Source organism: Micromonospora sp. NPDC048835 (assembly GCF_040649995.1).
Taxonomy (GTDB): Bacteria; Actinomycetota; Actinomycetes; order Mycobacteriales; family Micromonosporaceae; genus Micromonospora.
In genome coordinates this window covers 1-114,541 of the sequence record NZ_JBEZGM010000014.1, presented here as the reverse complement: position 1 = coordinate 114,541, position 114,541 = coordinate 1, and the positions used below count along the sequence as shown (strand labels likewise).

Here is a 114,541-nt window from a genome sequence, read left to right as displayed (position 1 = left end):
TGCGGATCCGCGTGCCGCCGCAGAATCCGTATCCCAGGGGGTTCTCCGGAGCCCCGCAGCGCGGGCCCGGGGTCACGCTCGGCGACGGGCGAGGTGACTGTGTCGGCTTCGGCGGCGGGGGTTTCAGGGCGAGCGCCGGGCCGATCCGCGCGGGTGCGGCGCTCGCGGTGGGCGCCGGGGTGGCGGCCACGGCGACCTCCCTCGGGTCGGACGGGTCCGACTCGATAAGCGCCGCCGGCACCAGCAGGGCGATGGCCGCCGCCACCGCGATGGTCCTGCGGCCACCGGGCACGAACGACGACAGCCGGGCCTGCCCGGGGGTGGCCGCTGCCGGCCGGAACGGCTTGAGCTGGGCGTGCTCGGCGATCAGCTCGTCGAGTTGGGCGAGCACCGCGGCGCGTTGCTCGATCGCGTCGGCGAACGCCAGGGTGAGCTTGAACCGGAAGTCCGGCGCGGCGTCGGTGGGCAGCAACAACCCGGAGGTACGCCGCCGGTCCAGCACCTGGATCAGGGTGACCGGTGCCGCCGGGTCGTGGGCCAGGCCGGTGATCCGGCCGTACGCCCAGTCGCGCCGACCCCTGCCGCCGAGCAGCACTAGTCGACGGTTGGTGATCACGGCCATGCCGGCGTCGGTGACGCGTACGCCGTCCGGCCGGCGTGGACGCAGCGGCCCGCTTCCCGGGGCGACCGCGAGGTCCGGCGCGGGCAGCACGGTGGTGTGCCGTACCTCGACCAGCTGCGCCGCCGGCAGTGCCCAGAGCACCACCTCGTCGGCGGCCAGCTCCAATGCCAGACCGGCGCCGGCGGCGGCCGACCCCTGGAAGTCGGCGGCCAGGGCGCGGAGCCGCCGTAACTCGTCGTCGCGTCGCCGCCACGCCGCCTCAGCACCGCGGTACGTGCTGACCCGCCGCACGTTCTGCCGGTGCGCCCACCGGTACCGCCAGGTGGAACCCGTCGAATCAGTCTTTGCCACGCCGACTCCTCCGCCGCGCTGGCCACCAATCTGGGGTGTCACCGGGACTAACAGGCGCGGCGCGGCGCCCGGACACGCCGAAACGGGCGAAGTACCCGATCGGCGGAGCAACCAGCACGATAGGGGGATACTGGTGCGGGCGTTCATGTTCTTCGAGGGGGTGGCGGGTCGTGCCGGCAGTCACGCAGCCCGGAGTCGTGATCGGGGTCGACATCGGCACCACGAGCACCAAGGCCGTCGCGTACGACACCGACGGGCGGCAGCTCGGCAGTCACCTGGCCGGCTACCCGCTGAACAACCCGCAACCCGGCTACGCCGAGCAGGACCCGCAGCTCATCCTCGAAGCGGTGCTCCAGTCGATAAGCCTGGTCGCGGCCGAGCTGGTCCAGCCGGTGGCCGGGCTGTCGTTCGGTTCGGCCATGCACAGCCTGATCGGGCTCGACCGGGACGGCAATCCGCTCACCCCATCGGTGACCTGGGCCGACTCGCGCGCGACCCGGCAGGCCGAGCGGTTGCGGGCGGTGCCGTCGGGGCTGGCGCTGCACCGGCGCACCGGCACCCCGATGCATCCGATGGCGCCACTGCCCAAGTTGCTCTGGTTCGCCGAGCAGGAGCCGCAGCTCTTCGCACGGGTGACGCACTGGGTGGGCATCAAGGACTGGGTGCTGCTGCGGCTCTGCGGCACGCTCGTCACCGACCACTCGATCGCCTCGGCCACCGGCCTGCTCGACATCCACAAGCTGGAGTGGGACGGCGAGGCGTTGCGCATCGCCGGCATCACCGAGGCGCAGCTCCCGCAGTTGGTCGCCACCACCGCCGTGCTGCCGAACCTCACTCCGCGAACCGCCACCGAGACCGGCCTGCCGGAGCGCACCCCGGTGGTGGTCGGCGCTGGTGACGGCCCGCTGGCGAACCTGGGCCTGGGCGCGGTGCACCCCGGCATGGTGGCCTGCTCGATCGGCACCAGCGGGGCGATGCGGGTGATGGTCGAGCGGCCCGGTGTGGACCCGCTCGGCGGGGTGTTCTGTTACGCGCTGACCGAGCAGCGCTGGGCGGTCGGTGGCGCGATCAACAACGGCGGCATCGTGCTCAAGTGGGCCGGCGCGGCGCTCGCCCCGGATCTCGGTGAGCACTCCGAGGAGGATCTGGTCGCCCTGGCGGCCCGCGCGCCGGTCGGCTCGGGCGGGCTCATCATGCTTCCGTACCTGCACAGCGAACGCGCACCACACTGGAGCGCCCTGCCGCGCGGAGCGTACGTGGGGTTGACCCACGCGCACCGCCGCGAGCACCTGGTGCGGGCCGCCCTGGAGGGCGTCTGTCAGCAGCTCGCGTTGGTGCTCAGCTCGGTGCGGGCGGCCGGCAACGAGGTGCGCGAGATCCGGGCCGGTGGCGGCTTCGCCCGCAGCGGTCTGTGGCGGCAGATGCTCGCCGACGTGCTCGGCATGCCGGTGAGCTTCCCGGCCGCGCACGAGGGGTCGAGCTTCGGCGCGGCGCTGCTCGGCATGGAGGCGCTCGGGCTGATCCCCAGCATCGACCTCGCCGCCGACCTGGTGCGGATCGAGGAGACGGTCCGCCCTGACCCGGCCGCCGCCGCCACCTACGCGGCGTTGCTACCGCTCTTCGCCGAGCTGTACGAGGCCCTCACACCCGCCTTCACCTCGATCCGCCGGATGGCACCCGGCCTGCCCACCGGCCCCGAACCGTCGGCGTGACCGCTGCCGGCCCCCGGGTCGGTCAGGGTGCCTCGACGCCGCTGATCAGGTAGCGCTGCACGTCGGCGTCGAGGATTGCCGCCTCCTGCGCGTCGTCCGGGCCGGAGCCACGAAACGCGGCAAGCTGCTCGGCGGACTCCCAGCGTTCGTAGACGTGGATCCGGTCGGGCTCCAACGGGTCCGCCGCCAGCAGGAAGTCCAGACAGCCGGCGGTGGCGCGCGCCCGCGCCATGACCTGGTGGCAGTCGGACAGGTACGCCTCGCGGGTGGCCGGTTCGACGGTCAGGCTGCCGGCGATGATCAGCATGGGGTCCTCCGGGGGGATTGGCTCACTGGTTGAGTGGCTAACCCTTTGCTCTGCACCCGCCGGTGCGCCGGTTACGGACCGTGCGTGGCGCATCGGCGGGTGCAGAGCAAAGGGGTGATTACCTTTGGGTCACTGTTATACCCGCGGGCCACCGCGCTGGGGGGACATTGCCTGCCCGGACGGGTGACGCCGGTCCCGCCGGTCTCACCAGCCTCCGGCGCTTCATATCGTGCAAACGTGAGAAAAAGCGACAAGAGGCGCTCATCTTCCCTGCTCGGCAACTCTGCCCGCGTACCCCTGAAAGTCCTGACGGCGGCGGTCGCGCTCGCGGTGCTCGCGACGACCGGGCCGGCCACCGCGGACGGTCCGGGCCGCGCGCCCGGCGCGGACCCGGCGCAGACGACCCCGCCGGGGTACGGAGTTGAGCCCGCCGACGGTCAGAGCCACGAGCCGGGGGTGGACCCGACGCCGGAGCGCCCGCCGACGAGCGAGGTGTCCTGGCTGTCGTTTCCCGGCGGGGTGTTCGCCGTGGACTCGCTCGGGCACACCGTGCGCTACCGTGCCTGCGACGGCGACACCGGTCGGGTCGCCGACCCGGGCATGCGCGTCGCCGCCGGGGTGGCCAGCGGGGCTGTCGTCGTCGGCGGCACGGCCTACCGCTACCGGGTGCCGCTTGTCGGGCGCAGCGAGGGCACCCTCGAGGTGATCCCCCGGCACCGCCCGCCGACGACGCTGACCGGGGTGGTGGTCACCAGCCCGCAGCCGCCCACCGACCCGGTCGCCGGGGCCCGCCTCCTCCCGCTCAGCGGTCAGCTCGCCCGGGTGGTAGCCGACGCGAGCCTCAACCCGGCCGGGGCCACCGTCCGCGACCTGTCCGGCCGCTACGGCGACCAGCAAATCGCCGTCAACGGATCGCTGCGCCCCAAGGCGGCGAGCGTCATCAAACTGTGGATCCTCGTCGAGTTGCTGCGGCGGGTCGGCTGTGGACAGATCGCCCTCGACGACGGGGTGCTGGTCACCCCGGAAGACGTGGTCGGCGGCACCGGTCAACTCCAGTTCGAGACGTTCCCGCAGGTGGTGACGCTGCACCGGCTCGCCAGGTACCTGATCAAGTACAGCGACAACGTGGCCGCGAATGTGCTGATCACCTACCTGGGTGGTTTCGCGCCGGTCAACGCGCTGATCGACTCGATGAACCAACGCTCCACCATCCTGGCCCGCCGGATGCTCGACAGCGCCGCCGCGCAACGCGGCGAGGAGAACTACACCAGCCCGGACGACGTGGTGTCGCTGCTCGGCGCGGTCTGGGACGGCGAGATCCTCACCCAGGCATCCCGCGACCTGATGATCGGGTTCATGCGGGAGCAGACCCTGAACACCAAGATCCCGGCGGCGTTGCCACCCGGCGTGCCGGTGGCCCACAAGACCGGTGACCTGCCGGACGCCTCCCACGACGTCGGCTACTACCTGATCCCCGGCACCGAGACCGCAGTCGCGTTCCTCACCGCCGGACCCATGGCCACCGGCGACGAGACGGTCCGGCGGATGGCCCGCACCGTCTACGACTTCCTGGTCACCCCGGTCGACGGGGCGGTCGAGGAGTGAGCCGGCGTCACACCCCCGGGATGTTCGCCGGCGGGTCCTCGCCGACCACGTCGGCCGCCGGCGGGTCCGCCGACACCGGCAACCCGAAATCCGAGTACGTCAGGTCGAGCTGGGCGACCTGCGACTCCCTGCTGGCCAACTCGATGCGGTAGCGGACCAGCCGGCCCTGCTCGTCGACGGCAGCGGTGAACGGCACCGCCCCGGCCCGGTCACCGAGCACACCGCCGACCCCTTCGCCGAGCACCCCGGCGCTCTGGCGCAGGTCAAGCGTGCCCGCGTACTCCCGCGCACCGGTCTGCCGGACGTCGGTCGCCGCGCTTACCGTGCCGGCCAACCTGGTGTTGTCCAACCCCTTGTTGGTAAGGGGTGAACCCGGGGCCCCGACATGCCACCAGGTCTTGCCGTCCCAGACCGGAACACGCCGGTCCGGGGCGCTGACCCGCACGTAGACGTCCGGCCCGGTGGTGAGCCGTTCGATCTTCACCTCGCCGCTCGGCACCTTCAGGGAGGTGGTCTCCAGACCGCGCTTCGCCCCCGGGTCCCAGAGCACCACCGTGCCGTCCCCGCCCGACGTCCCGCCGCTGCTCAACGTCAGCTTGTAGGTCTGCTCGTCGACCCTCCCGGCGGCGGCCCTGAGCACACCGGCCGGGTCGGTCGGGCCCGCCGACGCCGCCGGCCGACCCGCATCGGGTTCGTCGCCGGTGGCCACGAGTGCCCACACCCCGGCGGCGACGGCCACGGCGACGACGACACCAGCGGCGATCAGCTTCGGTTTCTGCACGGTCATCTCCCCGGGGGCGGTGCGGTCCGGCCAGAGTAGCCGGACCGCCAGCCGTCACGCCCGGCTGATCGCGTTGGCGTGGATCGCCTCGTTCAGGTACGCGGTCAGCCCCGGGGCGATGGCCTCGTAGTACGCGGTGAACCGCTCGTCGGCCACGTACATGTCGGCCAACCCGGTGTGGATCTCGTACGAGCACTCGTAGAACCAGCGGCTGATGAGCTGCCGGTGCTCCTCGGCCAGCTCCATCGCCGCCGCGCCGTCCGCAGGTGCACCGGAGGCCATCAGCGCGACGATCCGCCGACCCCAGTCCTCGGTCTCCGCCTTGTTGCGCAGCCAGTCCTCCTTGGTGTAGCCGGCGACCCGCCGGTTCGACTCCCGGTACGCGTCGGTGTCACCCCACCGCCGCTCCGCCTCGGCGCGGTGCTCCTCCGGGTCGACGTCACCGAAGACCTCGAACCGCTCCTCCGGCGTGAGTTGGATGTTCATCTTGCTCGCCTCCATCGCGAACTCGACAGCCGTGACCATCTCCTGCAACCGCTTCAGCCGTACCGTCAGCAGCTCGTGCTGTCGGCGCAGGTGGGCGGCCGGATCGGCCGCCGGGTCGTCGATGATCGCGGCGATCTCCTCAAGCGGGAAACCCAGCTCCCGGTAGTACCTGACGAGTTGCAGCCGTTGCAGGTCCGCGTCCTCGTAGCGGCGGTAACCGGCCGAGGTGCGCCCGCTTGGCGAGAGCAAGCCGATCTCGTCGTAGTGGTGCAGCGTCCGCACCGTCACGCCGGCGACCTTCGCCACCTGACCCACCGTGTACGCCATGGTCCCCCTCCCTTCCGGGAACCAGGCTCCTGCCTGCCGTTACGTCAGAGTCAAACTCCAATTTTGGCCCACCTTGGCGGGGCCGTCCGGCCGCCCGTACAGATAGCCCTGACCGCGTGGGCAGCCGATCGCGGTGACCGCCTCGTGCTGGCGCTCGGTCTCCACCCCCTCGGCGACCACCGCCAGGTCGAACGCGCCGGCCAGCCGGGTGACCATCTCCACCGTGGCGTACGCCCGGTCGTCGGTGCCCAGCCGGGCCACGAACGACCTGTCGATCTTCAGCTCGGTGGCCGGGATGCGGTGCAGGTAGCTCAGCGACGAGTAGCCGGTGCCGAAATCGTCGATCGCGATCCGAATGCCCAGCTCCCGGAGCTGGTGCAGCCGCTCCAGCACCGCCTCGGTGCCCTCGATCAGCGCCGACTCGGTCAACTCCAGGGTCAACGCCCGCGGTGCCAACCCGGCGGCGCTGGTGGCCGCGGTGACGGTGGCGATCAGATCCGGCCGGCGCAGGTGCGCGGCGGCGATGTTCACCGCGACCGTCGCGTCCGGCGCCCGCCCCCGCCAGGTGGCGGCGGCCCGGCACGCCTCGTGGATCACCCAGCGGTCGATCGGCAGGATCAGCCCGGTCTCCTCGGCCAGCGGAAGGAACCTCGACGGCGGCAACAACCCCAGGCGAGGATGCCGCCAGCGCACCAACGCCTCGGCGCTGCGCACCACGCCACTGGTCAGGTCGACGATGGGTTGGAACTCCAGGCGCAGCTCGTCCTCGTCGACGGCGCGGCGCAGGTCGGCGATCAACTCGGCGCGGGAGACGGCCGACTCCCGCAGGGCCGCCGTGCACGTTCGATAGGCGGACTTCCCGGCCGCCTTGGCCGCGTACATGGCGATGTCGGCGTCGCGCAGCAGGTCGCTGTGGGAGGCGTGCTGCGGGCCGAACTCGGCGATGCCGATGCTCGCCGACGGGTGCACCCCGACGTCCTCCTCGTCGTCGGAGGGCCGCAACGCGTCCAACAGCCGCTCGGCAAGCCGCTCGGGCGACACCGGCCGCCCGCCGTCGACGAGTACCGCGAACTCGTCACCGCCGAGCCGGGCGATGGTGCCGTCACCGTCGACGGCAGCGTGCATCCGGGCCGCCAGCCCGGTCAGCAGAGTGTCGCCGGTGGCGTGCCCGAACCGATCGTTGACCTGCTTGAACCCGTCCAGGTCGAGCAGCAGCACCGCCACCGGACCCCCGTCGCGCAGGGCCATCCGCAGTCGCCGGTTGAACAACAGCCGGTTCGGCAGCCCGGTGAGCTGGTCGCCGTACGCGAGCCGACGCAGCCGGGCCACCAACCGGAGGTTCTCGTTCGCGGCCAACCCCTGGCGAACGGCGAGGGCCGCGAGCAACACCATCATCGTCACGAACACCAACTGCGGGGTCTGCCCGGTGGGTCGACGGGCCAGCACCACCGCGATGATCGCCCCGCCCACCGGCAGGTACGGCAACGCCACCCGCCACCAGGGCGGCAGCGGCGACTCGGCGGTGTCGTCGGTGCCGTCGCAGTCCGGTGGCGGCAGGTTCCGGGTGGCCAGGCCGATCAGCAGGTAGCTCAACGGCCAGCACAGGTCGATCGGGTGACCCGCCGAGTAGTCGGCGCGGGCGACCAACGACACGTAGACGACGTCGGCGACGACCCGCAGAGTGAGGCTCGCCGCGAGGATGCTCATCGGCCGCCACATCGGCCGCGCCGGCCCGGAGACCGCCACCAGGATGGTGAGCTGCATCAGGTCGAACATCGGGAAGAGCAGCCCGAGGGTGCGCGCCGGGTCGGCCAGCTCGGCGGCGGCGACCCCACGGAAGACCAGCACCCAACCGATCGGCACCAGGGCCAGGGCGACGATCACCCCGTCCAGCAGGGTGCGGGCCCGCCCCACCGCAGTCCTCGGTGCGGACGGCGAGCTGAGCAGCGCGGCCGTGCCGGTCAGGATGCCGGCGGTGAAGACCACCCCCACCACCGGGGTGTGCGGCAGGTCGCCGCCGACGAGCCGCTGCACCGTCCAGATCGCCCGACCGATCGCGGCCAGCCCCATGGTGACCGCGAGCAGCGTCCAGAACCGGCGCAACGGCGTCGGATGCCGACGGGCCACCCCCACGCACGCGAGCGTCGCCCAGCCGGCGACGAGCATCGCGCCGACGTCGCTGACCAGCGCGGCGCCGGGCAACGCGGCGAACAGCCAGACCGCCTCCACCGCGATGACGGCAGCCGCCACGACAGCACCGGCGGGGTTGAGCGTCCCCGCAGCCTGCTGTCCGTCCTGTCGGGACACGGTCGCTCCGGCTCTTTCGTCGTGCGTGCACCCTCGGCGGCGCCGGTCCACGGCAAACCCCGAAAGCCTAACCAGCGCCCAGAAACGCCGCCAGAGCCGAACGTTCACCCCGCCGCCGCCCCCGGCCTCCGCTCAGCGGCCCGCAGATCTGTTCCAGGGTGAACGGGGCAGTGCGGTGCCGGCCGACGGCCGACGGGTGCGGCGGCGTCTGCGCCGGCCGGGGGTGCAGGGCGGACGGGCGACGGTGTGCACGGCCACGTCGGCCGGGGACGTCTGTCGGCCGATCAACCAGCACAGAAAGCGTTCCATCGTCGGTTCAGCCGACCGGGAGGCGTTCGACGTCGGACCTGGAGATCTCGTACTCGGCCGCGCAGAACGTGCACTGCTGCGCGTACCGGGTGCGGATCGGAATGAGGGGGATGAAGAAGAGGGTAAATTTCGTCGAACGGCGGGTGATCACCTGTGCGGCGTGGTTGCCGCAGTGGCGGCAGACCTGCTGCACGACACCGGACCTGTCGACCTTGGTACGCAGACCAAAGATGAAGAACATCGCCAGCCAGTACCCACCCGACCGCGAAAAGTCACCACATCCCACCGGTGGATCGGGCCGTTCGTCGGCAAGCGCGCATTCTGCTGGTCGCCGGCGACAAGTCGGGCCAATGGACGAGCTGGTACCGACAGGCCATCCCGCTCGCCGAGCAGCGGTATGGGATCTACTTGAAGGAACGCGCACAGCAGGAAGGGGGACAGCGGTGAGTGGTCACGTGCGGTGGGCGGACATCCGAGCCGAGTACGTGCAGCGTGCTGGCGGTGAGGCGGCTGTCGAGGCGGGCAAGGAGGAGCTGCTCGCGCAGGTCGTCGGGCACCGCCTCGCGGAGGTGCGACGCACCCGCGGCTTCACCCAACAGCAGATCGCTGGCGGATGGGCGTGACCAAGGGCCGGGTGTCCCAGATCGAGCAGGGCAGGATCTCCGGTCAGGAGGCGGTGGCCCGGTACGCTGCCGCCTTCGGCGGCCGGCTCCACCAGGCGGTCTATTTCGACGACGGCGACATTGCCGCCATTGCGTGAGACCACCAAGACAAGATCGTGCTCGATCCTGGATGTAGTGGGCTCCGGGGCGAGCGAGACCACTACTTCCATGATCGAGCACGATCAAGGCCGGACGATCAAGGCGACACGATCCGCGTCAGTTGGTCGGGGCGGGCTCCAGGCCGGGGATCTCCTCGGCGAGCCAGATCGGCTGCCAGTTCGGCACCTCGTGGAAGCGGCGCAGCTCGTACAGCCCGGCGACCGACCCGCTCCAGGCCCCGTACGGCGGGTTGGCCTCGTCGAAGCCGCTCTGCACGAAGGTCAGCGTGGTCTTGCCGCCGGACTCGGCCAGCTCCCAGTTGCTCACGCCGGTCGGCCCCCAGTCGACGGACATCCGCCGGCCGGGCTCCAGGTCGACGATCTTTGCCGCGTAGCCGCTCTCGAAGCCGCCCATGGCGTACCGGCCGCCGACCCAGGGCTCGATGCCGATCGGGTAGCCGAACCAGGCGCTCGCCTGCTCGGAGTTGGTGATCGACTCCCACACCTTGTCGACGGGGGCGGCGATGACCAGCTCGCCGCGCAGGTCGGCGGAGGTGAAGTCGGTGCGGGGCAGCAGTGGCTTGCCCTCCAGGTGGGCGGCCAGGTTGGCGATGGACAGCGCCCAGTAGGTCTGGAGCACACCCCGGATGCTGGAGCCGCTCATCGCCTCGGCGAAGTCGAAGTGGCTCTGGGTCAGCGTCAGCACGGTGCTGTCGGTGCCCTCGGCGGTCAACTGGAGTTCGGTGGTGGTCTCCACCCCGTCGAGCAGCCAGGTGAAGCGCAGCGTGTCGTCGTCGGCGTGCAGCAGCCGCTGGTGCGGGGCGTCACCCTCGGGCGTGTAGCGGCCCCAGAACTCGTACCGCCGGGGCAGCTCGACCTCGGCGTGCTCGGCCAGCCAGAGACGCAGCTCGGCCGGGTCGGTCAGGGCCTGGCGGACGCGCCCGACCGGCGCGGAGAGACGGGCCTGGACCTTCATCGGCTCACTCATTGTCGTTCCCTTTCGGATAGCAGGCGACGGCCAGCTTGAAGGCGTCGCCTTCGCTGCCGCCGTAGCGGGTGAACAGGTCCTGAAGTGCGGTTTGCAGGTCGTGCAGGAACTGCTGGCGCTGCTCGGCCGGCACCCGGATCTCGCCGGAGACCCCGATCGAGGGCAGCTCGGGCGCCGCCCGGTCCAGGCCGGCGATGTCGGCCTGGACCTCCTCCATCAGGTCGAGCAGGTAGCCCAGGCTCAGCTCGTCGCGGGCCCGGCGCAGGCCGATCCGGCCGACGAGTCGCGGGGAGAGCCAGTAGGACCGGGCGGCGGCCTGGTAGATGCCTTCGGTGATGCCGCGGACCTTGCGTTCGTTGACCAGCTCGACGAGGCCGGCCGCGACGAGCTGCTTGACGTGGTAGTAGACGCGCTGTGGCGTCTGGTCGAGTCGGGCCGCGACCTCGGTGCAGGTGCGCGGCTCGGCCAGTTGCCGCAGCACCTCGACGCGATGCGGCTTGAGCAGGACTTCGGCCTGCTCGATCTGCTCCAGGTACAGGACGTCTCTCATGGCAAAATCAGTTTGTACGTACAAAACTTCTTTGTCAATCGGTTCGCGAGAAGCCGCGCCGACTTTTCTCGACGCGGCTTCCGGCGGCACTCAGCAGATGGTCAGGGCAACCAGTCCGGTCGCAACGGGTAGCCGCTCACACCGTTCGGACCGTTGTGGGTGGCAAGCACCTGGTGCAGTTGGATGCCGTTGCGCTCGAACGCCATCCGCGACCCGGCCATGTAGAGCCCCCACACCCGGGCGGTGCCCGCGCCCACCTCCGAGACGCAGAAGTCCCAGTGCTCGACCAGGTTGCGACACCAGGCGGCGAGCGTCAGCGCGTAGTGCTGGCGCAGATTCTCCTCATGGTGCACCTCGAACCCGGCGTCGTGGATCTCGCTCACCAGCCGGCCCGGACCGGCCAACTCGCCGTCCGGGAAGACGTACCTGTCGATGAACGCTCCCGAGCGGTGTGGCGCCCGGTTGTCCGCGCGGGTGATGCAGTGGTTGAGCAGACGCCCACCCTGGCGCAGCCGACTGCGCAACGCCCCGAAGTAGGTCGGGTAGTTGCGCACCCCGATGTGCTCGGTCAACCCGATCGAGGAGATGGCGTCGAACTGCTCGGCCGGCGCGTCCCGGTAGTCCATGTGCCGCACCTCGGCCAGCCCGGTCAACCCCTCCCGCTCGATCGCCGCCTGCGCCCACTGCGCCTGCGCCTTCGACAGGGTCACCCCGAGCGCCTTCACGCCGTACTCCCGGGCGGCGTGGCGCACCATGCCGCCCCAGCCGCAGCCCACATCAAGCAGCCGCATCCCCTTCTTCAGCGCCAGCTTGCCGGCGACCAGGTCGTACTTCGCCGCCTGGGCCTGCTCCAACGTGTCCTCCGGAGAACGGAAGACCGCGCAGGTGTACGTCATCGACGGGCCGAGCACCTTCTCGTAGAAGGCGTTCGAGACGTCGTAGTGGTGCGAGATGGCCGCGCCGTCCCGCACCCGCGAGTGCCGCAGCCCGTTCACCACCCGCTTCCAGCGCGGCTGCGCCTCCTGCGGCGGGGCCGGCGGCGGCATCAGCCGCTCCCAGCCCAGCCCACGGACCAGCGCCAGCCCCTCCGCCAACGACGGTGGGCGCAACCGCAGCTCGTCCTTGAGCACCCGCAACGCCTCGTACGGGTCGCCCGGATGCACCCCCTGCAACGCCAGGTCACCGCTGACGTACGCCCGGGCCATGCCCAGGTCGCCAGGGGCGGTGAGCAGGTACGACAACCCACGCTCGGACTGGATCGCCAGGGTGATCCCGGCGTCGGTCGGGCCGACGGCGCTGCCGTCGTACCCGGTGATCCGCACCGGCAACGGCCCCGCGGTGACCGCGCGGACGACATCCGCGACGGTCGGACCCGTGTGCCGGCCCCCCGCCGGCGGGGTGGCGGGGACGCTCGCCGCCCCCTGATCTCTGTCGGTCAGGCTCATGCTCGTGCTACCGCCTTTTCGTACAGTCCCGTCAGCCGGTGGTCCGGGTCGTAGCGGTCTTTCACCGCCCGCCACGTGTCGCCGCCGTACAGGCGGTCGAAGGCGTCCCGGTCGTAGTACGCGTCGGAGTAGAGCGACTTGTGCCCGCCCGACTCCGACACCCTGCGTTCGATCGTGCGGTTGACGTCGCCGTCGGCGGCGCCCGGCGCGATCGGCACGCTCCCCCAGAACCCAATGTTGACGTAGTCCTGCCCCGGCCGTAGTGGATACAGCGGCCAGGCCCGCGCGGAACCGGGACCCGCCGGCTCACGCAGGCGCAACGGACACAACCACACCGGGTTCATCCCCACCGCGCCGGCGAACCAGCGCAGGAAGTCGGCCGTACGGTCCAGCGGGATCTCCACGTCCTGCACGACCCGCTCCCGGGCCGGCTGCCCGCGCAGCCTGTCGATCCGGGCCGCGACCTGGTGTCGGTGCTCCAACCGGACCAGCCGGTGGTAGAAGTCGCTGCGCCGGTACCGCGCCGGCCAGAGCCGACGGACGACCGGGTGCTGCGCGCCGAACGCCGCCGAGCACCAGAACCAGTCGGTGTCCCAGCGCCACAGATAGTCGTACGCGGTGAGCACGTCGCGGGTCCGCCGGCGCAGCGACCGGTAGTAGATCGCCTGACCGGTGTAGTCGCTCGGCGGGCCGGCCGCGTCGATGAACGTGGCGAAGGTCAGGTACGCCTCGCCGGGGCTGAACATCACCCCGTCCATCGCGTCCACCGGCTCACCGGCCCAGGAGCGGGTCGCGCTCACCTCCGCGATGGCGTCGACGAGCGCCTCCAACCGGGTGAACCGGACGTTGCGCAGCGCCACGTACCGGCCGACCGGTTGCAGCTCGATGCGGAGCCGGGTGGCGTAACCGAGGCTGCCGAGCGAGTTGGGGAACGCGGTGAACAGGTCGGCGTGCTCGCCCTCGGGTCGGGCGGTGACGATCTCGCCCGAGCCGGTGAGCACGTCCAACTCCCGGACCGACTCGTGTGGCAGGCCGTTGCGGAACGAGGTCGACTCGATCCCGAGGCCGGTCACCGCGCCGCCGAGCGTGATGGTGCGCAACTGCGGCACTACGAGCGGCATCAACCCGTGCGGCAGCGTCGCGTCGACCAGGTCCTCGTACGTGCACATGCCCTGCACGTCCGCGGTACGGCCGGCCGGGTCGACCGACAGCACACCGTTCAGACCGCTCACGTCGAGCCCCGGAGCCCGGGGAGCGGACCGGGGGCGGAACAGGTTGGAGGTGCGTTTGGCCAGCCGAACAGGCTCGCCCGTGGGCACCGCGGCGTACGACCGTCGCAGCGTGTCCACCGCTTGATCATGGTCAATGGGGTGATCCACACGCTCAGCGCGCATGTGATCACCTTACGCTCGCCGTTTGGAAACCGTGGGATGTCGGCGACGGCAGTTTCCCGTCCACTGGCAGGTCCGACGGCTACCGTGGCGGGCATGCCATCGCCAGCGATCGCCGCCCTGGACGCCGCCCAACTGCCATATCGGCTGGTCAGTCGCGGTGCGGTCGGCAGTCTCGCGGAGGCCGCCGACGCCCAGGGTGTGACCGTCGCCGACGTCGTCAAGACGATCGTCGTGCGGCGCGGCGAGGGCGATCACCTGTTCGTGCTCACCCCCGGCGACCGGGTCGTCTCCTGGCCCAAGCTGCGCGCCCTGCTCGGGGTGCACCGGCTCTCCATGCCGGACGCGGCGGGCGCCCTGGCCGCCACCGGCTACGAACGCGGCACCATCACCCCGTTCGGGGCGAGCACGGCCTGGCCGGTGGTCGCCGACGAGCGGTTGCGGGGCCGGGAGATCACCCTGGGTGCCGGTGAGCGCGGTCTCGCCATCGCGATCGCCGCCGACGCCGCGATCGCCGCTCTCGACGCCACGGTGGCCGACGTCACCGACCCGCAGCCCAGCCGCTGAGCCTCGCCGACCGCCGCACCTGCGGGCTGGCTCCGACGCGATGTCGTGGGTGAGGATGACGCCCATGTCCGCGCCCGAGCAACGCCCCGACCCCGCCGGCACCGTCTACGGCGGTCGTCCGGCACGCCGGCCCGGCCCGCTTGCCGATCCACTGCTGCGGGTCGCGGCGGCGGTCGGGGTCGTCGGCGTACTCCTGGGGGTCGTCTTCGCCACCGGGTTGCTCGACGGTGACGACGAGCCGGCCGCGCCGGCGGCGGTCGGTACGGCCTCAGGCGCGCCCCCGCCCAGCGACCCGGCCGGTGCACCGAGCCCGACCGCACCGGCCGAGCCGTCCCCGACCCCGTCAGCGAGCACGCCGGCCGCCCCACCCACCGGGCCTCGGGTGCTCCGTGCCGCCTCGGGCCTCTGCCTGGGGCTCGACGGTGACGGCGAGAAGGCCGAGGCCGAGTTGGCCGTGTGCGACGGCACCCCGGCCCAGCAGTGGGTGGTCAGCCCGACCGGGGCGGGCGTGCACTCGTTGACGAACGCCGCGTACGGGCAGTGCCTCGACGTCGAGGGCGGCAGCCAGGACGACGGGGCGCGCCTGCTGCAGTTCCCCTGCCACGGCGGGGTCAACCAGCAGTGGCGGTTCGGCGGCACCGGCACCAGCGCGGTGCTGCTCGTCGCCGCACACAGCAACAGGTGCGCCCAGGCCGACGACGACGCCGTCGAGGCCGGCGACGACATCCGGCAGCGTCAGTGCGACGGCCGGCCGGCCCAGCAGTGGACCCTGAGCTGACCGGCCGACCCGGCACGGCGGCCCGGAACTGCGCCGGGCCGAGCCGACCGCCTCAGCCCCGGAATCTCCACGCCCGAGGCGCGGTCGCGGCCACCAGCACGGCCTCCGGCACTCCTCGGCCCGGTCGCCGACGCAGCAGCAACGACAGCCCGGCGGCACCGATCGACAGCGCGCCCGCCACGTACCAGGCCATCGCGTAGTCGCCGAGCCGGTCCCGGACCAGCCCCGCGGCGGTGGCGGCGACCGCCGCGCCGAGTTGGTGCGCGGCGAACACCCAGCCGAACACCACCGCCCCGGCACCGCCGAAGTACTCCCGGCACAGCGCCACGGTCGGCGGCACGGTGGCCACCCAGTCCAGGCCGTAGAAGACGATGAACACCAGCATGCTCGGCTCGGCCGTGCCGGAGAAGAGGCTCGGCAGCACCAGCAGGGACAACCCCCGCAGCGCGTAGTACGCACCGAGCAGCAGCCGGCTGTCCACCCGGTCGGTCAACCAACCGGAGGCGATCGTGCCGACGATGTCGAAGAGCCCCACCAGGGCGAGCAGCCCGGCCGCCGTGGTCTGGGCCATGCCGTGGTCGTGCGCGGCCGGCACGAAGTGCGTACCGACCAGGCCGTTCGTGGTCGCCCCGCAGATCGCGAACCCCCCGGCGAGCAGCCAGAACGGTCGGGTCCTGGCCGCGGTGGTCAGCGCGCCGATCGCCCGGGTCGCCGCGCCGCCGGTCGCCGGCGGTGCCGCGACGACCTCGGTCGCCCCGTAGGCGGGCAGGCCGAGATCCGCCGGGTGCTCGCGCAACAGCCACACCACCAGGGGTACGACCGCCAGCGCCGCTCCGGCCACGACGAGTGCCGCAGTCCGCCAGCCGTGGTCGCGGACCAGGATGGCGATCAGTGGCAGGAACACCAGTTGCCCGGCCGCGCCGCCGGCGGTCAGCACTCCGGTGACCAGCCCCCGCCGGTGGACGAACCACCGGCCGGTGACGGTGGCCACGAACGCCAACGCCATCGAGCCGGTGCCCAGCCCGACAAGCACACCCCAGCAGAGCAGGAGTTGCCAACTGGCGGTCATGAAGACCGTCAACCCGCTGCCCGCGGCGACCAGCAGCAGCGCCACCGAAACCACCCGGCGGATGCCGAACCGATCCATCAGGGCAGCCGCGAACGGCGCGGTGAGCCCGTAGAGCAGCAGGTTGACCGAGACAGCCGCGGAGATCGTGGCCAGCGGCCAGCCGAACTCCTCGTGCAGCGGGTGCAGCAGCACCGACGGGGTGGCGCGGAAGCCGGCCGCACCGACCAGCGCCACGAAGGCGACGGCGGCTACCAGCCAGGCGGGATGCAGACGGCGGTTCTTGGTCACGGGACAAGTCTGGGGCCGGTCGGTCAGCTCGACGAGTGGCCGGAAAGCCATCATGCGCAATAATCGGGCCATGACCGTTCGCCCGCACCGGATCGCCGTACTCGCCCTGCACCAGGTGGTCGGCCTGGACCTCGGCACCCCGTCCCAGGTCTTCAGCACGGCCCGGGCCGCCGACGGGACACCCCTCTACGACGTCCGGGTTTGCACCCCGGGCGGGCAGCCGGTACGCAGCACCGCCGGCTTCCAGGTGCTCCCCGACCACGGGCTCGAACTGCTCGACACCGCCGACACGGTGATCGTCCCCGGCATCCACGACGACGCCGTGCTGTCCTCGGGCACCGTCGAGCCGGAGGTGATCGCGGCGCTGCGCGCGGCGTACGACCGGGGCGCCCGGATCATGTCGATCTGCACCGGGGCGTTCGTGCTCGCCGCCGCCGGGCTGCTCGACGGCCGACGGGCGACGACCCACTGGGCGTACGCCGAACACTTCCGCCGCCTGCACCCCCGGGCGGAGCTAGACCCGGGTGTGCTCTTCATCGCCGACGACCGGGTGCTCACCTCGGCCGGAGTCGCCGCCGGCATCGACCTCTGCCTGCACGTCATCCGCCTGGACCACGGCAGCGAGGTGGCCAACCGGGCGGCCCGCCGGTGCGTGATGCCACCCTGGCGCGACGGCGGCCAGGCGCAGTACATCGAGCAGCCGGTGCCGAAGGCGGCCGACACCAGCACGGCGGGCACCCGGGAGTGGGCGCGGCAGCGGCTGCACGAGCCGATCGCCCTACGCGACCTGGCCGAACAGGCGCGGATGAGCGTGCGCACCTTCACCCGGCGCTTTCGGTCGGAGACCGGCCTGAGCCCGGCCCAGTGGCTGCTGCAACAGCGCACTGACCACGCGAGGCTACTGCTCGAGACGACCGACCTCACCGTCGACCAGATCGCCCACCGCTGTGGTTTCGGCACCACCGCCGCGCTGCGCCAACAACTGCGCCAACGCGTCGGCGTGGCCCCCTCCACCTACCGCCGCACCTTCCACCCCCGCCCAGCCCTAGCCAACCCCTGACCCACCCCCACCCCCGGCACCCCGCACCCCACCCCCGGCACCCCGCACCCCGGCCCCGGCCCCGGCCGCGGCCCCGGCGATCTTGCATTTGCTGTCGTTCAAATACCCGGTTAGGCCGCTTTTGCCGCGACAGTAAGTGCAAGATCGACGGAGAGCTTGGGGTGAGGTCGGGTGGGGCATTGAGCGTGATGTCTGTGAGTCATCACGATGACTCACAGACATCACGCTCAATATGGCAAGACCCCCGACGCCACGCCGCCACGCCAGCCGGCCGGCCGACGGCTTGTCGGGGCCGTTCGGGCCGAGTGTCTTTGGCCGCTCAGGACCGGAGCTGGTGCAGTTGGGACTGGTGCTTCGGCAGGTGCACCCGGGTGTGCAGGTCAAGCGTCCGCGACCAGGGCAACGGCTCGTCGACGATGAGGTCGAAGCCCTCGCGTAGGTGCGTCTCGACAGGTGTCTCCGCAGCCAGGCCGAGCTGGTCGACAAGCCCGCACAGCCGGTCGCTGGTGCCGTGCAGCAGCGCGATCAGACCACGCAGGCCACCCTGCTCCGCGGCGAGGGCGTCGAGCTGCGGACGGTGCACGTCCTCCTCCACCTCGTAGTAGGCGAACGGCGACCCGGCCAGCAACGCCTCGGTGGCCTGGACCATCAGCTCGTCGTTCATGACCAGATGGGCGACGATCTGCTCGGCGCTTAGCTGTCCGTCCGGGGGCGGACCGAACCCGCCGGCGTCGACCTCCGCGAACAGGGCACCGTATGCCCGCCGCAACCCCCCGCTCTCCATCCTTCCAGTCAACCCGCCGGAGCCGGAGTTAGCGGCCGGATTGGCGGGAGCGGAGGTAGTCGCTGACCACGTACTCGCCCAGGTCGTCGGTGTCCGGGGTGAACATGCGGCCCCGGCTGCGGCGGGCCACCGCGTCGACGAAGCGGCGCAGACCCGGATCGTCGCCGAGCATGAACAGGTTGAGCGTCGCACCGTAGCGGCTCAGCCGGTCCACCTCGCGGACCGTCGCCTCGATCGTCTCCGGCAACGGTGGCCAGTGGAACAGCGCCTCCCCGTCGTCCGGGTCCAGGTGCGCGGTGGGCTCCCCGTCGGTGACCACCAACACGACCGGCTCGGCGTCGGGGTGCCGGCGCAGGTGCCGGCCCGCCAACCGCAGCGCGTGCTGGAGGTTGGTGCCCTGCTCCATGTCCGGCTCCACGGCCGCCAACTCCTGCTGGGTGAGCGTCATCGCTTCCCGGCCGAAGCCCACGATCTGCAACGCGTCCTGCGGGAAGCGCGTCTCCATCAGGTGCGCCAGCGCCAACGCCGTCTGCTTCATCGGCCCCCAACGACCCTGCGAGATCATCGAGTACGACAGGTCGACGCAGAGCACCACGGCGGCCGAGGCCCGTCTCTCGGTCTCCACCACCTCGAAGTCGTCCACCGTGAGCTGCACCGGAACGGTCGGCCCGGCCCGGCTGACCGCGCGGGTCAGCGTCCGAACCACGTCCAGTGGTTGCTCGTCGCCGTACTCCCAGGGCCTGGACGCACCGCTGACCTCACCCGCCGCGCCGGCCGAGCGCAGGTCGTGCTGCCCGCGCGGCCCGGCGGTCAGCTCGGCGAACACCCGCCGCAGAGCGGTCCCACCGAGCCGGCGCAGCGCCTTCGGGCTCAGCGTGAGCCCCTCCGCGTCCCGGCTCACCCAGCCCTGGCGGCGCAGCTCCCGCTCCAGGTCGCGCAGCCGGCGAACGTCGTCGGCAGCCTCCCGGCCAAGGGTGCGCGCCACCGCGTCGACGTCCACGTCGTCGAGGGTCGCCCCCGGGTGGTCCTGGTCGAGCTGGTCCAGCAGGTCGTCCAGCTCGCCGATCTCACCGAGCGCGCCAGCCGCGTCGGCGTAGTCGAGCGGCTGGTCGCCGCGGACCCGCTCGCCCCGCCCCCAGCGCAGGTCAGGTCGCAACCCTCGCAGGTTCGCGTCGAGCGCGGACAACTCCCCCGCGAGGCGGTCGCCGAGCGACTGCTGCATGAGGCCGGCCAGTTCGGCGCGCTGCCGCTCGGAGAGCGAGTTCATCAGCCGCTCCCCGGCCGCCGCCCGGCGCGCCAACACGTCGATCAACTCGTCGACGGTCTCCGGCTTCTCCGGGAAGAAGTCACCGTGCCGGCGCATGAACTCGGCGAACGCGTCGGTGGTGTCCTCCGCCCGACCGTGCCGGGCGAGCAGGTCGTTCAGGTCGCCCATCATCTCGGCGAGCCGCTGCTGGGCGGCCGGATCGGCGGAGGCGCGCACCGCGTCGCGCAGCCCGGCGAAGCGCTGACCGAGCACGTCGTCGCGGAGTTGGTCGAGGATCTGCTGGTACGAGCGGCGGGCGTCGTCGCTGGCCCACTGGTAGCCGGACAGCTCCTCCACCGCCCGCGCGGTCGAGCGGGGCAGATTGTCCAGCACCGCCTCGGCGAACCGCGCGTCGTCGTCGTCACGACCCCGCAGCTCGTCCCGCTCGGCGGCGAGGGCCTGGTCGAGGAGGGCCTGGGCCCTGGTCACCGCGCCGTCCAGGTCACCGCGACGGAGCGCCTCCCGGCGCAGCCGCCGAGCCCGGGCAGCCAGGTCGTCCAGACCACCCCGCCCCTGCGGGCCCCGGCGCAGCAGGTCGCGCAGCGCCTCCCGCAGGCTGCCGCCGGCAAGCACCTCGGCGCCGACCGCGTCCACCGCCTCGCGTACGTCGTACGGGGGTGCGAGCGGGTCGGGCCCGCCGTTCCACTGCCCGTAACGGAACCGGTTGCCGGCCACGGTCAGCCCCGGCCGCCGTAGACGGTGCGGCCCGAGTCGGTGACGTCCTTGCCGAGCCGGCGGGTCAGGTGCAGCCCCTCCAACACGAACTCGACCGCGGCGGCAGCCTCCTCCGAGGTGGGCGCGTCGCTCAGGTCGAGCCGGTCCAGGACCTTCGCCAACCCGGGTACGGTGCCGACCTGGCGCAGCAGCTCGGCGGCGCTCACCAGCTCACCGGTCTCGATCGCGGCGCCGTCCTCGACCAGGGCGGTGAACCCGGACAGGTCCAACCCGGCGAGGCGGGCCCGGAACGTCTCGGCGGTCGCCGTACGCAGCAGGTGCGCGAGGATCTCGATCTCCCGGCCCTCCTCACCGCTCTCGAACTCGACCTTGCCGCGCAGCGTGCTGGTCACCGACACCGCGTCACCGACGCGGGCGACGGCGGCCTCGGGGCGCCCCTCCGGGGTGCCGGCGCCGGCGAGCAGACCGGCGCGACGCAGCGCGGCACCGGCGACCGTCTCGACGGCGGCGATGGCGAATCGGGCGGAGACGCCGGAGCGCGGGTCCACCGACGGCGACTCCCGCACGGCGCGGGCGAAGCGGGCCAGCACTTCCAGGACGTGCTCCGGCACCTCGGCGACGAGATCGGCCTCCTGGCGGATCAGCTCCAGCTCCAACTCCAGCTCGACCGGGTAGTGGGTGCGGATCTCCGCGCCGAAGCGGTCCTTGAGGGGGGTGATGATCCGGCCCCGGTTGGTGTAGTCCTCCGGGTTGGCACTGGCCACCAGGAGCAGGTCAAGTGGTAGGCGCAGCTGGTAGCCGCGGACCTGGATGTCCCGCTCCTCAAGCACGTTGAGCAGTGCCACCTGGATGCGCTCGGCCAGGTCAGGCAGCTCGTTGACGGCGAAGATGCCCCGGTTGGTGCGCGGCACCAACCCGAAGTGGATCGTCTCCGGGTCGCCGAGGGTACGACCCTGGGCGATCCGGATCGGGTCGACGTCACCGATCAGGTCGCCGACGCTGGTGTCCGGGGTGGCGAGCTTCTCGCCGTACCGCATCGAGCGGTGCAGCCAGCCGATCGGCAGCTCGTCGCCGGCCTCGGCGACCAGGGCGACCGACGCCGGGGTGAGCGGGTGCATCGGGTGCTCGTTGAGCACCGAGCCGGGGAGGACCGGGGTCCACTCGTCGAGGAGTGCGCCAAGGGAGCGGATCAGCCGGGTCTTGCCCTGGCCGCGCTCGCCGAGCAGCACCATGTCGTGCCCGGCGAGCAGGGCCCGCTCGACCTCGGGCAGGACGGTGTCGTCGTAGCCGACGATGCCGGGAAATCGGGTATCGCCGGAGCGCATCCGGGCGAGGAGGTTGTCGCGGAGTTCCTGCTTGACGGTGCGGTACTGGTGACCGGCCGCCCGCAGCGCGCCGAGCGTGCCGGGCAGGTCGGCCGGTGGAACCGGGATTACCGGGGTAGGCGCAGTCACCCGACCCACGCTAGCTCACCTTTGCGGGGGCGCCCCGGGCATCAGGGGCACCCCCGCTCCCCCTCAGCCCCGGTCGCACCGCCGGCAGGCGTCGCGACGGCGCAGGTGGTACGCGTACGTGGCAGCGCCGAGCGCCACGCCCCACAGCGGCCAGAGCAGCATCGGCGCCCCGGTCATGCTGAACCCGCCGGTCAGCCGCCAGAACTCGGGGTTGCTGAGCAGCCCCAGCGAGGCCGCCGTCACGGCGATGGAGACCAGGGTGGCCGGCACCACGGCCAGCTTCACCGGCACCCGACGGCCGGCGAGCCCGATCATCCAGCGCGGGAACCGCTCGCCCCAGCGCTGCACCAGGCCGAGGGTGAGGATCGCACCGACGGTCGCGAACGCGCCAAGTCCCAGCCCCGCCCAGACCAGCCCGGTGTCCTGCATCTCGGTCAGGAACTCCCGGGAGATGCCGAGCGGGATGCCGGCCGCCCAGGCGAACCGGGTCACCGCGTACGTCAATGGGATGGTCGCGGCGATGCCGGCGGCCCACCGGCCCCAGCGCGTGGCGGCGGCCGGGGTGGTCCATCCGCGGGCCGTGTCGGTGCGGCCACAGCCGACGCAGGCCCCGGCGGTCCGGCGCTGCCAGGTGAGCACCGCCCCGACCAGCAGCAGCCCGCCGGCCAGCGCCGCGAACCGGCCGAACAGCGCCCAGTTGAACAGGTCGGAGTAGTCGACCGGCGGCCAACCGAACGGCGCTCCGACGATCAGGATCGGCAGATAGCCGAGCATGAGCAGCACCCGGACATCCGGCACGACCAGGACGAGCACGAAGGCGACAGCCCAGCCGTAGCCGGCGAGCAGCGCCCGCACCGGGCCGGGTGGGCGCGCCGCCGGGCGGCTCATGGCCAGGGCGGCGACCGCGGCGGTGAGCAGTACGCCGGCGAAGAGCGGGGTGGCCACCTCCACCGGCACGAGGCGGAGCAGGCTGACGTCGCCGCCGTGCCTGTCGTTCGGGCCGAACGGGTAGCCGGCGCCGGTGAGTGTGCTGATCAGGGCGAGTACGCCCCACAGGCCGAGCCAGCCGGCGGCCAGGGGGGCCAGCCGGTCGGGCCAGCGGGAGTCGGTACGGGGTCGGGAGGCAGTGATCGTCGTCATGTTCTCAGCCTCGACGGACAGCCGACGGATTCCCTCCCGGCCGGTGGTGAACCCCCTCCCCCGGTGGAGGGACCGATCAGCCGGACGGGGTGACGAAGCCGGACTCGTAGGCGGCGATGACGGCCTGCGTACGGTCGCGGACCCCCAGCTTGGCCAGCACGTTTCCGACGTGGGTCTTGACCGTCTCCACCCCGACCACCAGGTGCGCGGCGATCTCCGGGTTGGACCGGCCGGTGGTCATCAACCGCAGCACCTCGGCCTCCCGTTCGGTGAGTCGGGCGGCGTCCAGCCGGTCGCCGCCCGCCGGCCCGTACGCGCCGACGAGCTGCCGGATCGCGGCCGGGAAGAGCAGCGACTCGCCGGCGGCGACCACCCGGACGGCTTCCACCACCTCGGCGGGCCGGGCCCGTTTGAGCAGGAACCCAGAGGCGCCGGCGCGTAGCGCCTCGTAGACGTACTCGTCGTTGGCGAAGGTGGTGACCACGAGCACCCGGGGCGGGTCGGCGGAGGTGGCCAGCAGGTGCCGGGTGGCCTGGATGCCGTCGATGCCGGGCATCCGTACGTCCATCAGCACCACGTCGGGCCGGTGCCGGGCGACAAGTGGCGGCACCTCGGCCCCGTCCGCGGCTTCGGCGAGCACGTGCAGGTCGGGTTGGGCGTCGATGATCGCCCGCAGCCCGACCCGGATCAGCTCGTCGTCGTCGACGATGAGCACACCAACTGTCATCGGGTCTCCTCGTAGGGCAGGCGGGCACGGATCAGCCATCGGTCGCCGTCCGGGCCGACGGTGAGCCGGCCGCCGAGCAGCAGTACCCGCTCCCGCATGCCGTCCAGACCTCGACCTCCCCGGCCGGGCCGGGCCTGGTCGGGGTGGCGCACCGCGTTTGCCAGTTCCAGCTCCAGCGCGTCCGGGTGCAGGTCCAGGCGTACCGTCACCGGCCCGTGGCCGTGTCGGGCGGCGTTCGTCAGTCCTTCCTGGACGATGCGGTAGCCCTCCCGGGAGACCGCCGCGGGCACCCGGGTCGGGTCACCGGCGCGATGCGCGTGCACGGCCAGGCCCGCCGCGCGGGCGTCGGTGACGAGTCGGTCCAGGTCGGCGAGGGTACGCTGCGGCGCCACCACGGGCTTGTCACGTCCGTTCTCCCGGAGCAGCCCGAGCACGTGGTCGAGGTCGTCCATCGCGGTCCGCCCGACGTCCTCGATGGCGGTGAGCGCCCGCCGGACGAACTCCGGGTCGGTGTCGAGGACCTCGCGGGCGGCCCCGGCCTGGAGGGTCGCCACGGTCAGCGCGTGACCGACGGAGTCGTGCAGCTCCCGGGCCAGCCGGTTGCGTTCGGCGAGCCGGGTGGCCCGCGCTTCGAGGGCGGCGATCCGTTCCGCCTGGGCCGGGCCGAGCAGCACGGGCGCCATGGAGCCGGCGAGCGCGCCGAGGCCGGCGACGGCGTAGCCGAGGCCGACGAGCAGCAGCACCCCGGTCAGGGTCAGCCAGCCGCTGTCCTGGCCGTCAAGTGGCCCGAACCGTTCCCGGCTGATCAGCTCGGTGCCGATGCCGAACTGTTGGGCGATGAACGCCAGTGCCATCGGCAGGGCGCTGAACAACCCGATCATCACCAGCGCGCCGACGATCAGGTGGGTGGCGATCCAGAGCGCGCTGCGCAGCCGGGTCTCCCGGTCGCCGTGGTGCCCGGGCGCGGGGTCGGGCAGGTCGACGCCGAGCAGGGCCCGGACGGCGGCGATCTCCAGGGCCCGGCTGCCGTCCACAAGCAACGGGACGACGGCGATCAGTACGGCGACGACCAGCAGGACGTAGACCATTGGACGGGGGATCGCCGAGTCGGCGAGCAGTTGCGCGAAGGTCACCGCGAGGAGCCCGTACGGCAGCGCCAGCACACCGCCGAGCAGCAGGAACACGCCACGTCGCCAGGTGCTGCCGGCGACCAGCGGGGCCAGTGCCGCTCGGAGGGTCACCCCGCCATTCTGCGGCCGGACTGGTCCCGACGACTCCCCCGTGCCGGGGAGAAGTCAGCGGTGGTCGGCGACGTACTGCTGCGGGTCCTTGTCGCGGAACGGGAGGTTGCGACCGTTCTTGTGTTCGCCGTAGAAGGTCAGCCAGCGTTGGCCCAGTTCGGCGCGGAGTTCGGTGCTGGCGTGCCGGCGGAAGTCGGGGAGCGCCTCGTCCTCCTCCTCGGCCAGGTGCTCGCTGTTCTCCCGGCGGGCCGTGCCGACCGCCTCCCACCACTGGTCCGAGCCGACCGGGTGCAGCTTCGCCTCGGCGATGGCGTCACGGATCTTGTTGTGGTCGCCGATCGCGTCGGCGGTCTCGTCCTCGCCGTCGTCGCCGTGCTTGACCAGGTGCGGGTAGAGGATCGCCTCCTCCGCCTCGGCGTGGATGTCCAGGTGCAGGGCGAGGGCGTCCCAGATGGCGAGCATCTCCTGCTCGTCGCGGGCGTCGTCCAGGCGGGCGAAGCCGCGCCGGAAGGCGGCGTGGTCGTCCAGGATCAGTGCGGTGATGTCGTCCACTGTGCTCACTCTCCGGGTGGTGGCCGAACCGTCTGGCGTCGAAACTACCCCGATGTCCGGGTTTGCACGCCCGATCCCCGCCGACCCGGGCCGGAGCTAGGCTCATGATCGTGACCTACCTCGCCGCGGATGACCGCTACGACACCATGACCTACCGGCGCAGTGGACGCAGTGGCCTGCGGCTGCCTGCCGTCTCGCTCGGGCTGTGGCACAACTTCGGTCCGGACCGCCCGTTCGAACGGCAGCGCGACATCGTGCGCCGCGCCTTCGACCTGGGTGTCACCCACTTCGACCTGGCCAACAACTACGGCCCGCCGCCCGGCTCGGCCGAGGAGAACTTCGGCCGGATGCTCGCCACCGACCTGAGGCCGCACCGGGACGAGTTGGTCATCTCCAGCAAGGCCGGCTACCTCATGTGGCCCGGCCCGTACGGCGAGTGGGGCTCGCGCAAGAACCTGATCTCGTCGCTGGACCAGTCGCTGGGCCGGATGGGTCTGGACTACGTCGACATCTTCTACTCGCACCGGTTCGACCCGGAGACCCCGCTCGAGGAGACGATGGGGGCGCTCGACGCCATCGTCCGCTCCGGCAAGGCGCTCTACGTGGGCATCTCGAACTACAACTCGGAGCAGACCACCCGGGCCGCCGCGATCCTGCGTGAGCTGGGTACGCCGCTGCTGATCAACCAGCCGTCGTACTCGATGTTGAACCGCTGGACCGAGTCCGACGGCCTGCTCGACACGCTGGAGCAGGTCGGCGCGGGCTGCATCGCGTACAGCCCGTTGGCGCAGGGCCTGCTGACCGACCGCTACCTGGGCGGCATCCCCGCCGACTCACGGGTCCGCACCAGCGTCTTCCTCAACGAGAGCGACCTCAGCGACGAGAAGATGGCCACGATCCGTGGGCTCGGCGCGGTCGCCGAGGGTCGCGGCCAGTCTCTCGCGCAGCTCGCGTTGGCCTGGGCGCTGCGTGACCCGCGGATGACCAGCCTGATCATCGGGGCGAGCAGCGTCGAGCAGTTGGAGACGAACATCGCCGCGCTGGACAACCTCGACTTCACCGCCGACGAGTTGGCCGAGATCGAGCGCCACCTAGGCTGAGCACAGCCGCGGCCCGGGCGGGTCGGGTCACCAGATCCGACGCCGCCCGGCCCGGTGGTTGCGGACCTCGCACTGCCGGCCCACCGGCGCGGCGGAGCTGCGCCGTCGCCACCCGGCACCCATCAGGTCAGCTTCTTGCGGGGGTCGTCCGGGATCCGTTCCCGGTCCCGCCCGTTGATGGCGGCGACCCGCACGTTGTCCCATTCGCGTACCGCCGCGCCCGCCTGGATCGCCGCCCGGCAGGCGCTGGTGGCCGCGTACCGGCCCTCGGGGCCGCAGGCCGCCGCGCGACTGACCGGGTCGGTGGGGGCACCGTGGGCGGCGGCGGGCGTGGCGGCCAGGGGCACTGTCGCGGCAGCGACCAGCACCGTGGCGAGGAGCCGGCGTACGGGCATGAGGATGACCTCCGCCCGTTGGTACGGCTGAGGGACGGCAAAGGTTCGACGCTCGGCGGCCGGGAATCCTGCGGGTGGGTGTGGCGTTTCGATACTCGGAACCGCTTGCACCGAGGAGGCAGAGATGAAGGTACGTAGCTCGTTGCGTGCGCTGAAGCAGAAGCCGGGTTCGGTGGTGGTCCGCCGTCGCGGCCGGACGGTCGTGGTGAACCGCGCCAACCCGCAGTGGAAGAGCCGCCAGGGCTGACCCCGGCCCTTACCGGACATACAGTCACCAACGCCTCGACCGGGTCATCCGGTCGAGGCGTTTTCGCGTCTCTGGCCAAGAAATCTTGGTGCAGCGGTGAACCGGCACCTCGGGTGGTCCGTAAGGCCGTCATCCTCGTTCCTCCCGGAACGCCGCGCCCGAGAGAAGAGAGCTCGAGAATGCCCAGAACCGACAGCCCTCCGGACGATTATCAGGATCAGCGCGTTGTCTATCAGGACACGAACATCGTGTATTCGGACCAGACCGCGCCCTCGCAGTACCACCAGGACGACCAGACGCCGTACACGGTCAGCACCAGCCAGTACTACCCGGATTACCGCACCCAGTACGCGGGCAGCAGCAGCCAGGCCGCCCAACCGGGAGGCACCTCTGGATCGGCCAGCCCGGAAACTGTCTACTATTCGCTCTCTTCGGCCAGCGACGGCGAAGACCTCGCCCCGACCGCGCGAGAACAGGAACGCCGGTGGCTCGCCGACGAGAAGGCGAAGATCGACGAGATGCGGGCGGCGATCGAGAGCACTGACGGGCGCTCGAAGAGGGCAGCAGTAAAGGCGTACGAGAAATACAAGAAAAGCCCGGAGTACAGGGATTTCAAGGACCGCAGGGCTGCCTTCAACCAGTCATCACCCTCCCGCAGCGCTCCAGCCAGCGAGATCGCGCCGTCGGACAGCCGATCGAGTCGCTCCTCCCCCCGCCCCGTAGGGGAGTCCCAAGGCTACGAGTGGCAGCCATCGGCGTATCAGCCGACCGAAATCGAAGTGCTTCGGACGAAGTACGGTTACCCCGCGCCCGAAACCGACCTCCAGCAGTCGATGCAGAACCTCATCATGTACACGAACGAATGGGCGGGTAAGGGCTTGGCATACGCCATGCTCAGCCCGGAGCGCAAGGACTGGCTGGCGGAGAACTGGGCAAAGATTCCCAAGGCCGCCATAGATAACATTTCTACCGCACTCACGACAGCAGATGCCGCGTTAAGCGGATCAAGTTCCCCGACCGCGACCGCGATCCGCTACATGGCCCACATCACGCAGGCGTACCAGAGCACCGCAGCAATCGGCAACTTCATGGAGTCGGCAGCCCAGGGCCGGTCCAGGCTGGACGCGTCGAAGAATATCGCCCAGATCACAGGCGTCGGCCTCGACTACGGCACGATGTACAGCGGGCAACCAATTCTCGGTGCCGTCTCCGGCGCCTTCAAGGGTTTCGTCCAGCCCGGCACGGAGGCTGTCACGCAGCTCGCCGAAAACCTTCACGAAACCCATCTCGAGCAGAGGAACGCACGACGCGAGGCGGTCGGCGGCGGCCCGGCTGACCAGAACCGGTATGCGACTGGGTCGAACCTGGAGTCTCAGGGAAGAGACCGGGTCCGCCGGGGTGGGAACGACACAGTCGAGCCACAGATCACGCGGCCACGCCGCGCCAAGGTCCACGCCCACGGGGGCAGTTGATCCTCGACGTTTGACGATCGGCGCCGGGACGGCGCCCACCGGCCAGGCGTGCGCCGTCCCGGTGTCGCGAATCCGTGGAGAGCGAGAACAATGACGCAAGAGGTTCAGAGCGCCGAGGAGTCTGCCGACGCGGCGAACGACGCTCCGAGGCCGTTCTTCATCCTGTATCTGAACGGGCCGGAGTACGTCGAGGAGCTTCGACGGCTGTCGCGCTGGGTCGAGCAGTTGCTGCTGCCGGTCTACGGCCGGGAGGTGACCTCGGCGTCGCCCTGGTGCCCGCGGTGGCGGGAGCACCCGGAGGCCATCGGATATCTGCACGCGCTCTGGCTGGCCTGGCAGGACAAGACCGGGCCCACGGCGACCATGCTGGGGCCGTTGGAGTGGCACCGGGACCATCTCCGGCCGATCATGGACGCGCTGGGGAGCCCGGACGGACCGTTCGCCGGGTGCAAGCGGGGTGCTCACCGGGTCAAGGAGCGGCCGTTCGTCGACGATGACGGCTTCCTGAGCCCCGGGCCACAATTCCGTACCTCCCCACATCCCCAACCCCCAGCGTAGGAGGCGGAATCCGCTGTGGAAGAGCCGCCAGGGCTGACCCTGGCCCGCACCGGACACCGTCGACAACCGCCCTGACCGGGACTTCCGGGCAGGGCGGTCTGTCTGTCGGCCCCACCCGTCACGAATCGTCAAGAAGCTGCGCGAGTTGCCTCTTGTCCGGTTTGCCGCTCGGCGCGAGCGGGACCCGGTCGATGACCGTGACGGTTCGCGGCACCGCAGAATCGTTCACCTGCGCGGCCACGAGCTTGCGCAACACGTCCGGATCGGGACTCCTCCCCGCCGCCGGCACCACGAAGGCGTGCACCGCCTCGCCGGTCATCTCGTCCGGACGCCCGACGACGTACGCCTCGCCGACCGCGGCGTCGGCGGCGAGCGCCCGTTCCACCGGCCCGGCATGGACCAGCTGTGCGTTCACGATGATCACGTCCCGCGCGCGCCCGAGCAGCCGCAGGTAGCCGTCCGCATCGAGTTCCCCCAGGTCACGGGTACGCACCCAGCCGTCGACGAACACCTCGGCCGACTCGTCCGGGTCCTGCCAGTACGAGGACGCCTGGGTGGGGGTGCGAACGTGGATCTCCCCGTCGCGGAGGAGGACGTCCACGGCCGGACGGCCGACCGTGGCGAGCGTGGCCGGGTCGGCCACCATCTCGGCGGGGGTCACCATGGCGATCATCGAGGTCTCGGTCTGCCCGTATCCGTGGAAGACCACCGGGCCCAGCACGTCGAGGGCCTCTGCGAGTCGGCCCGGCGCGAGTGGCGACCCGGAGACCATCAGCGCCCCCAGGTGGTGCAGGTCCGCCGGGTTGGCGCGCTGCTCCCGGATGAGGTGGTGCAGCTTGCCGACCGTGATCACACTCGCCGTGGCCCGGTGCTCCACCAGGGCATCGGGGAAGACCGGCCGGGGCGCCACGACGAGGGTGCCGCCCGCCGCGAGGGCGAGGACGCCGTACTCCAGCATCACCTGACTGGCAAGTGAGCCGAAGACCAGGTAGCGCTGCATCCGGGTGGCCAGTTCGGCGATGGCCGGAGGCCACCGGTCCGGGTACGGGACCCAGGCCGCCGACATGGCCGCGTACGTCTGCACCACGCCCTTCGGCGTCCCGGTGCTCCCGCTGGTCCAGGTGATCCGCGCGGGGTCCTCAGCCCGTCCGGCCGCGACGAGTGGCAGCCCGTCGTCGGGGTGCTCGGCGAGCACGGCCAGCCGAGCCGAGTCGACCCGGAGGGAGCCGGACAGTTGGGCCGGGCTCAGGTCGGCACGCCAGCCGGCCACCCGCGCCCCGACGGCGAAGGCGGCCATGGTGGCGGCGAAGGCGGCGGCGGTGACCGGCAGGTCGAGCGTGACACCCACTCCGGGCCCCACGCCGCACGCGCGCAGCCCGGCCGCGATGCGCCGGATCAGACCCGCCATCTCCGAGGCGGTGGTGACGACCGGTCCGTCCTCGAAGACCGGCCGGTCCCCGCCGGTCGCCAGGAGGTCGAGGACGGGTTGCGGCCAGAGGTCAGCGCGCATCGGCGAGGACGCCCTTGACGAACACCTCCAGGGGCTGCCGATGCACAGTCGGCAGGTCCCAGTTGTTCTCCAGGTTCTCCGCGAGGTGGTGCTCGGCGACGACCTGCCCGTCGCGCAGCACCCGCACGACGGGGTGGAGATAGCTGGCGTCGTGCGCGGCGGTCGCGTCGTTCTCGGCCGGACGCGGCACCGTGATGTCGAACGGGTCGACCTGGTCGTGGTCGGCGCCGTACTCCAGGGTGACCAGGAACGCGAACACGTCCGGCTCGGCCTCGCGCAGGTAGGCGACCGGCATCTCCTCGCGGTAGCAGGCGGCTTCGCCTGCGACCGTGATCACGTCGCCGAGCACCGCGAACTGCTGCCACAGCGCCGAGGTCACGTTGATCCGGGCGATTATCGAGTCGGCGATCGCCTCCGGCGTCGAGGCGATCTGCCGGGACGGCCAGGGTCGCCCGTGGTGCCGCTCGCGGAGGATGTGGTGCAGTGCCCGGGTGGCGTAGCGGAAGCCGTGGATGAAGCCGTTCGTGGACTTCTTGAAGTCACGCTGCTGGCTGAGGGTGCCGGCGAAGTAGAGACCGGGGACGTTCACCGATTCGAAGGCCGGCGTCTGCGCCGGGAACCGATCCTTGATGACCAGTTCCGGCCGGGCGGACTCGGTGAAGATGGACGCGTCGAAGCGGAATCCGGTGCAGAGGATGATGCGGTCGTACTCGATCTCGCGCAGATTCTCGACCGTCCTGGCGTACCTGAAGAGCACCCGGAAACCGCCACCGTCCCGCTGGCTGATCTGCTCCACGGTGCCGTCCAGGACGGCGTTCTGGGACTTGAGCTGATAGGTGTCCAGGAAGTTGTTGTTCACCGCCCGCAGGTGCCCGACGTAATGGGACTGCCAGGCCAGCTTGATGGAGTGCGGGCCGGCGACGTGAATCGTGGCGGCGGTCTCGGTGATCGCGTCCGCGGTCTCGAAGGCAGAGTTTCCCTTACCGACGATCAACACGCGCTGGTTGACGAAGTCGGCCGGGTCGACACTCACCGTGTCGTAGCGCTCGGCCAGGTCCACGCCCTCGATCGGCGGTACGTAGAGCTGGGAGACGCCGGTGGCGACGACGACTGTCCGTGCCGTCCAGCTACGGTCGCCGGCCTGCACGGTGAAAACGTCCCCGCTCTTCGACAGCGCGGTCACCCGCGTGTCGTAGACGACGTTCAGACCCCGCGCGAAGTCGGCGAGATAACGCACGAGATCGTCGGCGGCCGGGAAATAGCGCGTGCTGTAGTTCTTGAAGAGCAGCGCCGGGTCGTCGGTCAGCAGCGAGTTCCAGTCCGACCGTAAATTGAATTCGGGGTCCGTCGACCCGGTCCACACCTTGTTGATCGAGATGAGCTGGCGATGCCGGGGATAGGTCTCGAAGAATGTGCCCGGCCGTGGGCCGCCCTCCAGCACCACATAGTCGTGACCGTCGCGCTCGAGCAGGGCCGCGAGCTGTAGACCTGCTGGACCGGCTCCAATGATCAGGCAATCGTGCGTCATGTGCCGCAATGTACTGAGGCGATTTCAGAGCGCTCTGAGAATGCGCCTCTAACATCCGCTCCCATGACGATTGAGGTGGATTTGGCAGCGCCCCTGCGCCTCGCCGACCTGCACGCGGCGGCGGACCCGGTCACTGTCGTGATCGGAGCGGAGGTGCGCGACCGGGTGGCGACCGCCCGCACGTTCCTCGGTACGGCCCTCGGCGACGACCGGGCGATCTACGGTGCCACCACCGGCTTCGGGGCGCTCGTCGGCTACGCGGGCCGGGCCGACCAGCGCGACCAGGCCGACAACACCCTCGCCCACCTCGGGGCGGGCCAGGGCGCGGACCTCGCCCCGGAGGTAGTCCGCGCGACGCTGCTGATCCGCGCCTGGTCCCTGGCCCGGGGTGCTTCGGGCGCCTCGCCGCACGTGATCGACGCGCTCGCGGCCATGCTCGGTACGACGTTCACGCCGGCGATGCCCCGGTTCGGATCGGTGGGCGCCAGCGGAGACCTCATCCCGCTCGGTGCCGCCGCTCAGGCGCTGCGCGGTCGCGGACACGCCTACCTGGACGGCGTCCGGATGCCCGCCGGGGACGCCCTGACGAAGGCCGGCCTGGAGCCGCTGCCGCTCGACGGCCGGGACGCGCTCGCGCTCGTCAACGGCACGTCGCTCACCACGGCGGCGCTGGCCCTCGCGCTGGGCCGGGTCCGCACCTCGCACCGCGTGGTGCAGACGCTCAGCTGTCTCCTCGCCGACCTGCTCGGCTGCGATCCGCAGTTCCTCGATCCGGCCCTGCTCGCCGCGTACGGCCACCCGGGCGCCATCGAGGTCGGCGCGAGGATGCGGGAGTCCACCGCCGGCCTACGGAGGTCCGGCACGAGACCGTTGCAGGAGCCCTACAGCATCCGCTGCGCTCCGCAGTTGCTCGGAGCGGCCGAGGACGCCCTGCGCTACGTCGACGGCGTGGTGGCGGCGGACCTCGGCGGGGTGAGCGACAACCCACTGTTCTTCCCGGCGGACGACAAGGTCGTGCACGGCGGCAACTTCTTCGGCCAGCCCGCCGCGTTCGCCGCCGACGTCCTGACCATGGTGATCGCCCAGGTCGGCAACCTCGCCGAGCGCCAACTCGACCTGCTCGTGGACCCGGGACGCAACGGCGGGCTGCCGCCGATGCTCGCAGCGGGACCGGGTCAGCAGCACGGGCTGCAGGGGGTACAGCTCGCGTCGACGGCGCTCATCACCGAGATCAGGCGCGACTGCGTGCCGGCGAGCATGCAGAGCCTCCCCACCAACCTGCACAACCAGGACGTCATTCCGCTCGGCACGCAAGCCGCTCTCCGCGCCCTGGACCAGGCGGAGCTGCTACGCCTGATCACCGGGTCGCTCGGGCTCGGGCTGCGCCAGGCGGTGCACGTCGGGGCACGCCGACCCACGGCGATCACCTGCGACCGGGTCCTTCGGGCCCTGGAGGAGATCCCCCCGATCGACCCGGACCGGCCGCTCGACGGAGACGTGCGAAGGGCAGCCGCAATTCTCGAAGACCTTGAAAACTCTCTGATTTCCGGCTCGTACGGTGAGCGCCGTGACGCTTGATTACCTGATCATCGGTGCCGGTCCGGCCGGCCTTCAACTCGCCGCCCTGCTCGAGGCCGACGGCGAGCGTGACTATCTGGTGCTGGAGGGCGCCGACGGGCCGGGGTCATTCTTCGCCACCTATCCGCGGCACCGCCAACTCATCTCCATCAACAAACCGCGCACCGGCACCGACGACCCCGAGCTGAATCTGCGGCTCGACTGGAACTCCCTGCTCACCGACGACCCGGCGCTGCTGTTCACGCAGTACACCGAGCGGTACTTTCCCGACGCCGACGTGATGGTGCGGTACCTCGCGGATTTCGCGGCCAAGACCGGCGTCAAGGTCAGTTACGGCACCCGGGTGACCCGGGTGTCCAAGCAGGACGACGTCTTCACCGTCGAGGCCGGCGACCGGCACTGGAAGGCCCGCGCGGTGATCGTCGCCACCGGCGTGTCGAAGACCCACGAGCCGGATATTCCCGGGTTCGAACTGGCCGAGGGGTACGACGTGATGAGCGTCGAGCCACGTGACTATCTCGACCAGAAGGTGCTGATCATCGGCAAGGGAAACTCCGCGTTCGAGACCGCCGAGAATCTCATGGAGACCACGACGCTGATCCACGTGGCGGGGCCCAGCTCGGTCCGGCTGGCGTGGCGTACCCACTACGTCGGGCACCTGCGGGCGGTGAACAACAACTTCCTCGACACCTACCAGCTCAAGTCGGCGAACGCGATCCTCGACGGCACGATCAAGAGCATCGCGCGCGACGACACGGGCTATCTGGTCACGTTCAGCTTCTCCCGGGCGAACGAGGTCGTGAAGGAACTGCGGTACGACCGGGTGTTGGCCTGCACGGGATTCCGTTTCGACGCCTCGATCTTCGACGACTCGGCCCGACCACAGCTCGCCATCGCCGACCGGTTCCCGGCACAGACCGAAGCGTGGGAGTCGGTGAACGTCCCGGGGCTCTTCTTCGCCGGGACGATCTCCCAGCAACGCGACTTCAAGAAGTCCACGAGTGGTTTCGTGCACGGCTTCCGCTACGCGGTACGGGCCCTGCACCGGATCCTCGCCCGCCGGTACGACGCCACGGAATGGCCGTCCGCGACGCTCGCCGCAGATCCGACGGCCATGGCGGCGGCCGTCATCGAGCGGATCAACCGCACCTCGGCCCTGTGGCAGCAGTTCGGGTTCCTCGCCGACGTGCTCACCGTCGCCGGTGACGAGGCCCGCTACCACGAGGAGGTGCCGGTGGACTACTTCCTGTCGACCGGCCTGCGCACCGCCGAGCACGACTACGACCAGGCGTTCGTGATCACCCTGGAGTACGGCCCCGACCACGACCAGGTCGACCCGTTCGACATCACCGTCTCCCGGGTGGCCCAGAACGTCGTGGGGCAGGCGCACGACGCGGCGTACCTGCACCCGGTCGTCCGTCACCACCGTGCGGGCCACCTGATCGGCACGCACCACCTCGCCGAGAACCTGGAGAACCAGTGGGACCGGCCCGACGTGCACGTGCGCCCACTGCAGGAGTTCCTGGGCCGCTGCCTCTCCGCCACCGAGGGCTGAGATGGACCCGGTCCACCAGGACTTCTTCGAGGGTGGGGCCGGCCGGGAGCGCACCCTGGCCGCGAACGAACGGGCCTTCGAGCGGCGGTGGCTCGTGCCTCGGGTACTGCGGGCGACAGGTGACCGGGACCTGCGGACCGAAGTGGCCGGCACCGCACTGGCGGCCCCGGTCCTGGTCGCTCCGACCGCCTTCCACCGCCTCGCGCATCCCGACGGTGAGGCGGCGACGGCGCGGGGGGCCGCGGCGGCCGGCGTGGTGATGGTGGTCAGCATGGCCGCCACCCAGCCGGTCGAGCAGATCGCGGCGGCGGGCGGGACGCTGTGGTTCCAGCTGTACCCGCAACCCGACCTCGACTTCACCGAGTACGTGGTCAAGCGCGCCGAGTCGGCCGGTTGCCGGGCGCTCGTGGTGACCGTGGACTCCCCGGTGTTCGGGCGGCGCGAGCGGGACCTGCGCAACGGCTTCACGGACCTGCCGCCCGGCCACGCGTGCGAGAACATGCGCGACGCGACGGGCCGGGTGCGCTCGATCGCGATGGACGCGACGGCGGGCTGGGATCGGATCGCGTGGCTGCGCGGCGTCACCGGACTACCGATCCTGCTCAAGGGCGTCCTGCACCCCGCGGACGCGCGCCTCGCGGTCGAGCACGGCGCCGCCGGCGTGATCGTGTCCAACCACGGCGGACGACAGCTCGACGGGGCGATTCCCCCGCTCGACGCGCTTGCGGCAGTCGTGGCGGCCGTGGACGGGCGGATCCCGGTGCTGCTCGACGGGGGTGTGCGGTGCGGCACCGACGCGGTGATCGCGCTTGCTCTCGGGGCGCGGGCGGTGCTTGTGGGGCGTCCGGTGGTGCGGGCGCTCGCGGCGGGCGGACCGGTCGGCGTACGGGAGGCCCTCGAACGACTCACCACCGAGCTGGACCAGGCACTCGCCCTGCTGGGAGCCCGGCGACCGGCCGACCTGACGCCCGATCAGGTGGCGATCCGGTGAAGGCGGTCGTCGACCTCCGAGAGTGGATCTTCGAGCGGGTCAACGGCGCCGAGGGCATCCCCGTCCCCGGGCCACTTGTGGGGCCGGCGGACTTCGAGCGGGTCTACGGCGATCCGGCCGCCGACGGGCGCAGCCGTGGGGCCGGGCTGTCGGACCTCTTCTGGTACTGGCTCGCGCCCGGCCCGCAGATGCACCAGGAGCACCTCGAGCCCGGCGAGCGGTACCGGACGGTCGCACGCACGACCCGGCAGGTGCTCGCCCTCCCGCACCCGCGCTCCGACGAGCTGGCGACGGCCGCGACCCGACGGATCCTCGACGCGCTCCCGGCCGGCCGGATCAACCACGTACGGCTGCGGGACCTCATGATGCCGATCTGGGCCGAGGTCTCGTACGAGCTGGTGTTCGGCGCACCCTGCCCGCGCGATGTCCGCGATCTCATCGTGGCGAACGCGAACGACGTGGTCACCGCCCTGAAGGGGATGGGTCTGCGGCACATGTCCCGGCGGCTCCGTCTGACCCGCTACCTGCTGGACCGGATCGATGCGGGGACGTGCCCGGTCGTGCTGCCGTCGCCCTTCACCGCCCAGGAGACCGCCTGGTACCTGCAGGGCGCGTTCTTCAACACGGCCGTGGTGCAGATGTCGGAGGCCATGGCGCACATCCTGCTGTGCGCCGGGGCCGTCACGGACACGTCGGACGGGTCGCTGGACCGGCTCATCGACGAGACGCTCCGGGTGCATCCGCTCTTCGGCATCGCGCACCGGATCACCTCCGGCCCCATCGTCGTGGGCCAGCACGTCCTGCCCAGCGGGTCGGTGCTGCTCTTCAACTACCTGGCGTACCAGCGCACCGGACCGGCGGCGGACGACGAGTTCGACCCGGACCGCTGGCTGTCGGTACGCCGGCAGGACGCCCACTTCATCCCGTACGGCGTGACCGCGAACCGGGCCTGTCCGGCGCGCGGCTCGGCCCCCGTCCAACTGCGGGCAGCGACACGGGAGGTGCTGCGGCGCTTCTCGGTCAGCTCGTCGGCGGCACACACCCGCTCACTGCCGAGTCGCGGTCCGGCGTACCTGACGCCCCGGGGTCTTGCCGGTCCCGGCCGCAACCGGCTCGCCCTGATGCGGCAGCGCGACCGGCTGTTCGACGTGGGGCGGTCGGTCACGCAGCTCGTCTGCGGCACCTGGATGGTCGTCGACGCCCGGCGACAGAAGTTGTGCACCCGATTCTTCGAGGAGGCAGGCGCGTGATCCCCACCGAGCTCGCTCCGCGGTTCTTCATCGCGGTCGCCGTCATTCTGCTCTTCTGCAAGCTGGTCGCCTGGCTCCTCGGCAAGGTGGGTCAGCCCCCCGTGGTGAGCGAGATGCTCGCCGGGGTGCTGCTCGGCCCGTCGCTGCTCGGCCTGCTGTGGCCGGGCGCGCAGGCCGCGCTCTTCCCGGCGCCGCTGCTGCCGATCCTGTACGTGGTCGGTCAGGTCGGCCTGGTGCTCTTCATGTTCCAGGCCGGGTACGCCTTCACCTCGCACCGGGTGAACAGGCTGGCGGGCACGGCGGGAGCGGTGTCGCTTGCGGGTGTCACCGTTCCGCTGGTGCTGGGCGTCCTGCTGGTCCTGGTCATGGCGGGCTCCGTCCCGATCCGCGCGGACGGCGTGTCGCTCGGCGTGTCCGCGGCGTTCGTCGGTGTGGCGTTGGCCATCACCGCCTTCCCCATGCTCGCCCGGATCATCACCGAACGTGGCCTCGCCGGCACCCGCTACGGGTTGCTCGCCCTGGCCAGTGGCGCGATCGACGACGCGGTCGCGTGGATCATGCTGGCCGTGGTGCTTGCGGTCGCCTCGGGTGCCGCCGGCCCGGCCCTGGTCACCGCGGGTGGCGCGGTGCTGTTCGCGGTGGCGCTGTGGCTGGGTGGGCGGCGGGTGACCGGCTACGTGATGGGCTTCCCCAGCGACCGCGCACGCCTGCTCGGCACGGTGGCGCTGCTCTTCCTGGTCGCCTGGTACACCGACGAGATCGGGCTCTACGCGGTCTTCGGCGCCTTCGCGGTCGGCGTGGTGATGCCGCGCTCCGCGCAGACCGACAAGGTGGTCGACACGCTGTCGCCGATCGCCACGACGGTGTTCCTGCCGCTGTTCTTCACCTTCTCCGGGCTGCGCACCGAGTTCGGCCTGCTGGGCAATCCGGCCGTGCTCGGCTTCGCCGTCGCGTGTGTGGCGGTGGCGATCGCCGGTAAGTTCGGTGCCTGCTGGGGTGCGGCCCGGTTGTGTGGCGAGCCGAGCAGGGTCGCGCTGCGCGTCGGCGCGCTCATGAACGCCCGGGGCCTGATGCAGCTGATCGCCCTGAACGTGGGGCTGGAAGCGGGGATCGTGAACTCCTCGCTCTTCACCGTGCTGGTGCTCGTCGCGCTCGTCACGACACTGATGACGACACCGCTGCTGAGCTGGATCGAGCGGCGGGAGGCGCGCACTGCCGCCTCCACACCGTCGCTCGTGACCGCCGGAACCCGGTAGATTGTTTGTTTGAGACGACAAATATTGCCAAACATAGAGACATGTCGATGCATGGGTGTCACTATCTATGCATGACTCGACTCCTGCTCGTCGAGGACGACGCGGAGCTGCGCGGCATGGTGGCTGAGACACTCACCGACGAGGGTTACGAGGTCGACCAGGCCCCCGACGGCCAGCGCGGCCTGCACCTGGGGCTCACCCGCCCCTACGACGTGATGGTCATCGACCGGCTCCTCCCCGCCCTCGACGGGCTGGACCTGGTCGTCCGGCTGCGCTCCCGCGCGGTGGTCGCGCGGGCGCTGCTGCTGACCGCGCTCGGCACCGTCCACGACCGGGTCGCCGGCCTCGACGCGGGCGCGGACGACTACCTGACCAAACCCTTCGACCTGGACGAGCTGAGCGCCCGTATCCGGGCCCTCTGCCGCCGGACCTCCGAGTCGACCGAGGTGCTGCGGCTCGGGCCGGGCCAGCTCGACCTCTCGGTGCGCGACGCTGTCCTGCCCGACGGCACCCGGATCGCCCTCTCCGCACGCGAGTTCGAGTTGCTGCGCGTCCTCGCGGCCCGACCGCACACCGTCCACTCCCGTTCCGAGCTGCGCAGCCGGGTCTTCGACGAGGCCGCCGCGGCGTCCCTGGTCGACACGTACGTCTACTACCTGCGGCGCAAACTCGGCCGCTCGGTGATCCGAACCGTGCACGGCCTCGGCTACCGGTTGGGGACCCTGTGAGCTTCGAGGACACCATGCTGCGCCGGGCCAGGGTGCGGGTCAGCATGCTCGTCGGGCTCACCATCACGACGCTGCTCGCCCTGGGCGCCGCCATCTCCTACGCCGCGCTGCTGCACAGCCAGCACAAGCAGATCGAACGAGAGCTGACCTACGGCGCCGTCCACGGCACCATCGACGGGCCGCCGGGCTGCAACTGGATCATCCTGTACGACGGGGGCAGCTTCGACTCGGGCCGCAACCCGCCACCTCCGGGTTTCCCTCTGCAGTCCGCCATCGACGAGGTGGCCCTCGACCGTCAGGTTCGCAGCGACACGATCGACCGCAACGGTACGACCTACTACGTGCGCACCCAACCGCGCGGCACGGGCGTGGTGCAGGCGGTGTTCGACGCCCGCTTCCAGCTCTCCGACCGGCGTTACCTGCTCGCCGCCTTCCTCCTCGCCGCGATGGTCGGCATCGCCGCGGCGGTCCTCACCGGCATCGTCGTCGGCCGGCGCGCCGTGGCACCGCTCGCCGAGGCGCTCAGCCGGCAACGCCGCTTCGTCGCCGACGCCAGCCACGAACTGCGCACCCCCATCGCCCAGGTCCACACCCGCGCCCAGATCATGGCCCGTCGCGCCGGCACCGACCGCGCCGACTACGACCGCCTGATCCAGACCACCCGCCGCCTCGGCGAGATCGTCGACGAACTCCTGCTCTCCGCCCGCCTCGCCGCCACCCCCGCCGACCGGCACCCCTCCGAGGTCGTCGACCTGGCCCACCTCGCCGCCGAGGCCGTCGACTGCGAGGCCGACCGCGCCGCGGAGCAGGGCGTCCAGGTACATCTGACCGTCCCGGACACCGCGGTCCTCGTCCCCGGGGTCGCCTCGGCCCTGCGCCGCGTGGTCGGCGAGTTGCTCGCCAACGCTCTCACCCACACCCCGACCGGCGGGCACATCCACGTGACCCTGCGCACCTCCCGCCGCGACGCGGACCTGGTGGTCACGGACAACGGGGCCGGCTTCGACCCCGCCGACGCGAAGCACCTCTTCGACCGCTTCCACCGCGGCCTCGGAGCCAAGGACCGGCGCTTCGGCCTGGGGCTGGCCCTCCTGCGGGAGGTGGTGACAAGCCACGGCGGGACGATCTCCGCGGACAGTCGGCTCGGCGCCGGAGCGACCTTCACGGTCCGGCTTCCGACGATCGCGTCGCGTCCCGTCGCGGTGGGTGCGGCGTTTCGCCACCCGGAACCGCTTGCACCGAGGAGGCAGACATGAAGGTACGTGGACCGCGGTCGGCAACGCCCTGACCGGCTCATCCGGTCAGGGCGTTTCGCGTCGGGCCACCTCCGTGTGAGGGGTGGGGCCTCCGGCCACGAGGGCCAGCGGGTCGACGCGGATGCCGAACCGGTCCCGGAGCGCCCGGCGGGCGGCGTGCACCCCGCACATCCCGTGCACGGCCTGGCCGGGCGGGGTGGACGCGGAACACAGATACACCCCGGGCAGCGGGGTCCGGTAGGGGTCCCAGCGGGGCACCGGCCGCGCCAGGAGCTGCCAGGCGGTGGTGGCCCCGCCCGAGATGTCGCCGCCGACGTAGTTGCGGTTGTACGACTCCCACCGGTCGGCGGTGATCACGTGTTCGGCCAGGATCAGGTCCCGGAAGCCGGGGGCGAACCGTTCCACCTGGTCCTTGATCTGTTCCCGGACGTCCCGGTGCGACCCGTTCGGGACGTGCGCGTACGTCCAGAGCACCTGCCGCCCGCTCGGCGCCCGGGACCTGTCGACCACACCGGGCTGGGCGGCGAGCACGAACGGGCGCTCGGCGTGCCGCCCGGCTGCCACCGCCGCCTCGGCCGCGACCACCTCCGCGCGGGTGCCGGCGAGGTGCAGGGTGCCGGCCCGCGCGCAGGCGGGGGCCTGCCAGGGCACCGGCCCGGCCAACGCGAAGTCCACCTTGCAGGCGGCACCACCCTGGCGGTACGCGCGCAGGCTGTGGGCGTACCGGGAGGGCAGTCGTGGGCCGGCGAGGCGCAGCAGACCGGCGGGTGCCACGTCGAGGAGGACCGCGCGGGCCGGCGGGAGTTGGGCGAGGTCGTCGATCGGGGTGTCGGTGATGATGCGCCCGCCCCGACGACGGAGTTCGGCGGCGAGGGCGTCGACGATGCGCTGGCTGCCCCCCTCGGGCACCGGCCAGCCCACCGCGTGCGCCAACGTGGCAAGCACCACGCCCACCCCTGTCGCGGCGATGCCTCGGGCCGGGGCGATGGCGTGCGCGTTCACGCCCGTCAACAGTGCGGGGGCCAGGTCGTCGGTGAAGTCCAGGGGCCCCCGCGCCGCCAGCCGGCGGATCAGTCGCAGAGCCAGGCGGCCGGCCGTGCCGGGGTGCGCCGGTGGGCTGCGCAGGTCGGACATGACCAGGTCGGCCAGGTCGCTCCAGTGCCGCGTGAGGGGGCCGAACAGGGCGCGCCACGCCGGCCCGTCCCGCCCCAGGCCCTCGACCGTTCGGGTCAGGTCATGCCAGGCGACGCCGGCGCGTCCACCGTCCAACGGATGCGCGTAGGAGACCTCCGGACGCAGCAGCCGCACACCATGCGCCGCCAGGTCGAAGGCCCGGAAGAAGGGCGACGCCAGTGCCATCGGGTGAACCGCCGAGCAGACGTCGTGCCGGTAGCCCGGCAGCGTCAACTCGCGCGTCCGCGCACCACCGCCGACTGTCGCGCCGGCCTCGTACACCTCGACCTGGAGGCCGGCCCCGGCCAGCACCAGGGCGGCGGCGAGCCCGTTCGGGCCGGCGCCGACCACGACCACGTCGGTACGCGGCCGGCGACCGTCGAGCGTCATTCGACCCGCCCGTGGGCGGGGGCCCGAGGACCGGGCCGGTCGGCGGTTGGCACCCACCGGCCCCGTCGTCGAGGATGCCGATCACCGTCCATTGTCGACGGCGAGGGCGGCGCGATTGCCGACGTAACCCAGATAGAGCAGGTACGGAACGACGATCACCGCCAGCACCAGTACCGCACCGATCACCGGCGGGTCGCCGAACGCGGCGCCGAGGAGCACCGGCAGCGGGGACACGACGGCCAGACCGATCCCGGTCCGGTAGAGCGGGCGCTCGACCTCACGGTGTGCCGCGTACCAGTGCTCGGGCGACTTCATGGTCGCGGCGGTGCGTACCCCAGGGCTGCGGTACATGTTCACCGATGGCCGTAGGGAGGCCCGGGCACTGAAGGCGACGAGCCACCCGAGGAATGCGTAAACCACAGAGATAAATGCTCCGGCCAGCAATATCCACCTCCTGTCGCATCAGTTAACGTCATTGTACAATATTGGGCCAATTAGGTGCTGTTCGCACCGATCGGCGTCGTAGCCTCGTCGGCGGCGTCGCGCGCCTCCCGTTTCGCACCCCGGTCACCATCGGCACCCACCCCCACCAGGTCCCTTGCGGGGCGGTCACGGGGCTCGGTCGTCGGTGACCACGCCGGTGGTGCCGACACCGGCCGCCCGTCGCCGGGTCGTGCCCGGCGGACCAGCCCGGTGAGCAACGAGCCGATTCCGGCCACCCGGCGACGCAGACCACCGAAGTCGTCGTCGAAGCCCAGGTACATGACCAGGAGCGCCGCCATCGCGATCCAGAAGGTGACGAGCCCGAAGACGATCGCAATCATTCCGTGGAACGCGAGACCGAGCACCAGCAGAACCCGCCGACTCCGGCGACCGGCGAAGATGGCCGCCGCCAGCGCGAGTTCGGTAGCCAGCCCACCCCAGGTGATCAGGGCGGTGCCGACGGGTGTGGAGGTGAGGGCGAAGGCGATGTCGTCGCGTATGTCGCCAGGGACGAAGAGCGGATCCCGGAACCAGTAGTAGATCGCGGTGCCGTCCTGCCATTCCGTCACCCGGAACTTCGAGACGGCCGCGTCCAGGTAGATCACGCACGCCTGAAGTCGGACGAGCACGACCACCGAGAGACCGAGCAGCGTGCGGAAGTCAAGCACCGGGTCGGCGAGCAGCCGGGCCCTGCGGTCCGGGTCCACCTGCCAGACCCAGCGCCGGCCGTCGGCGAGGGCGAGCGGGAGCAGCAGCAACGCCAGGTTGCTGGCGACCTGGTCACCACCCTCGGGCAGAGAGATGGAGAAGGAGGCGCTCCACGTCACCCAGACGTGCGGCAGGGCGAGCAGCCGTGGCCGCCAACCGGAGAGCACCACGACCAGGACCGCGATGCCGACGTAGCGCCAGATTTCGGGTGAGCCCTGGCAGAGCATGCTCACGGTGCCGAGCGGTTCCACACATACCGGCGGCTGCTCGGCGTCGACACGCGGGTGGAACAGGATCGACGGGCCGTTGAACGACAGCGTGAGCAGGGTGCCGAGGGCGGTGAGCGTCCGCATCAACACGTACGCCCAGCCCCACGGGTCGACCCAGAGGAAGTCCGCCCTGACCTGCCGTTGCCGCAGCCTCACCGCTCGCCCTCGCATTCACTTCGCAGGGTCACGACCTTCACCTTGGCGTTGCCGGCGGGGAACTCGCGCCACTCGAAGGAGGTCGGCTTGTACATGACCAGACCCACGGTTCCGCAGTAGATCGGGTTGGGCGACGGATTCCGTACGGTGGCGACCGGGTTGGCGGCGGCTGCCTCCAGGCAGGCCAGCGCCTCCCTGCTGCGGCACTCGGTCAACTTGGTCACGTTCTGGTCCAGCGCCTTGGTCATGAAGGCCAGTTCGAGACCGTGGGTACGGGTCTTGCGACTGATCCCGAAGGCGCTGCCGATCCCGTTGTTGTGGCCGTGGTCGATGGTCCGCCACCTGCCCGAAGCCTCCCGGGCGTAACCCTGCACCTGTTCCGAGCGCGGGTCCTTGGTGAAGAAGGACCACCCCTGCGGGAACCCCTGGAGGAAGCTGTGCGAGATGCCGTTCGGCACCTCGCGCCCGACGGTGGACTCGGAGAGCCGACTCAACCCCGCCATCGCCACGACCGCCAGACACACGGTCAGCCAGAGCACGGTCAGCGCGGCGTCCCGTCCGGACCGGATGCTGAGACCGGGGAGGGGGCGGAGCTGATCCAGCTCCGCCCGCCCCGTGTCCTGTTCGTGAGAACTCACAGGAATCACTGACTTCCTTGATCAGCGTGCGTCAGTCGGCCAGTCGGACGGTCAGGTCACGGATGAACGCCTCGCCACCCGGGCTGTTGCCGTCCGGCCGAGCGATGCCCCAGAATCCGTTGACCCAGGTCCCCGCGTTGACGATCGCCACCACGTTTACGGCGGCGACGTAGTTGAGAACGGCACCACCCGTGGACACGGCCACCGCGACCACGGCACAGGCCACCGCACCGACGGTGCAGTTCGCGCCCATGCCGCTCTCGGTCTGCTTGGTGCTGGCGGTCGGGTACAGCTTCTTGATGGCCGTCTCGATTCGCGACTGGCCGCCGTCGAGCGCCTCGGTGACCAGGTACGGGTCACCGGAACGCATCTGCCGGCCGAACTCGGCCAGGTATCCCGGCTCGGCTCGGAAGATCTCCTGGACCAGTTCGTTCCACGCCTTGCCCTGCGGCTCGACCGCGGCCTCGGCCGCGGCGATGCGCGGGATCCGCAGTTGCTCGTCCCCCGCGCCGCTGTAGATCGCCCGGAAGATCCGCTCGCCCTCGGCGGATGCGGCCTGTTCCCGATCGACACCGACAGTGAACGTGGAACTGCCAGTCGGGGTGCTCTCCGCCGCGTAGGCGGGGAGGGAACCGAGCACCATGGCGGACGCCAGGAGCGCGGTGACTACCGTCTTACGCTTGTTTCGCAACTACCCTTCCTCTCTTCGGGCGCCTGTGCACGACGGGCACCGGGCGGAACGGGCCGGGGACGAGCGGCAGTAGCTGCCGCTCGAGCGAGTGGGTCGCACTGGTCCCCGTCTCGGTTCGCCCCGCGCTGATCGTCGGCGTTGGCGGTGATCCGGTGTGCACAGAACGTTAGGGATGTGCGTGGCGGCTGTCGTCGTACCGGAGTTGTCACCTGCCGTACTCCTTTCGAGTACGGCACTACGCCGACTGGCCGTACTCGGCGGTGGCGTGCAGGGACAACCCGGCGGCGTACGCCCGCAGGACGAGCTGCACCCGGTCGCGCGCGTCGAGTTTGACCCGGATCCGGCTGACGTGGGTCTTCGCGGTGAGGTCACTGATGTGCAGCCGGCGGGCGATCTCGATGTTGTTGAAGCCCTGGGCGACGAGGGCGAGCACCTCGCGTTCGCGCAGACTCAGCAGGCCCAGCCCGATCTCGCCGGCCAGCCCCGGACACGGCTCGCCGTCGCCCCGCCGGACGTGGCGCAGTACGCCGCCGACGTGGTCCGGGCTCAGGACCATGCTTCCGGAGGCCACCACCCGTATCGCGTCGAGCAGCCCCTCGGCCGAGGTCTCCTTGCTCAGCACCGAACGGGCGCCGGCCCGGAGCAGACGGACCGACTGTTCCGGGCTGCTGAGCGCGGTGAAGACCAGCACACCGATTCCGCCCAGGGCCGGGTCACTCGTCAGTCGGGCCGTGCTGTCGACGCAGTGGCCAGGATCCGAGTCGAAGTCGAGCAGAATGACGTCGGGGCGTATCCGCCGGGCGACCATCGTGACGGCGGCCCCGTCGGCCGCCTCCGCGACTGCCTCCATTCCCGGTGTGGAATTCAGCAGCAGCCCTATCGCGGTACGGACCGGCGGGTGTTCACTGGCGACAAGAATCTTTATCTTCCCGTGCGCGCTCATGCAGTTATCCCCGTTGGTTTGTTCGCAAGGAGCATCGACGTACCGTGCGCTGCGACCCGCTACACAAATCGCCCGGCCAGAGTTTGCCGACGTGCCAAGAATGCGAACTCTGCTGGACCAGCGACGGGAAGGATGCCACGGCACACCCCCGTCGAACTATTACGCCAACGACCTGACCCCCCAGGTACTCGAACCGCGTGACACAACGGCGAGCAGTGACGTCGACGTATGCCTTATCCCGTGTTGGAGGAGAGACCATCATGTCCGAACGGCCATGGTCAACTGGCTGTCCTGATTAGGACATCGCCGTAACGTCGGAGCAACATATCCGACATGTTCTGCCATTAAGCCTATTCAGGGATACCCGAGTTTTCCCTTATCGCGTCAATCGCCATTCGGGCGACTTGGTCGCCGGGGCGTTCCGCAGTGGCCGCAATCGCCTGGTGTGTGGCGACGATGAGCAGCGGAGGTCGGTCCCCGGAGGCGACAGTAGACCCTTTGGCGACCGCCGGCAGTCGTCTTGGCGACGCTTTGAAAGCTGCTATTCTGTTGTCCCATGATCGAAGTCGAGAAGGGGTGCGGATCCACCTCACCGATCCGCTATCTGCACGACTTCGCGTCGGTATTTCGGCAGGCTCGCCAGCGCGGCGGTGAGACGGTCGACCTGAAGCGCTACCAGCACGAAGCGCGTTCTCTTCTGCGGGAATGCCGCAACGAGGCCGGCATCGTCGCCGAGCCCGCCTCGCCGGAATTGTTGATGCCGCTCAACCTGCTCCTCAGCCAGGCCGCCGAGATCCGTGTGGTCGGCACGGCCAACAGCCACCTGTCGGCCCCCCGTCGCCCCGGGCTCGACATCCGAGGAGTGCCCTCCACCCCGCTGTCCCTACTGCTGGTCGACCGCCGCGTCGCCCTGCTGTCGATCAGCACCGGCTGCCCGGGCCGATACGCGGTGCTGCTACAGGAACGCGCCCAGGTCTCCACCATCGCCGAGGTCTTCGAAGCGCTGTGGCGTGAGGCGACGGTCCGCAAGCTACCCGTCCAGCAACTCGACCCACGGCAGGCGACCGTGTTGACCTGCCTGGCCGCCGGGCTGACCGACGCCGCCATCGCCCTGCGTCTCGATCTCACCGAACGCACCATCAGGCGCGAGGTGAACACCCTCATGCAGACGGCCGGAGCGGTCAGCCGCTTCCAGCTCGCCCTGCTGGCCCAGGAGCGGGGGTGGCTCGCGCCACTGCGGTGAGCGGCCCCGGTGGCCGTAACAGCAGAACGCCCTGACCGGGTCAGCCCGGTCAGGGCGTTCTCAAGGGTGGAGCCGAGGGGACTCGAACCCCTGACCCCCACACTGCCAGTGTGGTGCGCTACCAGCTGCGCCACGGCCCCTTGCTGTCGTCCCGGTCGCCCGGGCACTGGGAAACTATACACAGACCGGCCCGCATGGTCATCTCGCGGGGTCCCCCCGCCGAGCCGGGTCAGTTGAGCGCCACGTCCGGTGGGAAGTGAGCGACGGCGGCCATCATCCCGCCCTGCCGGCGCAGCACCATCGGCCACAGGTCGTCGGGCCGGTCGACGAAGGCGTCCCCGGGCAGCCCGTCCAGCACGAACCAGGACCCGTCGGCGACTTCCTGCTCCAACTGACCGCTGCCCCAGCCGGAGTAGCCGGCGAACACCCGGATGCCACCGATGCTCTCGCGCAGCCGCTCCGGGTCGACCGAGAGGTCGATCGTGCCGACCGCCCCGGAGACCTGGTGGAAACCCTTCACCCGGCGCATCGGGTGCCGCATCCGGGCGAGGCAGATGGCCGAGTCGGGCTGCACCGGGCCACCCTCGAAGAGCACCGCCGGGTGGCGGGCCAGGTCGCTCCAGTCACCGAGCACCTCGGCCACCGGCACCTCGGTGGCCCGGTTCAGCACCACGCCGAGCGCGCCGCCCGGCTCGTGGGCGACCAGCAGCACCACCGTACGGTCGAAGTTCGGGTCCTTGAGCGCCGGAGTCGCGACCAGCAGCCGCCCGGTCATCGACTCCATCGCTCGTCCGCCGATCGCCTGGCCCTCTCCCTGCATGCCACACCCCCGTCAACCGTGAGCCCGCACCGAGGGCCGGCCATCGACCGGATCCGCCCGCCGCGTGGGGTTCGGCCGCGCTGTCAACGCCATGCCTGGCACCATAGCCTGCGTGCTGGGCGCTGGCTAAGGTCTGACCGGCGGGTGATCGGACAGTTAAGACGAAGGGCTGATGCACCCCACGACCGACCACCAGGTGATCGACGCATCGGGACCACCAGCGGCCGAGAAACGCCCGAAAGGTCCGTCACATCCCGATAGATTCGGCTGATCGGGAGGGTGATCGCGGTTACCCCTGCCCGCGACACGGAGGCGGGTGGCGATGGCAACTGTCCGGGACGCGACGTACGACATGCTCCGCACCCTCGGTATGACCACTGTCTTCGGCAACCCCGGTTCCACCGAAGAGCCGTTCCTCCAGGACTTCCCCGCCGACTTCCACTACGTCCACGCGCTGCACGAGGCGACTGCCGTCGCGATGGCCGACGGCTACGCCCAGGCCAGCGGGGTGCCCGCCCACGTCAACCTGCACACCGCCCCGGGCACCGGCAACGGCATGGGCAATCTGGTCACCGCCTGGCACAACAAGACACCACTGATCGTCACCGCCGGCCAGCAGACACGGGAGATGCTGCTCCTCGAACCCCGGCTGGCCAGCCGCCGAGCCACCGAGCTACCGCAGCCGTACGTGAAGTGGGCCTACGAGCCGGCCCGGGCGCAGGACATCCCTGCGGCGATGCTGCGGGCGTACGCGACGGCCGTGCAGCCACCGGCCGGGCCGGTCTACCTCTCCCTGCCGATGGACGACTGGGGCCAGCCAGCCGATGCCCTGCCCACCGCGCGTACGGTGGCGACCCGGTTCGCCCCGGACCCCGAACGGTTGACGGAGTTCGTCCGGGTGCTGGCCGGCAGCCGCAACCCGGTGCTCGTGTACGGGCCGGGCGTGGACCGCTCGGCAAGCTGGGCGAGCGCGGTCGCGCTTGCCGAGCGGCTCGCCGCGCCGGTCTGGTCGGCCCCCGCCCCCGAACGGGCCGTGTTCCCCGAGAACCACCCGCACTTCCGCGGCGTGCTGCCGTACGCGATCGGACCGCTCGCCGAGGCGCTGAACGGACACGACACGGTCCTTGTCGTCGGTGCCCCGGTGTTCCGCTACTACCCGTACGTGCCCGGTGGGCACCTGCCGGACGGCGCCCGGCTGCTGCACGTCACCGACGACCCGGACGAGGCCGCGCGCGCCCCGGTCGGCGACAGCCTGCTCAGTGACCCGGGGCTCGCGCTTGCCGCGCTCCTCGACCAGGTGCCACCGAGCGACCGGCCGCCGCCCACCCGACGCGACGAACTGCCAGCGCCGGAGGTCGGCACCCCGCTGAGCGCCGACGCCCTGTTCGCCGCCCTGGCCGCCCACTGGCCCGCCGACGGCGTGCTGGTCCAGGAGTCACCGTCCAATCTGTCCGCGCTGCGTCGTCAGTTGCGGATCACCCGCCCCGCCTCGTACTTCACGATGGCCAGCGGCGGCCTCGGCTACGGCCTGCCGGCGGCGGTCGGCGTCGCCCTGGCCGAGCGGGACTCCGGGCGGGGTCGCCCGGTGGTGGCCGTGATCGGCGACGGCTCCCTGCACTACTCGGTGCAGGCGCTCTGGACGGCCGCGCGCCTGGCACTGCCGGTGGTGGTGGTCGTCCCGGTCAACCAGCAGTACGCGATCCTCAAGGCGTTCGCCGAGCTGAAGCACACTCCCGGGGTGCCCGGCCTGGACCTGCCGGGGTTGGACGTCGTCGCGATCGCGGCCGGCTACGGCTGCGCCACCGAGGTGGTCCAGACCCCGGACCAGCTCGGCGCGGCGCTCGCCGCCGGGCTGCGTGCCGACCGGCCCACCGTGCTGCCGGCGCCGATCAGCACCGACGTGCCGAGCATCCTCTGAAACCGGGTCACCGCGCCGCGATCGTCAGCGGGGCCCCGGTGGAGACGTCGAGCACCGGCCGGGCACCCAGCGGTGTCGCCAGGGTGGCGGTCACCGGCTCCACCTTCAGCAGGTCGATGCATTCACCGCTGGCCCGGGTGACGTGCCCGCCGACGACCACGACGTCCGGTCGTTCCCACACCAGGGGCGTGATCCCGGTGTCGCACGCGCCGACGCCGAGCCGCACGGTCAACCGGGCTCCGTCGACGGCAGCCAGGTTCTGGGCCGCCACCAGACCGTCCGGCAGCGGCCCGGCGGGGGCGGTGGGCTCGGGGACGGGGGTGACCGCCGTCGGCGCCACGGCGAGCCGGACCACCGGGGTGGCCAACTCCTTGATGCTGAACAGCCAGGCCGGAACCTGCGCCACACCGCGGCTCGTGCGCACCGGCACGGCACCGAACGTGACAGCGGTGACGGTGAGCGGGAGACAGGCGGTCTGCGTGCTGCTCGTGGCCCACCCGTCGGGGCCCGGTTCGACGGTGGGGCCGCCGGGAGCGGGTCGGCCCGGCCGCTTCGGCCGCCCGGGGCAGGGCAGCGGGTCGCCCTGGTCGAGCTGCCGGTACGCCTCGGCGGCGCTGACCAAGGGCAGCGTCAGCCGTCCGTCCGGGAACTGGATCTCGCCGCCGACCCGGGTGGGGTACATCGGGACCCGCGCGCGGTACCACCCGGCCCGGAAGGCCGCCTCGGTCTCGGGAGTGAAGCCCGGGTCACCGGTGAGCAGGGTCGGCCCCTCCAGCGGCACGTAACCCGTGCGCCAGGCGGGGCCGGGCCGCCACGCCCCGGCGACCTGAGCGGCCCGCTCGTCGAACGCCTCCGCGCCGTCCGCCCGGCCCGGCGTGCCACCGGCCGGGCCGGCACCGGTCGCGGCACAACCCGCAAGCAGCAACAACGGGAGTACGAGCAGCAGGGCCGGTCGACGCATGCCCGGTTCGACGCGTCCGCGGGCCCGCCGGTTCCCGACCTGGGCTCAGGTCTCGCCGCCCAGATCCGTCTGGTACGCCTCCCAGAGCAGGTCGGCACCGCGTCGGCGGTGCCGGGCCAGTCTCCGTAGCAGGTGCCCGGCCCGGTGCCGCAGCTCGTCGGGGTGCGCCCCGGCCCGCTCGGCGATCTGCTGGACCGCCAGGATCGCGGCAACGATCACGGCGTGCTCCCGGGTCAGCAGCCGCACACCGTGGTCCAGTCGCGGCGACTGGGTGAGCAACTCCCGGTACAGACCGGTGGGGCCTTCGGTGACCCGGACGTGTTCGGCGAAGCCCTGACGCACCGGCCGCAGCCGAAGGAGAACGTCCTCGCGCCAGCGCGGCTGCGTGCTGGGGACGGCGACAGCCCGGCCGAGGGCGTGCACGTCACCGGCGAGGCCGGCCGGACGCGGCTCACCGGGTAGTCCGATGGGTGGTGGATCGGCGGGGCGACCCGCCGGGTGCGCGACACGTGGTCGGGCGACGAGTGACGGCTGCTGGACCGGACCGGTGACCATGGCACCTCCCGCGCGGCGCGCTGCTACCCCATACCGCGATGGTGCGGCTGCCCGGCCCGCCCTGTCCAGGGCCCTGGGTCGTCTCTTCTGCCCCACTGGCCCCACTGGCCCCACCGGCCGCACTGGTGCGCCTCAGCCGGTCGACTGGCGCTCCGCCAGGTGGTGCAGGTGGTCGGCCACCGCGTGCGCCTCGCCGGCCCACTCGTCAACCGGCCGACGTGCCGTGATCGCGTCGGCAAGCGCCCGCAACTCGGACGGCGGCAGCACCGGCAGACCCATGCCACGCAGGGCGATGGTGACCCCGCGCGTACTCCCCCGGTCGGTGGCGAGAACGGACCGCACCTGCCGCCCGCCGGCCGGGCCGTCGTCGTCGTCCGCCCCGCGATACGACACCGCGCCGGACTCGATCCGGGCGGTGGCGAGGTCGGCGGTGCGGGTGCGCAGCGCGCCGCGTACCCGTACCCGGCTGCCGTCCAGCCAGGCGGCCGTGCGGAGCACCCGCAGCACCAGATAGAGGCCGAGCAGGACGAAGGGCAGGCCACAGAGGCCGATGAGCGGGCTCGGACCGGACTGGTGCGGGTCAGCGGAGTCGCGCAACGCGGGCGGCAGCAACCCCGGCGGCAGGTCGCGGGCCTCCTCATAGGAGGCAAGAGGGTCACCCGGGCCGGTCAGCCGGCGCAGCAACCCGTCGGCGACGAGGGGCAGCACCACGAACGCCGCGCCGACCGCCGCGAGAAGGACGCCGATCACCACCGCCACGACGCGCTGAGCGGGCGACGCGCCGACCGACAGGCGCAACTCCTGGTTTGTCACAGAGGGCAGCGTAAGACCCGCTCCACACGACGAAAGCGCCCCGGCTGGTGGGCCGGGGCGCTTCGTTCGAGGTGGTGGAGGTGCCGGGAATCGAACCCGGGTCCTTCGCCGGTTTGTCAGGGCTTCTCCGAGCGCAGCTCGCTGTGCCTCTACTCGGCCCCACCGCTCACGCGAGCAAGTTGGTGTGACGGGCCCAGTCGCTGATTGATCTCGCCGCACGGACCCCGCGACCGGGTCCGATTGGCCAGCCTCCTAGCTGATGCCGGCTACTGGGACGAAGGCGTTCCCAGGCCGACAGACTTAGCTACTCGCCTCAGGCGGCGAGAGCGAAGTCAGCGCGATTTTGCTTGGCGCTTATAAGTTTCCGACGACCGATTCTCGAGACGACGTCGGCTTCCTCGGCTCGCTTCCCCTGTCGCTGCGTACGAAGTCGAAACCAGTCACCCCCTCGACAGGCCACCGATGTGGCGGCACTGACAAGACTAACGCCTGCCGCAACAGCTTTCATCCCGAGCCCCGGGCCGGCGCGCCGACCCGGACAAACAGGATGAACTAGTCGTCCATGCCCTTGCCGCGTCGACCGGACACCCGGGCGATCTCCCGGTCCGCGTCACGCTTGGCGAGGTCCTGACGCTTGTCGTACGACTTCTTGCCCTTGGCCAGGGCGATCTCGACCTTGGCCCAGCCGTCCGAGAAGTAGACCTGCAACGGGACGATGGTGAAACCACCCTCGCGGGTCTTGCCGACCAGCTTGTCGATCTCGGCCCGGTTGAGCAGCAGCTTCCGGGTACGCCGGGGCTCATGGTTGGTCCAGGTGCCCTGGGTGTACTCCGGGATGTGCATCGCGTGCAGATACAACTCGCCGTCACGCTCCTGTGCGAACGCGTCGACCAGCGACGCCCGCCCGGCCCGCAGCGACTTGACCTCGGTGCCGGTCAGCGCCATGCCCGCCTCGTACGTGTCGAGGACGGCGTAGTCGTGGCGCGCCTTCTTGTTGGAGGCGACCACCTTGCGCCCCTTTTCCCGTGGCATCGGCGCCACCCCCTCTCCTGGTGTCCGCGGCCGGGCTCACCCCGGCCGGACAACCGATCATGCTACCGGAAGCACAAGGACCCTCCCGCGCCGTTTATTTCCGGCAGCGGGAGGGTCCTCGGGCGATGACGGGACGACCCGTACGGTGCCTAGACCCGCAGGTAGAAGCGCAGGGTGATCCAGGCGGTGCCCGCGCTGACCAGACCACCGACGCCGGCCATCAGCGGGAAGATGAACAGGATGTCGCCCCAGGTGATCGGCGAGAGCAGACCCTGCAACGCGCTCAACGAGCCGTCGAAGAGCAGATACTTCGCCGCGACCAGGGCCAGCAGACCGAGCAGTGAACCGATCAGGCCGGCCACCACCGCCTCCAGCACGAACGGTGCCTGGATGAACCAGTTGGACGCGCCGACCAGCTTCATGACCGCCACCTCACGCCGCTTGCTGTACGCGGCCACCTGAATGGTGTTCGCGACGAGCAGCAGGGCCGCGATCGCCATCACGATGGCGGCAGCCAGAGCGATGTTCTGGATCGAGGTGAGGATGTTGAAGATCTTGTCGAGCAGTCGACTCTGGTCGATGATCTCCTCGACACCGGCGGTGTCCTTGTACTGGTCGTAGACGTTCTTGTACTGCTCCGGGTTGTTCAGCTTCAGCCGGAACGCCTCGGGCAACTGGTCCGGCTTGACCGCGTTCACCAGGTCCGGCGCGTCCTGGTACATCTCCTTGAAGCGCTTGTACGCCTCGTCCTTGTTGACGTAGAGGACGTCCTTGACCAGGGGGTCGCTGTCGAGCTTGGTCTGGAGTTCGGTGCGCTCCTGCTCGGTCACCTCCTGGGTCAAGAAGATCGAGACTTCGATGTTCTTGTAGTAGAGGTCCTTCATGTCGTCGACCTGGCGGTACATCAGACCGCTGGCGCCGAGCATGGTCAGCGAGACCGCCATCGTGATGATCATCGCGATGGACATGGTCACGTTGCGCCACAGTCCGACCAGTACCTCGGACAGGACGTATTTCACGCGCATCGGGATTTCCTCCGGGTCTCCGGCATGAGGTGTTCGTCGTCAGGCTGCGCAGGGGTGGAGCGCCGGCTCACCCGTAGACGCCGCGGGCCTGGTCACGCACGATGCGGCCGCTCTCGATCTCAACGACGCGGCGGCGCATCTGGTTCACGATGTTGGAGTCGTGGGTGACCATCACGACGGTCGTGCCGGTGCGATTGATCCGGTCCAGCAGACGCATGATCTCGATTGAGGTGTCCGGGTCCAGGTTTCCGGTGGGCTCGTCCGCGAGCAGGATCAGCGGACGGTTCACGAACGCCCGGGCGACGGCGACCCGCTGCTGCTCACCACCGGAGAGCTCGTGCGGGTAGCGGTGCTCCTTGCCACCGAGCCCGACCAACTCAAGCACCTCCGGCACGACCCGGCGGGCAACCGCCTTCGTCTTGCCGATCACCTCGAGGGCGAACGCCACGTTCTCGTAGGCGGTGCGGTTGGGCAGCAGCCGGAAGTCCTGGAAGACACAGCCGATGGAACGCCGGAAGTGGGGTCGCTTCCAGGAACGCATCGACGTGACGTCCTTGCCGTTGACGACGACGCGCCCCTTGTTGGGGGCCACCTCGTGCAGCAGCATCTTGATGATCGTGGACTTGCCGGAGCCGGATGGACCGATGAAGAAGACGAACTCGCCCTTCTCGATCGAGACGGACACGTTGTCGAGCGAAGGCCGGGACGCCTTCGGGTACGTCTTCGTCACTTGCTCAAGCTGAATCACGGGTGGTGAGTCTACGCGGTGTAACAACTGAGCCAAGCCCCACGCCCCGCCGAACCGACACGAGTCGTCGAATCAGGCTCCTACCTGGAGATCGACGAAGCGCTCCGCCCGCGGGCCGTCACGCACCGTTGCTGGAAAGCTGCCGCTGCTTGCGCCACCGGATGCCCGCCTCGATGAAACCGTCCAACTCGCCGTCGAAGACCGCGCTCGGATTGCCGGTCTCCTGCTCAGTTCGGAGATCCTTCACCATCTGATACGGGTGCAGGACGTACGAGCGCATCTGGTCGCCCCACGAGCTCGTGCCGCCGCTCTTGAGGCCGGCCATCTTCTCTTCCTCCTCCTGGCGCTTGCGCTCCAGGAGCCGGGCCTGGAGCACCCGCAGCGCGGAGGCCTTGTTCTGCAACTGGGACTTCTCGTTCTGGCAGGTCACCACGATGCCGGTCGGGATGTGCGTCAGCCGCACCGCCGAGTCGGTGGTGTTGACGCTCTGCCCACCCGGGCCGGAGGACCGGTAGACATCGACCCGGACCTCGTTCTCCGGGATGTCGATGTGGTCGGTCTGCTCGGTGACCGGCAGAACCTCGACGCCCGCGAAGCTGGTCTGCCGACGACCCTGGTTGTCGAACGGGCTGATCCGGACCAACCGGTGCGTGCCCGACTCGACGCTGAGCGTGCCGTACGCGTACGGCACCTTGACCGCGAAGGTGGCCGACTTCAGGCCTGCCTCTTCGGCGTACGAGGTCTCGTAGACCTCGGTCGGGTAGCCGTGCCGCTCCGCCCAGCGCAGGTACATCCGCAGCAGCATCTCGGCGAAGTCCGCGGCGTCCACGCCACCGGCGCCGGCCCGGATGGCGACAAGCGCCTCCCGGGAGTCGTACTCGCCGGAGAGCAGGGTGCGGACCTCCATCTCCTGGATGGACTTGGTCAGCGTGGTGATCTCCGACTCGACCTCGGTCAGCACGCCCGGGTCGGCCTCGGCCTCGGCCAGCTCCAGCAGCACCTGGGCGTCGTCGAGGCCGGAACGCAGGCTGCCCAGCTTGCTGATCTCCCCGTTGACGTACGACAGCTGCGAGGTCACCTGCTGGGCCTTCGCCTGGTCGTCCCACAGGTCGGGGGCGGAGGCCTCCTGCTCAAGGCGGGCCTTGTCCTCGTGGAGCCGGTCGAGGTTGAGGACGGCCTCGATGTTTCGCAGGGTCGCGTCGAGGTCCTTGAGCTGTTCGGCGTAATCGGCAGCGGTCACGACAGACAAGGGTACTGTGCCGCGGGGAGTGCAGCTCGCTGCCTGTGCGTGAACCCGCTGATCGTCACCCGACGGGGGCGGATTTCAACCACGTCAGGGCAGCCCGGTGGTAGGCGACGGCGAACTCCAGCGCGCTCGCGTCGTAGGTCTCGCCGTCCCGTTTGGCGTTCTTCACCTGCTCCCGGACCTGGGCGAGGGCCTCGGTGTGGTATTCGTTCGCCGAGGCGTACAGGCCCTTGAGCTGGCTGGCGGAGTGCAGGTTGCCGAACGCCATCCGGAGCGCTATCGGGTTGCGGATGGTGTCCCGCCCCGGGTTCTCCGCGAGCCACCGGGAGAATGTCCGTTTTCCGCTGGCGGTCAGCGCGTAGGGCTGACTCATCCGCGGGCCCGGCTTGCCGAGCCGCACGTAACCCCGCTCAGCCAGCACCGGCAACTCGCGGTACACCTGACTGCGGGTCATCGACCAGTACGGCGCCAGACGGCGCTCAGCGGCGGCCATCAACTGACCGCCTGTCATCGGGCCCTCGTGGAGGAGGCCGAGTAGGGCCGCCGCCGTAGGGTTGACTCCGGAATCCGCCATGCCCACTACGCTGCCACTTTGCGCACGCGGCGTCCAGGATTTGCCGGTTTGCCACCCGACAGGACTTCCTAAGTGCACTGTCGGCGGCAGACTGTCCGTTGAGGACTATCGATGGATTGCGACATTCCGGGCTGCCGCCGGCGGCGCCGCACGCGCCGCCGGCGGGTCGTCGCAGGTCAGCCCATGTGGGGGTACGTGTGGTCGGTCGGCGGCACGAAGGTCTCCTTGATCGTCCGCGGGGAGACCCAGCGGACCAGGTTGAGCCAGGAGCCGGCCTTGTCGTTGGTGCCGCTGGCCCGGGCGCCACCGAACGGCTGCTGCCCGACCACCGCGCCGGTGGGCTTGTCGTTGATGTAGAAGTTGCCCGCCGCGTACCGCATCCGCTCGCCGACCGACTCGACGACCCGGCGGTCGGTGGCGAACACCGAGCCGGTAAGCGCGTACGGGGCGATCGACTCCGCCTGCGCGACCACGTCGTCGAAGCGGGAGTCGTCGAACACGTGCACACCCAGGATCGGCCCGAAGTACTCGGTGGTGAAGGTCTCGTGGGCGGCGTCGCCGCACTCGAAGAGCGTCGGGCGCACGAAATAGCCGACCGAGTCGTCGGCGGTGCCACCGGCAAGCACCCGGCAGGAGTCGTCGCCGGCGATCAGCTCCAGCGCGGCAGTGTGCCGGGCGAACGCCTTGTCGTCGATCACGGCCCCACCGAAGTTGCCGAAGTCCGCCACGTCACCGTAGGTCAGCGACTCGGCGGTGGCGGCCAGCCGGTCCCGCAGCCCGCCCTCCCAGATCGAGCGCGGCACGTACGCCCGCGAGGCGGCCGAGCACTTCTGGCCCTGGTACTCGTACGCGCCGCGGATCAGCGCGGTGTGCAGGGCGTCCACGTCGGCGCTCGTGTGCGCGACCACGAAGTCCTTGCCACCGGTCTCGCCGACCAGCCGCGGGTAGCCCCGGTAGCTGGCGATGTTGTCGCCCACGGTCCGCCACAACTGCTGGAAGACCTTCGTCGACCCGGTGAAGTGGATGCCGGCCAGATCGGGGTCGGCGAGCACCACGTCGGAGACCTCCTCGCCCCGGCCGGTGACCATGTTGATCACGCCGGACGGCAGGCCGGCGGCCTCGAACAGCCGCATGGTGAAGTGCGCGGCGAACTGCTGGGTCGGGCCCGGCTTCCAGACCACCGTGTTGCCCAGCAGAGCCGGCGCCGACGGCAGGTTGCCGGCGATGGCGGTGAAGTTGAACGGGGTGACCGCGTAGACGAAGCCCTCCAGCGGGCGGTGGTCGAAGCGGTTCCAGACGCCCGGCGAGGACGCCGGCTGCTCTTCGAGCAGGCGGCGAGCGAAGTGCACGTTGAACCGCAGGAAGTCGATGAACTCGCACGCCGCGTCGATCTCCGCCTGGATCGCGGTCTTCGACTGGCCGAGCATGGTGGCGGCGTTCAGGGTGTCCCGCCAGGGCCCGGCGAGCAGCTCGGCGGCGCGCAGGAAGATCGCGGCGCGCTCCTCGAAGGGCAGGGCCCGCCACATCGGCGCGGCGTCCTTGGCCGCCCTGGTCGCGGCGCGCGCGTCGTCGTGGGTGGCGTGCCCGGTCACCCCCAGCACGTGGGCGTGCTTGTGCGGCTGCACCACGTCGATCGGGTCACCGCCGGCCATCCGCTGCTCACCGCCGATGGTCATCGGCAGGTCGATGCGCTCGGCGGCGAGCTCGGTCAGCCGCCGCTGGAGCCGGTCCCGGTCGGGGCTGCCCGGCTCGTAGTTGCGAACCGGCTCGTTGCGCGGCTCGGGAACGGAGAACACGGCATCCATCAAGGCTCCTGGCGATCTCGACAGCAGTGGCGAAACCGGACCCGCGGGCACCGACCGGGTAGCCGGAAACCGGACGCCGCACGGGAGTGCCGGGCAACGGCGGGACCTCCCGAGATTGTCCCATGACGGGCCGCACGGCCCACCTCCGCCACCGCTTCACGCCAAGGACCGCCCCACCCCTCCTCCCCTTACCGACGGGTCTCGATCCGATAACCCGCCGCAGGTCGCGCCGCCCTATCGCCCCGGCACCCGCCGGGCACGTCGATCGCACGCTCGTCGAGCCCGAGCCGTCGCCGCCCCGCCCGGGCACCCCCGTGGCGGCGGCGGTCCGCCGAGCCCGCCGGAGGTTCCGCCGTCCCGGGGCGGCGGGCCGCCCGGCGGACCCGCGTACCCTGAATGGTCGGTGACCTGCCGCCTCGAAGGGGAGACGATGACCAAGCAGCCAGGCCGCGTCCCGGCCGCCGAGTCGGACGAGCCGGCGGTCGACGCGGCCAGCGCCAACGGTCGGCCGCTTCCCGCTCCCGGCGCCGCAGTGCTCGCGCTGCTGGCGCTCGGATGGCTGGCCGCCATGCTCTGGTCCACCCGGGAGGCCATCACCTCGGCGGCGGCCGGGGTCACCGCGCTCAGCCTCTCCGCGTTCGCGCTGCCCGGGGTGATCTCGGCCTCGCTGGTGGCCGGGGCGGCCGTCGCGCTGGCCGGCGGCAACCTGCTGGCCCGCCGGTACGGCGACTGGGCCACCCTGCGCTTCGCCGGGGCCATCGGCGGCGGAATGCTTGTCGGGCTCGCCGCCGCGCTGGCCATCAACCTCACCTACTTCGACACGTCCACCACCAACGTGATCGCCGGCACCACGGCGGCCGCGGCGATCATCGGGGGCGCGCTCGCCGGCGCGCGGACCGCCCCGGCGATCGGTGCGGTGGTCACCGCCGCGCTCGGCACGCTGATCTTCGTGGTCGCGTTCAGCCCCGCCCGGGACCCGCTGTTCGACCTCTTCGGTGCCGGCGACAGCCAGGAATCGCTTGTCAACGCGGCGAAGTGGGTGTCCCGCACCGAGTCGCTCGTCGCCGGGCTGCTGGCCGGTCTGCTGGCCTTCGGCTACCTGACCTGGGCGCGGCGTCGGGCCGTCCGCCGCGACCCCGAAGCCCCGACGCTGCGCTGGCCGGCGTACCTGCTCGCCGGCGCCGGCCCGGGGCTCCTCCTGCTGCTCGCCGAGGTGATCATCCGGATCGGCGGCCGGTCGCTGCTCGACCTTGCCAGCGCCCTCAGCGAGGCGGACGCGGTGGCGCAGACCTCGCTGGGCACCTCACGGGTGGACAACGGGATCTGGGTGCTCTTCGTGGGGGCGCTGACCGCGCTGATCGCGTTCGGACGCACCCTCAGCCCGGCCCACAGCGACGACGACGAAGCGGTCGACGCCCCGACCCCGGTCGCGGCCCAGGTCCACCCGGAGGACGACAAGCCGGGCTACGCCGAGGAGTACGACGAGGACCCGGCCGAAACGCACGACGGCGACACAGCCGACACCCGTGACGCGAACCCGGCGAAGGCCGACCCCGCCCGCTGACGCCCGACACACCTCCCGAACCGGCGTCTCGGCTCCGGTTGACGTGCACCGGCCGGTGGCCGGCTCCGGTTGGCGTTCCCGGGGTCCAGGGTCAGTCGGCTGCGGGTAGCAGCTGGTCCAGCTCCGTCACGTCGTACCACTCCAGCTCGTGGTCCTCGGCGCCGTCGACGGTGAACTGGGCGTCGGGATCCCCGGCGGCCGCCTCGGCCACCACGTCGACCGCCGCGCCGACCTCTTCGACGGCGTCCGTGCCGTCCACGTGAATGGCCGCGACGGCGCCCACCGGCACGGGGTCCGTCAACGTCACAGTGCTGGAACCCAGCTCACCGTCACCGCGCCCGACAGCCCCCGACGGCAGGTCGACCGAGACGACGACGCGGCGGCGGGGAGCGGTCGGGTCGGCCCGGAGCAGGTGCAGGGCGTCCTGGGCAGCCCGGGTGAACGCCACGTACTCCAACTCCTCCTCGTCGCCCTCGGCGTACCACTCGCGCAGCGCCGGAGTCACGGCGTGCGCCTGGTCGGCGGAGAGCCCTTCCGCACGCAGCCTGGCCAGCATCGGTACGGTCGCCGGCACGTACACCCGGACAAGCTCGTCGGTCACCGGTCGTCTCCCCGCGTCGTCCTCCACCGGCGGCCGCCGGCACGGGCGCAGATCTTGCCGTACGCCCTGACCGTCATACACCCCACCTCCGGCAGGTGGAAGTTTCGCGCCGGTGTGTCCCGCTCGGTTGGTCCGCCACCGACCCGGCCCGGCACTGGGCGGTCGGGGCTGTCGGTGGCAAACTAAGCCAAACGACGTCAACTCCGGGGGTTCCTGTGGAGCCGAGGTTCCTGCTGCTCTCCGACGTGGCGGCCGAGCTCAACGTATCGGACTCGCAGGTCTACCACATGGTGCGCAGCGGCGAACTGCCCGCGATCAAGATTGGCGGGCGCGGCCAGTGGCGTGTCGAGCGCGCGCGCCTGGAGGAGTACATAGCGCGCAAATACGACGAGACTGCGGTGTGGGTGCAGAGCAACCCGCTCGTCGACCGCGATCCTGAGTAGCCGGCTTCCAGCCCTCACGCGGCCCACGTCCGGCCCATCCGATCCCGGACCGCCCCCGCTCGTTCCGGGGCATGGACGCCGGCCTTGGTGCCAGGATCCGTGCAACTTCAGGGAGAGTGCTGCCTGCGGCACGTCGGTGCCCAGCAACTTCCCCGAAGTTGCACGGATCTTGGGGTGGCCGGCAGTTCAGCCGCCCCGAGTGAATCATGGGCTTTGTCGCGCGGAGCCGCCTTGAGGCCATTGACCGGGGCCGCTCTGTCGCCCAGAATCGAGCTTGTCGAAGGCTAACGTAGGTAAACGCAAGATCGAGAGGGTCTCTGATGAGCGGAGCGCGACCCGGTCCTTCCCGCCCGCCGGTGCGGCTGCGTCCCGTCCCGCCCTTCGACCCGCCGTACGTCGACGAGACCGAAGGGTCGTACTGGCCGGCACCGACCGACGGTCAGCTCGCCCTCGACCTCTTCGCCTCCACCCGTCCCAACCCGATTCGGCAGTCGGAGCGGCGAGCAAAGCTGCGCCCGGTCCCCAACCGGTCCACCGCCACCCACCCGGTCTCGTTGCCGCCCGCGACCACTCCGGAATCCACCCGAGCCGCGCACCGCTTCGTCGGCACCTGCCTGGAGGTGGTAAACGGTTACCGTTCGCCGACCCAGGTGCGAGCGCTGCTCGACCCGGCCCGAGCAGGCGACCTCCTGACCGAACTGGCCCGCGCATCCGGCCGGGCCGGGTCATCCCGCCGCCGCACCGGCCGACCACTGGTCCGGCTGCTACGCCTTCGAGTCTGCGAGCCACGAGAAGCCGCCGTGGAGGCAGCCGCAGTCCTCACCGGCGCGGGCGGCCGCAGTTGGGCGATGGCCCTGCGCCTCGAGCATCGCCGGGGCCGCTGGCTGTGCACCGCTCTGCACGTGCTCTGAGCACCCTGCCCCGTCGGACAGCCCAGCGACGCCCGGCCGGTCGAACCCAGCCAGCGACGCCCGGCCGGCCGAACCCAGCCAGCAACGCCCGGCCCAGCCCAGCCAGTGCCGGCCGGGCCCGGCCGGCGGAAGCGGTTGATCCACTCCCGTTTCAGGAAACCGGGCCGTCCGAGCTGCGGTTATGGCCCGATTTCCTCGAAGGCGAGTTGATCGTGGGGCGGTCCCTGCGGATTTCGGGAAGATGCGCCCATGCGGCTGGCCCGTCGGGCAGTCGGGGGTTGAAAAACACCGACGGGCCCCGGCCTGGTCGGCCGGGACCCATCGGTCAGACGCTATCGGTGCAGACGCCGTCGGTCAGTTGCCGCCATTGGGGGCACCGTGGCACCGCTTGTACTTGCGGCCCGAGCCACAGGGGCACGGCGCGTTTCGGGACGGACCGTTACTCGCGTCGGCCTGGTTCGGTGCCGATCGACGGGCACCTGCCGACGGAAGGGCCGGGCCGCGCAGCCCGGAGGCCGGCCGCTGCGGAGCGGACGGGGCGCTCTGCCCCGGTGCCGCCGGAGCACCCTGGGCCGGTCGGCCCACACCAAGCGCCGGAGCCTGCTGCTCGGCCTGCTCCACGGCGACCGCGCCCGGGCTGGCCTCACCGTCGATGGTGGGCGCCGAATATTGCAGACCCTGCCGCCGCGGCGCCTGGTTGAGGCCCTTGGCCCGGATCTCCACCGGCTTGTCGAGCAGCGTGACCTCGTCGGCCCCCGCCTCCGGCTCCGGTTCGGTCACCTGGACGTCGACGTTGTAGAGGAAACCGACGGTCTCCTCCTTGATGCCGTCCATCATGGTGGCGAACATGTCGAAGCCCTCGCGCTGGTATTCCACCACCGGGTCACGCTGGGCGTACGCCCGGAGGTTGATGCCCTCCTGGAGGTAGTCCATCTCGTAGAGGTGCTCGCGCCACTTGCGGTCGATGACCTGGAGCAGCACCATCCGCTCGAGTTGGCGCACCCCCTCGGTGCCGAGTTGCTCCTCACGCCTGTCGTACGCGGCGTTGGCGTCGTCCTTGAGGCGGGCGACCAGGAAGTCGGCGTCCATGCCGGCCCGCGAGCCACCGGCCTCCTCCTCCAGCTCCTCGATGGTCACGTCGACCGGGTAGAGCTGCTTGAGGCTGGACCAGAGCTGCTCGAGGTCCCAGTCTTCGCCGTAGCCGTCGGAGGTGGCGCCCCGCACGTACGCCTCGACGGTCTCGTCGATCATGTTGCGGACCTGGTCGGAGAGGTCTTCACCGTTGAGCACCCGGAGGCGCTCGGCGTAGACGACCTGGCGCTGCTTGTTGAGCACCTCGTCGTACTTGAGCACGTTCTTGCGGATCTCGGCGTTCTGGCCCTCGATCTGGGCCTGGGCGCTCTTGATCTGCCGGGTGACCATCTTCGACTCGATGGGCACGTCCTCCGGGATGTTGAAGCGCTCCATCACCGCCTCGACGGCTCCGGCCCGGAAGCGCCGCATCAGCTCGTCCTGCAGGGACAGGTAGAAACGGGACTCGCCCGGGTCGCCCTGCCGGCCGGCGCGACCGCGGAGCTGGTTGTCGATCCGCCGGGACTCGTGCCGCTCGGTGCCCAGCACGTAGAGGCCACCGGCGGCCGAGACCTCCTCCGCCTCGGCGTCGCAGGCCTGCTTCCAGGTGGGAAGGACCTCCTCCATCGCCTTGGCGTACTCTTCCTCGTTCTCCAGCGGGTCGAGGCCACGCTGGCGCAGCTCGTTCGCGGCGAGGAACTCGGCGTTGCCGCCGAGCAGGATGTCGGTGCCGCGGCCGGCCATGTTGGTGGCCACGGTGACCGCGCCCTTACGCCCCGCCTGGGCGACGATCTCGGCCTCGCGTGCGTGGAACTTGGCGTTCAGCACGTTGTGCGGGATGCCACGGCGGCGCAGCAACTGGGAGAGGATCTCGGAGTTTTCCACCGAGACGGTGCCCACCAGCACCGGCTGGCCCATCTGGTGCCGCTCGGCGATGTCCTCGATGACGGCGTTGAACTTGGCCTTCTCCGTCTTGTAGATGACGTCCGGCCGGTCTTCGCGAACCATCGGGCGGTGGGTCGGGATGGTCACGACGCCGACCTTGTAGACCTTGTTGAACTCGCTCGCCTCGGTCTGCGCCGTACCGGTCATCCCGGACAGCTTCTCGTAGAGGCGGAAGTAGTTCTGGAGGGTGATCGTGGCCAGGGTCTGGTTCTCCTGCTTGATCTCCACCCCCTCCTTGGCCTCGATCGCCTGGTGCATGCCCTCGTTGTAGCGACGGCCGTGCAGGATGCGACCGGTGAACTCGTCGACGATCAGGACCTCGCCGTCGCTGACGATGTAGTCCTTGTCGCGCTTGTAGAGCTCCTTGGCCTTGATGGCGTTGTTGAGGTAACCGACAAGCGGAGTGTTCACCGACTCGTAGAGGTTGTCGATACCGAGCCGGTCCTCGACCTTGGCGACACCACGCTCGGTCACCGCGATGGTGCGCTTGGAGTGGTCGACCTCGTAGTCGCCCTCGCCGTCGGTGCCGGGCTGGAGCCGGGCCACCACGCCGGCGAACTCGCCGTACCAGCGGGCGGAGTGCTCGGCCGGGCCGGAGATGATCAGCGGGGTGCGGGCCTCGTCGATGAGGATGGAGTCGACCTCGTCGACCACCGCGAAGTTGTGACCGCGCTGGACCAGCTCGTCCTTCGACCAGGCCATGTTGTCGCGCAGGTAGTCGAAGCCGAACTCGTTGTTGGTGCCGTAGGTGATGTCGCACTCGTAGGCGGCCTTGTGCTCGCTGGCCGGCCGGTTGGGCAGCACCACGCCGACGGTCAGCCCGAGGAACTCGTGCACCCGACCCATCCACGCCGCGTCACGCTGGGCGAGGTAGTCGTTGACCGTGATCACGTGGACGCCCTTGCCGGAGAGCGCGTTGAGATAGACGGCCATGACCGAGGTCAGCGTCTTGCCCTCACCGGTCTTCATCTCGGCGATGTTGCCGAAGTGCAGCGCCGCGCCGCCCATCACCTGGACGTCGTACGGACGTTGGCCGAGCACCCTGGCGGCCGCCTCGCGGGCCACCGCGAACGCCTCCGGCAGCAGGTCGTCGAGGGTCTCGCCCTCGTCGAGCCGCTCCCGGAACTGTTCGGTCATGCCGGCCAGTTCCTCGTCGGTGAGGTTGACGTAGTCGTCCTCGATCGAGCTGACGGCATTGGCGATCGCCTTGAGGCGGCGCACCATGCGGCCCTCGCCCGCGTTAAGGACCTTTTCCAGAATCGACACGGATCAACGCTCCCCTAGACAGTCTCGAACCATCGTAGGCGCTCCACCGGCGCGATGGTCACTGGTGGCGGTGCTCGACTCCGCCGAACCCGACATAACTCGCGTCCTGCACACGTCCCAAACGTTATCCGGTTACGCCGTCGGCGAACGCTGCGACAGGATGCACGGGTGGAGCCCGTAGAGATCACCGAGGACGGCGTGCTGCTGCGGCCCTGGCGAGAGACGGATGCCGACGCCGTGCACCGTGCCTGCCAGGACCCGGACATTCAGCGCTGGACCACCGTACCGCGCCCGTACCGGCCGGAACACGCGCACGGATTCGTCACCGAGATGAGCCGAAAGGCCTGGGCCGAGGGCACCGGGGCACCGTTCGCGGTCTGCGACCCGAGCACCGGCGAGGTGTGGGGTTCCGCCGGGCTGATCTCGATCGACAAGGACGGCACCGGCGAGGTCGGCTACTGGACGGCGCCCTGGGCGCGCGGTCGGGGCGTGATGACCCGGGCCACCCGGGCGGTGGCCCGCTGGTCCTTCGACAGCCTCGGGCTTCGTCGGCTCATCTGGCAGGCCGAGGTGGGCAACCACGCCTCCCGGCTGGTGGCCCTGCGGGCCGGTTTCCGGGTCGACGGCCGGTTGCGGCTGGCCAACCCGGCGCCGCACGGCGCTGCGGACGGCTGGATCGGTTCCCTGCTGCCCGGTGAGGTACCCGCGCCCGGGTCGACCGGGCCGGCCGGTCCGGGCACCCTGGCCGCCCGACGCGCCGCCGTCTTCGGCCGCCCGCAGCCGGTCCTGTTCGCCACCGCCGCAGCCGGCGAGCTGCGGCTGCGGCCCATGGAGGAGCAGGACCTGGACGCCGTGGTGCGGACCTGCCAGGACCCGGAGAGCATCCGCTGGACCACGGTGCCGGACCCGTACGACCGCACCGACGCGCAGGGTTACCTGGCCTACGGCCGGGACGCCTGGGCTCGGGGGGACGCCGGCTGTTTCGTGATCGCCGACCCCGACGACAGGTACGTGGGCACGATCGACCTTCGACTCTCGCCCGGCGACCCGCTGCTGGCGGACGTGGGGTTCATGACCGCCCCGGAGGCCCGTGGCCGGGGACACCTGCCGGCCGCGCTCGTCGCCCTCGGCGCCTGGGGCTTCAGCACGGTGGGCCTGGCCCGCATCGAGTGGCGGGCGAACGTCGGCAACACCTCCTCCCGCCGGGCTGCGGAGAAGGCGGGCTTCACCGTCGAGGGGACCGCCCGGGCCGGGGTGCAGCACCGGGGCGAGCGCGTCGACGTGTGGGTGGGCGCGTTGCTCGCCAAGGACCTGACATGAGCCTCGAGCAGGTCGTCGAGGCGTACGGGGTGCGGCTGCGGCAGCTCCGCGTCGAGGACACCGCCGACATCGTCGACGGCCTGGCCGACCCGGTCAGCCAGCGGTTCACGATCGGCCCGCCGGATCCGTACACCGAGGCCGACGCCCGTTGGTGGATCGACGTCGGGGCCCCGGCGGTCTGGACCGGCGGCGGCGCGGCGTACGCCGTCGCGGACCCGGCCACGGACCGGCTGCTGGGCATGGTGACGCTGAACAATCCGTCGCCGGCCCGAGGCCAGGCCGGGATCGGCTACTGGGTACGACCCGCGGCGCGCGGGCGCGGGGTCGCCACGGCGGGTACCCGCGCGCTGAGTGACCACGCGCTCGCCGCCGGAACAGCCCGCCTGGAGTTGCTGACCCACCCGGAGAACACGCCCAGCCAGCGGGTCGCGTTGGCCGCCGGCTTCCGCTACGAGGGTTCGCGCCGGTCGGCCGCCATCGGCCGCGACGGGGGTCGGCACGACCTGCTGGCCTGGGTACGCCTCGTCGACGACCCTCCCGGCCCGGCCGCCCGACTGCTGCCCGACCTGCCCGCCGGGGTGCTCACCGATCAGGTGGTGGCGCTGCGGCGACTCGCACCCGACGACGCGGAGCTGATGCACCGGCTGCACACTCGACCCGAGGTGGTGGCGAACCAGGCGCCGCCCGTGCCGCCGACGCGGGAGGCGATCGAGCGGCGTTGCCGTCTCGCGGAGAGCGGATGGCTGACCGGCGAGATCGCCCGACTGCTGATCACCGACGTGTCCAGCGGGGAGCCGGTGGGCAGTTGCGGGCTGTCGTACACCGATGTGGCCGGCGGCGAGGCGTCGGTGGGCTACGCCCTGCTCCCGGACTGGCGCGGCCGGGGGTACGCGACGCGGGCCGTCCGACTGCTCGCGGCCTGGGCCTTCGGCGTGGTCGGCATCGCTCGGCTGGGTGCCGGTACGGTGCCGGACAACATCGCGTCGCACCGGGTGCTGGAGCGGGTCGGGTTCCAGCGTGAGGGCCTGCAGCGTGGCCGCCTGCCGGGCCTCGACGGCACCCGTCTGGACGACCTGACGTTCGCGCTGCTCCCCGGCGATCTGCGCTGAGACCGGATCAGGGAGTTGTGGCGGGACTGCCCCGCCACAACTCCCCGATCGACACGGTCAGGGCCGGTCAGGTGGCGAGGGAGATGATGCCGTAGTCGTAGGCGTGTCGCCGGTAGACGACGCTGGGGCGGCCGGACTCCTTGTCCTGGAACAGGTAGAAGTCGTGGCCGACGAGCTCCATCTCGAAGAGCGCGTCGTCGATCGTCATCGGCTCCGCCGGGTGCACCTTCTCCCGGGCGATGTGCCACGGCTGCTGGTCGTCGTGCTCCTCTTCGACCCGCTCCGCGACGGCGGTGCCGGCGCGGGCACCGTCACCCGGCGCGCTCAGCGCGGGGGCCACCAGGTCCGCGACGGGCAGGCCCGCGGTGGCCTCGGCGACGGAGATCGGCGCGTGCCGGCCCCGGTGTACGCGGCGACGGTCGGCCGCGCGGCGCAGCCGGGTGTCGAGCTTCGCGATGGCCGCGTCGAGCGCGCTGTAGAAGTCGTTCGTGCAGGCCTCGGCCCGCATGACCGGGCCCCGGGAAACGCAGGTGATCTCCACCCGCTGGCAGTGGTCGGCCTGGCGCGGATTGCGCTCGTGGAACAGCTCGACATCGACGCGAATAAGTTTGTGGTCGTAGCGTTCGATCTTCGCGAGTTTCTCGGCTACGTGTACCCGGTAATGGTCCGGCACTTCGACGTTTCGGCCCTTGACCACGATGTCCACGTGACCTCCCTCTTTCGGACGGTCTTCGATCCGGTTTACCCGGCCGCGCGCCGTGGGGGGACCCGCTGGCGTCGACCGGTTGGTACGGCTACGCCTCCTCTCACCGCCGGGGGCGGTTGGAACGACCTCCTACCCCCGACAGCGAAACGCTAACTCCTGTTTGCCCGGCCGTCACCCCATGTTGCCGAGACGACCTGAAATTTTTCGCAGCTCGTACACCAACGGGTGAAACGGAAACACGATCGGTTACAACTGGTGTCTTTTCTCGGTCGCCGCGAGCACCGCCGCGACCCTCGGTGCCCATCCCGTAGCGGTCAGCACCCTGCTCGCGGCGGCGAGGGTCACGCCGGTGGTGACGATGTCGTCGAGCAGCACCACGACCGGCGGCGCGGCCGTGGAGCGGCCCCGCAGCGGCCCGGTCGAACGGGGTCGGAAGGCCGCCTCGGCCGCCGCCGCCCGTCCGGCGCTGTCCAGCGTGACCGAGTCGGGCCGGGGCAGCGCGCGCAGTGGGCGGCACACCCGGGCGACCCAACCGCCCCGGTTGAGCCGGCTCGCGCAGTGCCGGGCGAGCCGGTCGAGGTGGTCCCCGTAACGGGAGCGGGCCGCCGCCGCGGTGTCCGGGACCGGCACCAACGCCAGCGGACGGGGCGCACCGACGCCCTCCGCGACGACCTCGGCGAGCAGGGCGCCGAGCGGGCGGGCGAGCCCGTGTCGACCGTGCTCCTTGTACGCCAGCAGTGCCTCGCGCAGCGGGCCCGCGTACGGGCCGAGCGCCACGCAGGACGGCAGCCCCGGCGGGGCGGGAGTGGGGCGGACCGCCCGTGGCCGCAGGTCGCCGAGCGCCGCGACGCAGGTTGGGCAGACCCCGTGCCGCAGGCCGGGGCGGCGCTCCCGACAACCGGCGCAGTCGGCGGGCAGCACCAGGTCGGTGAGGTCCGCCCAGAGCCCGCCCACGGTGTCAGTAGAGGAAGAACGGCGCCGACGGGTTGCTGGGCCGTACGCCGGCCGGCACCGGGGCGATGCCGCGTACCCGGCCGGGCTCGATCCGTTCGAACGGGCTGCTGCGGTAGGCCACCCCGTTCGCCTCGTACATGTAGGCCCCGCTGGGCACCCGGACGCTGCGGTTGCTCGGGTACGCGGTCAGGTGGTTGACCTTGGCGCCGAGGTCGGTCCTCAGCGCCGTCTCCAGGGCGCCGTCGACGCTGATCTCGTAGACCGCCGGCTGGCGGACCGACCCGGCCACCACCAGCTGGTCCTCCCTACCCCAGTCGACGGCCGTGGGGTTGGTCAGCGAGGTGACCAGCTCGCGGGGCGGGCCGATGGAGACCCCGCCGCCGTCGAGGTTGACCGCGGCGACGTAGAGCCGGCCGCCGACGATCAGCGCGACCCGCTGGCCGTCCAACGCGCTGGCCACCGCGGTGACCTCGGCGGAGGGCAGGTTGAGGGGCACCGGGTACATCCGGGCCGCGTCGTCGAACCGGTAGAGGTGCCCGTCGGCCACGACCAGGCCGCGGCCGGGGCGGTCGTCGACGGTTCGCAGCCAGACCGGCCGGCTGATCGAGGAGTACTCGGTGCCGCTGCGACCGAGCACGGAGACCGGCTCGGCGCCGGTGCCCACGGCGAGCCGGTACCTGTTCTTGTTGCTGCCGGTGACCACCATCGCGGCGAGGATCCGTCGGTCCTTGGCCAGCCCGAGACCGGCGGAGACGACGTTGCGGTTGACCTCGGGCGACAACGGCACGGTGCCGCTGGGCTCGCCCTCGAAGTCGAGGGGGTGGATCGCGCCGTCGTACACGCCGAACCGCTGTGGGCTGGCGGCGTGCGGGTAGAGCGATTGGGCGTCCCGTCGCTCGGTCAGGTCCACCACGGGTTGCGCGTTGTTGCGGATCTTCAACTCGAGTTGGCCGGGCAGGTCCCCCAACGACCAGGCGATCTGCGTGATCAACTGATCGATGCTGTTGCGGTCGTCACCGGACATGTCCAGGTTGACCTCCCACCGACCGTTGCCGCCGGTGGCGTTGTTGATCAGCTCGGTGCGGTCCGGTAGGCCGACGACCGCCGGGCGCAGCCAGTCGGAGGGACCGCCGACGAGCCACTTCACCACCTCGTTGACCCGCCGCTCGACCGGCACCGCCTGCGGCCGGTAACGCTGGTCGGGCACCAGACGGCTGCGGTCCGAACTCCAGAAGTAGATCGTCTCGTCCTGGTAGTACTGCCGGAGCGCGGTGTCGGTGAGCAGCAGCACGTTCGGCGGGTTGATGACGTACAGGCCGGCGCGGTCGTCGTTGACGCCGCCGTTGAACGACGCGCTGCGCAGACCGAACTCGTACTCCGTCTCGGTCGCCACCGGCGGGGCCAGGGTGCCGTTGGCCCGCAGCACACCGATCTGCTGCACGGCGATCTTCACAGTCGTCGTCGAGTCGCTGTTGAGGGTGTAGACCGCCTCGCCCAGCCGGACCACGTTGAGCGCGACCTCGCTGCCCTTCTTGTCCTGCAGGCGGATCTTGTCCTCCGGGGCGATGAACGCCTTGACCCGCTCGTACGCCCGATCCGGTTCGCCGGCGGCGGCGGAGAGGAAGTTGCGGACGAACGTCTCGTTGACGCTGCCGCTTGCCGTACGCGTCGGTGGCTCACTGCCCCGACTGATCACACCGGCCTCGGTCGCGGCACCGCCCTTGCCGTCCACCCGCACGTCGGACGCCGCCGGGATGCCACAGCCCGCGCCCAGCAGCGCCAGCACGCCGAGCGCCCCGAGCAGAGTTGGTCGTCTCATGAGCGCACCTCAGTCCGCTGGTCGTCCCCGGTCGGGGCCGGGCCGATCGCCAATGCCCCGCCGGTGCCGGGACCGATGGCCAGCGGGCCACCGTCGCGGGGACCACCGAACGGCAGCGCGGCGTCGGCAGGCACCAGCCGCAGCGGCGAGGTGGTCAGCCGATCGCCGGCACGCGCCGGCAGGGTGAGCCGGAACTGCGCGCCCTGCCCGGGAGCACCCCACGCCTCCAACCAGCCGCCGTGCAGCCGCGCGTCCTCCAGGCTGATCGACAGGCCCAGCCCGGTGCCCCCGGTCTGTCGAGCCCGGGACGGGTCCGCCCGCCAGAACCGGTTGAACACCAACTTCTCCTCGCCCACCTTCAGCCCCACCCCGCGGTCCCGGACGGTGATCGCCACGGCGGTCTCGTCGATGCCGAGGGTGATCAGCACCGGGCGGGCCTCCCCGTGCTCGACGGCGTTGCCGACGAGGTTGCGCAACACCCGCTCGACCCGACGCGGGTCGACCTCGGCGATCACCGGCGTGCCCGGCAGGTCGAGTTCGATCGGTACGCCCACCCGCTCGGCCAGGCCGGCCAGCCGGTCGACCACCCGGTGCACCACCGGCACCAGGTCGGTCGGCTCGGAGTCGAGCATGGCGAAACCGGCGTCGAACCGACTGATCTCCAGCAGGTCGGTGAGCAACTCCTCGAATCGATCCAGCTCGGCCTGGAGCAGCTCGGCGCTGCGGGCGACCGCCGGGTCGAACTCGTCGCGCTCGGCGAAGATCAGGTCAGCGGCCATCCGGACCGTGGTCAACGGGGTACGCAACTCGTGCGAGACGTCGGAGGTGAAGCGACGCTGCAACCGGGACATCTCTTCGAGCCGCAGGATCTGCCGTTGCAGGTTGGTGGCCATCTGGTTGAACGACGCGGCGAGCAGGGCGAGGTCGTCCTCGCCGTTGACCACCATCCGCTGGTCGAGCAGGCCCGCGGAGAGCCGCTGGGCGGTGCGTGCGGCGACCCGGACCGGGTTGACCACCAACCGGGTGACGAGCGCCGCGAGCAACCCGAGCAGGATCACCAGGGCGACCCCGGTGGCCACCACCGTGGCTCGGGCGTCGGCGGCGGTGACGTCCTGCCGGCCCAGCGGCACCAGATAGTAGAGCTCGATCTGGCCGAAGCGGGTGGGCACCGGCGAGCCGTAGACCAGGTACTTGGTGGTCTGGCCGGTGAGTCGCCCGGTGCGGATCTGGCTGGCCACCTTGCCGTCGGCGATCGCGGCTCGCAGCTCGGGGCTGATCAGCGGCTGGACGTTCGCGGACGGCGAGGTGCGCGTCTGGATGTCGTTGGGGTAGTCGGCGGCGGTGATCGCCACGACCACCCCGCTGGTCTGCTGGGGGTCGCCGCCGGCCAGGTAGTTGACGGTGCCGTCGATGGTCTCCTGGAGCTGCGCCTCCTGCGGCTGCCCGTAGAAGGAGACCTGCTTGGCCGCGTAGCTGGCACCGCTCGTCACCCGCTGCCGGACGTCACTGCGGGCGCTGTCGAGCAGGATGGTGGTGATCTTGTCGGCGATGAGGAACGCGAAACCGCCGACGAGCAGGCTGGACGCGACGAGCGTGATGGTCACCACTCGCACCTGCAACGAACGGCGCCAGGTCTGGTGCGCCCGACCCACCATCCGGGCGACCCGGCCGCTCACCGCACGCCAGAACTCCCCGCTGGCGCCGGGCCGGCGGGGAGTCGCGCTCGGGGAGGGTGGGGGTGGCGAGGTCGACACAGTGTGACCAGGCTATCCGGTCCCCGCCTTGTAACCCACGCCCCGCACGGTGAGGATGATTTCCGGCCGCTCCGGGTCCGGCTCGATCTTGGCCCGCAACCGCTGGACGTGCACGTTCACCAGCCGGGTGTCGGCCGCGTGCCGGTAGCCCCAGACCTGCTCGAGCAGCACCTCACGGGTGAAGACCTGACGTGGCTTGCGGGCGAGGGCGACCAGCAGGTCGAACTCCAGCGGAGTCAGCTTCACCTCCTCGTCGTTTCGGCTCACGGTGTGCGCGGGCACGTCGATGGTGATCTGGTTGTCGGGTGGCCCGATGGTGAGCATCTCGGGGGCCACGTCCTCGCCCCGGCGCAGTCGGGCCCGCATCCGGGCCACCAGTTCCTTGGGCTTGAACGGCTTGACCACGTAGTCGTCGGCACCGGACTCCAGGCCGAGCACGACGTCGACGGTGTCGCTCTTGGCGGTCAGCATGACAATTGGCACGCCGGACTCCGCCCGGATCGACCGCGCGACGTCGATACCACTCATGCCGGGAAGCATCAGGTCGAGCAGCACGATATCGGGACGGCTGTCGCGAAAAGCGGCCAACGCCCGCTCGCCGTCCGCCACAAACGAGGGCATGAAACCCTCACTGCGCAGCACGATGCCGAGCATCTCGGCGAGCGCGGGGTCATCGTCGACCACCAGTACGCGGGCTCTCATGGGATTAATATTGCATCCTCATTCAGTTCGGTGGGACCGGCGTCCGCCGGTAACGCATCTTGCCGCCGTGGGCAGGCTGCCACCATGATCCCCCTTCGGCGCCGTCCGGCGCCACCACAGGCTGCGGCGATCCGGCTGTCGCCATCCGGACGACGGTCAGCCGAACAGCCCACGCCCCCAGTGGTCCCCGCCGTCGCGTACCCCGGGCGGGCAGGCGAACACGCCGCTGGAGACGTGTCGCAGGTACTCGTTCATGACGTCGTGCCGCGCCAACTGGGTCTGGATCGGCACGAACTGACGGCGCGGATCGCGCTGGTAGGCGATGAAGAAGAGGCCCGCGTCGAGCCGGCCGAGCCCGTCCGAGCCGTCGACGAAGTTGTAACCCCGGCGCAACAGTTGGGCGCCGCCGTTCCGGCTCGGGTGAGCCAGCGCGACATGGGCGTGCTCGGCGATCACTGGCTTCCCGTCCGCACCCCGCGCTTCGAAGTCGAGCTCGTCGAACTCGTCGCCCCGACCGAGGGGCGCGCCGCTGCCCTTGCTGCGGCCGACGATCTCCTCCTGCTCCGCGAGGGATGTCCGGTCCCAGGTCTCCACCAGCATCCGGATCTTGCGGGTGACCAGGTACGAGCCCCCGGCCATCCAGTCCGGTCCGTCGCCCGGCTGCACCCACAACTGCTCGCGCAGCAGGTCGGTCTCCTCGGCCTTGAGGTTCGCCGTGCCGTCCTTGAACCCGAAGAGGTTACGCGCGGTCGCCTGGTCCCGGGACGTCGACGAGGTACGGCCGAAGCCGAGCTGCGACCAGCGGACGCTCACCACGCCCATGCCGAGCCGGGCCAGGTTGCGGATCGCGTGCACCGCCACCTGCGGGTCGTTGGCACAGGCCTGGACGCAGAGGTCGCCGCCGGAGAGCTGCGGCTGCAACGCGTCGCCGGGGAACTTCGGCAGCTCGGCCAGGGCGGCGGGCCGACGGTCGGCGAGGCCGAAGCGGTCCCGTCCGTCGGCGTCGCGGAACAGTGTCGGCCCGAAGCCGATGGTGAGGGTGAGCTGCGAGGGGGGCAGGCCGAGGGCTTCGCCGGTGTCGTCCGGTGGAGCCTCCGGCATCCCGCCGACCGCGCCGAGGACGCCGGCGTCGCGCCCCGCGGTCATCCGGGCGGCGGCGGCCGTCCACTCTTCGAGCAGCCCGGCCAGCCGGGCCCGGTCCTTGGTGATCACGTCGAAGGCCACGAAGTGCAGCCGGTCCTGTGCCGGGGTGACGATGCCGGCCTGGTGCTCACCGTGGAACGGCACCGCACCGGCCGGGTGGTCGCTCGCCGCGGCCGGACCATGGGAACCGCTCCGCAACGCCCCCGCGCCGGCCGCCACTCCGGCGACCCCGGCCACCCCGGCGCCGGCGAGGGTGATCGCCCGGCGCCGGGTCAACCTGCTCCCGCTCATCGACCCGCCCCTTCCCGCCGTCCGGTCACTTCGCGACAGCCGCGGCGACCTTGCTGATCGGCTCGGCGAGCGCGTTGATCCCGTCGGAGAGTTCCTTCAGCTCGGCCTTGCTCAGCGCGGTGTGCAGCTTCCACCCGTCGCCGTCGCGGTGCTTGCCGAGCAGCGCCTCCACGTTTGCGAATTCGGTGTCCAACTGGGTGACCAGCTCCGGTGCGCGCTGCTGAAGTGCGGGGCGCAGGGCGGACACGGCGGCCTTGGAACCCTCGAGGTTGGCGGCGAAGTCCCACAGGTCGGTGTGCGAGTAGCGGTCCTCCTCGCCGGTGATCTTGCCGCTGGCGACCTCGTCGAGCAGTTCCTTGGCACCGTTGGCGAGCTGGAGCGGGGAGAGCTTCTCGGCGTTCGCCTTGGCCACGATCTCCTTGACGTCGACGAGCAGGCGGTCGGCGATCGGACCGTCCTTGCTGATGTCTCCGGACTTCCAGAGGTCCCTCTCGATCCGGTGGAAGCCGGTGAACTCCATCCCCTCCTCGATGACCTCCTCGCGGCCGTCGATCTTGGGGTCGAGGTCGCCGAAGATCTCGGCAACCGGCTCGATCCGCTCCCAGTAGGTGCGGGCGACCGGGTAGAGCGCCTTGGACTTCGCGACGTCGCCGGCCTTGACCGCGCCGACGAACTCCTCGGTCTTGGCCAGCAGCGCGGTGGTCTGACTCTTGACGTAGCGCTGGTAGTTGTCGGTGGCGTCACCGAGCGCGGCGTCGGCGGTGAGCGGCTGGGCCGAACCGCTGACCTTGAGCGCACCCCGGATGCCCTTGCCGCTCATCCCCGGCTTGCAGGCCGTCTGGTACGTGCCGGCCGGCAACTCCACGTGCAGTTCGCGGCTCAGCCCGGGGGCGATGTTCTCCACCTCACCCATCACGCGGTCGCCGTCGGCGTACACGTAGAACTCGGTCACCTTCGCGCCCGAGTTGGTGATCTTGAAGGTGGCGGTGCCGGCGCCCAGGTCGGTCGAGCCGACCTCACAGGCGGTGTCGCTGGCCTTGACCACGATCGCGCCACCGGCCGCGGACTGGTCACCCTTGTCGGACTCGGAGCAGGCGGCCAGACCGGCCGTCGCCAGCACGCCGGCGGCGGCAAGCGCGAAGAACTGGGTGGTACGCATCTGAGCTGTCTCTCCTCGTAAGTCAGGCACGCTGCGGCGTGGACGCCGCCTCGGCCTCGGTGCCGGCGTCGGCGCCGCGCTCGGTGACGGCGGTGGTGGTAGTCGCGGGAGGTGCCGACCTGCGCCGCGCCGGCCGCAGGAAGAGCAGGAGAATCGGTACGGCGTACGCGACCCAGGCGATCGTCTCCAGCACCGTCGGCGCCGGAGTCACGTTGAACATGCCGGCGAGCAGAGCCGCGTACCAGGTGCTCGGGTCGAGCGTGCCGGTGATGTCGAAGGCCAGGTCGTTCAGGCCGGGCAGGACACCGGCCTCCTGGAAGTCGTGCACGCCGTACTTGAGGATGCCGGCGGCGACCAGGATCAGCAGCGCGCCGGTCCAGGTGAAGAACGTGCTGAGGTTGATCCGCAGCGCGCTGGCGTAGAGCAGCACGCCGAGCACCACGGCGGTGACGATGCCGCCGATCAACGCGAGCAGCGGCCCGCTGTCGCCCGCCGCGCCCTGGGCGGCCGAGTAGAAGATCAACGCGGTCTCCAGGCCCTCCCGGATCACCGCGAGGAAGGCCATCCCGGCGACCGCCAGGGACCCGACGGCCAACGCCTCGCTGAGCTTGCCCCGCAGCTCACCGGCGATGGTCCGGGCGGCCCGACGCATCCAGAAGATCATCCAGGTCACGAAGACCACGGCGGCGACCGAGGTGATCGCCTCGAACAACTCACGGTCCTCGGAGCGGGACAGCAGCGAGGTCGACGTGTACTCGATCAGCCAGCCGAAGAGCACCGAGAGCGCCACGGCCAAGCCGACACCAGCCCAGACCTGCGGCAGTCGGTCCCGGCGCTGCGACTTCACGAGGAAGGCGACAAGGATGCTGACCACCAGGGTGGCTTCCAGCCCTTCCCGCAGACCGATCAGGTAGGTGGCGAACATCCGGGCTCCGAGTAGGTTAGGCACGCCTTGGCTGACTTAGGGCAGGCATACCTTCCTCCCTGGTCAGCGCCGTCGTCAAGTTGTTCACGACAAGCTCACCCTGTCTGCGGCGAACTCCACTGTGCGAAGATCGCGCCGTGAGGGGATTCCTGCCGTGGTTGACGGTGCTGGCCGTGGTGCTGCTGCTCAGCGCACTCCGGCTACGAGCCCTGGCCACCCTCGTCTCGCTGGGCTGGCTGGCCTGGTGTCTGTGGACCTGGTTCCGCCCCACCCCCCGCAACTAACCCCACCCCGTCCCCGTCCCCGCCCCCACCCTCGCCCCGCCCCACTTCCGCGATCTTGCACTTTCTGTTGCGGCATATCGCACCAAAAGCCGCGAAGCTCCAACCGAAACTGCACGATCGCGGGGAGAGGCGGGGGCGGGGGCGGGGGCGTGGGAGGCGCGTGTGGTTTGGCGCTGGCCTCGGAAGATCGGCTAGGAAGATCCGCGCAAGATCAGGGATTTTGCTGGCAACGGCGCGGCGGCTTCAGGCAGCTACATCTGGGAACTTGCGCGGATCTTGAGCCGGCACGGACCTGCGGGCGCGGGAGTGACTGGAACGACGTACCGGGCCGGCTGTGGACAGCCGACCCGGTACGGAGATGTCGATCAGTAGCGGTAGTGGTCCGGCTTGAACGGGCCTTCCGTGGAGACGCCGAGGTAGGCGGCCTGCTCCTTGGTCAGCGTGCTCAGCTTGGCGCCGAGCGCGCCGAGGTGCAACCGGGCCACCTTCTCGTCCAGGTGCTTGGGCAGCACGTAGACGCCGATCGGGTACTCCTCGGTCTTGGTGAAGAGCTCGATCTGGGCGATCGTCTGGTTGGCGAACGAGTTCGACATGACGAAGCTCGGGTGCCCGGTCGCGTTGCCCAGGTTCAGCAGGCGGCCCTCGGAGAGCACGATGATGGCGTGCCCGTCGGCGAAGCGCCACAGGTCGACCTGCGGCTTGATGTTGACCCGCTCGACGTCGGAACGCTTGGCCAGCCCGGCCATGTCGATCTCGTTGTCGAAGTGGCCGATGTTGCCGACGATGGCCTGGTGCTTCATCCGGGCCATGTGCTCGTTGGTGATGACGTCGAAGCAACCGGTGGCGGTGATGAAGATGTCGCCCTGCTCGACCACGTCGTCCAGGGTGGCGACCTGGTAGCCGTCCATCGCGGCCTGCAACGCGCAGATCGGGTCCACCTCGGTCACCACGACCCGGGCGCCCTGGCCGCGCAGCGACTCGGCGCAGCCCTTGCCCACGTCGCCGTAGCCCAGCACGACCGCCATCTTGCCGCCGATCAGCACGTCGGTGGCGCGGTTGATGCCGTCGATGAGCGAGTGCCGGCAGCCGTACTTGTTGTCGAACTTGCTCTTGGTCACCGAGTCGTTGACGTTGATGGCCGGGAAGAGCAGGGTGCCCGCCCGGTGCATCTCGTAGAGCCGGTGCACGCCGGTGGTGGTCTCCTCGGTCACGCCCTTGATGCCGGCGGAGATCCGGGTCCAGCGCTGGCCATCCTCGCCGAGCGAGCGGTGCAGCAGCTCGAGGATGACCGCGTACTCCTCGGAGTCGGCCGACTCGACCGGCGGGACCGCTCCGGCCTTCTCGAACTCGGCACCCTTGTGTACGAGCAGGGTGGCGTCGCCGCCGTCGTCGAGGATCATGTTCGGGCCCTGACCGTCGGGCCAGGCGAGCACCTGCTCGGTGCACCACCAGTACTCCGGCAGGGTCTCGCCCTTCCAGGCGTACACCGGAACGCCGGCCGGGGCCTCGGGGGTGCCGTCCGGGCCGACGACGATCGCCGCGGCGGCGTGGTCCTGGGTGGAGAAGATGTTGCACGAAGCCCAGCGCACCTGCGCGCCGAGAGCGACAAGCGTCTCGATCAGGACGGCGGTCTGGATGGTCATGTGCAGGGAGCCGGTGATCCGCGCGCCGGCGAGCGGCTGCGCCTCGGCGAACTCCCGACGGATCGCCATCAGGCCGGGCATCTCGTGCTCGGCGAGCTGGATCTCTTTACGCCCGAACTCGGCGAGCGACAGATCCGCCACCTTGAAGTCGCCGTCGGCCAGCGTGCTCGGCCGGGCCTCGGACGGCGTGCCGCTGGCGGACGCCGGGAGGGTGCTGGTCATGAAAGCTCCTGTCGAACGATGTCTGCGCCGACCCTCCACCTTACGCGCGTCGGCGACGGGCATCAGGCACGGTCCGCGGACAGCGCACGGGGCGGTCGGTGATGGACGGACCTTCCCGCCCACGTCCCGCCCGCCCCGTGCATCCCCCCGGTTTGGTTCCCCCGCACGTTCTCGGACCGTCGTCGCGATAACGCTGCGTACTCATAGAGTCACACTCAGGCAGCGCAGCGTCAAGCTATTCCGGGAAAGTCGGACTTGTGTCGTTCTCCTGCGCGCGGGTCAGCGCAGCCCGGACGTCGCTACGAACGCCACACCGGCACCGTCGATCCGCAGCGCCGCCCCGGACGCCGTACCGATCGCCGCCTCGCCGGAGACCAGCGTCAACGCGCCGGCACCGTCGTCCACGGTGATCGAGCCGCCGGCGCAGAGCACCACCCGGGGGCCGGGCACGGACAGCGTCACCGAGGGCACGCCCGCGTCGACCCGCACCCGGTGCAGCGCGAAGTCGTCCACCGGCACGGGCCACCAGTCCACGCCGGGGCCGACCGGCTGCGCGGCGCGTACCGGGTCGTCGAGCACCTCGAAGCGCAGCACCCGCATCAGCTCGTCGACGTCCACCCGCTTCGGGGTCAGGCCGCCCCGCAGCACGTTGTCGCTGGCCGCCATGATCTCCACGCCGCACCCGCTCAGGTAGGCGTGCAGGTTGCCGGCGGGCATCCAGATCGCCTCCCCCGCCACCAGCCGCACGTGGTGCAACAGCAGCGCGACGAGCGCACCCGGATCCCCTGGGTACGCCGTGACCAGCCGGCGGGTCAGCTCCGCGTCCGGGCCGTCGGCCGGCGCTGCCAGCACGGCGGCCAGCAGGTCGTGACGGTCGGCGACCGGCCAGCCCAGCAGCGTCCGGACCGCCGTACGCAGCCCCGCCGGCCCGGCCCGCAACGCGGTGACCACCGGCGCCAACGCCGGTACGCCGAACGCGGCGAGCGCCTCGGCCGACTCCGCCGGATCCCGGAAACCGCACAACGCCTCGAACGGGGTGAGCGCGACGAGCAACTCCGGCTTGTGGTGCGGGTCGGAGTAGTTGCGCTGCCCCTCGGGACGCCCCGCCTGCGCCGCGTAGCCGGCCTGCGCCTGCTCGGCGTCCGGATGCGCCTGCAGGCTCAGCGGAGCGTCGGCCGCGAGCACCTTGAGCAGGAACGGCAGCCGACTGCCGAACCGCTCGGACACCCGCTGGCCGAGCCACTGCCCTGGTTCGTCCCGCACCAGCTCGCAGAGGCTCACCCGCAGACCGGCGCGATCGACGTGGGCCGGGGCGCCCGGGTGGGCCCCCAACCACAGCTCCGCCTCCGGGCCGGCGCTCGGCACCGAGCGCCCCTGCAGCAGTGCGATGGCCGAGCGGGAGCCCCAGGCGTAGTCCCGGATCGGCCCGTACAGTGGCTCCACCCGTCAGCCCCCGGGCCGCCCGGCCGCCTCGCCCGACGCGTCCTGCGGCTGCGGCACGGCGGTGTCGGCGGCGGATCCGGTGCCGGCCTTCGCGGCGGCGGCGCTGTAGACGTCCGGCTCCAGATAGATCACCCGGGCGATCGGCACCGCGGCGCGGATCCGCGCCTCCACGGCGTTGATGCCGCGGGCCAGGTCGTGGGCGCTCTCCCACTCCGGAACGGCGATCTTCGCGGCCACCATCAGCTCTTCCGGCCCCAGGTAGAGCGTCTTCATGTGGATGATCCGCTCCACCTCGGAGCCGTCGGTGACGGCCCGCTCGATGGCGGCCAGGTCGGACGCCTCGGCGCCCTCACCGAGCAGCAGGCTCTTCGTCTCGATGGCCAGCACGATGGCGATGACGACGAGCAGGATGCCGATCATCGCGGTGCCCGCGGCGTCCCACCGGCCGTTGCCGGTGATCAACGTCATGGTGACACCGAAGAGCGCGAACACCAGACCGATGAGCGCGCCGAAGTCCTCCAGGAGCACCACCGGCAGCTCCGGCGCCTTGGCGCGACGGATGAAACGCACCCAGGACTGCTTGCCCCGGATGTGGTTGGACTCCTTGATGGCGGTCCGGAACGAGAACGACTCCAGGACGATCGCCACCACCAGCACGACCACGGGCAGCCAGTGCCAGGACTCGATGCCGCCCTCGTGGCCCCACTTGTGGTACGCCTCGTAGAGCGCGAACAGGCCACCGATGCTGAACAGCACGATGGACACGATGAACGCGTAGATGTAGCGCTCCCGGCCGTACCCGAACGGGTGTTCCGGGGTGGCCGCCCGCTTCGCCCGCTTGCCACCGAGCAGCAGGAGGCCCTGGTTGCCGGAGTCGGCTACCGAGTGGACCGCCTCGGCCAGCATCGACGACGAGCCGGAGAGCAGGAACGCAATGAACTTGGTGGCGGCGATGCCGACGTTTGCCAGCAGGGCGGCGACGATCGCCTTCGTCCCGCCGTTCGCGCTCATGCCGCCGCTCCGCTTCGCCGCGCGAAGCCGACCGGTCGGCGCATGACGCGCCGCCCCCTACGTCCGTTCACTGGTTCGACAGCTCCTTCATCTCGGTGATGGCCGGAACGGCCATCGGGTCCAGCCCGTGGGCCAGCGCCAGGTAGATCGAGGCGAAATCCGGGACGGCGACAAGCGACGCCAGCCGCTCCAGGGCGGAGCCGCCCTCGGCGGTCACCACGTCGCACCGCACACCACGACGCTCCGCGAGGGTCTGCACCGCGTCCGCACGGCGCTCCTCGACGGCGAGCGGCTCGTCGGTGTCGTCCTCGGCGTTGAGCCCTCCGTCACGCAGCAGCACCAGCCGCAGCCGGGTGCCCTCGCCGTCGTCCTCGGCCGGGTCGGCGAAGATGTCCCGCTCCCCCTCGGCCAGGCCGCCGAAGACACCGTCGAGCAGCCCGACGCGACCTCGCCCGGCCTCACCCAGCGCTCCGGTGACCACCGGGTAGCGGGCGTTCGCCGACAGGGTGTCGCCGAACCGCCGAGCTGCCACCGTGGCCAGCGGGGATGAGCCCCAGACGATGGGGATCGAACCGGCCAGGCCCAGCGCCAGTGACTTCGCCGGGTTGATGAAGGACTCGGCGGCGGACCGGCAGCGGTCCGCGTCCGCGTCGAGCCGCGCCGCGGTCTCCGCCAGGTCCGCCTCGTTGACCTTGACGAGCCCGAGGGAACGGGCGGCGAGCAGAACCGGCACGGTGAGTGCCCAGAGGCTGGCCCGAGCCGGGGCACGCCGGGGCACCGGGATGAACGGCGCCCGGGCCTGCTCGGCGATCGACTGCAACTGGGAGTCCGGAGCGCCCACGGCGACCAGTCGGGCACCGCGCCGGTGAGCCGCCTCGGCCGCGCCGAGCGCCTCCGGGCTACGACCGGACGCGCTCACCGCGATCACCACGTCGGCCGCGCCCACCCAACCGGGTACGCCGGCGGAGCGGTGCCCGATGATCGGGACCGGGCAGCGCGGCCCGGCGACCGTGGCCAGCACGTCCCCGGTACGCCCGGCGGTGCCGATGCCGGCGATCACGACGGCTCGGGGCCGCCCGTCGTCGGCGAGCACCGCCAGGTTCGCCTCGGCCGCCAGCGCGGCGCTCTCGCGGACCTGGGCACCGGCCGAGGCGGTGTGCCGGAGCATGCCGCCCGGGTCGGCCTCGGACAGCGCCTGCGGGTCGTCGAGCAGGTCCTCGTCGGGGTCACGCCGCCCGCTGACCCCAGCCGTACCGTCGATCATGAGGGCTGTCCGGGGCCGCCGCGCGCCTCGTCGAGCAGCAGGACCGGCACGTCGTCGCGGACCTCGAAGATCCGACCGCACTCCGTGCAGGTCAACGTCTGCGCCTCGGCGTCATAGGTGAGCGGGGCGTGGTGCGTGTCCGGACAGGCGAGGATCTCGAGCAACTGCGGATCCAGGGCCATGGCACGGCTCCTTCCACGTGTGCGGCTTGACCGGCGGCGGTACCGACCGGGTGTGCGGCTTGACCGGCGGCGGTGCCGACCGGCGCAGGCGATCTTATCGGCGAACGCGGTCGAGCACGTCGTCCCGGAGCGAGACCATCCGATCCCGGGTGGGCGCCTCGACGTTGAGCCGCAGCAGCGGCTCCGTGTTGGAGGCGCGCAGGTTGAACCAGGCGCCATCGGGGAAACGCAGAGTGAGCCCGTCCATCTCGTCGGCGACCGCGTCGGGGTACGCGGCGCGCACCTCGGCGACCGCCGCCGCCTGGTCGGTCACCGTCGAGTTGATCTCACCGGAGGCGATGTACCGCTCGTACTCACCTGCCAACACGGACAGCGGCAGCGACTGCTCGCCAAGCGCGGCCAACGTGTGCATCGCCGCGAGCATCCCGGTGTCGGCGAACCAGAAGTCCCGGAAGTAGTAGTGCGCGGAGTGCTCGCCACCGAAGACGGCGTTGGTGCGGGCCATCTCGGCCTTGATGAACGAGTGCCCGACCCGGGCGACGACCGGCTGGCCGCCGTGCTCACTGATGATCTCCGCGACCGCGCTGGACGTGATCAGACCGTGAATGACGGTGGAACCCGGGTGCTTGGCCAACTCCCGGGCGGCGACCAGGGCGGTGATCGCCGACGGCGAGACCGGCTCGCCCCGCTCGTCCACCACGAAGCACCTGTCGGCGTCACCGTCGAAGGCCAACCCGATGTCGGCCCCGTGCTCGACAACCGCGCGCTGGAGGTCGACCAGGTTCGCCGGGTCCAGGGGGTTGGCCTCGTGGTTGGGGAAGCTGCCGTCCAACTCGAAGTAGAGCGGCACGATCTCCAGCGGCAGCGCCGACAGGGCCGCGTCGCCGAGCACCGTCGGAACGGTGAAGCCACCCATGCCGTTGCCCGCGTCGACGACCACCTTCAACGGTCGGATGCCCGAGAGGTCGACCAGCTTGCGCAGGTAGCCGGCGTAGTCGGGAAGCAGGTCACGCCGCTCGGCGGGTCGGGTCGGCGCGCCGGCCGGACGGGCGTCGCCCGAGTCGAGGAGGGCCTGGGCGCGCTCCCGGATCTCGGCCAGACCGCTCTCCTGGCCGATCGGGCGGGCGCCGGAACGACACATCTTGATGCCGTTGTACTGCGCCGGGTTGTGGCTGGCCGTGAACATCGCGCCGGGCAGGTCGAGCGAACCGGAGGCGTAGTAGAGCAGGTCGGTGGAGGCAAGACCGATCTCGATCACCGAGCGCCCCTCGGCGCGTACGCCAGCGGCGAAGGCTGCGGCCAGGCCGGGCGAGGTGGCCCGCATGTCGTAGCCGACGACGACCGCGTCGCCCGGCTCGTCGGTGGAGTTGAGCAGTTGGGTGAAGGCGGCACCAAGTGCCTCGGCGGCCCGTTCGTCCCACTGGTCCGGCACCGTCCCGCGAACGTCGTACGCCTTCACGATCTGGGACAGATCAGACACGTGTTCCACTCCTTGGCCGCAGGTTAGACACCGATCCTGAGCCTAACGGAGCGGCCGGGCCGTCCTCCGCTCAGCCGGGGAGCCGGGGAATGAACACGGTGTGGCTGCCGTCGGTGGGCGGTTCACCCGGTGACTGCCGACCGTCGGGCCGGCCCGGCATCGGCTGCGTCGCCTCCGGCGTGTCCGGCCGGGCACCGTAGACCCCGCCGGTGGCGGGACGCGGGGTCGGCACCGTACCCCGACCGGCGGCCGGCGGCTGCTGGCCGTACACCTGACCGGGGCGAGCGGGCGCGGCCGGCAACCCACCCCCGGCCCGGTAGGTGGTGCCGCCGGGGTTGCCCGGCAGGGCGCCCGGCTCGTCGTCGGACGGCTTGCGGTCCTGCCGCGAGCGACGGATCAGCAGCACGATGAGCAGGAGCCCGACCGCCACCAGCACGATGCCGAAGTACATCACCGGCGATCCCCCTCCGGAGGACTCGGCGGCGGTCGGCGTCGTGTTCGGCGCGCTGGACAGCGCCCCCTGCGCCGCCGGGTTCACCGCCTCGTCGACTGTCGCGACCTCGGTCGGGCTCGGGGTGGGCGACGGCGTCTTCGACCGCGACGGTGTCGGCGACGGCGTGACCCGCGCACCGGTCAGCCGAGCCGTGTCGGTGGCCCGACCCAACTGCTGGCCGGTGGCGCTGACTCCCGCGCCCGTGACGACGAGCCGGCCGCCCGGGGCGCCCGCGGCGAACGCCACCCGGTAACGCACGGTGATGCCCTTGCCCTTGCACAGGGTTGGCTTCGCCGGCGACGTCTGCGCGGTCGCCACGCTGCCAGCACCACCGCTGACGGCCACCGGGAACCAGCGCCCACCTGCGTTGACGTGGACCGTCACCTGGTTCGGCTGAAGACCGTCCAGGCGGAAACCCAGCGCGGTACGCAGCAGGACGCAGCCGTCGGTGCGCTTGCGCACCGCGACGTTCACGCCCTGAGCGGAACCACCGGCGGCGAAGCTGCTGGCCGCACCCACCCGGACCGAGTCCTCATCGGCCAGGGCCGGCGACGCACCGAGCATCACCAGGCCGCCCGCCAGACCGCAGACCGCCGCGAGCCGTGCCACGCGTCGACGCACTGTCATGATCACCTCGCCGTTCTCCCGGGTGGGGTCCGCGGGTCAGGCTACTACCGGCCCACCTACCCCATCGGCTATAGAGCGGCCCGGATGTGTGCGGCGTTACGGTTTACCAGCCACCCCACGACCTGCCGTCGACCTGACCGACCAGCCGATCCGTCGGCCTGTTCCACCAGTCAGCGGCTCGTCGCGGCCGCCCGGTCAGCCCTCGGCCTCGGCCCGCTCCGCCTCGGCGAGAGCGTCGCGGCAGAGCCGATCGGCGGTGCGGGTCGTCTCCGGCAGGCGAAAGCGCGGCGTCAGCGCGAGCACCTGCCCTGTCGCGTTCTCCAGGCTCATCCGGTGGCCGACGCTGACGAAGACCGGCTTCACCCCGTCCCGGGTACGCAGCACCCGACCGACGACCTCACCGCCGTCACGCAACGGCGACCAGGAACCCCGCTCGGCGGACGGTTGGACCCACGTCCCGACCAGCGGCGTCTTCCCCACCCCGATCGTGGGCAACCCGGTGACCACCCCGAGATGGCAGGCGAGCCCGAACCGGCGCGGATGGGCCAGCCCGTGCCCGTCGCAGACCAGCAGGTCCGGAACCGTGGTCAGCCGATCGAGCGCACCGAGCAGCGCGGGCACCTCCCGGAAGGCGAACAACCCCGGCACGTAGTCGAACGCCGGCCGCCCCACGTCGACCGCCGAGTCCACCACGGCCAACGTCCGAGCATCCAGGACCGTCACGGCCGCCGCCAGCAGGTCGCCACCCTCGGCGTACGCGACATCCAGGCCGGCCACCGTCGCGGGCACGCTCGGCCCCGGCCCGACCAGGTCCACGAGCGGCCGCAACTCCTCCTGTACGGCCACCGCCTCGGCAACACTGCCCGGCGCGCTCCCAGCACGCAGCACTTTCCATGATCCACTCGGGTTCACGGAAGTCGGGCCATCCGAAGCTTGCGGATGCCCCGACTTCAATGAACCCGAGACGATCACCCTCGGCTGCCGGCGGCGTCGTCGGTGTGGGCGTCGGCGTCGGCCCCTGCCCTGCCGTCCGGGCCACCACGGGCAGGGTCGCCGCCGGTCCGGCTCCTGACCGCACCCAGGCCGAGCGCGAAGGCGACACTGAGGGCGACACCGAAGGCCACGCCGCCCTTCGCCCCGAACACCGGAATGCCGATCGCCAGGCCGATCAGGAGGCCAACCGGCCAGGCCCAGAGAGTGGACCTGGCGCTGCGGGTATCGGATCTCTCCATGTGTCGATCTTATTCGGCCCCGCCAAGGCCGTAGCCGCCCCGACCGGCCGCCTCCTCGCCGAAGGCGATGCGCCGCGGCGCGTACGACAGTTGCACCTCCGACACGACGAAGGTCCGCTGGCGTAATCCACGAAGGAGCGCTTCTCTGCCGCTCGTACGCCGAATTACTGCTGACCGGCCGGCTGCGGACCCCCGGCGCCGGCACCGGGTGCGAACATGGCTCGAATGCCGCCCTCGTCCGGCAGCGCGCTTCCCCCGCTGACGGTCTCAGCCACTCTCTCGGCTATCGCCCGGTCAACGGTCTCGAAGCGGTCGACGTTCCTATCATCGTTGACAAAGCGCACGACCAGCGCCGGATCGAAGGCCCAGCGTCCGCTGCGGTGATCCCAAAGGATGGCGTTGCCCGTGCCTACGTCCATGACGAAGATTCCGGCCGGGCCTCCAAGCCTCTCGTCATTACGGTAGATCACGTAATACGTCAACAATTTCTTTCTCCAACTTGACGACGACATCCGCTGCTATCGGGAAGTCTGAGGAATTCAGACCCAGCTCATGCACCACCTGCGAGAAGCTGACACCCTGACGGTCAAGCCACGACCGATACTTCTGCCAAGCGTCTCCGTTCTTGCTCAGCCACTTGGCAAAGCTTGCGTCCTTGGTCGGGTACAGGTCCTCCAAGCCAGGCGGAACGGAGTCTGACATCCGGTACCCACGGTTCGCGGCAAGCATCCGCAGAAACGCGTGCGCATGCTCCTCCGGACGGCGGGAGACTCGGCGCAGGATCTCGTAGTCGTCGTGAGTCTGCATCCACACCTCGCGCGAGTCGCGCGTGTGAAGCTGCAGCTCGACGAGGAACCCATCGGGGGTGCGGAGGGTGCAGTTGAATCCATAGAACCTGTTGCCTGCCCGCCAGAAGTTCTTGAGGTCCGACTGCGGGACCGAGAAACCCGCTTCTTCGAGGCCCGCGAGAACTAATTGAACACCTCGCCGATAGCTCTCTCCCGGAGGCATCTCGAACAGGAACCGTAGGACGTCGTTCACCGTCTGCGTGAACTCGTCGACCCCGATGTTGAGACCGCGCGCCTCATCGACGAACTTTCGTGCTAAAGACCCAAGCCCCTTGACGCGAGAGGCGCGGTCTCGCAACCGCACCGGCTCTTGCAGACCCAAGGCCTCTGTCACGCTGCGCCCGATCTGAGTCAAAGTCTCTTCGACTCGATCGGCGACCGCAAGTGCGCGATGCCGAAGCTGCGTCAGCGCCGCTAACTCGCCGGCAGTAAGTTGCGCCAACTCACCGGCTGAATCACCCAACTCACTCGCCGCGATTGGATCGCTTCCCGGCCCGTCTGGCGACCGTGGAGCCGAGCCCGGCCCGTCCAGCAGCAGGTACATCCTGTTGATGTACGGGTCGCCGTGCCCGCCGTCGTCCTGCGTCGGAGGGTGGTCTGGCAGGTCGGGCCGTTCGCTGAACCGGCCCCGGGGCAGCCCGCCGAGCGGCATCGGTCGGCCGTCCCCGCTGAGCACCAGTGCGTCGATCCCGACCACGTCCGGGTAGAGCGGCCGGTCCCGGACCACGCCGTTCTGCGGGTCGACGTAGAGCACCGTGCCGTGCTGGTTGAGCGCCACCCAGGCGTGCGAACCACCGTGCGCCCACTCGGTGACCAGGAACGAGTAGCTGCCGTGGCCGCCCAGCAGCAGTTGGTCGTGCAGGTTGCGGTAGCCCCGGTCGGCGGCCTGCCGCGTGTGCGTGACGTCGATGGGTGGGCCCGACGCCGGGGCCAGGAGTTGCTGGAAGCGCCCGCCGGTCACGTCCTCGACCCGGCCGGGGCCGCCTGCCTCGCCACGGATGGGACGCCGGATGTCGCCGTCCAGGTAGCCGTCGAAGGTGCGTGGCGCCGACACGCGCGGCCGCCCGTGCACCCACGTCTCGAACAGCGACAGCGTGCAGTCCAGGCAGTTGATGCCGCGGGTGGAGTCGGCGGCGGGACCGCCGTCGTTGAGGAGCCCGAACCAGCCGCCCAGCCGCGGGTCGGCGGTGCGGGTGACGGTGCCGTCGGGATCGCGGGGCATCTGCCGTTCGACGTCGACCTGGTGCAGGGCGAGCGGTGGACGGAGTCCTCCCGGCTGGCCGTACGGCCGGGAGTCGTCGATCGGCGGCGGATCGTCGTCGCCGGTGAGCCTGGACGGGCCGGCGGTCTCGACCGCGCCGAGCGCGAGCGCGCCCACGTCCCGGTTGGCGTGCTCGAAGGTGGCGCTGATGTCCACGACCGACGGGGCCGTGGTGCCGGCCAGCACCGCGTCTGCCAGGTCACGCCACTCGGAGTACGCGCGAGACTCCTCGTTCGCGGCGCGCTGCCAGCCGTCGGCCCACTGCTGGTTGCCGGCTTGGTGCAGCTGTCGGGCGTAGCTGGCGTACTCGACGGCTCGGCGATCGTGCTCCACGGCCCGGGCGCGCAGTCGGGCGGCCTCGGTCTGCCGGCGGTTGGTCTCGAACCCGCGCCGCAGTGATTCGTAGTGGTCCTGGTAGCGCCGCCGCTCGGCGGCCTCCGCCGCTGCGGCCCACTGCGCCGCGTACGAGTCGTCGGTGTCGGGCTCGCGCACCGACGGGGCACCGAACGCTGCCACGTCGACGGGCATCGACGCCCTCCCCCGGGCCGGATGGTCCGGGGCTCGCACCGGTGCGGGCGTCCGCTGCGCCGGGATACGGGATGGCACGGCGAACCGACCCACAGCCGGCGGGGTGGCGGCGACCGGCGGCGGGCCGTTCGTGGTGACGGGGGCGCCGAGGGTGACAGGCGCCGGGCCAGGTGTGATCGTCGACGCGGAGGGGCCGGTCGTCGGGGACCAGGCGGTAGGACCGTAGGTGGTGGCGTGCGGCGAGCTGCCGGGGTGCGCCGGGGAGACGCCGGTGGCAGCCGGCCCACTGCTCGATTCCAGTGGGCCGGTCACGGGCGCGCCCACCGACGATAGCCGCGGATCGGCACCCAACCCCGACGTGGCCGGACCGCCAGCCAACCCGGACGAGGCCGGACCGCCAGCCAACCCGGACGTGGTTGGGTCGGCAGCCAACCCGGACGTGGTTGGGTCGGCAGCCAACCCTGACGTGGTTGGTGCGGCCGGTGCTGCCGGGAGCGTGGGGTCGGCGGTTAGCGGGGGCGCTGCGCCGAACTGCCGGTCCGTCGACGGTGTCGCCTCGGCCGAACGCCCCAGAGCGTCCACGTCGGACGCCACACCGACCAGTGCCGGTGACGAGGTGGGCGGATCGGTGGTGACAGCAGTCGCCGAACCGACCTCCGATTGTTGCCCGATGACCGGGGGCGTCGGCGCGGCAAGCTGGTTCGACGAGGCGGCAACGGCGTCCGTCGGGACCCCAGCAGACGCAACCGGACCGCCAGAAGCCCCGCCACTGACCGCCCCGGCGGACGCACCCGCCGCCGCAGAGGGGACCGCTCCCGCAGACGCCGCACCCAGGGCGGGAGATGCCCCGGCATCCCCCGCGACCGGCAGCACGGACGGCAGGGAGGGACCTGCGAACGATGCCCCGGCGAGCGCGTTGGCCTGCGCGTCGAGCCGGGCGCGTAGCGCGTGATCGGTCTGGCCGGTCGCCGAACCGGTGGCCCCGGACGCGGCGGCGCGGGCCACGTCCTCCATCGAGGTCAGGCCCTGACCGGTGGCCAGGCTCGCCGCGCTCTCGGCGAGCACCTCGCCGGTCATTTCCCGCCCCAGGTGCTCACCGACCTTCGCGGCCCGCCCGGTCGCGTGCCGGCCCAGACCGGCAATCGGCGCCACCGCGCCGCCGGCCAGCCCACCGACCGCCGATGCGCCGAGATCGGTCAGGTCCAGGCCGTGTGCCCGCCCGGTGGAGTTCTGGTACGCCTGGGTGGCCAGGGTGACCCCGGCCTCCTCGGTGGCTTCCTCCAGCCCTTCCCGGGCGGCCCGCTTGGCGAACCCGCGCGCGCCCCCGCGGGCGACCTCCTTGGCGGCCCGTTCGCCGGCCTCCTTGAGCCCGTGTCTGAGGGATTTGCTCGCCAGTTGGCCCATCAGCCGCTTGAAGATCTGTTGAACCAGCAACCGCGTCGCGGTGATCGCCGCGCCAGCGGCCGGGGTGGCGGCACCGGCGGTCAGCACGGCCGCCACCGCCACGGTGAGCAGCTCGATGACGAGGATGCCCAGCTCGATCCAGACTTCCAGCTTGGCGCCCTCGATGTCGCAACCGCACTCCTCGACCAGTCGGCCCAGGTCGGCTGTGACCGCGAGCAACACGGGAAGCGGGGCGTCGGCACCCTCGGCGATCCCCCGCCAGGCCGCCTCGAACGCCGCGTCGACAACCCCGACGCCGCCGTACCCGCTGTGCACCTCGACGGCGGCCGCGGCCGCGTCGGCGTGCGGCCCGGCGAGCACCGAGGCGACTGCGTACCACTTGTCGGCGACGTCCCAGACGGCCCGCTCGTTGCCCTCCGGCCACTGCACGCCGACCACCCAGTCGAGGGCCTCGTAGATCCAGCCGGGCACGTCCCACGGAGCGTGGTCCAGGGGGTGCGGGATGGGACTTGGCAGCACGCTCATCGCCGACCGCCAACCGTCAACGCCGGTCGGCGGCCCGACCGACCCGGGCGGCACTGGCCCCGTCGGTCTGCACGCTCGCGTCGACCGCCTCGACCACGTCGCCGCCCAGCTCGGTGAGGCGGTGCCCGACGCCGGCCCAGGCCCGCAGCACGGTCTGCTCGAAGCCACGGTAGTTGCGCTCGAAGGCGGCACCGATGTCGTCGCGACCCCAGGGCCGGGCACCGCTGGCGGCCTCGATCGCACCGCCCTCCGACGCACGCCGGGCCGTCACCGCCTCACCGGCGAGGGCCAGGTCGGCACCACCCCGACGGGCCCGGGACGGATCAAGCCAGAGCTGCCCGTCGGTCATGCCGTCGCCTCACCCTTGCCGAGGACGGCGTCGGCCCGACCGAGCAGCGCCGCGTAGTCGCCGGTCTTGAGGAAGTCCGTCGCTCCGGAGCCGGCCGGCATGCTCTCGGCGACGAGGTCGCGGGTGGCGTCGGCGGCTGCGGTCGCGGCGACCCGGATCGTTTCGGTGATCTTTCGGCCGAGCGCGCCCGCGTCCCGGTCCCGGTAGACGGCCGGCGTCAGCACGACCTCGATCAGCTGGCCCTGCGCGCCAACGGTCGCCGTCACCTGCCCGTCGGCCGACCGGCGGGTCACCCGCAGCGCGGCGAGCCGCGCCTGGAGAGTGTCCAAACCGGACCTGAGCTGCCGGTATTGCCCATAGACGTCGTCGAATCGGGCCCGTAGCTCACGATTGACGCCCCGGTCGGCCTGTTCGTCCACCGCCGCCCCTCCCGTCACCGTCGGTAGACCGAAACGATACCGGCTGCCATCGATCTGTGTAGTCCGGTAGTTTCAATGTGTGATCGACCGTCAACAGGCCGAGCAGCTCGCCGCCACCTGGGCCCGCCGTGACTCGCAACGCCTCGGCCACGAGTGCACGGCGATGGTCGACGAGTTCGACCTGGGTTACGTCATCACGTCCGTGGTGCCCACCGAGGTGAAGACGGTCCCGGGTGACCTGCCGACGAGCGTCATCGACAAGCAGACCGGCACCGTCACCACCTGGCCCCGGGTGCCGAGCAGCGTGGTCGCGGAGCTGTACCGCCGCAGCCGACCCGCCGGGCCGACCGCTCCCCGCACTGTCGATCCGTCGAGCCTGCTGGCCCGGGAGATCCACCGGGGTGCCACCCCGAACACCGCCGCGCACCTGACCATCGAGGGTCGGATCTGGACGGCCCAGGGCACGAAGGCCGACGTGCCGCTCAACCACCACCCGCTGGTGCGCGACTATCTGCACCGTCTGCCGCCCGGCGAGCTGGTTCGCGGCGGGGAGGCTCACGCCGAGCTGATCGTCGTCTCCGACGTCCTGCACGAGTACGACCACCGCCGCGCCGCCGAGGGCATCGCGCCGATGGGTCGGGCCGAGGCAGCCGCGCTGCTGGAGGGCGCCCGCTTCGAGATCTTCCGAGTCCGGGAGCCGGGTGATCCCGCTGGTGGGCCGGCCAAGCTGCCCTGCGACTCGTGCATCGACTTCCTCGTGCGGGCGAACGTCCTGTCGGAGGCGGCCCGCGCCTACACCGAGACCTGGACCGCTCCGGAGGCACCCGACCCCGATCCGGGGCGCTTCCCGGCGGAGGTCGCGAACGCGCTGGTCGCCGCCGGGTGGCGACCACACATCGGGGACCAGCTCATGGCCGCCGCCGCCGTCCGCGACGTCACGTCGGTGCCGGGGCGCAACCACCAGCACGAGGTCTTCCCCGCCGCCGTCGAGGCGCTCACCGCGTTCCCCAGTCTGGTCGGCGCGCGGCGTGGCCGGGGCGAGCAGGTGTGGATCTCCCGTTTCGACATCCGCCCGCACACCGTCGCCCACACCGCCGACACCCTCGCGGACTTCGGCGCGGTGCTCGGCGTACGCCTCTTTCCGATCGGCACCGAGCAGCAGGACAGCATCCTGGCGGTGGACGAGCGCGGGCGGGTCTTCGCGCTCGACCAGGCCGGTGAGTGGTTCCTCGGCGACACCCTCGACGCCGCGCTCACCACTCTGCTGCTCGGCCGCGCGCCGGCCCGGGTCCGCGACGACGGCACCTGGTCGGCCGACTAGGGCGCGAGGCCGGTCAACGGAAACAGTCGCGATGGCCCTTGTCTGCCGCGAATTCGGTAGCGAAGATGGCAGAGAGATTGCGATAACCGCCGCAGAACCGCACCCTCAGCCCCCTTCGGAGTGATCCCGTCATGAGTGATCAGCAGCAACTGCGCAACTTCGTCAACGGCTCCTACGTCGACCCGGCCGACGGCGGCTACGCCGACCTGCTCGACCCCTGCACCGGCGAGGTGTTCGCCCAGGCCCCGGTCTCAGGTGCCGTCGACGTGGACGCGGCGATGAACGCCGCCGCCACCGCGTTCGAGAGCTGGCGGGAGACGACCCCGGCCGAGCGGCAGCGGGCCCTGCTCAAGCTCGCCGACGCCGTGGAGGCACGGGCCGCCGAGCTGGTCGACGCCGAGGTACGCAACACCGGCAAGCCCCGGCAGCTCACCGCCGAGGAGGAGCTTCCCCCCGCGGTGGACCAGTTCCGGTTCTTCGCCGGCGCGGCCCGGATGCTGGAGGGGCGGTCGGCCGGGGAGTACCTGGCCGGGCACACCTCCTACGTGCGGCGCGAGCCGATCGGCGTGTGCGCGCAGGTCACCCCGTGGAACTACCCGCTGATGATGGCGGTCTGGAAGATCGCCCCCGCGCTCGCCGCAGGCAACACCGTGGTGCTGAAGCCGTCCGACACCACGCCGGTGTCGACGCTGCTGCTCGCCGAGATCGCCGCCGAGTTCTTTCCGCCCGGGGTGTTCAACGTGGTCTGCGGCGACCGGGACACCGGTCGTATCCTCGTGTCGCACCCGACCCCGCAGCTTGTGTCGATCACCGGCTCGACCCGCGCGGGCATGGAGGTGGCCGCCGCGGCGGCCCCCGACCTGAAGCGGACCCACCTGGAGTTGGGCGGCAAGGCCCCGGTGGTGGTCTTCGACGACGCGGACGTGGCGGCGGCGGCCGAGGCCATCGCGATGGGTGGCTACTTCAACGCCGGGCAGGACTGCACGGCGGCCACCCGGGTGCTTGCCGGGCCGGGCGTGCACGACGACTTCGTGGCGGCGCTCACCGAGCAGGCCCGCACCACGAAGACCGGCGCCCCGGACGACGCGGACGTGCTCTACGGTCCACTGAACAACGCCAACCAGCTCACCCGGGTCAGCGGTTTCGTGGACCGACTGCCGGACCACGCGGCGATCCAGACCGGCGGGTCCCGGCAGGGCGAACGCGGCTACTTCTACGCCCCGACCGTGGTGTCCGGGTTGCGCCAGGCCGACGAGATCATCCAGGACGAGGTGTTCGGGCCGGTCATCACCGTGCAACGGTTCACCGACGAGGACGAGGCGGTGCGCTGGGCCAACGGCGTCGACTACGGCCTGTCCGCGTCGGTGTGGACGCGGGACCACGGCCGGGCCATGCGGATGACCCGGCGACTGGACTTCGGCTGCGTCTGGGTCAACACGCACATCCCGTTCGTCTCCGAGATGCCGCACGGTGGCTTCAAGCACTCCGGGCACGGCAAGGACCTCTCGGTGTACAGCCTGGAGGACTACACCAGGGTCAAGCACGTGATGCACAACATCGAGGGCTGAACCATGCCGACGAACGACGAGCTGCACAAACGGCGTGGCGACGCGGTGGCCCGGGGGGTCGGGAGCGTCATCGCGTCCTACGTGGACAAGGCGTCGGGCGGAACGATCACCGACGTCGACGGCCGGGAGTGGATCGACTTCGCGGCCGGCATCGCCGTGACGAGCGTCGGCAACTCCGCACCGGCCGTGGTCGAGGCGGTGCGGGAGCAGGTCGAGCGGTTCACCCACACCTGCTTCATGGTCGCCCCGTACGAGTCGTACGTGGCGGTGTGCGAGCAGCTCAACGCGCTGACCCCGGGCACGTTCGAGAAGCGTTCGGCGCTGTTCAACTCCGGTGCGGAGGCGGTGGAGAACGCGGTGAAGGTCGCCCGCCACGCCACCGGACGGCCGGCGGTCGTGGTGTTCGACCACGCGTACCACGGCCGGACCAACCTGACCATGGCGTTGACCGCGAAGAACATGCCGTACAAGCACCGGTTCGGGCCGTTCGCCGGGGAGATCTACCGGGTGCCGATGTCGTACCCGCTGCGCGACGGCGGGCTCTCCGGGGCGGAGGCGGCGACGCGGGCGATCGAGCTGGTGGAGAAGCAGGTCGGCGCGGAGAACGTCGCCGCGCTGCTGATCGAGCCGATCCAGGGTGAGGGCGGTTTCGTCGTACCCGCGCCGGGTTTTCTGCCCGCGCTGCGGGCCTGGGCGACGGCGGCCGGGGTGGTCTTCGTCGCCGACGAGATCCAGACCGGTTTCTGCCGCACCGGTGACTGGTTCGCCTGTCAGCACGAGGGCGTCGAACCGGACCTGACGACCCTGGCCAAGGGCATCGCCGGTGGCCTGCCGCTGGCGGCGGTGACCGGCCGGGCCGAGCTGATGGACGCGGTGCACGTCGGCGGCCTGGGCGGCACGTACGGCGGCAACCCGATCGCCTGCGCCGCCGCGCTGGCCACCATCGGGACCATGCACGAGCTGGACCTGGCCGGCGCGGCCCGACGGATCGAGTCGGTGCTGGTCCCCCGGCTACGGGCCATCGCCGAGCGGGACCCCCGGGTCGCCGAGGTACGCGGCCGGGGCGCGATGCTCGCCGTCGAGCTGGTCCAGCCGGGCACGCTCACCCCCGACCCGCTCGCCACCGCGGCGGTCTCGGCGGCCTGTCACGCCGCCGGCCTGCTCACCCTGACCTGCGGCACGTACGGCAACGTGCTGCGCCTCCTGCCCCCGCTGGTGATCCCCGACGCCCAGCTCACCCAGGGCGCCGACATCCTCGACGCCGCCTTCGGCTGAGCGGGGGTGGGGGCCCGGTGCACGGCCCCCCACCCCCACGTCAGCGCAGCACCTCGACCGTGTTGCGCCGCACCAGGTTCTTGCCCGGCTCACGGATCTGCTCCATGGCGGCGGCGTTGAGCAGTACGCAGCTACCCGACGGGCCGGTCACCGTCACCGTGGTCGCCTTGTTGTTGTCCAGGTTCGTCACCCGCAGCCGGGTGCCCACCGGGAACTGCCCGCTGGTCGCCGCCGGCCCGGCCGCCTCCTCGAAGAAGGTGATCGCCCCGGAGCACGCCGACCGGGGAGCCGGTCCGGAGGCGGGCGGCGACGCGGCGCCGGGACGGACCGTGCCGGGTGCCGGTGCGGCGGCCGGCGGCGCGGCGCCATCGACGCGCTCGACCACGTTTCGGCGGATCACGTTCTTGCCCGGCTCCCGCACCAACTCCATGGCCGCCGCGTTGAGCAGCACGCAACTGCCCGACGGGCCGGTCACCGTCACCGTGGCCGCCTTGTTGTTGTCCAGGTTCGTCACCCGCAGCCGGGTGCCCACCGGGAACCGGTCACTCGTCGCCGCCGGCGCCCCGCCCTCCGCCGAGAAGGTGACCGAGCCGGAGCAGACCGACGACCGCGCGGGGGACGTGTCGGCGAAACCGAAGCTGGTCCCCACCGCCACGCCCACAGCGGCGACCACCGCCACGCCAGCCGCCAGTACGTGCCTGCGCTGCACCCTCATCGCCGTCACTCCCGTCCTTGGTGATCACGTCGCCTCCTGGTACGGGCGGGAGGGGCCTACCGTTCAGCCGACACCGGCACCGATCGCGTGGCGGCCAGGTCGACAGGCCCGTAGCGGGTGCGCGGCGCCCCGGTGATCAGCGCCCAGTAACGGTCGCCGTACGACCAGTGCCACCACTCGGTCGGGTAGTTCACCATCCCCGCCCCGCCCAGGGCGTCGACCATGATCTGCCGGTGGCGGCGGGCCGCACCGCCGATCGTCGGCGCGTCGGTGAAGCAGGCGTCGGCGCTGTCCTCCGGGGTGGCGTCGATGACCGTGCCCAGATCCAGCTCCATCCCATCGTCGGTGCAGAGCGTCAGGTCCACCGCGCCGCCCGTGCTGTGTGGGGCCACCTCGACAGGGGAGACGAACTTGGTGGTCTCCACGTGCAGCCGCTGCGGCGACCAGTCCGGGTGCCGTCGACGCAGCTCGTCCCGGTAGCCGGTGAAGATCGCCAACTGGGCCCGGTACGGCCGGTAGCCCTCGACGACCAGCAGGCGCAACCCACCCGGCAGGGCACGCTGCGCGGCCAGCAGACGGCCCACGACACCGACCCGCAGTCGGGCGTACGCCCCGGCCGGGTCGGCCGCCCGGCCGTCCAACCGCAGCTCCGGCACCTCACGCAGGTCCACGAACTCCTCGCCGTCGTCGGCGCTGGGCACGGCCGCCACCCGCGGGTCGGAGAGCAGGATCATCGGACGCTCCCCACCGTGCCCGTGGGCCGTTCCGCGTGCCGCACCCGGGCCAGCTCGACGAGTCGGTCCACCACCTCCCGGTAGCTGACACCGACAGCGGCCCACACCTTCGGGTACATCGAGTGCGCGGTGAAGCCGGGCATCGTGTTCAGCTCGTTGACGTACAGCTCACCGGACGTCTCGTCGTAGAAGAAGTCGACCCGGGCCAGACCCCAACCGCCGATCGCGGCGAACGCGCGCAGCGACAGCTCGCGGACCCGCTCGGTCACCTCGTCCGGCAGCACGGCGGGGACGATCATCGGGTCGGCATCGCCGAAGTACTTCTGCTGGTAGTCGAACCAGCCGCCGGTGACCCGCACCTCGCCCACCGCCGACGCCTCGGGACGCCAACCACCGAGCACCGCGCACTCCAGCTCCCGGCCGGCGACCCCCTGCTCGACAATGACGAGTTGGTCGTGGCGGAGCGCCTCCTCGACGGCGGCGGCCAGGTCGTCACCCTCGCCGACCCGGGAGATGCCGATCGACGAACCCATGCTGGCCGGCTTGACGAACAGTGGGCGGGTCAACCCGGTCACCAGCTTCTCCGGGTCGTCGACCGCCCGGTAGGTCTGCGCGTCGAACGCCACGTACGGGCTGACCGGGATGCCCTCGGCGCGCAGCGCCCGCTTCATCGCCACCTTGTTCATGCCCACCGCCGAGGCGAGGATGCCGCACCCCACGTACGGCACGTTCAGCGACTCCAGCAGCCCCTGCACCACACCGTCCTCGCCGTACGGGCCGTGCAGCACCGGGAAGACCACGTCCAGCTCGGCGTGGACCGCGCCGGGGGCGTTGCCGGCGAACACCTGCACGACGCCGGGACGCGGACCGGCCCGCAGCTCGACGGCGGGCCCGGTCACCACCAACTGGTCGTCGATGGCCCGCTCGCCGGCCGGCCGGTCGCGCAGCTCGGCCAGCAGCGCGTCGGGCATCAGCCGGAACCCGCCGCTGCGGGTGACACCGATGGCGACCGTGCGGTAGCCGCCGCCGGCGAGCGCCCGGGCCACCCCGAGCGCGGAGGCACCGGACACCTCGTGCTCCGCCGACGGGCCACCGAACAGGATTCCGATCCGAACTGGCGCGCTCACGCCGCCACCCCTTCCCCAGTCGTCAGGTCGGCGGGCCGCTGGGCCAGCAACCGGGCCACAAGCGCCGCCTCCACGTTCCCGCCGGTCAGCACCACGCCGACCGTCCGCTGCCGATCTCGCTGCCGCGGCAGCCGCAGGGCACCGGCCAGACCCGCCGCCCCGGACGGCTCGGCGACCACCCTGAGTTCCGTCAGGATCAGCCGGAACGCCTCCGCTATCTCGTCGTCGTCGACCCGGACGACACCACGCAGGGTGTCCCGCACGATGGCGAACGGCAGCTCACCCACGCAGGACGGCCGCAGCCCGTCCGCGATCGTGGGCGCCGGCGCGACCGGCACCCGAACACCGGCCGCCAGGCTGCGGGCGAGCGAGTCACAGCCCACCGGCTCCACGCCGTACACCTCGATGCCGGAACCGGCGGCGGCCAGGCACGCGCCGGCCACCCCGCCACCACCACCGACGGGTACGACAAGCACGTCCAGCGGCGTCCCCGCGCGCTCGGCGTCCTCGATCAGTTCCAGGCTCGCGGTGCCCTGCCCGGCGACCACGTCCGGGTGGTCGTAGGCGTCGACGACGGGGTGGCCGCTCTCGTCGCTGAGGCCGTCGGCCACCGCCACCCGCTCCTCGACGCCGGTGCCGGCGAACACCACCCGCGCACCGGCCGCCCGCGCCCGGTCGACCTTCGTCGGTGCCGCGTCGACCGGCAGCACCACCGTCGCCGCGAGCCCGTGCTGCCGGGCCGCCAACGCCACGGCCACCGCGTGGTTGCCGGTGCTCTGCGCGATCACCCCGGTGTGGCCGGCGGCGGCGAGGCGGCCGACCGCGCGCAACGCGCCCCGCATCTTGTACGAGCCGCCGTTCTGGAGGTTCTCCGCCTTCAGCAGGACCCGCGCCCCGGCAAGGTCGTCGATCACCGGGGATCGCAGCACGGGGGTACGGACCACCCGGCCGGCGAGCCAGCGGCTGGCCTCCTCGACATCGACCCGAACCTGGCCAAGGGTGCGTGACATCGTTTCTCCTTCTCGGGCACTCTTCGGGCACACCACAGGCGGGATCCAGCGGTTCGTGGACCCCGGTGAAGGTGGGTGGAAGCGTCAGGTGGTCACGGTGGGCAACTGGACGTCGACCCGTAGACCGCCGTACTCGGCGGGCCGGGCCGCGATGATGCCGTCGTGCGCCTGCGTGATCGAACGGGCGATGGCGAGACCCAGGCCGGCCCCGCCGCCCTGCGAGGTCCGGTCCCGGGCGAGCCGACGGAACGGCTCGAACAGGCCGGCCACCGCCTCGGCCGGCACGGGCTGACCGGTGTTGACCACGGACAACGCGGGTACGCCGCCCACCACGACGGTCAGCGAGCCGCCCGACCGGTTGTACTTGATCCCGTTCTCCACCAGGTTGGTGACCAGGCGCTCCAGCAACACCCGCTCGCCGACCACCACCCGCGGTTCGAGGTGGGTCTCGACAGCGACCCCCGCCTCCCGGGCGCGGTCCAGGTAACCGGACAGCACCGCCTCGACGATCGCGTCCAACCGCTGCGGTATCCGCGACCGGAGGCCCTGGTCACTCTCACTGAGCGCGAGCAGGCCCTCGATCAGGCGCTCGTTGCGCTCGTTGGTCTCCAGCAACTGGCTGGTCAGCAACTCCAACTGCTCGCCGCTGAGCGCCCTGGCCATGCCGACCTCGATGAGCGTCCGCTGCACGGCGAGGGGGGTCCGCAGCTCGTGCGAGGCGTTCGCGGCGAATCGCCGCTGCCCCTCGTACCCGGCGGAGACGCGTTCCATCATTCCGTCGATCGCCCGGGACAGCCGGGCCAACTCGTCGCGACCCCGGGGCCGGATCCGGTGACCGAGGTTCTGCGGGCCGAGCTGCCCGATCGGCCCGGCCAGGTCGACGACCGGGCGCAGGCACCACACCGCCCCGAACCAGAGCGCCACGAGCGCGGCAAGTGTGACCAGCAGAATGGCCGCCAGGGGCAGCATGAACGCCCCCGGCCGCACGTCGCGGCACACCGCCGACAACCCGGGCAGGGGCAGGTCGCAGAACTGCTGCCCCCACCTCCAGGCGAACCCGGCCACGAGCTTGCCCATCGTCGGCAGCACCGGCCCGGCCAGCAGCGCCAGCAGGCCCACCAGCAGCACCCGACGTCGGGGCGTCCAGCTCACGCCGTACCGCCGATGCGGTAGCCGGCCTTCGGCACGGTGTGAATGATCGCGGGATCGCCGAGCTTCTTCCGCAGGGTCATCACGGTGACCCGTACGGCATTGGTGAACGGGTCGGCGAACTCGTCCCAGGCCTGCTCCAACAACTCCTCCGCGCTGACCACCTGGCCGTCCGCGCGCAACAGCACGTGCAGCACCGCGAACTCCTTCGGGCTCAACGCGAGCGGGCGACCGTCCCGGGTCGCCACGTGCCGACCCACGTCAAGCACCAGACCATCCTGGGCGAGCACCGGTGGCAGCGCCGGCGTGGACCGACGCCCGAGGGCCTGCACCCGCGCCACCAACTCGGCGAAGGCGAACGGCTTGGTCAGATAGTCGTCCGCGCCGAGGCCGAGGCCCTCCACCCGGTCGCGGATGCCAGCCGCAGCGGTGAGCAGCAGCACCCGGGTGCCGACCTCGGAGTGGGCGATGCTGCGGCACACCTCGTCGCCGGTGTGCCCCGGCATGTCCCGGTCCAGCACCGCCACGTCGTACCGGTTCACCCCGACCCGCTCCAGCGCGCCGACACCGTCGTAACAGACGTCGACGGCCATCGACAGGCGGCGCAACCCTTCGGCCACCGTGTCCGCCAACAACCGTTCGTCGTCTGCCACCAGCACCCGCACGTCTTCCGCTCCCCCGAGGTCCGCTTGCCCGGCATACCGTCGCAGGCCCGGGTTAAGGGTTCTGTAAGCACCCGCCGCAGCCATCCTCCACGCGAGCGTCCACTGGGCAAACCATCCCCAGCCAGGCCCCGCCGCATTCCGTCCCGTCTCACCCCTCCCGCGCTCCCCGTCCCCAACAACCACGAGTCAAACCCAACCCCAGTGACCCAAGCCACAAACCCAACGAAACCCGCCGCCCCGCCCCGCCAACGCCCCGCCCCGCCCCGCCCCGCCCCGCCGATCTTGCACTTGGTGTTGTCGAAACATCCCCAAGGCGGCCTTTGTCACGACAGAAAGTGCAAGATCGGCGGTGTGCCGGGCGGTGTTGGGCGGTGTCGTGGGGCGCGATTAGGAGAGGGCGGCGCGGATTACGGCTTTGATGTGTTCGGGGCGGCGGTAGAGGTCACGGTCGGTGAAGTAGCGCATCCGCCATCCTGCGGCGGCCAGCCAGTTGATCCGCTCGCGGTCACACCTCAGTCGATCGCGGTTCAGGTGCGACAGACCGTCGTACTCGATGCCGATCCGGCGTTCGCGGTAGCCCAGATCGAGCCGGTACAGAGGAATGCCGTGGCTATCGGCCACCCATAGTTGTGGCTCCGGTGGGGGCAGCCCTCCGTCGATCAAAATCAGTCGCAACTGGCTCTCTTGTCGACACTCTGCACGAGCGTCCGCCAGCGGTATGAGTTGCCGAGCTTGGCGGACTCCACGCAGTGCACTGTGGGCCGCAACCTCGGCCAGCAGGTCATCCTGGGTGACCAAGCCCGACCGGAGCGCAGCGTCGAGCACCGGGAGTGCGTTGACCCGCCGGACGGCGCGAGCAAGGTCGACTGCGCAGCGAGCGGCCGGTACGCAGGGCAGGCCTTCAACGAAAACCGGCCGAGCGGGCAGGACCGTCCGGTGAACGACCACCCCGGGCAGACGGGGCTTCGGCAACTCGGCGGGCAACTGGATGTGGATCAGATCGTCACGCAGCACCCCGAAGCCGTACCGGCGTGCGGCACTCTGCCTCGCCAACATCGCTCCATCGGGTAGCCGGAGCATTAGGGCACGCAGTTCGTCATCGTCATCGCAGGGCTTGTCGGCGTAGACCCCTCTGCGCACGCGCAGCAGTTCCTCACGGTCGAGCCGAGTCCGCACTCGTCCAATGGTGAGCTGCCGCATCAGCGCGTCGGTACGCCACAACTGGGTAGCCATGGCATGAGGCTGACGAGCCGGAAACCCCCAACGCTGCCCCGCAATGACCACCTGTGGAAAACCAACCCCCCTGTGGACAACTCCCGTCGCGCTGTAAACAGTGCTAGTGACGCCCCGGCCCCGGCCCCGGCCCCGGCCCCGGCCCCGGCCCCGGCCCCGGCCCCGGCCCCGGCCCCGGCCCCGGCGATCTTGCACTTCCTGTTGACGATATGTCCGTTAGACGTCATAAATAACAACAGAAAATGCAAGATCGCGGAGGGCGGACGCGGGGACGCGGGGACGCGGGGACGGCGCGACGCCGGCACGGCCCGAAGTTAGTCGCAGGCTATGCCGTCGCCGTCTCGGTCGAGGTCGTAGATGTCGTTGCCGATCACTCTGATGGGCCCGCTGACGTAGGCGGGGCCGTTGCCACTGCCGCCCGCACAGTCGACGTCACTGGCGATCGGGACGCAGCCGCTGTAGTTCGGGTCGCAGTTGGAGGACTTCGGCTTTTTGGTGCCGACGGCGACGACCTGGGTCACCGGCTGCTTCGTCACGGTGGACTTGACCAGCTTCTTGGCCGTTCGCACGCCGTCGGTGGTGGTCACCTCGTAGGTCAGGGTGCGGACACCGTTCACCCCCTTGGTGCGGACGACCCGCTTACCCTCGGCCAGCGACGAGTCCTTGACGGTGCGCTCGGCGTACCGGACGGTGGCCCGTTCGGTCACGGTCGTCACCTGCACCACGGGCGCGGCTGCCTCGGACGGGGGCGCAGACGGGGGCGTCGACAGAGGCACCGACGAAGGCGCCGACAAGGGCACCGACGAAGGCTCGGCACCCGCCGACTCCGCGCCGGGTGCCGCCAGGATCGGCTGCTGCGCCTCTTCGGCTGCGGTGCCGGTCCTGGTCGGGTTCGGCTCGCCGGTCAACGCGCCGACGACGGCAGCGCCGGTGCAGCAAAGCAGCAGGATCGACAGGGTCACCGAGCCGAGGATCACGGCGGCCCGGCCGGCGGGAGTGGTTCGGCGGAACCAGTTCGGTCGGGGTGCCTGGCCGATCGGTTGCGGATACGGCGGCCCCGGGTTCTGTGGTGGTTGCATCGTCACGGCGATGAGTGTCGTCGCAAACACAGCGTGCAATATCCACCGTCACGCTCGTCACCTGCGCCTTTCGCCGCTCGGAGGGGATCCTTTCGCTGCGCCCGAAGGATCGGTGGGCGCGGTTGCGGACGACGAGTCGACAGTCGCGGTGACCCTCCAGGCCGGCGGGGCAGGCCGAGAGTGCGGGGACCAGCACCCCCATAAGCCGCAGATCCCCGCGCACCGGGTCGACGAGCGTTCGAAGGTCCACCAGCGACGACGGAACTGTCGCGATGCCGTCAGCGAGGCAGGCTCACCGCTCCTCCAGGCCCCACGGCGACCCGTAGGCGTTCAGCAGGTCGAGGAAGGGCATCGGGGGTAGCGCCTCCGGCCCGAGCACCCCGACACCGGCCCATGTGCCGGTGGCGAGCAACTCCAGCGCGACGACCGGGTTGACTGCGGTCTGCCAGACCACCGCCTGGTGCCCGTACTCCCGCATCGACCACTCGTTGTCGACCACGTGGTACAGGTAGACCTCGCGGGGCTGCCCGTCGGGGCCGAGGCCGCGTACCCAGGTGCCGGCGCAGGTCTTGCCGCGCATCCGGGCACCGAGCGTGGCCGGGTCGGGCAGGCTCGCGGCCACCACGTCCCGCGGGGAGACCTCCACGCCGCGTACCCGGACCGGGGAGACCGCGTCCAGGCCGAGCTTGTGCAGTGTCTTGAGCACCTCGATGAACTCGTCACCGAGGCCGTACTTGAAGGTGACCCGCCGGGCCTGCACCCAACGCGGAATGAGCAGCACTTCTTCGTGCTCGACGTTGACGCACTCGACCGGCCCGATTCCCTCCGGGAAGTGGAAGACCTCGGGCTCGGAGAACGGTTCGGTGGTGAACCAGCCCCGGTCCTTCTCCCAGATGACCGGCGGGTTGAGGCATTCCTCGATGGTCGTCCAGATGGAGAACGAGGGCGCGAAGTCGTACCCGTCGACGGTGAGGTTCGCCCCGTCCCGCACACCGATCTCGTCGATCTCACTGAACAGCTCGTCGGCCGCGTACCTGGCGAACACGTCGGAGAGGCCGGGCTCGACCCCGATGCCGCACAGTGCCAGCCGACCGGCCGCCGACCAGGAGTCGGCCAGGGCGAACTGTTCGTCGCCGAGCTTCACCCCCGTCTCGGCGCGCGACAGGGACATCGCCATGTCCAGGTAGTCCGCACCGGCCGCGAACGCGCCGTTGAAGATCGGCATGACGAACCGCGGGTCGACGGCGTTGAGCACGTGCGTGATCCGGTGCTCCCGGCACAGCGCGGTGACCGCGTCGGCCGAGGCGGCGTCCACCTGGGCGGCGACGAACCGGTCACCGTGCCCGGCGGCCGCGCGTTCGGCGCGAACGGGGTCGTGGTCGGCGACCACGATGGTCTCGAAGAAGGTCCGTCGGGCGGCGATGGCTACGGCGGCGGAGCCGACGCCACCGGCGCCGACGAGGAGGACACGCATCAGGAATCAAACCCCAAACCGAGACGATCGAGAGTACGGAGTCAGAGGTCGCGCCGGCCCTCACGCGCGTGGGCGAGGGCCGGTGACCGGCGGGTGAGATCGATGCAGGCTGGCGCGGCGAGCCCGTCGACCGCGCAGCGAGCTGAGCCCCACGAGCAGCAACGCGACCGCGAACATCGCGGTGCCGACCACGTTGACCTGCGGCGGAATGCCACGCTGGGCGGCACCCCAGACGTACATCGGGAACGTGACGGTGGTGCCGGCGTTGAAGTTCGTGATGATGAAATCGTCGAAGCTCAGCGAGAAGGCCAGCAACGCGGCGGCCACGATGCCGGGCAGCACCAGCGGCAGGGTGATTCGCCGGAACGTCTGCCACTCGTTGGCGTAGAGGTCCATGGCGGCCTCCTCGAGCCGCCGGTCCATCCCGGCGAGCCGGGCCTTCACGGTCACCACCACGAACGACACGCAGAACATCACGTGCGCGATCACGACGGTCCAGAAACCCTGCGGTACGCCCGCCGACACGAACAGGGCCAGCAACGACGTACCCATCACCAACTCGGGGGTGGCCATCGGCAGGAAGATCAGCAGGTTGACCCCGGACCGGCCCCGGAAGCGGTGCCGGACCAGCGCGAACGCCATCAGGGTGCCGAGCACGGTGGCGACCACCGTGGCGAGGAACCCGATCTGCACGCTGCGGACCACCGCGTCGCACATGTCCGAGGTGGCGCAGGGCTGCCGCCAGTTGTCCAGCGTGAACTCGTCGAAGTCGTACGACAGCCGACTCGACGGCCGGTTGAACGACAGCCCGGCCACCACCAGGATCGGCAGCGCCAGGTAGCCGAGCACCAGCAACGCCACGATCATCACCCAGCGGTCCGCCAACCAGCGCGACAGCCTCATCAGAGCCGCCTTCCATTCGCGACTGCGGGGCTCCGCTGCGCTGCACTCCTCGCGCTCATCAGAGGACCTCCTCCGTGCCGGCCCTGCGCAGATACGCGAACACCACCGCGAGGATCGCCGCCATCAGCAGGAACGACAGCGCCGCGCCCTGCGGGTAGTCCAGTCGGACCAGGAACGCCGAGTCGATGACGTTTCCGATCATGTATTCGTTCGGGGTGCCGAGCAGCTCGGCGTTGATGTAGTCGCCGCTGGCGGGGATGAAGAACAGCAGCGTGCCGGCGACCAGACCGGGCATCGACAGTGGCAGCGTCACCCGACGAAACGCCTGCACCGGGCTCGCGTACAGGTCGGTGGCCGCCTCCAGCAACCGGGGGTCCAACCGCTCCAGGCTGGCGTACAGCGGCAGGACCAGGAACGGCAGGAAGTTGTACGTCAGCCCCAGTACCACCGCGAACGGGGTGGCCAACAGCCGGCCGTCCGCAGCGAGCAGGTGCACGTCCCGCAGCAGACCGACGAGCGCACCGTTGTCCGACAGGATCGTCTTCCACGCCAACGTGCGGACCAGGAAACTGGTGAACATCGGCGCGACGACGCACACCAGCAGCAGGTTCTTCAAGCGGCCGGCCTTCTGCGCGATCGCGTACGCCAGCGGGTAGCCCAGCAGCAGCGCCAGCACCAGGGCCAGCCCGGCGTAGCCGAACGAACGCAGGAACTGCGGCCAGTACGCCTGCACCACGTCCGGGTAGTTGCCGACCGCCCAGGTCATCGCGTACCCGGTGGCGAGCGAGCCGCTGGGGTCGTACAGGCTGGCCGCCGCCAACTGCGCCAGCGGCACACCGAAGAAGACGAGCAGCCAGGCCGCACCCGGCAACAACAGGAGGTACGGCAGGAGGCGGCGTCGCCCGGACCGGGCTGCCGGTGGCGCGGACGGCAGGTGCCCCGACCCGCTGGGGGCCAGGAGGGTCACGACGACGCACCCACCGGCTCGTCGAGCACCGGTGTCGTCCGGTCGGCGTCGGCGGCGTCGCGGGGCAGCAGGAAGGCGTGCCGCGGATCCCAGTACGCCGCGGCCTCACTGCCGACCGCCACCCGCGACGACGTGCCACTGTTGGCGGCGAAGACCGACACCTCGGTACCCCAGCCGGTGCGCAGCAGGTACTGGGTGCTGACCCCCACGTAGGAGGCGTCGGTGACCACCCCGGTGACGTGTTGGTGTCCTTGGGGCACCTGGTCGGCGGAGCCGACCAGCATCAGCTTCTCCGGGCGTACCCCCAGGTGCACCGGGCCGCTCTCGGCCCGTGCGCGGCCCGCGGGCACCGAGAAGCGCGAACCGTGCGCCGTCACCGCGACATCGCCACCGTCGACGCCGGTGGCCTCGCCGGCGAGCAGGTTGGACTGGCCGAGGAAGTTCGCCACGAAGGCGGTGGCGGGATACTCGTAGATGTCGGCCGGAGCGCCGAGTTGCTCGATCCGGCCGGCGTTCATCACCGCGACGGTGTCGGCCATGGTCATGGCCTCCTCCTGGTCGTGGGTGACGTGCACGAAGGTGATGCCGACCTCGGTCTGGATGCGCTTCAGCTCGATCTGCATCTGTCGGCGCAGCTTGAGGTCGAGTGCGCCAAGCGGTTCGTCGAGCAGCAGCACCTGCGGCCGGTTGATCAGCGCGCGGGCAAGCGCGACCCGCTGTTGCTGACCGCCGGAGAGCTGGGCGGGGCGGCGGCCACCGTAGCCCTCGAGCTGCACGAGAGACAGCATCCGGGTGACCTCGTCGTCGACCGAGCGGATGCCCCGTCGACGCAGCCCGAAGGCGACGTTCTCGAAGATGTTGAGGTGCGGGAAGAGCGCGTAGCTCTGGAAGACGGTGTTGACCGGTCGCTTGTACGGCCGCAGCCGGCCGATGTCCCGGTCACCGAGCAGCACCCGGCCGCTTGTCGGCTCCTCCAGGCCGGCGATCATCCGCAACGTGGTGGTCTTGCCGCAGCCGGACGCGCCGAGCAGCGCGAAGAACGAGCCCTGCTCGATGGTGAGGCTCAGGTCGTCGACGGCGGTGAAGACGCCGAACCGTTTGGTGAGGTCGGCCAGGCGCAGGTCGCCGGAGGGTGTCTCGCGCGCCATCCTCATCACGCCCCGATGACCTGTTGGAACTTGCCCTCGTACTCCCTCTCCTGCTTCTCGTCGAGGGCCATGAACACTTTCGACTTCGAGAGCAGCGCCTCGTCCGGGAAGATCAGCGGGTTGCCGGCCAACTCCGGGTCGATCTTCTCCATCTCGGCCTGGGCGCCCTTGACCGGGCAGATGTAGTTGACGTACGCGGCGAGCTTCGCCGCGACCGCCGGCTCGTAGTAGTAGTTGATCAGCGCTTCGGCGTTGCCCCGGTGGGTGGCCTTGTTAGGGACCATCATGTTGTCGCTGTAGAGCATCACGCCCGAGTCAGGTGCGACGAACTGCACCTTCTCGTCCTCAGTGGCCAGTTGGATGATGTCGCCGGACCAGCCGATGCACGCGGCGATGTCGCCCTTTGCCAGGTCGGGCGCGTAGTCGTTGCCGGTGAACTTACGGATCTGCCCCGAGTCGACGGCCTTCTTGAGCTTGTTGAGGGCGTCGTCGAACTGGGCGGGAGTGAAGTTGGCCGGGTCGTGTCCGTTCGACCCGAGCAGCAGACCCATCGTGTCGCGCATCTCGCTGAGCGCGGTCACCTTGCCCTTGAGGTCGGGGCGGGTGAGCAGTTCGTCGACGGTGCGCAGTTCCCTCGTGACGTTGCCGTTGTACGCCAGCCCGGCGAGGCCGGACTGCCACGGGATGGAGATCCGGTTTTCGGTGTCGAAGGGGCGCTTGAGCAGCGACGGAAGCAGGTTGGCCTGCACGTTCGGAATCTTTGCCGGGTCGAGCTTCTGGATCCAGCCGAGCCGGATCATCCGGGCGGCCATCCAGTCGGTCAGCACGATGATGTCCCGGTCGGTGCTCTGGCAGGCGGCGAGTTGGTTCTGCACCTTGCCGAAGAACTCGTTGTTGTCGTTGATGTCCTCGGTGTAGGTCACCTGGATGCCGGTCTTCGTGATGAACTCGTCGAGGCTCGGCCGCCGGGACTCGTCCTTGTCGTCCACGTCCATGTACTGAGGCCAGTTGGAGAAGGCAAGCTTCTTCTCGGTGCCGGAGAGGTCCTCGCTGACGCAGCCAGCTTCGGTCTGTTGCGCGCCCTTGGTGCCGCAGCCCACGAGGCTGCCGCCCATGGTGAGCAGTGCGGCCGAACCGAGAGTGCCGGTGAGCAGTCCACGCCGGGAGAGGGGCCGGAGGGGAGTACGCATGACGACTCCTAGGGGTCATCGTCGGCGGGCGGGACGGGGGGTGGCACGCCGGCGGGAATGTCGGGAGGGTCAAGTGCCATGGACGACTGATCCTGACATGAGGTGACTTCCCTTACAAGGGATTCCGTTGTGGGAATAGCGATAGACGACGAAATACGCCAGACTGCGCGGGGAAACCCGCGCGACATCATGATTCGGGACATGGGAGCAGGCAATGACGAACCGGCAGCACGAGAACAGCAACGGCGGTCGACGCGTCGCTGTCCGTGAAGGCGCCAATCACGCTCTGCTGGATGACGTGGCCAAGCAGATCATCGAGCAGCTCCAAGAGGACGGCCGCCGTCCCTACGCGACGATCGGCAAGGCGGTGGGGCTGTCCGAGGCGGCGGTTCGCCAGCGGGTGCAACGACTGCTCGACTCCGGCGTGATGCAGATCGTCGCGGTGACCGATCCGCTCCAACTCGGCTTCAACCGGCAGGCAATGATCGGCCTCCGCACCGACGGTGACCTGGAGGCGGTAGCGGACCGGCTGGCCGAGTTGGACGAGGTCGACTACGTGGTGATCACCGCCGGGTCGTTCGACCTGCTCACCGAGGTGGTCTGCCGCAACGACGACCACCTGCTGGAGATTCTGCAACGGCTGCGCGCGGTGCCCGGAGTGATCTCCACCGAGGCGTTCGTCTACCTCAAGCTGCGCAAGCAGACCTACACCTGGGGTACGGCCTGACCCTGCTCGTCGCGCCCGGCCTTCACGCCTGATCCACTCGGCTTGCAGGAAGTCGGGGTGTCCGCACCGCCCTGATACCCCGTTTTCCCTGAACCCGAGTGGATCAGCGGCCTTCCACGCGAACCGCGTCGACGAACGATGCCCAGGCGGTCGGCGCGAAGGTCAGGGTGCCGCCGTCGCGGTCCTTGCTGTCGCGCACCAGCACCCGACCGGGCAGGTTGTCGGCCACTTCGACGCAGTCACCCCCGTTGTTACTGCTGCGGGTCGCGGTGCGCCAGCAGGCGTCGGTCATGTCCATGTCGTGGCCACTTCCCTGATCAGCTCGATCGATCGTCGTCGCGGGAACGCCTCGCCGGCGACACTCTCCCACCTGCGTCCCAGGCTAGCGACGTCGACGGGATCGGTCACGACCTGACCGCGGAGCTGATTGTCGAGATACGCCAGTTCGGTCCCGTCGGGCAGCCGACCCAGGACAAAGGGTCCGGCCAGCCCGGTGTGCCACGGACTCTCGGCCGGAATGACCCGGACCTGCACATGCTCCCACTCGGCCACCTCGGCGAGGTGGGCCAGTTGGCCGGCCATCACGGCGTGGTCGCCGACCGGCCGGCGCAGCACTACCTCGTCGATCACCGCCACGAGCTGCGGTGGGGCATCGCGGCACAGGACCGCCTGCCGGTCGAGGCGGCTCGCCACAATCTCGTCCACCTCGGACGGTGCAACCAGCCCACCGGTGCCCAGGATCGCCCGGGCGTACCCCTCGGTCTGGAGCAAACCCGGCACCAGCAGCGGCTGATAGGACCGGAGTGAGGTCGCATCCTGTTCCAGCTCGGCCCACGGACGGAACCACGGCAGGTCGCGGCGGCGGAACGGCTCAGGCCAGAGATCTGCCGCCTCCCGGCGCAGCACCTGAGCCACCGCCACCCGGGTACGCGGATGCGGGATGCGCCCAGCAGCGAGCCAGCGCGCCGCCGTCTTCGGGTCGACGCCCACTTTCGCGGCCAACGACTCAACCGTCTCCCCCGCCTCGGCCATCGCCACCCGCAACGCCTCGTTCGCCACCAGACCCCTCCCGCCGCTTCCCCGTGCCGCAGCCCTCCGCCCAGCACACGCTGCGACGTCGCTCGATGCACGTTGCGGCGGACGATAGTCACGCTGGGTGTCGATGTCTGCGCTCTACCGGCGTGTTGCGGTGTGACGTGTTGTCGCGCATTCCGGACGCCCCCAGGCGTCCCCGAAGTGCCCCACCGGCGTCCCAAGGCCGCACCTTCCCCGACCGCCGGCCACCCTCCCGACCCCGCCTCCCCGGCGGCATCAACCACGCCCGGACACCGCGATTTCGGTGAACGAAGTGGATCGAGCAGGCGGTCGAGGAAGGCGCTACCACCGGCAGGCCCTTTGGAGTTGATGTCGCAGACGATTCGGCGAGCGGCAGGGCGAACACAGGGGGGCAAGTGGCACCGAGCCAGGCGGCGCCACCCCGACCGGCGGCCGTGATGTCGTAAACGATTCAGCTCCAAAGGCAGCGAGCAGCAAACTTCCGACCCCTGCCGACCGTCAATCACGCATTTCGCAGCAGTACGAATTCCGTTGCCACCGTGACAACTACGCGCTGATTCCGTCGCCAAATGACCGTTATGCCGCCGATAACACTTGCCCTTGAGGCCGCGGCTGTGCGATAACCGTTGGCAGAGCGGCCGGCCTCACCCCTGGACCGGCCCGACGACCGATGGGGCTGACATGGCCAACGCCACCGACCACCTCTGGATGCATTTCACCCGGATGGCGAGTTACTCCGCCGGTGAGGTGCCGACCATCGTGCGCGGCGAGGGGGCGTACGTGTGGGACGCGCAGGGGCGCCGCTACCTGGACGGGCTCGCCGGCCTCTTCGTGGTGAACGCCGGCCACGGCCGCACCGAACTGGCCGAGGCTGCCGCCAAGCAGGCGGGCGAACTCGCCTACTTCCCGCTCTGGTCGTACGCGCACCCGAAGGCTGTCGAGCTGGCCGAGAGGATCGCGACGCTCACCCCGGGCGACCTCAACCGGGTCTTCTTCACCACGGGAGGCTCCGAGGCGGTCGAGGCGGCGTGGAAGCTTGCCCGCGCCTACTTCAAGCGCACCGGGAAACCCAACAAGTACAAGGTGATCAGCCGGTACATCGCCTACCACGGCACCTCCATGGGCGCCCTGTCGATCACCGGGCTGCCGGGCATCAAGAGCGACTTCGAACCACTGGTGCCCGGCGCGATCAAGGTGCCGAACACGAACTTCTACCGGGCGCCCGAACACGGCGACGACCCCGAGGCGTTCGGCCGCTGGGCCGCCGACGAGATCGGTCGGGCCATCGAACGGGAAGGGCCCGACACGGTCGCCGCGGTCTTCCTCGAGCCCGTGCAGAACTCCGGTGGGTGCTTCCCACCGCCGCCCGGCTACTTCGAGCGGGTACGGCAGATCTGCGACGCGTACGACGTGCTGCTCGTCTCGGACGAGGTGATCTGTTCGTGGGGCCGGCTGGGCGAGTACTTCGGCGCGGTCCGCTACGGCTACCAGCCGGACATCATCACCACCGCCAAGGGCATCACCTCGGGGTACGCCCCACTCGGCGCGATGATCGCCAGCGACCGACTGATGGAACCGTTCCTCACCGAGACCGGCATGTTCGCCCACGGGGTCACCTTCGGCGGGCACCCGGTCTCCTGCGCGGTGGCCCTGGCCAACCTGGAGGTCTTCGCTCGAGAGGACCTCGTCGGGCACGTACGCGCCAACGAGGATGCCTTCCGCGCGACCCTGGAGAAGCTCCACGACCTGCCGATCGTCGGCGACGTCCGCGGCGACGGCTACTTCTACGGCATCGAACTGGTCAAGGACAAGACCACCCGGGAGACCTTCGACGAGGCCGAGTCGGAGCGCCTGCTGCGTGGCTTCCTCTCCACCGCCCTGTTCCAGGCGGGCCTCTACTGCAGGGCCGACGACCGAGGTGACCCCGTCATCCAGTTGGCCCCGCCCCTGATCGCCGAGCAGCAGCACTTCGACGAGATCGAGCAGATCCTCCGCACGGTCCTGACCAAAGCCTGGACCAAGCTCTAACCCCCACCCCACCCCCCACCCCCACCCCCACCCCCGCCCCCGCCCCCGCCCCCGCCCCCGACGATGTTGATCAAGAG

104 protein-coding genes, 1 tRNA gene, 1 other RNA gene and 2 pseudogenes (1 of these 108 cut by a window edge) are annotated in these 114,541 nt (G+C 71.0%); 31 read left to right on the top strand and 77 right to left on the bottom strand.

The features are described from left to right. Positions 1-973: the 5' portion of a hypothetical protein gene (locus AB0C15_RS18765; protein ID WP_357353498.1), read on the bottom strand. Its footprint begins 161 nt before the window's first position; only the first 973 of its 1,134 coding nucleotides appear in the window; it begins with the start codon at positions 971-973; its stop codon lies beyond the left edge, outside the window. 170 nt (positions 974-1,143) lie between these two features. Between AB0C15_RS18765 and AB0C15_RS18760 the strand changes: the two genes are divergently transcribed. Continuing rightward, the gene (locus tag AB0C15_RS18760) at positions 1,144-2,685 is read left to right on the top strand and encodes a gluconokinase (RefSeq protein ID WP_357353496.1); all 1,542 of its coding nucleotides are present in this window, start codon (positions 1,144-1,146) and stop codon (positions 2,683-2,685) included. Positions 2,686-2,707: 22 nt separating this feature from the next. Here the strand turns inward: AB0C15_RS18760 and AB0C15_RS18755 are convergent, their stop codons facing one another. Further along, on the bottom strand, positions 2,708-2,992 hold the full coding sequence (locus tag AB0C15_RS18755; RefSeq protein WP_357353494.1) for an antibiotic biosynthesis monooxygenase: 285 nt from the start codon (positions 2,990-2,992) through the stop codon (positions 2,708-2,710). Positions 2,993-3,229: 237 nt separating this feature from the next. On the opposite strand from AB0C15_RS18755, the gene AB0C15_RS18750 reads away from it, so the two are divergent. Continuing rightward, complete coding sequence (locus tag AB0C15_RS18750) at positions 3,230-4,597, top strand: serine hydrolase (RefSeq protein WP_357353492.1); 1,368 nt, start codon at positions 3,230-3,232, stop codon at positions 4,595-4,597. Positions 4,598-4,604: 7 nt separating this feature from the next. Here the strand turns inward: AB0C15_RS18750 and AB0C15_RS18745 are convergent, their stop codons facing one another. The 4 genes from AB0C15_RS18745 to AB0C15_RS18730 all read right to left on the bottom strand — a co-directional run bounded on the left by AB0C15_RS18745 (position 4,605) and on the right by AB0C15_RS18730 (position 9,048). Continuing rightward, positions 4,605-5,378: a hypothetical protein gene (locus tag AB0C15_RS18745; protein WP_357353490.1), complete on the bottom strand. Its 774-nt coding sequence runs from the start codon at positions 5,376-5,378 to the stop codon at positions 4,605-4,607. A gap of 54 nt (positions 5,379-5,432) precedes the next feature. Beyond that, positions 5,433-6,191 carry a MerR family transcriptional regulator gene (locus tag AB0C15_RS18740; protein WP_357353488.1) on the bottom strand — a complete coding sequence of 253 codons (759 nt, stop codon included), beginning with the start codon at positions 6,189-6,191 and terminating at the stop codon, positions 5,433-5,435. 39 nt (positions 6,192-6,230) lie between these two features. Then, a complete protein-coding gene (locus AB0C15_RS18735; protein WP_357353486.1) occupies positions 6,231-8,498 on the bottom strand; it encodes an EAL domain-containing protein in 2,268 nt (755 codons plus the stop codon). A 316-nt stretch (positions 8,499-8,814) separates the two neighbouring features. Further along, positions 8,815-9,048, bottom strand: coding sequence for a zinc-ribbon domain-containing protein (locus AB0C15_RS18730; protein WP_357353484.1), 234 nt, complete (start codon positions 9,046-9,048; stop codon positions 8,815-8,817). 68 nt (positions 9,049-9,116) lie between these two features. Between AB0C15_RS18730 and AB0C15_RS18725 the strand changes: the two are divergent. Then, positions 9,117-9,254, top strand: a pseudogene (locus tag AB0C15_RS18725) (DNA-binding protein); the annotation flags it as partial. After that, a pseudogene (locus AB0C15_RS18720) lies at positions 9,251-9,567 on the top strand (helix-turn-helix transcriptional regulator). The pseudogenes AB0C15_RS18725 and AB0C15_RS18720, both read left to right, overlap by 4 nt. Before the next feature lie 118 nt (positions 9,568-9,685). On the opposite strand, the gene AB0C15_RS18715 reads toward AB0C15_RS18720, so the two are convergent. From AB0C15_RS18715 to AB0C15_RS18700, 4 genes are all read right to left on the bottom strand, one after another. Then, entirely contained in the window at positions 9,686-10,555 is an 870-nt protein-coding gene (locus AB0C15_RS18715) for an SRPBCC family protein (RefSeq protein ID WP_357353482.1), read from the bottom strand. Beyond that, positions 10,548-11,105, bottom strand: a complete 558-nt coding sequence (locus tag AB0C15_RS18710) for a helix-turn-helix domain-containing protein (protein ID WP_355005525.1) — start codon at positions 11,103-11,105, stop codon at positions 10,548-10,550. The genes AB0C15_RS18715 and AB0C15_RS18710 overlap by 8 nt, the downstream gene beginning before the upstream one ends. Before the next feature lie 101 nt (positions 11,106-11,206). Beyond that, on the bottom strand, positions 11,207-12,550 hold the full coding sequence (locus AB0C15_RS18705; protein WP_357353480.1) for a class I SAM-dependent methyltransferase: 1,344 nt from the start codon (positions 12,548-12,550) through the stop codon (positions 11,207-11,209). Next, positions 12,547-13,944, bottom strand: coding sequence for an FAD-binding oxidoreductase (locus AB0C15_RS18700; protein WP_357353478.1), 1,398 nt, complete (start codon positions 13,942-13,944; stop codon positions 12,547-12,549). Before AB0C15_RS18700 ends, AB0C15_RS18705 begins: the two co-directional genes overlap by 4 nt. Positions 13,945-14,037: 93 nt before the next feature. Between AB0C15_RS18700 and AB0C15_RS18695 the strand changes: the two genes are divergently transcribed. Further along, positions 14,038-14,508 carry a YbaK/EbsC family protein gene (locus AB0C15_RS18695; RefSeq protein WP_357353476.1) on the top strand — a complete coding sequence of 157 codons (471 nt, stop codon included), beginning with the start codon at positions 14,038-14,040 and terminating at the stop codon, positions 14,506-14,508. 64 nt (positions 14,509-14,572) lie between these two features. Beyond that, a complete protein-coding gene (locus AB0C15_RS18690; protein ID WP_357353474.1) occupies positions 14,573-15,286 on the top strand; it encodes an RICIN domain-containing protein in 714 nt (237 codons plus the stop codon). A gap of 52 nt (positions 15,287-15,338) precedes the next feature. Here AB0C15_RS18690 and AB0C15_RS18685 read toward each other — a convergent pair whose 3' ends face one another. Next, positions 15,339-16,643 (bottom strand): MFS transporter, encoded by a 1,305-nt coding sequence (locus AB0C15_RS18685; protein WP_357353473.1) that lies wholly within the window; start codon positions 16,641-16,643, stop codon positions 15,339-15,341. Between the two features lie 52 nt (positions 16,644-16,695). Here AB0C15_RS18685 and AB0C15_RS18680 point away from each other — a divergent pair, with 52 nt between their 5' ends. After that, the gene (locus tag AB0C15_RS18680; RefSeq protein ID WP_357353471.1) at positions 16,696-17,703 is read left to right on the top strand and encodes a helix-turn-helix domain-containing protein; all 1,008 of its coding nucleotides are present in this window, start codon (positions 16,696-16,698) and stop codon (positions 17,701-17,703) included. Between the two features lie 319 nt (positions 17,704-18,022). On the opposite strand, the gene AB0C15_RS18675 is transcribed toward AB0C15_RS18680, so the two are convergent. The 7 genes from AB0C15_RS18675 to AB0C15_RS18645 form a co-directional block, all read right to left on the bottom strand. Then, positions 18,023-18,487 (bottom strand): hypothetical protein, encoded by a 465-nt coding sequence (locus AB0C15_RS18675; protein WP_357353469.1) that lies wholly within the window; start codon positions 18,485-18,487, stop codon positions 18,023-18,025. Positions 18,488-18,515: 28 nt separating this feature from the next. Beyond that, positions 18,516-20,468 (bottom strand): VWA domain-containing protein, encoded by a 1,953-nt coding sequence (locus AB0C15_RS18670; RefSeq protein WP_357353467.1) that lies wholly within the window; start codon positions 20,466-20,468, stop codon positions 18,516-18,518. A gap of 2 nt (positions 20,469-20,470) precedes the next feature. Next, a complete protein-coding gene (locus tag AB0C15_RS18665) occupies positions 20,471-21,931 on the bottom strand; it encodes a sigma 54-interacting transcriptional regulator (protein ID WP_357353465.1) in 1,461 nt (486 codons plus the stop codon). 54 nt (positions 21,932-21,985) lie between these two features. After that, positions 21,986-23,062: a hypothetical protein gene (locus tag AB0C15_RS18660; protein WP_357353463.1), complete on the bottom strand. Its 1,077-nt coding sequence runs from the start codon at positions 23,060-23,062 to the stop codon at positions 21,986-21,988. Positions 23,063-23,138: 76 nt separating this feature from the next. Beyond that, the gene (locus tag AB0C15_RS18655; protein WP_357353461.1) at positions 23,139-23,789 is read right to left on the bottom strand and encodes a response regulator transcription factor; all 651 of its coding nucleotides are present in this window, start codon (positions 23,787-23,789) and stop codon (positions 23,139-23,141) included. Next, on the bottom strand, positions 23,786-25,030 hold the full coding sequence (locus AB0C15_RS18650) for a histidine kinase (RefSeq protein WP_357353459.1): 1,245 nt from the start codon (positions 25,028-25,030) through the stop codon (positions 23,786-23,788). Before AB0C15_RS18650 ends, AB0C15_RS18655 begins: the two co-directional genes overlap by 4 nt. Positions 25,031-25,084: 54 nt before the next feature. After that, positions 25,085-25,591: a hemerythrin domain-containing protein gene (locus AB0C15_RS18645; RefSeq protein ID WP_112582361.1), complete on the bottom strand. Its 507-nt coding sequence runs from the start codon at positions 25,589-25,591 to the stop codon at positions 25,085-25,087. Between the two features lie 95 nt (positions 25,592-25,686). On the opposite strand from AB0C15_RS18645, the gene mgrA reads away from it, so the two are divergent. Further along, positions 25,687-26,682, top strand: coding sequence for an L-glyceraldehyde 3-phosphate reductase (gene mgrA, locus AB0C15_RS18640; RefSeq protein ID WP_357353457.1), 996 nt, complete (start codon positions 25,687-25,689; stop codon positions 26,680-26,682). A gap of 122 nt (positions 26,683-26,804) precedes the next feature. Here the strand turns inward: mgrA and AB0C15_RS18635 are convergent, their stop codons facing one another. Beyond that, a complete protein-coding gene (locus AB0C15_RS18635; protein WP_357353455.1) occupies positions 26,805-27,077 on the bottom strand; it encodes a lytic polysaccharide monooxygenase in 273 nt (90 codons plus the stop codon). 124 nt (positions 27,078-27,201) lie between these two features. On the opposite strand from AB0C15_RS18635, the gene AB0C15_RS18630 reads away from it, so the two are divergent. The 3 genes from AB0C15_RS18630 (at position 27,202) to AB0C15_RS18620 (ending at position 29,354) form a co-directional block, all read left to right on the top strand. Then, the gene (locus tag AB0C15_RS18630; RefSeq protein ID WP_030331473.1) at positions 27,202-27,324 is read left to right on the top strand and encodes a 50S ribosomal protein L36; all 123 of its coding nucleotides are present in this window, start codon (positions 27,202-27,204) and stop codon (positions 27,322-27,324) included. Between the two features lie 179 nt (positions 27,325-27,503). After that, the gene (locus AB0C15_RS18625; protein ID WP_357353453.1) at positions 27,504-28,796 is read left to right on the top strand and encodes a hypothetical protein; all 1,293 of its coding nucleotides are present in this window, start codon (positions 27,504-27,506) and stop codon (positions 28,794-28,796) included. Positions 28,797-28,886: 90 nt separating this feature from the next. After that, a complete protein-coding gene (locus AB0C15_RS18620; RefSeq protein ID WP_357353451.1) occupies positions 28,887-29,354 on the top strand; it encodes a DUF4913 domain-containing protein in 468 nt (155 codons plus the stop codon). 118 nt (positions 29,355-29,472) lie between these two features. On the opposite strand, the gene AB0C15_RS18615 is transcribed toward AB0C15_RS18620, so the two are convergent. Beyond that, positions 29,473-30,864, bottom strand: a complete 1,392-nt coding sequence (locus tag AB0C15_RS18615; protein ID WP_357353449.1) for a fatty acid--CoA ligase family protein — start codon at positions 30,862-30,864, stop codon at positions 29,473-29,475. Continuing rightward, positions 30,854-32,392, bottom strand: a complete 1,539-nt coding sequence (locus tag AB0C15_RS18610; RefSeq protein WP_357353447.1) for an NAD(P)-binding domain-containing protein — start codon at positions 32,390-32,392, stop codon at positions 30,854-30,856. The genes AB0C15_RS18615 and AB0C15_RS18610 overlap by 11 nt, the downstream gene beginning before the upstream one ends. A gap of 63 nt (positions 32,393-32,455) precedes the next feature. Here AB0C15_RS18610 and AB0C15_RS18605 point away from each other — a divergent pair, with 63 nt between their 5' ends. From AB0C15_RS18605 to AB0C15_RS18575, 7 genes are all read left to right on the top strand, one after another. Continuing rightward, positions 32,456-33,970 carry an aromatic amino acid ammonia-lyase gene (locus AB0C15_RS18605; RefSeq protein ID WP_357353445.1) on the top strand — a complete coding sequence of 505 codons (1,515 nt, stop codon included), beginning with the start codon at positions 32,456-32,458 and terminating at the stop codon, positions 33,968-33,970. After that, complete coding sequence (locus AB0C15_RS18600) at positions 33,960-35,525, top strand: NAD(P)-binding domain-containing protein (protein ID WP_357353443.1); 1,566 nt, start codon at positions 33,960-33,962, stop codon at positions 35,523-35,525. Before AB0C15_RS18605 ends, AB0C15_RS18600 begins: the two co-directional genes overlap by 11 nt. 1 nt (position 35,526) lies before the next feature. Then, complete coding sequence (locus AB0C15_RS18595; protein WP_357353441.1) at positions 35,527-36,516, top strand: alpha-hydroxy acid oxidase; 990 nt, start codon at positions 35,527-35,529, stop codon at positions 36,514-36,516. Beyond that, positions 36,513-37,766, top strand: coding sequence for a cytochrome P450 (locus tag AB0C15_RS18590; protein ID WP_357353439.1), 1,254 nt, complete (start codon positions 36,513-36,515; stop codon positions 37,764-37,766). The genes AB0C15_RS18595 and AB0C15_RS18590 overlap by 4 nt, the downstream gene beginning before the upstream one ends. Beyond that, on the top strand, positions 37,763-39,022 hold the full coding sequence (locus AB0C15_RS18585) for a cation:proton antiporter (RefSeq protein ID WP_357353437.1): 1,260 nt from the start codon (positions 37,763-37,765) through the stop codon (positions 39,020-39,022). The genes AB0C15_RS18590 and AB0C15_RS18585 overlap by 4 nt, the downstream gene beginning before the upstream one ends. Positions 39,023-39,093: 71 nt before the next feature. Continuing rightward, the gene (locus tag AB0C15_RS18580; protein WP_357353435.1) at positions 39,094-39,750 is read left to right on the top strand and encodes a response regulator transcription factor; all 657 of its coding nucleotides are present in this window, start codon (positions 39,094-39,096) and stop codon (positions 39,748-39,750) included. Continuing rightward, positions 39,747-41,006, top strand: coding sequence for a HAMP domain-containing sensor histidine kinase (locus AB0C15_RS18575; protein WP_357353433.1), 1,260 nt, complete (start codon positions 39,747-39,749; stop codon positions 41,004-41,006). Before AB0C15_RS18580 ends, AB0C15_RS18575 begins: the two co-directional genes overlap by 4 nt. Before the next feature lie 45 nt (positions 41,007-41,051). On the opposite strand, the gene AB0C15_RS18570 is transcribed toward AB0C15_RS18575, so the two are convergent. The 6 genes from AB0C15_RS18570 to AB0C15_RS18545 form a co-directional block, all read right to left on the bottom strand. Next, entirely contained in the window at positions 41,052-42,569 is a 1,518-nt protein-coding gene (locus AB0C15_RS18570; RefSeq protein ID WP_357353431.1) for an NAD(P)/FAD-dependent oxidoreductase, read from the bottom strand. Positions 42,570-42,650: 81 nt separating this feature from the next. Next, the gene (locus AB0C15_RS18565; RefSeq protein WP_357353428.1) at positions 42,651-42,989 is read right to left on the bottom strand and encodes an SdpI family protein; all 339 of its coding nucleotides are present in this window, start codon (positions 42,987-42,989) and stop codon (positions 42,651-42,653) included. A gap of 74 nt (positions 42,990-43,063) precedes the next feature. Next, a complete protein-coding gene (locus tag AB0C15_RS18560) occupies positions 43,064-44,185 on the bottom strand; it encodes a sporulation-delaying protein SdpB family protein (RefSeq protein WP_357353427.1) in 1,122 nt (373 codons plus the stop codon). Continuing rightward, positions 44,182-44,823 carry an SdpA family antimicrobial peptide system protein gene (locus AB0C15_RS18555; RefSeq protein WP_357353425.1) on the bottom strand — a complete coding sequence of 214 codons (642 nt, stop codon included), beginning with the start codon at positions 44,821-44,823 and terminating at the stop codon, positions 44,182-44,184. The genes AB0C15_RS18560 and AB0C15_RS18555 overlap by 4 nt, the downstream gene beginning before the upstream one ends. Positions 44,824-44,854: 31 nt before the next feature. Continuing rightward, positions 44,855-45,514: a hypothetical protein gene (locus AB0C15_RS18550; RefSeq protein WP_357353423.1), complete on the bottom strand. Its 660-nt coding sequence runs from the start codon at positions 45,512-45,514 to the stop codon at positions 44,855-44,857. 235 nt (positions 45,515-45,749) lie between these two features. After that, a complete protein-coding gene (locus AB0C15_RS18545; RefSeq protein WP_357353421.1) occupies positions 45,750-46,457 on the bottom strand; it encodes a response regulator transcription factor in 708 nt (235 codons plus the stop codon). A gap of 556 nt (positions 46,458-47,013) precedes the next feature. Between AB0C15_RS18545 and AB0C15_RS18540 the strand changes: the two genes are divergently transcribed. Then, positions 47,014-47,700, top strand: coding sequence for a helix-turn-helix transcriptional regulator (locus tag AB0C15_RS18540; RefSeq protein WP_357353419.1), 687 nt, complete (start codon positions 47,014-47,016; stop codon positions 47,698-47,700). A gap of 67 nt (positions 47,701-47,767) precedes the next feature. On the opposite strand, the gene AB0C15_RS18535 is transcribed toward AB0C15_RS18540, so the two are convergent. Together AB0C15_RS18535 and AB0C15_RS18530 are read right to left on the bottom strand one after the other, a co-directional pair. Continuing rightward, positions 47,768-47,840, bottom strand: a tRNA-Ala gene (locus tag AB0C15_RS18535). Positions 47,841-47,929: 89 nt separating this feature from the next. Continuing rightward, on the bottom strand, positions 47,930-48,520 hold the full coding sequence (locus tag AB0C15_RS18530) for a YqgE/AlgH family protein (protein ID WP_091393947.1): 591 nt from the start codon (positions 48,518-48,520) through the stop codon (positions 47,930-47,932). Positions 48,521-48,842: 322 nt separating this feature from the next. Between AB0C15_RS18530 and mdlC the strand changes: the two genes are divergently transcribed. After that, complete coding sequence (gene mdlC / locus AB0C15_RS18525; protein ID WP_357353417.1) at positions 48,843-50,438, top strand: benzoylformate decarboxylase; 1,596 nt, start codon at positions 48,843-48,845, stop codon at positions 50,436-50,438. Positions 50,439-50,445: 7 nt separating this feature from the next. Here mdlC and AB0C15_RS18520 read toward each other — a convergent pair whose 3' ends face one another. From AB0C15_RS18520 to pruA, 10 genes are all read right to left on the bottom strand, one after another. Beyond that, the gene (locus tag AB0C15_RS18520) at positions 50,446-51,399 is read right to left on the bottom strand and encodes a hypothetical protein (protein WP_357353415.1); all 954 of its coding nucleotides are present in this window, start codon (positions 51,397-51,399) and stop codon (positions 50,446-50,448) included. A gap of 45 nt (positions 51,400-51,444) precedes the next feature. After that, the gene (locus tag AB0C15_RS18515) at positions 51,445-51,954 is read right to left on the bottom strand and encodes a hypothetical protein (protein WP_357353413.1); all 510 of its coding nucleotides are present in this window, start codon (positions 51,952-51,954) and stop codon (positions 51,445-51,447) included. A gap of 132 nt (positions 51,955-52,086) precedes the next feature. Next, positions 52,087-52,767 (bottom strand): hypothetical protein, encoded by a 681-nt coding sequence (locus AB0C15_RS18510; RefSeq protein WP_357353411.1) that lies wholly within the window; start codon positions 52,765-52,767, stop codon positions 52,087-52,089. Positions 52,768-52,839: 72 nt separating this feature from the next. Continuing rightward, positions 52,840-53,215, bottom strand: a transfer-messenger RNA (tmRNA) gene (gene ssrA, locus AB0C15_RS18505). Positions 53,216-53,319: 104 nt separating this feature from the next. After that, complete coding sequence (gene smpB, locus AB0C15_RS18500; protein ID WP_357353409.1) at positions 53,320-53,799, bottom strand: SsrA-binding protein SmpB; 480 nt, start codon at positions 53,797-53,799, stop codon at positions 53,320-53,322. Between the two features lie 149 nt (positions 53,800-53,948). Then, a complete protein-coding gene (gene ftsX / locus AB0C15_RS18495) occupies positions 53,949-54,824 on the bottom strand; it encodes a permease-like cell division protein FtsX (RefSeq protein ID WP_357353407.1) in 876 nt (291 codons plus the stop codon). 67 nt (positions 54,825-54,891) lie between these two features. Beyond that, positions 54,892-55,572: a cell division ATP-binding protein FtsE gene (ftsE, locus tag AB0C15_RS18490; RefSeq protein ID WP_030331491.1), complete on the bottom strand. Its 681-nt coding sequence runs from the start codon at positions 55,570-55,572 to the stop codon at positions 54,892-54,894. Between the two features lie 118 nt (positions 55,573-55,690). Next, on the bottom strand, positions 55,691-56,812 hold the full coding sequence (prfB, locus tag AB0C15_RS18485) for a peptide chain release factor 2 (RefSeq protein ID WP_357353405.1): 1,122 nt from the start codon (positions 56,810-56,812) through the stop codon (positions 55,691-55,693). 64 nt (positions 56,813-56,876) lie between these two features. Continuing rightward, positions 56,877-57,392: a PadR family transcriptional regulator gene (locus tag AB0C15_RS18480; protein WP_357353403.1), complete on the bottom strand. Its 516-nt coding sequence runs from the start codon at positions 57,390-57,392 to the stop codon at positions 56,877-56,879. Between the two features lie 176 nt (positions 57,393-57,568). Then, positions 57,569-59,197, bottom strand: coding sequence for an L-glutamate gamma-semialdehyde dehydrogenase (gene pruA, locus AB0C15_RS18475; RefSeq protein WP_357353401.1), 1,629 nt, complete (start codon positions 59,195-59,197; stop codon positions 57,569-57,571). Positions 59,198-59,627: 430 nt separating this feature from the next. On the opposite strand from pruA, the gene AB0C15_RS18470 reads away from it, so the two are divergent. Then, a complete protein-coding gene (locus AB0C15_RS18470; RefSeq protein ID WP_357353399.1) occupies positions 59,628-60,761 on the top strand; it encodes a hypothetical protein in 1,134 nt (377 codons plus the stop codon). 91 nt (positions 60,762-60,852) lie between these two features. Here the strand turns inward: AB0C15_RS18470 and AB0C15_RS18465 are convergent, their stop codons facing one another. Continuing rightward, complete coding sequence (locus AB0C15_RS18465; protein ID WP_357353397.1) at positions 60,853-61,362, bottom strand: hypothetical protein; 510 nt, start codon at positions 61,360-61,362, stop codon at positions 60,853-60,855. 215 nt (positions 61,363-61,577) lie between these two features. Between AB0C15_RS18465 and AB0C15_RS18460 the strand changes: the two genes are divergently transcribed. Together AB0C15_RS18460 and AB0C15_RS18455 are read left to right on the top strand one after the other, a co-directional pair. Further along, positions 61,578-61,805 (top strand): helix-turn-helix domain-containing protein, encoded by a 228-nt coding sequence (locus tag AB0C15_RS18460; protein ID WP_357353395.1) that lies wholly within the window; start codon positions 61,578-61,580, stop codon positions 61,803-61,805. Between the two features lie 320 nt (positions 61,806-62,125). Next, a complete protein-coding gene (locus AB0C15_RS18455) occupies positions 62,126-62,716 on the top strand; it encodes an Rv3235 family protein (RefSeq protein WP_357353393.1) in 591 nt (196 codons plus the stop codon). 354 nt (positions 62,717-63,070) lie between these two features. Here AB0C15_RS18455 and secA read toward each other — a convergent pair whose 3' ends face one another. Then, positions 63,071-65,998 (bottom strand): preprotein translocase subunit SecA, encoded by a 2,928-nt coding sequence (gene secA, locus AB0C15_RS18450; protein ID WP_357353391.1) that lies wholly within the window; start codon positions 65,996-65,998, stop codon positions 63,071-63,073. Positions 65,999-66,166: 168 nt separating this feature from the next. Between secA and AB0C15_RS18445 the strand changes: the two genes are divergently transcribed. Then, positions 66,167-67,318 carry a GNAT family N-acetyltransferase gene (locus AB0C15_RS18445; RefSeq protein WP_357353389.1) on the top strand — a complete coding sequence of 384 codons (1,152 nt, stop codon included), beginning with the start codon at positions 66,167-66,169 and terminating at the stop codon, positions 67,316-67,318. Continuing rightward, positions 67,315-68,427, top strand: coding sequence for a GNAT family N-acetyltransferase (locus AB0C15_RS18440; protein WP_357353387.1), 1,113 nt, complete (start codon positions 67,315-67,317; stop codon positions 68,425-68,427). The genes AB0C15_RS18445 and AB0C15_RS18440 overlap by 4 nt, the downstream gene beginning before the upstream one ends. A 67-nt stretch (positions 68,428-68,494) precedes the next feature. Here the strand turns inward: AB0C15_RS18440 and raiA are convergent, their stop codons facing one another. The 8 genes from raiA to efeU form a co-directional block, all read right to left on the bottom strand. Continuing rightward, on the bottom strand, positions 68,495-69,133 hold the full coding sequence (gene raiA, locus AB0C15_RS18435; RefSeq protein WP_357353385.1) for a ribosome-associated translation inhibitor RaiA: 639 nt from the start codon (positions 69,131-69,133) through the stop codon (positions 68,495-68,497). A 246-nt stretch (positions 69,134-69,379) separates the two neighbouring features. Next, positions 69,380-70,054 (bottom strand): ComF family protein, encoded by a 675-nt coding sequence (locus AB0C15_RS18430; RefSeq protein WP_357353626.1) that lies wholly within the window; start codon positions 70,052-70,054, stop codon positions 69,380-69,382. Between the two features lie 37 nt (positions 70,055-70,091). Then, positions 70,092-71,906: an LpqB family beta-propeller domain-containing protein gene (locus AB0C15_RS18425; RefSeq protein WP_357353383.1), complete on the bottom strand. Its 1,815-nt coding sequence runs from the start codon at positions 71,904-71,906 to the stop codon at positions 70,092-70,094. Beyond that, a complete protein-coding gene (gene mtrB / locus AB0C15_RS18420) occupies positions 71,903-73,561 on the bottom strand; it encodes an MtrAB system histidine kinase MtrB (RefSeq protein ID WP_357353624.1) in 1,659 nt (552 codons plus the stop codon). Before mtrB ends, AB0C15_RS18425 begins: the two co-directional genes overlap by 4 nt. 111 nt (positions 73,562-73,672) lie before the next feature. Next, the gene (gene mtrA / locus AB0C15_RS18415) at positions 73,673-74,362 is read right to left on the bottom strand and encodes an MtrAB system response regulator MtrA (RefSeq protein WP_357353381.1); all 690 of its coding nucleotides are present in this window, start codon (positions 74,360-74,362) and stop codon (positions 73,673-73,675) included. Between the two features lie 156 nt (positions 74,363-74,518). Next, a complete protein-coding gene (efeB, locus tag AB0C15_RS18410; protein ID WP_357353379.1) occupies positions 74,519-75,796 on the bottom strand; it encodes an iron uptake transporter deferrochelatase/peroxidase subunit in 1,278 nt (425 codons plus the stop codon). Between the two features lie 25 nt (positions 75,797-75,821). Further along, complete coding sequence (gene efeO / locus AB0C15_RS18405; RefSeq protein WP_357353377.1) at positions 75,822-76,955, bottom strand: iron uptake system protein EfeO; 1,134 nt, start codon at positions 76,953-76,955, stop codon at positions 75,822-75,824. A 22-nt stretch (positions 76,956-76,977) separates the two neighbouring features. Continuing rightward, entirely contained in the window at positions 76,978-77,880 is a 903-nt protein-coding gene (efeU, locus tag AB0C15_RS18400; protein ID WP_357353375.1) for an iron uptake transporter permease EfeU, read from the bottom strand. A gap of 137 nt (positions 77,881-78,017) precedes the next feature. Between efeU and AB0C15_RS18395 the strand changes: the two genes are divergently transcribed. Beyond that, positions 78,018-78,164 carry a hypothetical protein gene (locus tag AB0C15_RS18395; protein ID WP_357353373.1) on the top strand — a complete coding sequence of 49 codons (147 nt, stop codon included), beginning with the start codon at positions 78,018-78,020 and terminating at the stop codon, positions 78,162-78,164. A 365-nt stretch (positions 78,165-78,529) separates the two neighbouring features. Here AB0C15_RS18395 and ahcY read toward each other — a convergent pair whose 3' ends face one another. The 13 genes from ahcY to AB0C15_RS18330 all read right to left on the bottom strand — a co-directional run bounded on the left by ahcY (position 78,530) and on the right by AB0C15_RS18330 (position 93,095). Next, complete coding sequence (ahcY, locus tag AB0C15_RS18390) at positions 78,530-80,029, bottom strand: adenosylhomocysteinase (protein WP_357353371.1); 1,500 nt, start codon at positions 80,027-80,029, stop codon at positions 78,530-78,532. Positions 80,030-80,308: 279 nt separating this feature from the next. Next, on the bottom strand, positions 80,309-81,472 hold the full coding sequence (manA, locus tag AB0C15_RS18385) for a mannose-6-phosphate isomerase, class I (RefSeq protein ID WP_357353369.1): 1,164 nt from the start codon (positions 81,470-81,472) through the stop codon (positions 80,309-80,311). Between the two features lie 3 nt (positions 81,473-81,475). After that, positions 81,476-82,483 carry a cation diffusion facilitator family transporter gene (locus AB0C15_RS18380; RefSeq protein WP_357353367.1) on the bottom strand — a complete coding sequence of 336 codons (1,008 nt, stop codon included), beginning with the start codon at positions 82,481-82,483 and terminating at the stop codon, positions 81,476-81,478. Between the two features lie 67 nt (positions 82,484-82,550). Continuing rightward, entirely contained in the window at positions 82,551-83,747 is a 1,197-nt protein-coding gene (locus AB0C15_RS18375; protein WP_357353365.1) for an SIS domain-containing protein, read from the bottom strand. Beyond that, positions 83,744-83,929, bottom strand: a complete 186-nt coding sequence (locus AB0C15_RS18370; RefSeq protein ID WP_030490836.1) for a Trm112 family protein — start codon at positions 83,927-83,929, stop codon at positions 83,744-83,746. The genes AB0C15_RS18375 and AB0C15_RS18370 overlap by 4 nt, the downstream gene beginning before the upstream one ends. Before the next feature lie 94 nt (positions 83,930-84,023). Further along, positions 84,024-85,409, bottom strand: a complete 1,386-nt coding sequence (locus AB0C15_RS18365; RefSeq protein WP_357353362.1) for a phosphomannomutase/phosphoglucomutase — start codon at positions 85,407-85,409, stop codon at positions 84,024-84,026. Positions 85,410-85,479: 70 nt separating this feature from the next. Beyond that, a complete protein-coding gene (locus AB0C15_RS18360) occupies positions 85,480-86,529 on the bottom strand; it encodes a hypothetical protein (protein ID WP_357353360.1) in 1,050 nt (349 codons plus the stop codon). A 195-nt stretch (positions 86,530-86,724) separates the two neighbouring features. Beyond that, the gene (locus AB0C15_RS18355; protein WP_357353358.1) at positions 86,725-87,417 is read right to left on the bottom strand and encodes an endonuclease V; all 693 of its coding nucleotides are present in this window, start codon (positions 87,415-87,417) and stop codon (positions 86,725-86,727) included. A gap of 80 nt (positions 87,418-87,497) precedes the next feature. Continuing rightward, a complete protein-coding gene (locus AB0C15_RS18350; RefSeq protein WP_357353356.1) occupies positions 87,498-87,761 on the bottom strand; it encodes a hypothetical protein in 264 nt (87 codons plus the stop codon). 164 nt (positions 87,762-87,925) lie between these two features. Beyond that, positions 87,926-88,243, bottom strand: a complete 318-nt coding sequence (locus tag AB0C15_RS18345) for a hypothetical protein (protein ID WP_357353354.1) — start codon at positions 88,241-88,243, stop codon at positions 87,926-87,928. After that, the gene (locus AB0C15_RS18340) at positions 88,218-92,327 is read right to left on the bottom strand and encodes a toxin glutamine deamidase domain-containing protein (protein ID WP_357353352.1); all 4,110 of its coding nucleotides are present in this window, start codon (positions 92,325-92,327) and stop codon (positions 88,218-88,220) included. Before AB0C15_RS18340 ends, AB0C15_RS18345 begins: the two co-directional genes overlap by 26 nt. Before the next feature lie 16 nt (positions 92,328-92,343). After that, on the bottom strand, positions 92,344-92,676 hold the full coding sequence (locus AB0C15_RS18335) for a hypothetical protein (protein ID WP_357353350.1): 333 nt from the start codon (positions 92,674-92,676) through the stop codon (positions 92,344-92,346). Then, the gene (locus AB0C15_RS18330; protein WP_357353348.1) at positions 92,673-93,095 is read right to left on the bottom strand and encodes a YbaB/EbfC family nucleoid-associated protein; all 423 of its coding nucleotides are present in this window, start codon (positions 93,093-93,095) and stop codon (positions 92,673-92,675) included. The genes AB0C15_RS18335 and AB0C15_RS18330 overlap by 4 nt, the downstream gene beginning before the upstream one ends. A gap of 79 nt (positions 93,096-93,174) precedes the next feature. On the opposite strand from AB0C15_RS18330, the gene AB0C15_RS18325 reads away from it, so the two are divergent. From AB0C15_RS18325 to gabT, 3 genes are all read left to right on the top strand, one after another. Then, positions 93,175-94,416 (top strand): SUKH-3 domain-containing protein, encoded by a 1,242-nt coding sequence (locus AB0C15_RS18325; protein WP_357353346.1) that lies wholly within the window; start codon positions 93,175-93,177, stop codon positions 94,414-94,416. 131 nt (positions 94,417-94,547) lie between these two features. Next, positions 94,548-95,984: a gamma-aminobutyraldehyde dehydrogenase gene (locus AB0C15_RS18320; protein WP_357353344.1), complete on the top strand. Its 1,437-nt coding sequence runs from the start codon at positions 94,548-94,550 to the stop codon at positions 95,982-95,984. Between the two features lie 3 nt (positions 95,985-95,987). Continuing rightward, complete coding sequence (gene gabT / locus AB0C15_RS18315) at positions 95,988-97,259, top strand: 4-aminobutyrate--2-oxoglutarate transaminase (RefSeq protein ID WP_357353342.1); 1,272 nt, start codon at positions 95,988-95,990, stop codon at positions 97,257-97,259. Positions 97,260-97,299: 40 nt separating this feature from the next. Here the strand turns inward: gabT and AB0C15_RS18310 are convergent, their stop codons facing one another. The 13 genes from AB0C15_RS18310 to AB0C15_RS18250 all read right to left on the bottom strand — a co-directional run bounded on the left by AB0C15_RS18310 (position 97,300) and on the right by AB0C15_RS18250 (position 110,653). After that, the gene (locus AB0C15_RS18310) at positions 97,300-97,974 is read right to left on the bottom strand and encodes a hypothetical protein (protein WP_357353622.1); all 675 of its coding nucleotides are present in this window, start codon (positions 97,972-97,974) and stop codon (positions 97,300-97,302) included. 56 nt (positions 97,975-98,030) lie between these two features. Further along, on the bottom strand, positions 98,031-98,708 hold the full coding sequence (locus AB0C15_RS18305; protein ID WP_357353340.1) for a M15 family metallopeptidase: 678 nt from the start codon (positions 98,706-98,708) through the stop codon (positions 98,031-98,033). Further along, entirely contained in the window at positions 98,705-99,835 is a 1,131-nt protein-coding gene (locus tag AB0C15_RS18300; RefSeq protein ID WP_357353338.1) for a D-alanine--D-alanine ligase family protein, read from the bottom strand. The genes AB0C15_RS18305 and AB0C15_RS18300 overlap by 4 nt, the downstream gene beginning before the upstream one ends. Next, positions 99,832-100,845 (bottom strand): pyridoxal-phosphate dependent enzyme, encoded by a 1,014-nt coding sequence (locus tag AB0C15_RS18295; RefSeq protein WP_357353336.1) that lies wholly within the window; start codon positions 100,843-100,845, stop codon positions 99,832-99,834. Before AB0C15_RS18295 ends, AB0C15_RS18300 begins: the two co-directional genes overlap by 4 nt. An 84-nt stretch (positions 100,846-100,929) precedes the next feature. Further along, the gene (locus AB0C15_RS18290) at positions 100,930-101,997 is read right to left on the bottom strand and encodes an ATP-binding protein (protein ID WP_357353334.1); all 1,068 of its coding nucleotides are present in this window, start codon (positions 101,995-101,997) and stop codon (positions 100,930-100,932) included. Continuing rightward, the gene (locus AB0C15_RS18285; protein ID WP_357353332.1) at positions 101,994-102,659 is read right to left on the bottom strand and encodes a response regulator transcription factor; all 666 of its coding nucleotides are present in this window, start codon (positions 102,657-102,659) and stop codon (positions 101,994-101,996) included. Before AB0C15_RS18285 ends, AB0C15_RS18290 begins: the two co-directional genes overlap by 4 nt. Positions 102,660-103,046: 387 nt before the next feature. Next, complete coding sequence (locus tag AB0C15_RS18280; RefSeq protein WP_357353330.1) at positions 103,047-103,892, bottom strand: hypothetical protein; 846 nt, start codon at positions 103,890-103,892, stop codon at positions 103,047-103,049. Positions 103,893-104,206: 314 nt separating this feature from the next. Beyond that, positions 104,207-104,971, bottom strand: coding sequence for a G5 domain-containing protein (locus AB0C15_RS18275; RefSeq protein WP_357353620.1), 765 nt, complete (start codon positions 104,969-104,971; stop codon positions 104,207-104,209). A 292-nt stretch (positions 104,972-105,263) separates the two neighbouring features. Beyond that, complete coding sequence (locus AB0C15_RS18270; protein WP_357353328.1) at positions 105,264-106,445, bottom strand: saccharopine dehydrogenase C-terminal domain-containing protein; 1,182 nt, start codon at positions 106,443-106,445, stop codon at positions 105,264-105,266. Positions 106,446-106,505: 60 nt separating this feature from the next. Continuing rightward, entirely contained in the window at positions 106,506-107,348 is an 843-nt protein-coding gene (locus AB0C15_RS18265) for an ABC transporter permease (RefSeq protein ID WP_357353326.1), read from the bottom strand. A gap of 58 nt (positions 107,349-107,406) precedes the next feature. Beyond that, positions 107,407-108,315, bottom strand: a complete 909-nt coding sequence (locus AB0C15_RS18260) for an ABC transporter permease (RefSeq protein ID WP_357353324.1) — start codon at positions 108,313-108,315, stop codon at positions 107,407-107,409. Continuing rightward, complete coding sequence (locus AB0C15_RS18255) at positions 108,312-109,469, bottom strand: ABC transporter ATP-binding protein (RefSeq protein ID WP_357353322.1); 1,158 nt, start codon at positions 109,467-109,469, stop codon at positions 108,312-108,314. Before AB0C15_RS18255 ends, AB0C15_RS18260 begins: the two co-directional genes overlap by 4 nt. Beyond that, the gene (locus AB0C15_RS18250; protein WP_357353320.1) at positions 109,469-110,653 is read right to left on the bottom strand and encodes a spermidine/putrescine ABC transporter substrate-binding protein; all 1,185 of its coding nucleotides are present in this window, start codon (positions 110,651-110,653) and stop codon (positions 109,469-109,471) included. Before AB0C15_RS18250 ends, AB0C15_RS18255 begins: the two co-directional genes overlap by 1 nt. A gap of 214 nt (positions 110,654-110,867) precedes the next feature. Between AB0C15_RS18250 and AB0C15_RS18245 the strand changes: the two genes are divergently transcribed. Continuing rightward, positions 110,868-111,380 carry an Lrp/AsnC family transcriptional regulator gene (locus AB0C15_RS18245; protein WP_357259076.1) on the top strand — a complete coding sequence of 171 codons (513 nt, stop codon included), beginning with the start codon at positions 110,868-110,870 and terminating at the stop codon, positions 111,378-111,380. A 103-nt stretch (positions 111,381-111,483) separates the two neighbouring features. On the opposite strand, the gene AB0C15_RS18240 is transcribed toward AB0C15_RS18245, so the two are convergent. Together AB0C15_RS18240 and AB0C15_RS18235 are read right to left on the bottom strand one after the other, a co-directional pair. Then, complete coding sequence (locus AB0C15_RS18240; RefSeq protein WP_357353318.1) at positions 111,484-111,678, bottom strand: DUF397 domain-containing protein; 195 nt, start codon at positions 111,676-111,678, stop codon at positions 111,484-111,486. After that, a complete protein-coding gene (locus AB0C15_RS18235; RefSeq protein WP_357353618.1) occupies positions 111,669-112,412 on the bottom strand; it encodes a Scr1 family TA system antitoxin-like transcriptional regulator in 744 nt (247 codons plus the stop codon). The genes AB0C15_RS18240 and AB0C15_RS18235 overlap by 10 nt, the downstream gene beginning before the upstream one ends. 705 nt (positions 112,413-113,117) lie before the next feature. Here AB0C15_RS18235 and AB0C15_RS18230 point away from each other — a divergent pair. Beyond that, the gene (locus AB0C15_RS18230) at positions 113,118-114,464 is read left to right on the top strand and encodes an aspartate aminotransferase family protein (protein WP_357353316.1); all 1,347 of its coding nucleotides are present in this window, start codon (positions 113,118-113,120) and stop codon (positions 114,462-114,464) included. Positions 114,465-114,541: the final 77 nt, after the last annotated feature.

Coding starts and splice junctions, on each gene's coding strand:
- AB0C15_RS18730 (WP_357353484.1), bottom strand. CDS start 9,048: ATGTTCTTCATCTTTGGTCTGCGTACCAAGGTCGACAGGTCCGGTGTC.
- AB0C15_RS18250 (WP_357353320.1), bottom strand. CDS start 110,653: ATGCGTACTCCCCTCCGGCCCCTCTCCCGGCGTGGACTGCTCACCGGC.
- AB0C15_RS18305 (WP_357353340.1), bottom strand. CDS start 98,708: ATGATCCTGCTCTCCGACCCGCGGGTGGCGGCCGTGCCCAGCGCCGAC.
- AB0C15_RS18570 (WP_357353431.1), bottom strand. CDS start 42,569: ATGACGCTCGACGGTCGCCGGCCGCGTACCGACGTGGTCGTGGTCGGC.
- AB0C15_RS18695 (WP_357353476.1), top strand. CDS start 14,038: ATGCCATCGCCAGCGATCGCCGCCCTGGACGCCGCCCAACTGCCATAT.
- AB0C15_RS18240 (WP_357353318.1), bottom strand. CDS start 111,678: ATGGACATGACCGACGCCTGCTGGCGCACCGCGACCCGCAGCAGTAAC.
- AB0C15_RS18520 (WP_357353415.1), bottom strand. CDS start 51,399: ATGCGTCGACCGGCCCTGCTGCTCGTACTCCCGTTGTTGCTGCTTGCG.
- AB0C15_RS18360 (WP_357353360.1), bottom strand. CDS start 86,529: ATGACAGTGCGTCGACGCGTGGCACGGCTCGCGGCGGTCTGCGGTCTG.
- pruA (WP_357353401.1), bottom strand. CDS start 59,197: ATGGATGCCGTGTTCTCCGTTCCCGAGCCGCGCAACGAGCCGGTTCGC.
- AB0C15_RS18705 (WP_357353480.1), bottom strand. CDS start 12,550: ATGAGCCTGACCGACAGAGATCAGGGGGCGGCGAGCGTCCCCGCCACC.
- AB0C15_RS18605 (WP_357353445.1), top strand. CDS start 32,456: ATGACGATTGAGGTGGATTTGGCAGCGCCCCTGCGCCTCGCCGACCTG.
- AB0C15_RS18295 (WP_357353336.1), bottom strand. CDS start 100,845: ATGTCACGCACCCTTGGCCAGGTTCGGGTCGATGTCGAGGAGGCCAGC.
- AB0C15_RS18310 (WP_357353622.1), bottom strand. CDS start 97,974: ATGAGGGTGCAGCGCAGGCACGTACTGGCGGCTGGCGTGGCGGTGGTC.
- AB0C15_RS18675 (WP_357353469.1), bottom strand. CDS start 18,487: ATGGAGAGCGGGGGGTTGCGGCGGGCATACGGTGCCCTGTTCGCGGAG.
- AB0C15_RS18265 (WP_357353326.1), bottom strand. CDS start 107,348: ATGAGGCTGTCGCGCTGGTTGGCGGACCGCTGGGTGATGATCGTGGCG.
- AB0C15_RS18740 (WP_357353488.1), bottom strand. CDS start 6,191: ATGGCGTACACGGTGGGTCAGGTGGCGAAGGTCGCCGGCGTGACGGTG.
- AB0C15_RS18275 (WP_357353620.1), bottom strand. CDS start 104,971: ATGCAACCACCACAGAACCCGGGGCCGCCGTATCCGCAACCGATCGGC.
- AB0C15_RS18375 (WP_357353365.1), bottom strand. CDS start 83,747: ATGATCGACGGTACGGCTGGGGTCAGCGGGCGGCGTGACCCCGACGAG.
- AB0C15_RS18380 (WP_357353367.1), bottom strand. CDS start 82,483: ATGAGCGCGAACGGCGGGACGAAGGCGATCGTCGCCGCCCTGCTGGCA.
- AB0C15_RS18280 (WP_357353330.1), bottom strand. CDS start 103,892: ATGGCTACCCAGTTGTGGCGTACCGACGCGCTGATGCGGCAGCTCACC.
- AB0C15_RS18540 (WP_357353419.1), top strand. CDS start 47,014: ATGATCGAAGTCGAGAAGGGGTGCGGATCCACCTCACCGATCCGCTAT.
- efeB (WP_357353379.1), bottom strand. CDS start 75,796: ATGAGCGGGAGCAGGTTGACCCGGCGCCGGGCGATCACCCTCGCCGGC.
- efeO (WP_357353377.1), bottom strand. CDS start 76,955: ATGCGTACCACCCAGTTCTTCGCGCTTGCCGCCGCCGGCGTGCTGGCG.
- AB0C15_RS18625 (WP_357353453.1), top strand. CDS start 27,504: ATGCCCAGAACCGACAGCCCTCCGGACGATTATCAGGATCAGCGCGTT.
- AB0C15_RS18620 (WP_357353451.1), top strand. CDS start 28,887: ATGACGCAAGAGGTTCAGAGCGCCGAGGAGTCTGCCGACGCGGCGAAC.
- AB0C15_RS18515 (WP_357353413.1), bottom strand. CDS start 51,954: ATGGTCACCGGTCCGGTCCAGCAGCCGTCACTCGTCGCCCGACCACGT.
- AB0C15_RS18350 (WP_357353356.1), bottom strand. CDS start 87,761: ATGGAGAGATCCGATACCCGCAGCGCCAGGTCCACTCTCTGGGCCTGG.
- AB0C15_RS18255 (WP_357353322.1), bottom strand. CDS start 109,469: ATGAGGATGGCGCGCGAGACACCCTCCGGCGACCTGCGCCTGGCCGAC.
- efeU (WP_357353375.1), bottom strand. CDS start 77,880: ATGTTCGCCACCTACCTGATCGGTCTGCGGGAAGGGCTGGAAGCCACC.
- AB0C15_RS18455 (WP_357353393.1), top strand. CDS start 62,126: ATGAGCGGAGCGCGACCCGGTCCTTCCCGCCCGCCGGTGCGGCTGCGT.
- gabT (WP_357353342.1), top strand. CDS start 95,988: ATGCCGACGAACGACGAGCTGCACAAACGGCGTGGCGACGCGGTGGCC.
- AB0C15_RS18690 (WP_357353474.1), top strand. CDS start 14,573: ATGTCCGCGCCCGAGCAACGCCCCGACCCCGCCGGCACCGTCTACGGC.
- AB0C15_RS18230 (WP_357353316.1), top strand. CDS start 113,118: ATGGCCAACGCCACCGACCACCTCTGGATGCATTTCACCCGGATGGCG.
- AB0C15_RS18335 (WP_357353350.1), bottom strand. CDS start 92,676: ATGACCGACGGGCAGCTCTGGCTTGATCCGTCCCGGGCCCGTCGGGGT.
- AB0C15_RS18235 (WP_357353618.1), bottom strand. CDS start 112,412: ATGGCCGAGGCGGGGGAGACGGTTGAGTCGTTGGCCGCGAAAGTGGGC.
- AB0C15_RS18710 (WP_355005525.1), bottom strand. CDS start 11,105: ATGAGAGACGTCCTGTACCTGGAGCAGATCGAGCAGGCCGAAGTCCTG.
- ahcY (WP_357353371.1), bottom strand. CDS start 80,029: ATGACCAGCACCCTCCCGGCGTCCGCCAGCGGCACGCCGTCCGAGGCC.
- AB0C15_RS18630 (WP_030331473.1), top strand. CDS start 27,202: ATGAAGGTACGTAGCTCGTTGCGTGCGCTGAAGCAGAAGCCGGGTTCG.
- AB0C15_RS18440 (WP_357353387.1), top strand. CDS start 67,315: ATGAGCCTCGAGCAGGTCGTCGAGGCGTACGGGGTGCGGCTGCGGCAG.
- ftsX (WP_357353407.1), bottom strand. CDS start 54,824: ATGCGCGTGAAATACGTCCTGTCCGAGGTACTGGTCGGACTGTGGCGC.
- AB0C15_RS18680 (WP_357353471.1), top strand. CDS start 16,696: ATGCGCAATAATCGGGCCATGACCGTTCGCCCGCACCGGATCGCCGTA.
- AB0C15_RS18700 (WP_357353478.1), bottom strand. CDS start 13,944: ATGCGCGCTGAGCGTGTGGATCACCCCATTGACCATGATCAAGCGGTG.
- AB0C15_RS18610 (WP_357353447.1), bottom strand. CDS start 32,392: ATGACGCACGATTGCCTGATCATTGGAGCCGGTCCAGCAGGTCTACAG.
- mtrA (WP_357353381.1), bottom strand. CDS start 74,362: ATGAGAGCCCGCGTACTGGTGGTCGACGATGACCCCGCGCTCGCCGAG.
- AB0C15_RS18480 (WP_357353403.1), bottom strand. CDS start 57,392: ATGGCGGATTCCGGAGTCAACCCTACGGCGGCGGCCCTACTCGGCCTC.
- AB0C15_RS18370 (WP_030490836.1), bottom strand. CDS start 83,929: ATGGCCCTGGATCCGCAGTTGCTCGAGATCCTCGCCTGTCCGGACACG.
- AB0C15_RS18655 (WP_357353461.1), bottom strand. CDS start 23,789: ATGACAGTTGGTGTGCTCATCGTCGACGACGACGAGCTGATCCGGGTC.
- AB0C15_RS18715 (WP_357353482.1), bottom strand. CDS start 10,555: ATGAGTGAGCCGATGAAGGTCCAGGCCCGTCTCTCCGCGCCGGTCGGG.
- AB0C15_RS18320 (WP_357353344.1), top strand. CDS start 94,548: ATGAGTGATCAGCAGCAACTGCGCAACTTCGTCAACGGCTCCTACGTC.
- AB0C15_RS18545 (WP_357353421.1), bottom strand. CDS start 46,457: ATGAGCGCGCACGGGAAGATAAAGATTCTTGTCGCCAGTGAACACCCG.
- AB0C15_RS18470 (WP_357353399.1), top strand. CDS start 59,628: ATGACCAAGCAGCCAGGCCGCGTCCCGGCCGCCGAGTCGGACGAGCCG.
- AB0C15_RS18635 (WP_357353455.1), bottom strand. CDS start 27,077: ATGCCCGTACGCCGGCTCCTCGCCACGGTGCTGGTCGCTGCCGCGACA.
- mgrA (WP_357353457.1), top strand. CDS start 25,687: ATGATCGTGACCTACCTCGCCGCGGATGACCGCTACGACACCATGACC.
- AB0C15_RS18595 (WP_357353441.1), top strand. CDS start 35,527: ATGGACCCGGTCCACCAGGACTTCTTCGAGGGTGGGGCCGGCCGGGAG.
- AB0C15_RS18580 (WP_357353435.1), top strand. CDS start 39,094: ATGACTCGACTCCTGCTCGTCGAGGACGACGCGGAGCTGCGCGGCATG.
- AB0C15_RS18660 (WP_357353463.1), bottom strand. CDS start 23,062: ATGACGACGATCACTGCCTCCCGACCCCGTACCGACTCCCGCTGGCCC.
- AB0C15_RS18615 (WP_357353449.1), bottom strand. CDS start 30,864: ATGCGCGCTGACCTCTGGCCGCAACCCGTCCTCGACCTCCTGGCGACC.
- AB0C15_RS18425 (WP_357353383.1), bottom strand. CDS start 71,906: ATGAGACGACCAACTCTGCTCGGGGCGCTCGGCGTGCTGGCGCTGCTG.
- mtrB (WP_357353624.1), bottom strand. CDS start 73,561: ATGGTGGGTCGGGCGCACCAGACCTGGCGCCGTTCGTTGCAGGTGCGA.
- mdlC (WP_357353417.1), top strand. CDS start 48,843: ATGGCAACTGTCCGGGACGCGACGTACGACATGCTCCGCACCCTCGGT.
- AB0C15_RS18270 (WP_357353328.1), bottom strand. CDS start 106,445: ATGCGTGTCCTCCTCGTCGGCGCCGGTGGCGTCGGCTCCGCCGCCGTA.
- smpB (WP_357353409.1), bottom strand. CDS start 53,799: ATGCCACGGGAAAAGGGGCGCAAGGTGGTCGCCTCCAACAAGAAGGCG.
- AB0C15_RS18340 (WP_357353352.1), bottom strand. CDS start 92,327: ATGAGCGTGCTGCCAAGTCCCATCCCGCACCCCCTGGACCACGCTCCG.
- AB0C15_RS18245 (WP_357259076.1), top strand. CDS start 110,868: ATGACGAACCGGCAGCACGAGAACAGCAACGGCGGTCGACGCGTCGCT.
- AB0C15_RS18530 (WP_091393947.1), bottom strand. CDS start 48,520: ATGCAGGGAGAGGGCCAGGCGATCGGCGGACGAGCGATGGAGTCGATG.
- AB0C15_RS18755 (WP_357353494.1), bottom strand. CDS start 2,992: ATGCTGATCATCGCCGGCAGCCTGACCGTCGAACCGGCCACCCGCGAG.